The organism is Hymenobacter negativus (assembly GCF_017571495.1).
Lineage (GTDB): Bacteria > Bacteroidota > Bacteroidia > Cytophagales > Hymenobacteraceae > Hymenobacter > Hymenobacter negativus.
Genome location: NZ_JAGETZ010000001.1, coordinates 280,841 through 396,183, shown reverse-complemented (window position 1 = coordinate 396,183; position 115,343 = coordinate 280,841). Strand labels below are relative to the sequence as shown.

Sequence of the window (115,343 nt, the reverse complement as noted above, 5' to 3'; positions counted from 1 at the left end):
GTCGCTCCTCCGGAGCTGGGCCGCTGCATGGGCTGCTTAGAACGTGAAGCGCAGGCTGGCGGCTACATCGTTGTAGAAACCGGTGTAGCCGTGGAAAACCTCGAAGAAGGGCTTGTAGTCGACCCCAACGACAAAGGGCAGGTCGGGCAGTTTGTATTCGAGGCCCAGGATGAGGTCGGCGCCGATGGCGAGGTAGGTGTTCTCGTCGTAATAGTAGCCGCCTTTGTTGCCTTTGATAAAGTAAACGTCGCCGTTGCGGCCATTGTAATAATACCGCTCATCGGCGAAGTAGTAGCGGCCTTGGTAAGCACCAGCATGAAAGCCTGCGCCGTAATAAAACTGGAGGCCTTTGGCATCGGCGATGCTGTGGTGCTTCTCGCCCAGAATGGTGAGGCGGCCACCGTGGGCTTTGTACTCCGTCGTAAGCAGGCCCTCGATGGCTACACCTTTGCCGCTGCCCAAAAAGTGCTTAATGGTGAGGCCTGAAGACCAGCCGCCGCCCCGCAGGCCAATGCCGGTTTTGTAGCCGGAAGCGCTGCTACCGCCCCCACTGTTTGTCTTCTTTTTGGTCTGGGCCTGGGCCATCAGGCCAGGCATTGAAAGCAGGAGTAGAGCTAGCGTAATGCGTAGACGATACATAAGCGTATTAAATTAAGAAGTGTTAGACAATTTGGACAAAAGTAGTGCGCCGAAGCTTGAGGAGTACCACACAGGCGTTGCGTTCGTGCGTAACCCAGCGGAGCAATCAGCAGTAACCCTCTGAAAGTCCTTTCCTAAAATCAGTTATTCCCACTACATGGCCGCCCCCTCAACCTCCGATTCCAGCGACGTCTACGCTGCCTTTAAACAAGATGTAAACATGACGGCTGCTGAGCTGGAGAAGTGGCTCAAAACCGATGAGTCTAAATCGGTAGGCCAGGACAGTGGCGACGGCAGTAGCATCGGTCACCATTCCGGCGAGCACATTGTCCGTATCCTGCACAAGAAACAAGCCGACCTTACGCCCGATGACGAAGCCCACCTGCACAAGGTGCACAGCTACGTGAGCCGCCACCTGGCCCAAGGCCCCCACCATGCCGCCGACATCGAAGCTTCGCGTTGGCGCTACTCCCTCATGAACTGGGGTCACGACCCGCTGAAGAAATAGCAAGGCCACTGACTACAAAAAAAGGAGCTGCTGGAATCCCAGCAGCTCCTTTTATAGTTGAACTTATACCCGGTGAAACCGAACAAGCAGCTTAGGGAGTAACAGTTACTGTACCGCCAGTAACGTTAGCTGCGCTGCCGTTAACTACCAACTGCATTTTGTAGAGCCGCCATCGGTAATCAGTATTATAGGGGAGGGAATTATTGAGCAGTAGAACGAAATTAGCAATTAGTGTAGGAATGGTTCGTGTTTTTGCCTACAAACCCAAAAAAGCCCCGCCAGTAGGCGAGGCTTTTTTCCAAATCAAGCCCGATTAGGGACAGCGTGTGATGGTGTAAGTAGGTCTGGACGTAGCGTTCAGATTCAGCACCACATCGTAGCTAGTAATTGCTAGGAGGTGGCTAACCAACGGGCAGGCCCAACGTGAGACCGCCCGCCGGGATTTCCTTAGTAGCCGGTGTTTTGCTTGATGTTGGGATTCGCTACCAAATCGGTAGTGGGAATTGGGAACAGCACACGGAATGGCTCCACGTCGCGGCCGGTAGTGATGTCGCTCGCGCCCCGGTTGCCTTTGAAAGGCCAGTTGTAGCCCGATACGTACTTGCCGAAGCGAATAAGGTCGGTACGGCGGCTGCCTTCCCAATAAAGTTCACGGCCCCGCTCATCCAGGATGTTCTGGAGGCCATCGCCGGTGAAGGAAGCGAGTGCTGGAGCTCCGGCGCGTAAGCGCACGTCGTTCACGGCTTGCAACGCAGTGCCACTGGTACTGATGGGCTGAGCTCCGCGCTGCACAGCTTCGGCATACATCAGCTTAACATCGGCTAACCGGAACATTGGAAAATCAGTATCTGCAAACGTGCCAGTGACGTCCTTGCCAGGTACGCCAGTTGATGTGACGTTGCGCCATTTTGTTACCGCATAGCCATCGGTGAAAGCCGACGGGTCGGTAATCTCAAGAGTCTGCCCGGCCGTGTAAAATAAGGCACGCTGGTCGGTCGTAGCACCCGGGAAGCCGGGAAACAAATCGACTAGGTTGCGGCGTGCCCGCATGCCAAACCAGCCCCCGCTGATGATGCCATAGGCAGCCGCGTCCATTGAGCCGCCCACCGAGCCGTGCACTAGGAAGGTAGTGCCCCCGTAGTTCTGGGTGTTGATACCATCGAAAGCCACCGGGAAGATGATTTCGTTCCGGAGAGCTGCCCGGTCATTATCGGCCAGGAAGAGGTGGGTATAGTTCGGGGTCAGGGAGTAGCCCGACGAGGCGCGCAACAATTTATCAGCAGCTACCGCCGCCGCGTCGAAGTTGCCGGTAACAGAGGGGTTATACACCTTAGCGTTCAGGTAGAGCTTGGTCTGCAACGCCCAGCAAGCCCCTTTATCAGCCCGAGCATACACGGACCGAGGTGCTAGCAGGAGGGGCTCAATGGCGCGCAGTTCACTCTCGATGTAGGTATACACTTCGGCACGAGTACCTTGGCGCGGGTTTTCGCCCACAGTCGAGTTCTCCGTCACAAACGGCACATTGCCGAACATATCGATGGCGTGGAAATAGCTCAGGGCGCGCAGGAAACGAGCTTCGGCCTGATACTGACGTATGGTGCCGGCTTCAGGTCCGGTAATGCCACGGCTGGCCAGCTTATCGTCGGAGGTTTGACGAATGAACTCGTTGCAGGCCGAAATCTGGAAGAAAATCCGCTCATACATGGCGCGGATGAACTGGTTGTCAGCGTTCCAAGTCAGGCGGTTATAGTCGGGCAGGCCAGCATCGCCCCAAGCAATGATGGCTTCGTCAGTGGTCAGCTCTTGCGCTTTGAAGTATGCGCGAATGTAGTTGGAGTAGCCCTCGTCAATGAACGATAGGTCGGGCTGCGCCGAACCAGGGCCGTTGCCGCCCGTTTGGCCTGTTACGGCTAAGCCGCCATAGAGGCGAGCAAGCACTTGCAGGATTTGAGCCGGGTCGCGATAAATAACGTCGGCACTGGCCAGATAAGTAGGTGCCTGGTCCAAATCCTTGGTGCAGGAGCCTGCAGGAAGCAATACGGCAGCAACCGCCAGCATTCCCAGAGTACGGATGAACTTGTTACGCATATAAAACAGGGAATAAAGGGATTAGAAACCAAAGTTGAGGCCTACCGTGAACGTGCGCGGACGGGGATAAATCGTATTATCGATGCCCAACGAGCCATTGGTTGGGTCAACAACTTCCGGGTCGAGGCCTTTGTACTTGGTAATCAAGAACAGGTTCTGAGCTGCTACCGAGAGGTTTAGCGTAGTACCTTCCTTCAGAAGCGAGCCAAAGTCGTAGCCCAACGTTACGTTCTCCATGCGCAGGAAAGAGCCGTTCTCGATATAGTAATCAGAAATGAACTGGCGGTCAGTATTTTTAGTGAAGCCCGAGTAAAGTGCTTCGTCAGAAACGTTGCGCACAAAGCCATTGGAGTTTTGCACAAACAGAGCACGGGCGCGCAAGTTGTTGTACACATAGTTGCCAAGGTTGGAACGCATTGTGAAGGCCAGCGAAGCCTTCCCGTAGTTCATGTTGGCTCCAAAGCCGAGGACGGCTTGCGGGCGGCCTGATTTGTAGCGGTACAAGTCTAGGCTATTGATAGTTCCATCACCATTGCGGTCTACAAATACACCTTCAACCGGCTTACCATTGGTGTCATACACCTGCTCATACACGTAGAAAGACTGCGAAGCGTAGCCCACCGTATTCACTTGGATGGTCTGGCTGCCCAAACCGTCAAAGTTGGAGATGTTACCGGTCTGAATGCCTACCGCGTTGGGATTGTCCGAAGTGGTGAGCTTGGTCAGCTTGTTGCGGTTCAGGGTAGCATTGGCGTTTACGGTCAGGTTGAATTTTTCGCCCTTCACCACGTCTACGTTAGCAACCACCTCAATACCACGGTTTTCAAGCGAACCTACGTTGAAAAGGCCTGCATTGGATTGGTTGGAGCCAGCACCCACGAATACGTTGTTCAGCAGGTCGTTGGTAGTGCGCTTATACACATCAACTGTACCGTAAAAGCGGCCACCGAAGAAGCCATAATCCAAGCCGATGTTAAACGTATTAGTGGTTTCCCACTTAATGTTGGTGTTATACAGGTTGGCGCGCAGGGTGCGGTAGAACTGGCTGCCCAACTGGTACTGCGCCGTGCTGGTACTCAGCGTTGAGAGCGGCAGGTAATTATAGAGGTTAGTAATACCGATGTCCTGCTGGCCGGTCTGGCCATAGCCGAAGCGTACTTTCAGGTCCGATACAAATTTGGAATCGGCCAGGAAATTCTCGCCTTTTACACGCCAGGCCACTGCACCAGCGGGGAAGTAGCCCCACCGATTGCTCGGACCAAACCGCGAGGAACCGTCAGCCCGCAACGTGCCCGTAAACAGGTATCGGTCGCTGATATTCAGGTTAGCCCGGCCATAGAACGACAGCAGGTTATACTGGTCGGTGTACTGGAGCTGCCCATCGTAAGTCCGGTTTGCTGGAATATATACTGAGCCGTCAGCTTTGTTATCGTCGAAGTTGAATTGGGTGTTGCGGAACTGCTGCCATGAGTAGCCAGCCAAGACTTCAAGGTGCGTTTTGTCGCCCAGGTCGTGGGTGTACTTGGCATAAGTTTCCAACAGCAGGTTGTCGAGATTCTGCTTATACTGACGACTAATACCGCCACGGGTGAAGTCAGAAGCGGCCGACGCGGGTACGGCCAGCGTGCCTTCGCCGCGCTGCACGTCGTAGCCCAGGTTTACGTTAGCACTGAGGCCGGTTAGGAACGGCAGTTTGTAGTCGAGTTGCAGGTTGCCGATGCTACGTTTAACCGTGCTCAGGTCTTGGCGTTGGTTAATTAAGCCTACCGGGTTGCGCAGAGAAGAGTTATTGTTCAGCGTATAAGTATTGCCGGCAGCTGGCAGTAGAAACTCAAAATAGCCGCCATATGGCTGAAAGCGCGTCTCGGAGCCCGTAACTGGCTGGGTAGGGTCAAAGTAAACGGCCGAGTTCACGGCGCTTTGGGCCGAGAAATTGTTTTTGATAACTGAACCCTTCACGTTGATGTCAATCTTCAGATTGTCATTGAGCAGGCGTGGTGTAATGCCTACCGAACCTGAGTAGCGGTCAAGGCTGTTCTTAAGCAGCAAGCCATTCTGATTCAGATAGCCAGCCGATACCCGGAACGGAACCTTGCCCGCCGAGCCAGTTACGCTCACGTTGTTGTCAGTAGTGAAAGCCGCCCGGTAGATTTCCTTCTGCCAGTCAGTATTTGCTGTGCCGAGGCCTGCCTTTTGCGTGGCGTTGCCATACTGATTTACATAGGCTCGGAATTCATCGGCAGTCAGTACCGGCACGTACTTGGCCGGCGTGGCTACTGAGTTCAATGTTGAGACATTCACCCGGATTTTTTCACCTGAAATTCCACGCTTGGTCGTTACGATGATAACACCGTTTGAAGCCCGTGAACCATAGATGGCCGTTGATGAAGCATCTTTCAATACTGTGATGCTCTCAATATCGTTGGGATTGATGAGCGACAAAGGATTGGATGCGCCAGCAAGAGTGGCATTATCGACTGGTACCCCATCAATCACAATCAGTGGCTGGTTGGAGGCGTTCAGTGATGAGCCACCGCGGATAAGAATCTGGGTGCCGGCCCCAGGGGCCCCGCCACCGCTGGTGATTTGCACGCCAGCGACCTTACCTTGTACTAGTTGCTCGGGGTTGGTTACCTGGCCTTTCACAAACTGCTTCTCAGTAATCTGTTCTACGGCCCCGGTCACATCTTGGCGGCGTTGCGAGCTATAGCCTACCACCACCGCTTCCGAGAGCTGGGTAGTATTTTCCGTCAGCTCTGCCGCTACTTCGGTGTTCTGGCCAGCCGTTACCGTTACCGGACGGCGTACCGTATTGTAGCCTACGAACGAGATAACCAGGGTGTGTGCCCCGGCTGGTACGTTCTGAATGTTGTACGTGCCGTCCATATTGGACGAGCTGCCTAATGTTGAGCCCTCGATGAGAACCGTTGCGCCAGGAATTCCTTCGTTCTTGCTATCGGTTACCTTGCCACTGACCGAGCCCGTCTGAGCATACGCTCCCGGAACAAAGCCGAAGCACACAAACGATAGCAGAAACAGGAGTTTCGCTAAATAGGGGTGTTTCATGAAATGAGAAAAATTAATGGTGGGAAAAATTTTTGGTATTGGGGCCGTAAAGTTACCGAAAAATAGCATCGATACCTGTTGAAGGTAGTTTTGTATAGCCCCTTTAATTGGTGTTTACTTAGGATATAAATGAGGGTTTACGCATATTGTTTTTAAGATGTGCTTGAGCATAAATAGTGGCAGTTGTTGGGGTAATTTATTGTTTTGCAACATGTTGAAAATCTGCTTGCATGCCCGGTTTAACCATTTTAGCTGTGAATAATCATTTGACATGAGCGAAATGGCCAGAAATTGCAAACGATAGCACAGTGAGAAAAAAAAGATTGGATTGATAATCGTTTGTTTTTGGACAAACGATTGTATTTCGTAATTGGATTCACCCAAGTTAGCTTGTAGCGGTAGCTGGTATGGTGAGGAATCACTCCCCATCTCAAAACTCCAGAAACTCGGGTAACTTAATCCTTATTCGGGGCCGACTTGGCAGCTTGGCAGCCGCGGATAGCACTGCACCTTGGAGCGAAGGCCAATAATGACCTTGCGAAGCCACTATCTCATCGTTACTTTTGGCTTTTCCTTAGAAAATGAAAAAGCGTCTTCTACTTCTTGCTTTGTTCTTGGGCTCTACCCTGTCCGGTGTCACCTGGGCCCAGTCCCGCCCGGGTGTGCATAAACCGGTACCCAAGCCTGCGGGTAAGCCCGCTCCGGCTACCAAAAATGCCCCCAAGCCTCCACCGGTTTACACGCCCATTGTCACGCAAGGCGCTAACGAAGAAGAGGACGCGCCACCACCCATGGTGGTTAGTAAGATAAAGTTGAAAAAGCCGATACTGGTGTACTACCAGGAGCCTGCCCCCGGCAAAGCGGTGCAACAGCTCGTGATGTCGGAAGAAAATCTGGGCCTGCTCAAAACCCTGGACCTGGAACACCTCATGAGCCGCCGCGAAGTATTCGTGGACGGGCTCGGCAACCTAGCCCTGCCCGGCAGCGACGCGACGAAGTTCCGGCTGCTAGGCACCAGTTTGGTGGCGGAAGAAAACCGGCGGTCGGCTGGCGATGGCCGCAGCACTTTCTCGCGGCTTAAGGTGCCTTCCACTGGTATCCTGTACGTCGTGCGCGAGTCGGCAGAAGAGTACCGCCACTTCGTGAAAGGGCCCCAGAAAAAAGGCTCCCTGCTTGATTTTCAATCCAACGGATTGCCGGGCATCGACTCCGTACGGGCCGTGTATACGTTGCGTAAAACCGATGCTTCCGAGCGCGGGGCTGGCAGCGGCGAAACCATCCGGTGAGCAAAAAAGGCTTGAGGCGGTGGCCAAACCGTTTGAGCGGCCTGCTGCTGACGATGCTGGCCGGGCCAGTGGCTGGGCAAAGCATCTTGAAGCTTGGCCAAGTGCCGGCCAGCACGCCACCGACGGACACGCTGTTTGTTGCGGGTTCCTTCAACAATTGGAATCCGCACGCGGCCCGGTATGCGCTGCGCAAAAATCCGGACGGAACGTATCAGGTAAGCCTGCCTGCCGGACTAAGTGTAGTCGAGTATAAGTTCACCCGTGGTAGCTGGCAGACGGTTGAGGTAGATGATAAAAACCGGGCAATTGCTAACCGTAAGGCCGATTTGGCTAATGCCGGGGCCGTCCAGCATCGAGTGTTGGCTTGGGATGACCAAAGTGGGGGAGTGGCCGCGCCCCGGCCGCACACGGCTACCTCGCAGGTGCATGTGCTGGCCATGGAATTCGCCATGCCACAACTAGGGCGCCAGCGTCGGATACTGATATACCTGCCCGCCGATTATGCCAAACAGCCCGCCCGGCGCTACCCTGTGCTGTACCTGCACGACGGCCAGAACGTGTTCGACGAAGCCACCAGCTTCGGCGGGGAGTGGGGCGTGGACGAAACGCTGGACAAGCTGCGCCAAACCGGTCAGGATGCCACCGGCAGCATTGTAGTGGCCATCAACAACGGCAACGAATTTCGTTCCGACGAATACATCCCCTGGCCCAGCACTGCGCTCAAAGACCAGCCCCACCAAGGCGGTCAGGGCGGCGCATACGTCGACTTTCTGGCGCAAATCCTGAAGCCTTATGTAGACGCGCACTACCGCACCCAGCCCGATGCGGCGCACACGGGGGTGGCCGGCTCCAGCCTGGGCGGGCTGATTTCGGTGTACGCAGCCCTGAAGTACCCTAAGGTATTTGGCGAGGTTGGGGTGTTTTCGCCAGCTTTCTGGGTGTGCAACGACTCGCTTCGGGCATTCGCCAAAACGCACCCGGCCGCGCCCACAGCCCGGTTCTACTTCGTGTGCGGGCCGAAGGAATCAGAAACCATGCTGCCGCTGATGACACAGTGGCGCGACGAACTGCTGGCCGAAGGTGTGCCGGCCCGCAACCTGGCATTTCATGCACCGGCCGATGGAGAACACCGCGAATGGTTCTGGCAACGGGAATTTCCGGCGGCGTATCAGTTCCTATTTGGGCCCGCGGCAAAAGCCAATGATTCAGCTATTAAGCACTAGCGCAAACCACTCGCTGGTATAAGGTGAATTATTATTGTGTTGATAATGTCAACCAATAATTGCCAGTGTCGTATAAATATTTGCTTGGTTTTGCCGGTATTTTAAAAATAAGGCTATACCTTTGCGCAGCGCTTCCAAAGGAAACGTCTTCTTTACATGACCTTACATCGTACTTCCCAGGCTTGGTGGTGGCAGTTCCGAAACATCGGACCGGTCTTCCTGTGCGCTTGGTGAAGTCAGCTTTGATTTTGCTTGCAACCACAAAAAGCCCGGCCCTCCGCCGGGCTTTTTGCATTTCATTCTCCTAAGTACGACGCACAAGCTGAAGCTTATGCCCCAACTCACCACCCACACCCGCCGCCTGCTTGCCGATACCGTGACGCCGGTGGGCCTGTACCTGCGCCTGCGCGACCAGTACACCAACTGCCTGCTGCTGGAAAGCGCCGACTATCACGGCCAACAAAATGCTTTCAGCTACTTAGTGTGTGAGCCGCTGGCTACGTTTGAGTTGCGCCGGGGCGGCGAGCTGCGCCAGCAGCTGCCTGGCGGCTTGCAAACCAGCGAGCAGCTGGCTGACCCCCGGGAAGCGCTGGGCAGGCTGCGCGAGTTTGCCGCTGCTTTTACGCCGGATGCAACGGCAGCAAAATTCCCTTTTATCAGCACCGGCCTGTTTGGCTACATTGGCTACGAGGCGGTGCAGAGCTTTGAGGATGTGAAGCTGGCCGCTGACAAAGTGCCGGCGGGCGACATTCCCCTCATTCGCTACGCGGTGTACCGTTACGTCGTCGCTTTCAATCATTTCCGGCAGGAGCTGCACCTGTTTGAGCACAGCGTGGCCGGGCAGGTGAGTGAGGATGCCGACGGCTTAACCCGGCTCGAAAACCTGGTGCGCAACCCCAGTGTGCCCAGCTTTGGCTTTGCAACGGTGGGCGAGGAGCAGAGCAACCAAACCGATGCTGAGTTTCTGAAGCGCCTCGCGCAGGGCCAAGCCCACTGCCGGCGCGGCGATGTGTTTCAGATTGTGCTTTCGCGCCGATTTCAGCAGGGGTTTTCTGGCGATGAGTTCAACGTATACCGGGCGTTGCGCTCCATCAACCCCTCGCCCTATCTGTTTTACTTCGACTACGGCGACTATAAAATCTTCGGCTCCTCGCCCGAGGCGCAGGTGTTGGTGCAGAGCCGCGAAGCCAGCCTGTTTCCCATTGCCGGCACCTACCGCCGCACCGGCGATGACGCCGCCGATGCCGCCGCCGCCCAGCGCCTGGCCGCCGACCCCAAAGAAAACGCCGAGCACGTGATGCTGGTGGACTTAGCCCGCAACGACCTGGCCCGCCACGGCACCAAGGTGCAGGTGCGCACGCTGCGCGAAATCCAGTTCTACTCGCACGTCATTCACCTGGTAAGCAAGGTCACGGCCGATTTGGACCACGGCACCGATACCCTGCAGGTGGTGGCCGATACCTTCCCGGCTGGCACACTGTCGGGCGCGCCCAAGCACCGCGCTATCCAGCTGATTGACGGGCTGGAACCCACGGCGCGCGGCTACTACGGCGGCTGTCTGGGGCACTTGGGTTTTGATGGCAGCTTCAACCACGCCATTATGATTCGCTCGTTTTTGAGCACCGGCAACCAGCTGTATTTCCAGGCGGGAGCGGGCGTAGTGGCGGCTTCCAACGTCCAGTCGGAGTTGGAAGAAGTGCACCATAAGCTGGGGGCTTTGCGGGCCGCTTTGCGAGCCGCGGAGGGCGTTAAATAACTTATAGCCATGAAAATCCTCGTTCTCGATAACTACGATTCCTTCACTTACAATCTGGTGCACCTGCTGCGCGAGCTGGGCCACGGCTCAAACCTGACCGTTGTTCGCAACGACCAGCTGACGCTTGATGCCGTGGCAGCCTACGATGCCATCCTGCTCTCGCCCGGTCCCGGTATCCCGGCCGAGGCTGGGCTGATGCCGGCCATTATTCAGCAGTATGCCCCCACCAAGCGGATACTGGGCGTATGCCTGGGCCACCAGGGGCTGATGGAAAGCTTTGGCGCTGAACTCTACAACATTCCCGCCGTGCTGCATGGCGTGGCCAATGAGGCGGAAGTAGCGGTGCCTGACGAGCGGCTTTTCGCGGGCTTGCCCAGCCGGTTTCAGGTGGGCCGCTACCACTCGTGGGCCGTTCGGCCTGAGTCGGTGCCGGCCACGCTGGAAGTCACGGCCCGCGACGCCAGTGGCGAAGTACTGGCCTTCCGGCACCGCGACTTTGATGTGCGCGGCGTGCAGTTTCACCCCGAAAGCATCCTGACTGAACACGGTGCCCAAATGCTGGCAAACTGGCTAGCTTAATTGAGTAATTAGCTGATGGCTGCTGGCTATCAGGTATTTTGAACGACAGCTATCAGCCAATGGCTGGTAGCTAAAAGCTAACAATGAAACAGATTCTCACCAAGCTTTTTGACCACCAGCCTCTGACCCATGCCGAGGCCCACGCTGCTATGCGCCAACTGGGCGAGGGCGGGGCTAACCCGGCCGAAACAGCAGCCTTCCTGGCCGTGTACCGCATGCGCCCCATCACCGTGGCCGAGTTGGCCGGTTTTCGCCAAGCCCTTCTCGATTTGAGCCGCGACCCGATGCTGGACACCAATGAAGTGCTTGACATTGTGGGCACGGGCGGCGATGGCAAAAATACGCTCAACATCTCCACGTTGGCCTGCTTTGTAGTGGCCGGGGCGGGGGTGAGGGTCGCCAAGCACGGCAACTTTGGGGTTTCTTCGGTATCGGGGGCGTCCAATGTGCTGGCGCATTTCGGGTATGATTTTGAGGCCGACTCCGACCAGCTGCGGCGGCAACTCGACCAAGCGGGCATCTGCTTTTTGCACGCGCCGGCCTTCCATCCGGCCATGCGCCATGCCGGGCCGGTGCGGCGGGAACTGGGGCTGCGCACCTTCTTCAACATCCTCGGCCCGCTGGTGAATCCAGCCCGGCCGGCCGCGCAGCTGCTGGGCGTGTTCAGTCTGGAATTGCAGCGCCTCTACCACTACCTCATGCAGCCCACCGGCACGCGCTACGCCGTGGTGCACGCCCTGGATGGCTACGACGAGCTGGCCCTCACCGGCCCGGCCAAAGTGGTTTCCTCCTTCGAAGGCGAGCGGATGCTAACCGCCGAAGCCCTTGGCCTGACCACCTGCCTGGCCACCGACCTGGCCGGCGGCAGCACCGTAAAAGCCGCCGCTGAGCTGTTTTTCGACGTATTGTCAGGCAACAGCACAACTGCTCAGCGCAATGTCGTCACGGCCAATGCCGCCTTGGCGCTGCAATGCGCCCGCCCCGGCCTGGCTTGGCCCGAAGCCCTGGCTAAAAGCCGTGAATCGCTGGATTCGGGGGCGGCGAAAAATTCATTTAAAACCATGCTGTCAATAAGTTAAGAACTGGGAATTAAGATTTAAGGGTTAAAGACGAACGTTTCCTAAAGCCCGGTTCCTAACTCCGATACTCCCACCCCTTGGCTCCTAACACTCCACTCCCAATGCCCACCATTCTTGATACCATCATCGCGCACAAGCGTCAGGAAGTAGCCACTCGCCGCGAGCTGGTACCTGTCAAGCTGCTCGAAACCAGCTTGTATTTTCAATCGCAACCCTTGTCGCTACGCCAGTACCTCACGCGGCCCGATAGCAGCGGCCTCATCGCGGAGTTCAAGCGGAAATCACCTTCTAAGGGTTGGATTAACCGCTACGCCCCTGTGGAGCGCACCACGCTGGGCTATATGCAGGCCGGTGCGGCGGCCCTGTCCATCCTCGCCGATGCCGAGTTTTTCGGCGGCAAAAACGAAGACCTGACTACCGCCCGCCGCTTCAATTTCTGCCCCATCCTGCGCAAGGATTTCGTGGTGGATGAGTACCAGGTTCTCGAAGCCAAGAGCATTGGGGCCGATGCCATCCTGCTCATCGCCGCCGTGCTCACACCAGCGGAAATTGATTCGCTTGGCCGGCTGGCCCGCTCCCTGGGCTTGGAAGTACTGCTCGAAGTGCACGACGCTGCTGAGCTGGCGCGCTCGGCCAACGCCGACGCCGTAAACCTCATCGGGGTGAACAACCGCAACCTGCACGATTTCAGCCTGAGCCTGGATACTTCGCTGGCATTGGCGGAGCGGATTCCCGCTGATTTTGTGAAGGTTTCGGAAAGTGGCATCTCCACCGCTCAGGCCATTGGCCAGCTGCGCGAAGTTGGTTACCAGGGCTTTCTGCTGGGTGAGGCGTTTATGCGGCAGGCCCGTCCCGAGCGAGCCTGCGCGGCTTTGGTGCAGGAAATTCTGGCCCTGCCGAAACTAGTTAACGCATAAGTAGTCAGGCCCCATGAAAACGCCCCGTCCCAATCTTTCCGCGTTAGCCCTGACCGTGGGTGTGCCCGGTGCCACCGGACCGGCCGTGCCCGCAGCAGCGCCCGCCCGACAGCTGGTGAAGGTGTGCGGCATGCGCGATGCAGCCGCGCTGGCCGAGGTAGCCGCGCTGGAGCCGGATTTTCTGGGGTTCATCTTCGCGCCGAAGTCGCCCCGCTACGTGGGTGATTCGCTGGCTCCCGCGCTGGTGCAGGCCCTGCCGCCGGCCATCTGGAAAGTGGGCGTTTTCGTGAATGAAACCACCGAAAATATCCTGGCCACGGCCGAGCGTTTTGGCTTGGCCGCTGCGCAGCTGCACGGGCAGGAGTCGCCCGCGCAGTGCGAGGAGCTTGGCGAAGCCGGCTTGCTGGTGATGAAGGCTTTCTCGGTGGGCCGGACGCTCGATGTGGCCGCCCTGCTACCTTATGTGCCGTACTGCGACTTCTTCCTCTTTGATACTCCAGGCGCCGCGCCCGGCGGCAACGGCACCGTTTTCGACTGGAGCGTGCTGGCCGGCTACAGCCTGCCCGTGCCGTATTTTCTGGCCGGCGGGCTGGGCCTCGAACACGCCCCCGCGCTGAAGGCCCTGCGCCTGCCCGGCCTGGTGGGCTTCGATGTAAACAGCCGCTTCGAAACCGCGCCCGGTGTGAAAGATGCCAACCGGGTGGGGGAGATGCTGGCGGCCTTAAAAAGCGCCTGAGTAACCGAAAACTAAACAAGCTTATTCCATGACCACATCCTATCAGCAACCCACGGCCCGTGGCTACTACGGCGAGTTCGGCGGCGCTTTTGTGCCCGAAATGCTCTACCCTAATGTGGAGGAGTTGCGCACGCAATACCTGGAAATCATGGCCGAACCCAGCTTTCAGGCCGAGCTGCACCAGCTGCTGCGCGACTACGTGGGCCGGCCCACGCCGCTGTTCGAAGCCAAGCGGCTTTCGGCGAAATACGGCACCCGCATTTTTCTGAAGCGGGAAGACCTGTGCCACACCGGCGCCCATAAAATCAACAACACCGTGGGGCAGATTCTGTTGGCCCAGCGGCTGGGCAAGAAGCGCATCATTGCCGAAACCGGGGCTGGTCAGCACGGCGTGGCTACCGCTACCGTGTGCGCCCTCATGGGCCTGCCCTGTGTGGTATATATGGGCGCCATTGACATGGAGCGCCAGGCACCCAACGTGGCCCGCATGCGCCTACTCGGAGCCGAAGTACGCCGCGCCGAAAGCGGCAGCCAGACCCTGAAAGATGCCACCAACGAGGCCATTCGCGACTGGATTGCCAACCCCGTCGACACCCATTACATTATTGGCTCGGTAGTGGGCCCACACCCGTACCCCGATTTGGTGGCGCGCCTGCAAGCCGTTATCAGCGAGGAAATGCGGGTTCAGCTGCTAGAAAAAACCGGTTCCGAGCTGCCCGGTTTCGTGGTGGCCTGCGTGGGCGGCGGCTCCAACGCGGCTGGGGCCTTCTACCATTTTCTGGACGAGCCGGCCGTGCGCCTTATTGCGGTGGAAGCGGCTGGGCATGGCATCCATTCCGGGCATTCGGCGGCCACGTCGGTGCTGGGCACGCCGGGTATCATCCACGGCAGCCGCACGCTGCTGATGCAGGACGAGCACGGCCAGATTACGGAGCCCTACTCGCTGAGCGCGGGCCTGGACTACCCCGGCATCGGGCCGCTGCACGCGCACCTGGGCGCTTCGGGACGGGCCGAATTCATTTCCATTACCGACGACGAAGCCCTGGCAGCCGTGAGCGAGCTGAGCCGACTGGAAGGCATTATTCCGGCCTTGGAAACGGCACACGCGCTGGCAGCCCTCGCGCAGCTAGGGGCCGGGCCTGATGACGTGGTAGTGGTAAATCTCTCCGGCCGCGGCGACAAGGATTTGGAGACCTACCTCAAGAACATGGACAAACTGATTTGATTTTTTAGGCTGCAAAGGACGTGGACCATTCTGCGGCTTCTGCAAAATCCTCTGCCGCAACCTACTTATGAACAGAATCGCCCAAGCCTTCCAGAGCAAAAAGAACTTGCTCAATACCTACTTCACCGCTGGCTACCCCGGCCTGCACGACACCATTCCGCTGGCCGAAGCCCTGGTAAATGCCGGGGCCGACATCCTCGAAATTGGTATGCCCTTCTCCGACCCGCTGGCCGATGGCCCGGTTATCCAACACAGCAGCACGGTGGCGCTGGCCAATGGCATGAACCTGCCCGTGCTTTTTGAGCAGCTGCAGGACCTGAGAGCAGCCGTGCCCGATACGCCCGTGCTGCTTATGGGCTACCTCAACCCGGTAATGCAGTTTGGGGTGGAAGCTTTCCTCAAACGCGCAGCCGAAGTGGGCGTCGACGGCCTGATTCTGCCCGATTTGCCGCTTGATGAGTACGAGGAAATGTATCATCCCCTCTTCCAGCAATACGGCCTGAAAGCGGTTTTCCTCATCACTCCCCAAACCTCGGAAGCCCGAATCCGGCGGCTTGATGCCCTGTCGGATGCGTTTCTCTACCTCGTGTCGGGCCCCGGAACCACGGGCGGCACCACCTTGCCCGATGCCGAAGCACAACAGCAATACTTCAAGCGCATTGCGGGCATGAACCTCCGGAACCCCCGCCTCATCGGTTTCGGCATTGCCGAAAAAACCGGTTTCGACCGCGCCTGCCAGTATGCCGACGGAGCCATTATCGGCTCCGCCCTCATTCGGGCCTTGGAAGGTGCGAGCGATGCGCCAGCCGCCGCCGCCGCGTTTGTGCAGGGTATCAGGCAGGCGTAACCAATGCCTCACTATTGTTAAATAATTCAAGCTAAAACTCACCTGCGCAAAGCCGATGCCCCTAGCTTTTGGGAGCGGCGGCAGGGGGTGAGGCAACGGCTAAACAAAGCATGATAATTCAACTAGAAAACTCGGCTTCGGTCCCTGTCATTACCGAACACCTCAAGCAGCAGGGCTACAAGACCACCGAAGTCACCACCCAGCACGCGCATTACCTGGTGGCCATTGGCAAGCAGGACGTCGACATCCGCACCATTGGCCAGCTGCCGGGCGTGCGCGACGTGCACCATGTATCCGACGACTACAAGCTGGTTAGCCGCAAGTGGCGCGTGAAGCCCACCGTGCTCGACCTCGGCGACGGCGTGACGATAGGCGAGGGCTCGCTGGCTATTTGTGCGGGTCCGTGCAGCATCGAGAGCGAATCTCAGATGGAAAAGGTGATGACGCACCTGCTCGACAACGGCGTGCGGCTCATGCGCGGCGGCGTCTTCAAGCCCCGCTCGTCGCCCTACGCGTTTCGCGGGCTGGGCATGGATGGGCTCAAAGTATTCCACCGCATGGCCCGCGAGCGCGGCATCAAAATCGTGACTGAGGTGATGCAGGTGTCGCAGGTGGAAGAGATGCACGACTACGTGGACGTATTCCAGGTGGGCGCCCGCAACACCCAGAACTTCAATCTGCTCGACGCGTTGGGCGGCGTTGACAAACCCGTGCTGCTCAAGCGCGGCATCTCGGGCACCGTTGAGGAACTGCTCTCATCGGCCGAGTACGTGTTTTCGGGCGGCAACGAGAAGCTGATGCTCTGCGAGCGTGGCATTCGGACCTTCGAAACGGCCAGTCGCAATACCCTGGATTTGAACGCCGTTCCGATTCTCAAGGCCAAGAGCCACCTGCCCGTCATCGTGGACCCCTCGCACGGCATTGGCATTCGCGAGTTTGTGCCCCAGATGGCGCTGGCCGGGGTGCTGGCCGGGGCCGACGGCATTGTGTACGAAACCCACGAAACCCCTGAAACCGCTGCTTCCGATGGTGCCCAGACGCTGGACTTCGACGAGTCGACGCGTCTCATTCGCAACCTGCGGCGCGTGTATGCGTTGCGTGGAGAGTTGGAATAGCGAAAAATTAATGAAGACAAATACTTGCTTTTCAAAAAAGCCTGCCTAAATTCGCCTCACTCATGCGCCACCAATTCGTCAATTGCATTAAAACCCTAATGACCGCCTCTAAGCAGGACGGACAAGGGCTGCGATTGGCGCTACCGGAAGACAAGGCATGAAACCCGACTTTCTCTAGAAACCTTCAAAAGCCCGAATCCGAAAGGACATCGGGCTTTTTTTTCGCCCTGCCCACTTTCTTTCAACCCTAACCTACCTTTTGTTCCAAGCTATGTTCGCCAAACCCAATCCCGCCGCCAACCAAGACCAGCTCATCTGGAAAATGCTGTTCGACCGCCAGACTGCCCTGCTGCATCGGCGGGCCGCTCCGGCTTTCAATCAGGGTCTGGCCCGGCTCGGGTACCGGCGCGATGCATTGCCCGACATTGCGGAGCTGAGCGCCGTGGTGCGGGCGGAAACCGGCTGGCAGCTGGCCCCGGTAGGCCGGCCCTTTGAACCGGGTGCTTTCTTCGCCCTGCTCGCCGAGCGGAAGTTTCCGATTGTGACGCGCATCCGGCCTATGCACAACTTCGATTTCAGCCCGGAGCCGGACCTGTTTCACGACCTGTTTGGCCACGTCCCTATGCTGCTCGACGAAGGCTTGGCCAATTTTCTGCACGAACTGGGACAGGCCTATCAGGCACAGCCGGTGGGCTCCGAAACCCGGGAGCAATTGTGGGCACTGTACTTCTTCACGGCCGAATTCGGGCTGGTGCAGCACGAGGGGCAGCCGCTGCTTTACGGTGCCGGTTTGCTGTCCTCGGCTGGTGAAATTCACCACTGCGTGAACGAGCACACCCCGCGCCCAGCGTTCGACCTGGCCACTGTGCTGCGCACGCCCGTAACCGGTACGCGCTACCAAAACCAGTATTTCGTGCTGCCCGCCTGGGAGCAACTCACTGAGTGCATCGAGGAGCTGGCCGGAATCTTGGCTGCACGCTGCGCTTAATAAGGAATGAAGAACTGGGGTCGTCTGTCATCCTGGGCAGAGCGAAGGAGCTTCAGTGCGTTGTAGCGCGAACTTTCAGTTCGTGTCCCTGCACGATTCGAGTATCATTCAGGGACGCGAACTGAAAGTTCGCGCTACTCACTGATTATCAAATCGCTTTAAGCTAAGCGTCAAAATTCCCAGCCCAGGCGGTGGTATACGAAGTGCAGCAGCCATAGCGGCCCAATTAGCAGGAATTGCAGGTCCTTCAGGAAGCTGGGTTTCTTGCCCTCCACCTTGTGGCCCCAGAACTGACCCACCCAGGCCAGTGCGAAAATGATGAGGCAAATGGCCCACAACGGCAGCACTGCCATGCCCGCCACTAGACGCAGGGCGACGGCCATTGCCACCCATACCAGCACCATGCCCAAGGCCAGCCGGCCGCTTAGCCGCACGTAGTAGAGCAGGGCTAGCGCCATCACCAGCGTGCCCCAGTTCAGCCAGGGGCTGATGGCGACAATGGCTGGTGGGACTGGCACCGACCACAGCAGCCCGATAAGCGAGAACATAATCAGCGGCACGCACACCCAGTGGACCAGCTTGTTGGTGGGGTTTTGGTGGCTTTCGCCGTATTCGGAGAGCAAGGCTGTGAGATGGGACATATTGTGGGAATTTTGAGGGAGAACAGAGTAGGTATGTGCCAACAAATTAGCAATAAAAAAAGCCTTCCCAGTTGGGAAGGCTTTTCTGCTTTCGACGAAGTTAAAAGCTATACTTTCACCTTAAACCGGCCGCGCAGGTAGGCCAGTGCGTGCTCGTGGGCTTTGGAGGCATCGTCCTTCTTGTATTTGGGGTTAGAGGGGTTGGCGAAGGCGTGGTCGGCGTCGTAGCTTTCCACGGTGAGGCTTTTGCCGGCTGAAGACATGTCTTTTTTGAATTGGGCCACCACTTCGGGGTTAATCCACTTGTCCTGGCTGGCGAAGATGCCCAGCACGTCGGTGTTCAGGGTTTTGAGTTTGGCCACGTCTTTTTCGGGCATGCCATAGTACATCACGCAACCAACAGTCTGCTTGCCGCCTAGCAGGGCTTCCTGCAAGCTCCAGCCACCGCCGAAGCACCAGCCGATGCTGGCAAACTGCGCTTTGGGGCCGGCGTATAGTTGCACGCCTTTGAGGATGGCCACGGCGCGCTCGGTTTTCACCTCGCCCATGTACTTACCAGCGTCTTCGGGGGTGGTGGCCACTTTGCCATCATACAGGTCCACCGCAATGACGTTGACGCCGGGCAGCTCGCTGGCGAAAGTAGCGGCTTCTTTCTTGATGTAGTCGTTCAGGCCCCACCACTCATGAATCACGAACAGGTACTTGTTGCTGGGCTTGGCGCTTTTGATTTCGAAGCCGTGGCCGGGCGTGCCATCTGCCGTTTTGAATTCAATCATCTTGCCTTCGCCTTCGTAGCGGTAGGGCAGAGGCGAGTCGTGGCCGCCGGAAAAGTCTTTGTCGGCAGCCAGCATGGCGAAGGCTTCGGTGGCGGAGGCTGATAAGTTGCCGGCCGGTCGGGCGCAGCAGCTAGCCATTTTCTGGGCTGAAGCGGAGAAGGTGAGGCTCAAAATAGCTGCACCAAGGGTAAGTAGTTTTTTCATGAACGTTGTGAGAATGGAAACAAATGAGCCTACGCAACAGCTAACCCGGCAAAACTTCCCGCACTGCAGTGCGAAGCTTCGGCATTTCGCGCGCCGCCCGGCTCCGCATCGCGGCCGATTTGGAGGTAGCCAGCGCCTTTTCAGCCACGGCCAATAGCTCCGCCGACAGCTCGGGGTAGGGCAAGGCCAGGCGGGTGGCCGCACTCAGGGCATAGGCGCGAATAGCTACGGGCTCGGCCGGCGCGGCCAGCAGGCCCAGGCAGGTATCGAAGGCTAGGACTTGCCATTCTTCTGGCACAGCAATGAACTGCAGGGCTTTGGCTACGGCGCGTCGCACGGCGGGGTGATGGCCGGCCGTGGGTTGGGCAGCCGCCAGCAGGGATTCGAGGTGCGGCAGCAGCCACGCGGCCCGCTGGGTGCTGGCCATGGCCAATACGTCGGCGGCCAGCTGTTTTTCGCGGGGGGTGCCGTGGAAGAATAGGTCGAGCAATTCGGCGAAATGAGCGTGCCGCAGGCACACATAATCCGTCAGCATCTCCGTCTGACGGGCCGAGTGCTCCCGGAGTAATTCGGTGCGAAGGTCCATAAACGCCGGATTCAGGGTTGGGCCAGCTCGGTTACTGTGCCGGCAAAAATCAGGGAGCCGTCTTGCTGGTCCACGATGGCATAGAAGAACGGCGAGTCAAATTTAACTTCTACCCGGCGCTTGGGGGCTGGCGGTGCCCCACCCGCCACCATCAGAACAGCGGTAGCAGCGGCCGCCTCAGTCCCTTCCTCCGCAACATCCAGGTAGGTATTGTGTAGCACCGCCGAGATAAAGCCGCCGCCTTCTTCGGCACGGAAGCCCATGGCGCTGAAATCATTGCCGGGCGCGAAGGCCGCGCTCAGGCCCATTTGGCGCAGCACGGGTACCAAATCAGTGTTCCACGCTATGCGGAAGCGCGGCAGGGTCAGGTCGATGTCTATTTCATCGCGGCCGGAAAAGGAGTTGCGCCACTTGGCCCAGCTTGTCGCGTTGAGAGTGGCCAGGAAATTGGGTAAGCCATCGGGGGCATCGGGCAGGAACACCAGCATCGCAAACCTTGACGGATAGCCGAAATACGGCATTGAAACCGCTTGCCAGCCCTGACCAACCAAGTAGCCAATCTGCGAACTAACCTGGCGCATCAGCTGGGCTTCCTGCTGGCGGCCATTGGCTAGCCGGAATGGCCCTGGCTTCGTATCCTCCTCATAAAACCGACTCTTCCATTTCGCCTGGAAGTACACCGCGTTGAGCAACAGCACTGCCGGCGGCGCGCTCATGAGTGTTGCGGCCTCTACCATGGTCGGAATCCGGCCTTGCGTGTGCTGCCGCACCCAATTATTGATAGTTGAAGCTGCTGCGGCCGTGGTGAAATCGAGCGTGCCGGCTTCGGCCTCGTACAGGGCGTGGGCCTGTTCTATAAATGCGGGCGCAAGGGCAAAGCGCTGGTCGGCCCACAGGCTAGTGGCCAGCGTCAGCACGGCCCCTTCGCGTTCATTTGGTGCAAGCAATTGCCGAAGCCAATTGGCGAAGGCAGCAACGGCATCGGGGGCATCAGCTGAGCCAAATAGCACGTTCTCAAACTCCTTGCGGGTTGCGCCGTCGGCCCCGTTCAGCGCCAGCGTGAGAGCCGCCAGCACGCCCAGGGGCGACACCGTGAAATTGCCAGAACTGCTCTGCGCAACTGCCCGTACCAGGTTCAAGTCGAATCGATGCTGGACCGTAGGAGCCACCGGAGCGGTTGACGGCTTATTCTTGGAGCGGAAGAAGGAAAAGAGGGACATGGGCGGGCGGTTTTGGAAGGCCGCCCTAAGTTAGTCCGTCGGTTGCGTCCGCACCAATGCCCCCAGCTCGGTGAGCAGCGCAAACAGGCCCACATAGGTCCGGTTTAAATAGATAAAATGCTCCGAGCCACGCGGCTCGCGTTGCTTGCGCAGCTCGGGGTCGGCCATCAGGTCGTCGCCGAGGGCGTAGAGGGCGGCCATGTAGGCGGGGTCGCCGAAGTCGAACGAGGGCTGGCGGAAGGGGCGGCCCACCAGCTCCAGCGAGCTTTGCATGGTGCGCAGGTAGAGGGCCCGCATGGCCAGCGCGTCGGTGGGGCGCAGCACATTGGCCTGGGTAAGCAGGGCGGCGAGGCGGGTTTCGTCGGCGATGGTTTCGGGGGCCAGCAGGGCGGTGAAAAGCTGGTACACGTCCTGCGGCACTTCTTTCACGCAGCCGAAATCGAGTACGCCGAGGGTACCACCGTGTTCGGCGCGCATGAGAAAGTTGCCGGGGTGCGGGTCGGCGTGCAGGCGGTGCAGCGTGTTGAACTGGAACTGGTAGAAGTCCCACAGCGCCTGGCCAATCTGGTTGCGCACTTCCTGGCTGGGATTGGTGGCCAGAAACTCCTTGAGGTGTTGCCCACCGAGCCAATCCATCGTGAGGATGCGGGACGTGGAGTACTCCGGGTAGTAGCGGGGAAACTCCAGATGCTGCAGCGCCTGGCACTGCGCCGCTATTTCCTGGCCGCGCCGCAGCTCCAGCTTGTAGTCAGTTTCTTCAAGCAGACGGGTCTCTACTTCCTCCAGGTAGGGGCGCACCTGGGCTTCGTTCAGGCCCATCACGCGCAGGGCAATGGGCTTTACCAGCCGGATATCGGACTTGATGCTGTCGGCCACGCCGGGATATTGGACCTTCACGGCCAGCGCCTTGCCGTCCTTGCGAGCAAAATGCACTTGCCCAATGCTGGCCGCCTGCCGCGCCTCGGGTTCAAACTCGTCAAACAGCTGGTAGGGCGACTTCCCAAACGCATCCCGGAAGGCCTTCGTCACCAGCGGACCGGAGAGGGGCGGGGTGGAGTATTGGGCCTGGGCAAACTGTTCAGCGTAGGCCGAGGGCAGCATGTTTTTCTCCATGGCCAGCATTTGGGCTACCTTCAGCACGGAGCCTTTCATCTCGCTCAGCGTGCCGTAGAGCTCGGCGGCGTTGGCGGCGTGCAGGTCCTCGGTGGTCGACTCGGCGCCCACGGCCTTCTTAGCGTAGTGCTTGATGTAGTTGGTGCCCACGTTGAAGCCGGTTTTGGCAAAGCGGGCGGCGCGGGCCACCTTGGTGGTCGGCAGGGAGGTTTGGGGTTCGTCAGACATAAGCAGTAGGGGCGGGGCTTGCCCCCGCCCGAATCGTCGGGTTTTTGTCGTTGAGCGAGTTTGTTCAACGATTCGGGCGGGGGCAAGCCCTGCCCCTGCAACTTATTTACGCACCAGAAACCGCACGAAATCCACCGCCGAATCCAGCGTGTTGCGGCCAACCAGGTCGAAGCTGAGCGTGACGGCTTTTTCCACGGCGGCGTCGGTGCGCTCGAAATTGATGGTGTCGTCTTTGGCGAAGAAGCCTAGCACGAACAGCGCCTGCTGCCAGAAGAAGCGCGGGTAGCCGTCCTGCACCAGCGGGCGGTTGGCGATTTCGCCGCTCACGCGGCCGGCGCTGAGCAAGTCGCCCACGAAGTCTTCGAAGTCCTGCCGGAAGTCATCGAGCACGCGGGGCGTGAGGGCTGGCACGCGGTGCAGGGAGCGGCGTAGGCTCATGAGGGCGTAAGAGCGGTTGTGCTTGAGGATTTCGAGCAGCGTGTAATAGAAGGCCAGCAGCTTTTCGCGGCTGCCGTAGCTTTCCCACACCGGCTCAGCCGCCGCCGTTTCGCGGGCCTGACGTCCAAAGTCACCCCAGATTTCGCGGTCGATGGCGTCAAAATTCGGGTAGTGCTGATAAAATTCCTGCTCTGCAATGCCCAGCTGCTGAGTGAGCTTGAACACCGATTGCGGGGGGTGGCCTTCGTTGAGCACGAAGTCGAGGTAAGCTTGTTTGATGCGGTCCTTTTCCATGCCAGTATAACCAGTTGGGAGGCCGTACGGTTCGGCTGAAAAACCAACAGCATTCCGGCAATTAGAATGTGTACCCCGAATTTCTAATTCGGCCGCTGAAGGAATTCTCAACATCTTCTAACGGGCCGAATTGGAAATTCGGGGTACACGTTCTGCACATTAGCCTGCGGCCAATCGTGCCGCCCGGATGGCTTCCACGGCGCGCTCCCGGGCAAATTTGTGCTCCACAATGGGCTTTGGATATTTCGTCGTACCCACTTCCGGCACCCAGCGCTTTATGTACTTCATTTCGGGGTCGACTTGCGCCTGCTGGTTGTCGGGGCTGTAGACCCGGAACCAGGGGGCGGAAATGGCGCCGGTGCCGGCCATCCACTGCCAGTTGCCCACGTTGTTGGCCTGGTCGTAGTCGAGGAGCTTGTCGGCAAAATACCGCTCACCCCAGCGCCAGTCGATGAACAGGTGCTTCACCAGGAAGCCGGCCACGGTCATGCGCACGCGGTTGGGCAGGTAGCCGGTTTCGTTGAGCTCGCGCATGCCGGCGTCGACCAACGGGTAGCCCGTGCGGCCCTCGCACCAGGCCCGGAACTCGTCCTCGTCGTTGCGGTAGGGGACGCACCGCATCTTGGGGTCGTAGCTCTCGGTGGCGGTGTTGGGGAAGTGCCAGAGCAGCATCATGAAGAAGTCGCGCCAGATGATTTCGGCCAGTAGCTTGGGATTCAGTTCTCTGGCCTGGCGCATCACCTCGCGCACGCTCAGGGTACCAAAGCGCAGGTTCAGCGACTCGCGGGTACTGCCTTGTTCGTCGGCGGGGGTGTCGCGGGTTTTGTGGTAGTTGCGCACCAGGCCTTCGGCGGGTAGCTTCACCGGGGGGAAGTATTGCTCCCGTCGCGCAAAACCCATGCTTTCCAGCGTGGGGCGTGGGCCGGCTTTTTCCCGGGTAGCGTGGTGCAAGTGGGTTTTCGTGAAGTGCTTTTTGGAATCACAGGGCTCCAATAAGTCAGCCGTCAGCTTAGTTGTGTAGGCTTTCAGGTAGGCCCCGAACACCTTGGGCACGGTGCCCGACTTGGTCATGATTTCGTCTTTGGCGAAAATGACTTGGTCCTTGTACGCGTAAAATTCGACGCCATGCTGGCTCAGCATCTGGGCCACGGCCGCGTCGCGCCGGGTGGCGTAGGGCTCGTAGTCCTCGTTGGTATGCACAGCAGCCACGTCGAAGTCCTGCACCACTTGCGCCAGCACTTCCAGCGGCCGGCCGTAGCAGGCCAGGAAAGTGCCGCCCGCCACCTCGGTTTCTTGGGCCAGCTTCTCCACCTCATCATATATAAAGGTGAGCCGGGCATCGGCCTTGTCGGGCAAGTGGTCCAGGATTTCCTGGTCGTAGATGAACAGCGGCAGCACCGGCAGGCCACTGGCCAGCGCCGCCGCGAGGCCGACGTTGTCGTGAATGCGCAGGTCGCGTCGGTGCCAGAAGATGCAGATTTTCATTGGGTATATTTTGATTCGTCGAACCCTACCCCATAGCCCCTCTGGGGAAGGGGCTATGGGATGGGATAAATCCAAAAAACCTACTTCAGTTTTCCCATGCCGCCGTCCACGGCCAGCACCTGGCCCGTCACGAAGGCGCTGTGGTCGGAGAGGAGGAAGGAGGCGGTGTAGGCCAGGTCTTCGGGCTGGCCGATGCGCTGCAAGGGGTGGCGCTTGCCGCCGGCCTCCACCTTCTCGGGCGAGTTGAGCAGGGCGGCGGCCAGGGGCGTGTTGGTGAGCGAGGGCGCGATGCAGTTGACGCGCACGCCGCTGGCGGCGTACTCGGCGGCTAGGGCGCGGGTGAGCCCTTCCACGGCGGCCTTGGCGGTGGCAATGCTGGTGTGAAAGCTCATGCCCGTATCGGCCGCCACGGTGCTGAACAGGACGATGGAGGCGGTGCCTTCGGCCTTTTTCAGGCGCTTGATGGTGGCCTGGATGACGCGCACGGCACCCAGCACGTTCAAGTCGAAATCGGCCTGGAAATCTTCGGTGGGGATGCGCTCGAAGGGGCGCAGCTTGATGCTGCCGGGGAAATAGGCGACGCCGTGCAGCACATCGGGCAGGGCATCGAAAGCAGTGCCGACAGGTTGGGTGGCGTCGTAGGGGAGGTGGGTGGTGCCCAGCGCGGCCAGCTCCGGCGAGAGGTGCCGCGAGGCGGTGAACAGGTTCACGCTAAGCTTGCTGAGCAGCTGGGCCGTGGCCAGGCCAATGCCCGAGGAAGCGCCAATAAGGAGAATGTTTTTGTCGGTGAAATCCATGCGGGGGTTAAGCTAGACAGTACGTGCCTTGCTAACGCCCAAAGGAGGGGAAGGTTTGTCGGGCCGTCAGACAAACGCCTCTCTGCTGAAGGCTATCTGTTTTAGGGAGGCAAAGCAGCAGGAGCTTGCCCACGAGAATGCAAGATATTCTGGATTTTGTCTGTCGCATCAACATGCGACAAAACCAGTGAAAACACCGCCGGACCTTTGTGAAGCTGGGTGCATGCCACGCCGGCCTTACACTTTTGCTGCACTCTATGAAGCACGCGCTCTCCTTCGCTCCCCGCTGGCAGCTGCTAGCTTTGCTAGTAGCTGCCACCTTTGGCATGGCCCACGCCCAAACCGGCGCGGTGGGCATTGGCACCACCACCCCCGACGCCTCGGCGGCGCTCGAAATCAGGAGCACTAGCCAAGGGCTGCTGCTGCCGCGCCTGAGCCTGGCCCAGCGCGACGCGCTGACGGTCAGCGCCACGGCCCCGCCCGTGCCGGGCCTGGTGATTTACCAGACCGATAATACGCCCGGCCTGTATGCCTACGATGGCACGGCCTGGGTGCGGCTGGGGGCCGACAACCTGGGCAATCATACCGCCACCCAGAACCTTAACCTCAACGGCAACAAGCTGATGGGCGGCCCCACCGCCCGCGCCATCCGGGGCGGGCTAAGGCTCGACGGCAACGGCCTGCTTACGGTGGGGGCCACCCGCGTGCATCCCGACTCGACCACCACCTACGGCGTGCGCCTGCTGGACATGGACCAGGATTTTGTCATTACTTCCAAGAACCTCCGGGGCCGGATTAACCCCTTTAACGTGTCGGGGGCCGGCGACCGGGTGATGTGGCAGTCGTACAACAGCTCGTTCTTCGCCGGTGGGGTGTCGGGCAACCGCTGGGACTACAACCACGTGGGCCGCTACTCGGCCGCCTTCGGCTTCGACAACGAGGTGCGGGGCGACTACTCGGCTGCCTTCGGCGGCAACAACTGGGTGCGCTTTGGGCAGTATAACCTCATCACGGGTTACAACAACTACGGCCAGCTCTGCGATGGCGGCTTCATGACGGGTCGCAACAACATTATGCGCGGCTACAACGGCTTTGTGGGCGGCTTCGAGAGCAAGGTGCAGTCCAACTCCAGCACCGACTTCTTCGTGCCGAGTCTGGCCTTTGGCTACCGCTGCCAGGCCCGCACCAGCACCAGCAACGCTTACGCCCTGGGCTACTACGCCCGCACCGCCAGCTACGAGGGCTGCTTCGTGCTGGCCGACTTCTCGCCCTACCGCACCGACTACCCCGCCGACTCGCTGACCAGCTCGGCCCGCAATGAGTTCTCGGCCCGCTTCGCGGGGGGCTACCGGCTGTTTACGACCGTGGCTACCAACGGCCGCAACAACGGCGCGCCCGTCGGCAACGGCGGCGCGGGCATGACGCCCGTGGGGGCCTTCCTGGCGCCCGGCGCCAGCGCCTGGAGCACGCTCTCCGACTCGACCCGCAAGGAGCGGGTGGTGCTGGCCGACGGCAACCGCTTCCTCGAGCGCATTGGCCGGATGCGCCTGGGCTCGTGGAACTACAAGGGCCAGAGCCCCGACACCATGCGCCACTACGGCCCCATGGCCCAGGACTTCTACGCCGCCTTCGGCCACGATGGCGTGGGGAGCGTGGGCGAAAAGACGACCATCAACCAGGCCGACTTCGATGGCGTCAACCTCATTGCCATCCAGGCGCTATACCGGCAGGTGCAGGAACTCAAGGCGGCCAACTCCCGCCTCGCTCAGCAGTTGCAGCAGCTTCAGGCTGCCCCGGCTGCGCCACGCCGGGCGGCCCGCGCCGCTGAGCTGGCCGGGCTGCGCCGTCAGAATGCCGCACTGCAGGCCCAGGCGGCGGCCGCCACGGCCGAAGCTGCCCGCGCCCAGGCCCAGGCCACGGCCACCTTCGAAACCTTCGAGGCCCGGCTACGGCGCCTGGAGGCCACCGGCGGCCAGGCCCAGCGCTAGGAGTGCCTTTGCCTATAAAAACCAGTAAGATGAAACAGAAATACCTGCTTGCCCCGCTGGCTATCCTGCTGTTGCTGGCCAGCGCTCCTCGCTTCGCCCACGCCCAGACCAGTAATGTAGGCATCGGTACTACCGCCCCCGATGTGTCGGCGGCGCTCGACATCGTGAGCTCCAGCAAGGGTGTCCTGCTGCCCCGCGTGGCCAGCACTAGCAGCGTGGCCACGCCCGCTCCCGGCCTGCTGGTGTACCAGACCGGCAGCCCGGCCGGCTTCTACTACAACGCCGGCACGGCGGCCCAGCCCAACTGGCAGCGCCTGACCAGCGGCCTGGCCTACGACACCGCCACCGGCCTGGCGGTGGGCCCTCCGAATGCGCCCGTTACGGCGAATCCCACCGGCGCGTCGAATAAAAACTATTACCCCTTTGCGCAGGGTCGGCATTCCGACTTTAAGGTGCAGTACCTGGTGACGGCCGCGCAGCTGCGGGCGGCGGGCCTGCAGGCCGGCTACCTCAGCGAGGTGGCCCTGAGCATCATGGAAAAGAACACCTCGGCCCCGTACCTGAACTGGACGGTGCGCCTCGGCAGCACCACGGCCACGAGCCTGACGGGCTTCTCGACGGTGCCGCTGACCACCGTGTACTCGGCCCCGCCCGCCGGCTACTACAGCGTGCTGGGCATCAACGCCTGGACCTTCGCGCAGCCCTACTTATGGGACGGCACCAGCAGCCTGGTGGTGCAGTTCTGCTACAACAATGCGTCGGTGAACTACATCCCCAACGGCACCGACGGTGACTACATCTACATGAACTATACCAGTACCCAGTGCCGGGCCCATGCCAACGGCAGCTCGCCCGGCGACGACGGCTGCGCTTTTGCCACCGGGACGACGGACATCGCGCAGCCCGCCATCCGCTTCCGGGGGGCGGGCTACGTACTGCCCGCGACGGCCGGCAGCGTGGGGCAGGTACTCACCCAGCAGGCCGGCGGGGTGGTCGGGTTTGAAGACCCTGAGTGGACGCAGAGCGGCACCAGCCTCTACCCCCAGGCCCTGAGCAGCAACGTGGGCATCGGCACCAGCAGCCCCGGCCAGAAGCTGGAGGTGGCTGGGCAGGTGTACAGCAGCACCGGCGGCTTCCGCTTCCCCGACAATACCGTGCAAACCACGGCCGCCACCACGGCCACCGGGGCCAGCTTTATCCAGAACCAGAGCTCGCCGACACAAGCCGGAGCCAACTTCAACATCAGCGGGGGCGGTCTGGTGGGTGGCATGCTGGGCGTGGGCACCACTAACCCGCAAGCCGGCCTGCACGTCGACCAGCCCGAGAGCAGCAGTAGCGCCGCCCTGGGCGTGCTGCTGAGCGGGGGCAGCAGCGGCAACCCCAGCATCGAGCTACGCGGCAGCGGCAAAACCCCCTACCTCGACCTGGCGGAGAACCCCGGCCTCGACTACTCCAGCCGCCTCATGAGCCAGAGCGGCACGCTGAACCTGTACAGCGTCGGCAGCACCACCCTGAAAGTGAACGGCACCAGCTACCTGACCGGCAACGTGGGCATCGGCACGGCCGCCAGTGCTACCCTGAAGCTCGACGTGAATGGCAACGCCAACGTGAGCGGCAACAGCACCGTGGGGGGCAGCAGCAGCGTGGGAAGCAGCTATGTGGCTGGCAACAGCACTGTGACCGGCAACAGCACCGTGGCTGGTAACAGCTACGTGAACGGCAGCAGCATCGTGGACGCCAACCTGGGCGTGGGCACCAGCAGCCCCGCCGCCCGGCTCGACGTGGACGGCGGCATCCTGGCCCGCAGCGCCGGCCGCATCAGCAACCAGGGCGCCCACCTGCAGTGGAACCGCAGCAACGGCACCGGCGAAACGTGGCTCATCAACCAGAACGGTGGCGGGCCGGGCGGAATCTACTTTGGCCAGTCGAACAACGTGACCAGCGGCAGCAACACCATCACCGAGTGGGCCCGCTTCGACAGCAACGGCAACCTGGGTATCGGCGCGCCCAGCGCCGGCCCGCGGCTGTTCGTGAGCGGCGCCATCTGCGCCACGGGCGGGCTCAACTGCACTTCCGACGGGCGGTACAAGCGCGACGTGGTGCCGGTGCAGGGGCCTTGGCCAGCGTGCTGAAGCTGCGCGGGGTGACCTACTACTGGCGGCGGGCCGAGTTCCCGGCCAAGCAGTTTGAGGCGCGGCGGCAGCTGGGTTTCATCGCCCAGGAAATCGAGCCCTTCTACCCTGAAATGGTGAGCACCGACGCCGACGGCTACAAGAGCGTGGACTACTCCCGCCTGACGCCCGTGCTCGTCGAAGCCCTCAAGGAGCAGCAGCAGCAAATTGAAGCCCTGAAGGCCCGCGCCGCCTCGGCCGAGGCCAAAGCCACTTCCGCCGAAACCAAAGCTGCCCAGGCCACGGCTACCCTCGACACCTTTGAGGCCCGGCTGCGGCGCCTGGAGGCGGCCACCGGCGGGCAGGCCCAGCGCTAGGCTTTGGCCGGCAGCCCGTCCTGTTGCAAATAATGCCGATTGGCCATCAATTGCTTAGCCAAGGTGCCTACACTTTGTCTACGCTCAGTTTTAGGAAAGCGGGCGGGGGCGGGAAGAGGTTTTTGGTGCCGGGGCCGGTCGGCCACCGCTCTACTCCGAGCGGGCGGTGCGCCGGCCCCGGCAGCCCTCGGGGCCGGCGGCACCGCACGGCGGGGATGGGTTTCCTCGTCTTTTTATCTCTGGCTTTTATACTGAACAAATACCTGCTCGCCCCGCTGGCCGCCCCTGCCTCGCCCATCCCCAGACCGGCGCGGTCGGCATCGGCACCACCACCCCTAGCGCCTCAGCGGCGCTCGACATCAGCAGCACCACCAAGGGGGTGTTGTCGCGCCTGAGCAATGCCCAGCACACGGCCCTCATGGCTGGCCCCACCGCGCCGCCCGTGGCTGGACTGGTGATTTTCGACAATATAGGCCACCTTCGACGGCGTGAACCTCATTGACATTCAGGTACTGTGCCGCCGCGTGCACGCCTTGCAGACCGAAAACGCCAGCTAGCGGCTCCGCCGTCCCGCGCTACTCTAACCTTCTCCAGAAAAGGGGCGGGAGGATGAGGTTCGTTGACCATCCTATCCGCCCCAATGGCACCTTACCCGCCGGGCCTTTTGGTGTCCCTATTACCTCGTCAGAGACAAAGGCCGAAGCCCGAAAATCAGGCACTAGCCGTAGCTTGCGGCCGCAAACACTCCTGCCACCTAATTTTCTGTGATGAATCACCTTGTCTTTCGCCTTGGCCTGCTGCTGGCCCTGGCTCCCGCTTCCGCCGCCCTCGCCCAAAACGTCGGCATCGGCATTACGCTGCCGCAGAGCCGCCTGCACGTGGCCGATGGCAGCGTGCTGTTTTCCTCCACCGGCAACGTATCCGGCAACGCGCTGCCCATCAGCGGCGCCGGCCGCCGCCTGCTCTGGTACGCCGACAAGGCCGCTTTCCGGGTGGGCTACGTGGATGGTATCCAATGGAACGACAGTTTCATCGGGCTCTACTCCTTTGCCACCGGCTACAATACCCAGGCCAACGGGCAGTATTCCTTTGCCGCCGGCGACGGCTCCCAGAGCGTGGGTGCATCGTCCGTGGCGATGGGCTCCGGTGCCTACGCCAGCGCTGCGCACGCCGTGGCCCTGGGCCAGGGCAACCAGGCCACCGAAGAGAATGCCCTGGCGCTGGGCAGCAGTAACATAGCCGGCGGCCTGTACAGCATTGCCATCGGCTCCGGCAATATTGCCAATGGTAATTTTGGCATTACCATCGGGCTGCAGAACCGGGCCAGCGCCAGCTTTTGCACCGCCGTCGGCAAAAATGCCTACGCCGCCCACCAGGGCGCCATAACCCTCGGCGACGGCAGCGGCAGCTTCTCTTCCGACTACATCACCAGCTCGGCCACCAACCAGATGACCATGCGCTTTTCCGGCGGCTACCGGCTCATCACCTCGGTGCGGGGCAACTCGCCCACAACCAGCGCAGGGGGGACCATCACCGGCGTGGAGCTGACGCCCGGCGCGGGCTCGTGGACCAGCCTGAGCGACCGGCGGGTCAAGGAAAACTTCCGCCCCATTGATGCCGAGCAGGTGCTGCAGAAAGTGGCCACGCTGCCCATCACCGAGTGGAACTACAAGGCGCAGCCCGCCACCCAACGCCACGTCGGCCCCATGGCTCAAGACTTCTACCAGGCCTTTCGCCTCGATGGCATCGGCCGCGACACCACCATCAATACCGTCGACATCGACGGCATCAACATGGTCGCCATCCAGGCCCTCTACCGCCGCGTGCGGGCCCTCGAAGCCGAAAACGCCACCTTGCGGCAGCAGGCCCAGCAGAGCCGGCAGGGCGCCGAGGCCAGCACCGCCACCCTGGAAGAGCGTCTGCGCCGCCTCGAAGGTTTGCTCGGGGCTCAGGCCCAGCGCTAAGCCCCGGCGTGCAATTGGGAATGGGGCTGGGCATAACGCACGGGGGCACGGCCGGCGCCCCCAGGTGGGCCTGCTGGCCCAGGTGGTGGAAAAGATATTCCCCGAGCTGGCGAGCACCGGCGCCAATTCCTATAAGGCCGTCAACTACGCCCAGTATACCCCCGTGCTCGTCGAAGCCATTAAGGAGCTAAAGGCTGAAAACGACGCGCTGAAAAGCCGCGCCACGACCCTGGAAACCGCCGCCCAGGCCGCCGACCACGCCAGCCTGCTCACCCTGCAAGTCCAGATGGCCCATGTGCTGGGCGAGCAGCCCCGGGCGCAGAAGTAGCGCGGGCAGGGGCGCCGCCGGCTCTTCCCATACCTCCACAAAAAAGCCCTTGGCCTAACGACCAGGGGCTTTTTTGTGGGGTGCCGGGGTGAGAGGAGGGAGGCGCGCTAGGCGGGCAGGGCGTCGTGGCGGGTTTTCACCTGGGCCAGGCAGTCCTGATAGCCGGCGAGCTGGCGCTGGGCCGCATCCAGCTCCTGGCTGCGGCGGAAAGCACCCCGACCGCCCTGGCCGCCGAGCTGCTCGTCCTGCAATTTTTCGCGGTCGCGCTTGAGGCCGCGCAGGCGAATTTCTTCCTTGGTGCGGGCGTCGCCCAGGGTCATGGCGTCCGCTCTACAGCCCTTCCAGCCACGCGGCCTCGTGCAGGTAGCCCTGGCGGCGGGCCTCCAGCAAGGCCACGGCCAGCGGGCTGCCCGGCGCTTCGGGCCGCAGGGCATCGGTGGCAGCTTCGAGCAGACGGGCCAGCCAGCGGCGGCGCAAAGCCACGGCCGGGGCGTCGGGCACGTCCGGGCCGGGGGCGGGCAGGGCGGCCCGCAACAACGGGCCGGCGGCCAGGCGGCGGGCGGCGGTGCGGTGGGTGGCCTGCAGCCCGGCCTGCTGCTGACGCAGGCGCTGGGCCTGGTAGTGGCACTCGGCCCAGCGGGCGGCCACCGGGGGTGGGGCGCCGGGCGGCAGGGTAGGAGCAGGGGCCGCTTCGGAGGCCGGGGCGGCTTCGGGCGCGGCCTGTGCCAGGGCCGCCAGCCAGGGGCGCAGCCAGGGCCGGGCGTGGGCCGGCAGTTGCTCGCGCCCGGTTTCGATGCTGGCCAGCAGCGCTCGGCTCAGCCCTAGCCAGGGGGCCAGCGCCGGCTGGCTGAAACCAAAATGGGCGCGCACGGCGCGCAACTGGTCAGAAGTGCTCATAGAGGCCGGTCCGCCTGCGCGACCTCACGGATTGTGAAGCGCGGCAAAAAACCGTGAGGAACAACGCGACCTCACGGCTTTTGGTGTACGGTGAAAAACCGTGAGCTGCTGAAGTGTCCGCCGCAAGGCAAGGAGCGGCTTTCCGGTGGGCGGGCCGTTCGGCCCGGCTTTATGCGAAGCCGATTTTGCTGCCGCCCAGGCCCGCCAGTCGCAGCCCGCCCTAGGTGGCGCGTCCACCCTCATGGGTGCCACGCTGGGCACGGTGGTGACGGTGAGCGACGCGCTGGGCCGTCCCGTGACTTCGACCACGGCCGACGCGGCGGGCACGGCCGCGCTGGTGCTGCCGGCCGGGCTGCCGGCGGGCGTGTACCTGGTGCGCGTGGGCAGCAAGGCCTTGCGCCTGACGGTGGAGTAGGGGAGGGTTTATTCAGTAGTTGCGGCCAACGCCGCCGTCGTCTCGCTCGGGATGGCGGCAGCGTTGGCATTATCCCAAGGCTGAAAAACAACATGTTTATGTCATACCGCCGTGGTGGTGACAGGGGTACCTTTGCCGAATTGATTTATTAGAATCTATTCATTGGCCGTCGTTTCGAAAGGGAGGGGGCGGTTGCTTTCCCTCATCCTTTTACCAGACGTATGGTTCTTTTTACTTTATGCTCTAACCGTGTCACGCGTGCGGCCCACGTTACCCGCCTGGCCCGGCTGAGCGGTTTCCTCACGCTGTTGTTCCTGCTCTTTTCCGGCACATGGGCCGGCTCCGTCCGGGGCCAGCAGCGGCCTGCTTCAGCCAATGGAGCCACCGCCCGGACCGGCGCGCTGCCCGCCGTGGTCCCGGCCTCCACTTCCTCCCGCCATGCCACCGTCACGACCCGTTTGCTGACGAACGCCAACCGCACCTACGGCTACGAGGTGCTGGTGAATGGGCAGGTGCTGGTGTCGCAGCCCAGTATCCCGGGCCGCCCCGGCAATGAAGGTTTCCACACGGCCGCCGAGGCCCAGCGCGTGGCCGGGCTGGTAGCCCGCAAGGTGCGCGCCGGCCAGATGCCGCCCACCGTGACCGCCGCCGAACTGAAGCGCCTACATGCGGGCCAGTAGGGACCTTTTGTAATTCTCTTTCTCCTCTCTCTTTTTATATGACCCAACTTTACGTACGTATCCAGGCTTGGCTGCTTGGGATACTTTTTCTGTGCGGAAGCCTACCGGCTGTAGCTCAAAACACCTGGACTCAGAAGGCCAATTATGGTGGCGGCGGGCGCTATTATGCCACCAGCTTCAGTATCGGCAGCAAGGGCTATATCGGCATGGGCTATACGGCCACCGCCCGCACCACCGACTTCTGGGAGTATAACCCCGCCACGAACGTCTGGACTCAGAAGGCCGATTACGCTGGCTATGCACCAACCGGAGCAGTCGGCTTCAGCATTGGCAGCAAGGGCTACATGGGCGTAGGGTTCTCCAGCAATTCCCAGGAATTTTTTGAGTACGACCCGGCCGCCAACGTCTGGACCCGCAAAGCCGATTTTGCCGGCGGCGGAAGGCAGAACGCCGTCGCTTTCAGCATCGGAAGCAAAGGCTATGTGGGTACGGGTACTTATAGTAATAACCCACCGCTCAAAGACTTTTGGGAATACAACCCGGCCACGGATACGTGGACGCAGAAGACCGATTTTCCGGGCGCAGCGCGGTACCAGGCTGCTGGCTTCAGTATTGGCAGCAAAGGCTACATCGGCACTGGGTTTTATGCTTCCAATGGCACCACCAAAGACTTCTATGAGTATGACCCCGCTACCAACGCCTGGACACGTAAGGCCGACATCGGCGGAACCGAGCGCTACGGAGCTGCGGGCTTTAACATTGGCAGCCTAGGCTATATATGCGCGGGTACCAACACGCAGACTGCTCAGCAAACCAACGACGTTTGGCAGTATGACCCCGGCACCAACACCTGGACCCAGAAGACGGCCAGCGGGGGCGGGGGGCGGGTATTCCCGGTCGGCTTCAGCATTGGTAGCAAAGGCTACATTGGCACGGGCCTGTCAGGTAATACTTACGCCGCCGACTTCTGGGAATACACCCCCAGCGCGGCGGCTCCCAGCATTAGCTCCTTCTCGCCGGGCAACGGCCCGGTGGGCACCAGTGTAGTGCTGACGGGCACCAACCTGACCGGCGCCACCTCCGTCACTTTTAACGGCACGGCCGCCACGAGTTTCACGGTGAACTCCGCAACGCAGATTACGGTGAGCGTGCCCACGGGGGCTACGACCGGTATCATCGCCGTGGCGACACCCGGCGGCACCGCCACCTCGGCCAGCACCTTTGCCGTGGCGGTTCCCTCCGTGGCGTCGGTGACGCGCCTGACGCCTTCGCCCACGGCCATGGCCCAGGTGAGTTTCCGCGTGACTTTCTCAGTCAGCGTGACGGGCGTGACGGCCAGTAATTTCACGCTCACGCCCACGGGTACCGTAAGCAGTGCATCGGTAGCCGGCGTGAGCGGCTCGGGCACGACTTACACCGTGACGGTGAATACGGGTACCGGCGACGGCACCTTGCTCTTGAACGTGGCCAACAGCACGGGCCTCTCGGCCACGATGAGCAACACGCCTTACACGGCGGGCGAGCTGTACACCATCATCAAAAGCTTCGCAGCCGCGCCGCAGCTCATCCTGCGGGGCGCGGGCTCGGCCAGCGGAAGCTTTAACGACGTGACGGCCTTCGTGGACGCGGTGCAGGTGCTGCAAGGCGGGACGGCTTTCACCAACGGACTTACCAACGGCACGTTTGAAACCAGCAACGTGGCGGCCGGGAGTTTTCAATACGCTGGCTCCGTCGTGGCGGCCCCCTGGAGCTTTGCCGGCAATGTCGGCGTCTCGCGCAACAGCAGCGGCTTCGGGTCGACGGCGGCGCAGGGTGATGCCGTGGGCCTGCTGCAAACGTATAACGGTGCCGGGGGCAGCCTGGCCCAGAACCTGGCTGTGCCCACGGGCAGCTACCAGGTGAATTTTCAGGCCGTTCAGCGCAGCAACAACGGCCCCAGCGACCAGGTCGTGAACGTGTTCCTCAACAACGGAACTAGCGACGTGTTCATCGGCACCACTCAGCCCTCCTCGAATACCAGCTACTCGGCCTTCACCTCGGCTACGTTCAGCGTGACGGCCCCGGCCCTGGCGGCCACCATCAGCAGCACAGCCAGCAACCCGACGACGACCTCGCCCATTCCCGTGACGGTAACCTTTTCGGCCAGCGTGGGTACCACGTTTACCGCTTCGGACGTAACCGTCGGCAACGGGACGCTCTCGGGCTTCTCGGGCTCGGGCTCGACCTACACCTTCAACGTGACCCCGGCGGCCTTCGGCACCGTGACGGTGAACGTGGCCGCCGCCATGGCCCTGGACGCCAACAACACCGGCAACACGGCCGCTCCACAGTTCAGCATCCAATACAGCCAGCCGGTGACGGCAACGCCGGCGGTGGCGGCCCCGGGCAACGGGGCCCTGACCAACTTGGCGACGCCCACCTATAGTGGTACGGCTGTGGCCAACTCGACGGTCACGGTATACGTGGACGGCACCAGCATTGGCACAACCACGGCAACCGGCGGCAGCTGGTCCCTCGCGCAGCCCACGGCCCTGGCCCAGGGCGCGCACACGGTACGGGCCACGGCCCAGCTCAGCGGCCAGGCCGTGAGCGCCAGCTCAAATACGAACACCTTCACGGTGGATTCGGTGCGGCCCACAGTGGCCATCAGCAGCACGGCCAGCAACCCCACGAACACCACGCCCATTCCCGTGACGGTGACCTTTAGCGAAGGGGTGACGGGCTTTGTAGCCGGTAATGTGAGCGTGACCAACGGCACGATTATCGGCTTTACGGGGGTTAGTGGCAGCTCCACCTATACCTTCACCGTGACGCCGACCACGGCCGGCACCGCCACCACCGTGAACGTGGTGGCCAACGTGGCACAGGACGCGGCTGGTAACGGCAACACGGCCGCCACGCCGTTCAGCGTCACCTACCAGCTGCCCACAAGCCTGAGCTGCGTAACGGCGAACAACGCCCTGAACTTCGACGGTGCCGATGACTACGTGCGCGGTACCACCCCGCTGCCGGCCCTGACGGCCCTGACGCTGGAGGGCTGGGTGTACCAGGAAGCCAACAGCGGCTTGCGCACGCTGCTCAACGGCGACGATTTTCCCGGCGGTGCCGTGCATATTCACATGACCAATGGCGCGATGCAGTTCACGGTGAACGGCAGCAGCCCGTCCGACTACTACGCCTCGACCGGGGTAGCGCTCAACACCTGGGCCCACGTGGCCGTGGTGTACACCAGCACCGGCGGTGCCGGTGGCACGGTGAAGTTTTACCTGAACGGCGCGCCCCTGAACACCGTCAGCGCCGCGAGCACAGTGGCCATCGCAAGCCAGAATTACAGCGTGGGCGCCTGGTTCTCCGGGGGCCCCCAGCGCTTCTTCGACGGCTCGCTCAACGAGCTGCGCGTGTGGAGCGTGGCCCGGACCGATGCCCAGATTGCGGCCAACTACCAGGCGCAGCTCTCCGCCCAGACGGGCCTGATTGCCTGCTACTCCTTCAACCAGGGAACCGCCAACGGCACTAACACCACCCAAACTACGCTGGCCGACGACTCGGGCAGCGGCCGCACCGGCACACTCACAGGCTTTGCCCTGACCACTGGCTCGCAGTCGAACTACGTGACGGGCAACAACCTCAACCAAACCTTGGCCATCACCGGCTTCACGCCGACCAGCGGCGTAGTGGGCCAAACCATCACCCTCACGGGTACGGGCTTCACCGGGGCCACGGGCGTGAGCTTTAACGGCACGGCGGCCACCACTTTCGCGGTGGTAAACAGTACGACCATCACGGCAACGGTACCCGCCGGGGCCACGTCGGGCAACCTGCGCGTGACCACGGCTTGTGGCACGGTGGCCAGCCCCAGCGCCTTCACCCTATGCACCACCGCCCCCGTGGCCGTGGCCCAGAACGCCAGCGTGACGCTGAGCGTGAGCGGCAACGCCACGCTGGCGGCCACGGCCGTGAACAACGGCAGCACCGCCAACTGCAGCCCGGCCGCGGCCGCCAGCCTAAGCGTGTCGCCCAGTAGCTTCAGCTGCACCGATGCCGTGCCCGCCACCGTGGCCAGCGCCCTTACTTTCAATGGTACTAACCAGTACATCAGCTTGCCCACCACGGCCATCGTGCCGGTGGGCAACAGCGCCTACACCATCGAGGCCTGGATTAAGCCCACCCAGATGGGCGTCTACGGCATCATCGGCTGGGGTGAATACGGCACCAGCAACCAAGTAAATGCCCTGCGCCTGAGCGCCAACGGCCTCATCAACTACTGGTGGGGCCCCGACCTCATCGTGAGTACGCCCAGCCTAGTCGGGGCCTGGCACCACGTGGCGGCCACCTTCAACGGCACCACCCGCACCATCTACCTCGACGGCGTGGCCGTGGGCAGCGACACGCCCGGCAGCCACACCGTGCCCGACGCCCGAAACCTGCGCATCGGCGTGACCAACACCAACGGGCCCAGCCGGGCCGAGGAATACTTCCCCGGCAGCATCGACGAGGTGCGCGTGTGGAACGTGGGCCGCACTGCTGCCCAAATCAATGCCGCTAAAGGCGTGGGCCTGCCCGGCAGCACCCCCGGACTGGTGGCCTACTACCGCCTCAACGAGGCCAGCGGGCTGACCGCGGCCGACGCGACCGGCAACGCCGCCAACCTGGGTACGCTCACCAACGGCCCCACCTGGACCCCCGACGCGGCCCCCGTCGTGAATGGCCTGCCCGTGACCCTGACCGTGACTGATGGCGGCGGCAACACCGCCACCGCCCCGGCCGTGGTGACCGTGACGGTACCCGTTACGCCCACCACTACCTGGACCGGCAGCACTAGCACCGCCTGGACCGACTGCGCCAACTGGAGCTACGGCAAGGTGCCCGACGCGACCACCAGCGCCGTTGTCCCGGCTGGCCTGGCCCGCTACCCCGTCCTGGCCACGGGCACCTTCCCCGTGCAGGACCTGACCATCAACGCCAGCAGTAGCCTGACGCTGAACGGCGGCGCCACGCTGCAAGTGAACGGCAACCTGGCCAACAGCGGCACGGCCACCCTCTCGGGCACCGTGGCCTTTGTGGGCAGCACCGCCACCCAGACGCTGAGCAACGGCTCGGGCTTCACCACGCTGGTGGTGAACAAGCCCAGCGGCACCGTGCAGCTCGGCCAGACCCTGACCATCAACTCGGCCCTGACCCTGACCAGCGGCACGCTCACCACCGCTAGCTACCAGGTAAACCTGGGCGGCTCGGCCACGTTGAGCGAAACCGACGCCAGCTACGTCGTTGGCAAAGTGGTGGCCAACCGCTCCCTGGTGCCCGGCACGGCCGAGTCCTTCAGCGGACTGGGCCTGACCCTGACCCCGGCCGCCGGCTCGGTGGCTCCTGGCGCCACCCTCGTGACGCGTACTACGGGCACGGCCATTGCCGGAGCCGGCACCAGCCAGAGCATTCTGCGCAACTTCGACATCCGCCCCGCCACCAATGCGGGCCTGAGCGTGACGATGAACTTCTCCTATTTCCCCCACGAGCGCAACGGGATTCCGGTGGCCAACCTGGCCCTGTTTAAGTCGGTGAGCGGCGGCACGCCCTGGATTCCGCAGCGCGGCACCACGGCCGCCGGCAACGTCGTGACCAAAACCGGCATCGCCGACTTCTCGGTCTGGACCCTGGGCAACTCGGCCAACCCGCTGCCCGTGGAGCTGACCGATTTCACCGCCGCGCTGGCCGGCCCGGCCGCCGTGCGCCTGGCCTGGACTACGGCCTCGGAGAAGAACAGCGCCGCCTTTGAGGTGGAGCGCAGTGTGAGTGGAACGGCCTTCGAGCGCATCGGCACGGTAGCCGCCGCCAGTGCCAGCAGCGCCCCGCGCACCTACGAGCTGCTCGATGCCAAACTGCCCGGCGGCGCGGCCCTGCTTTACTACCGCCTCAAGCAGGTAGACGCGGACGGTACGTTTGCCTACTCGCCCGTGCGCACCGTGGCGCTGACGGGCACGGCGACCGGCCTGGCCGTGTACCCCAACCCGGCCCACGGCGGGGCGGCTACGCTCACGGGCGCGGAGCCCGGCACGCGGGTTATGGTGTTTGATGCGCTGGGCCGCCCAGTGCTGGCCGCAACGGCTGATGCCACTGGCACGGCGGCGCTGGTGCTGCCCGCCGGCCTGCCCGCGGGCGTGTACGTGGTGCGCGCCGGCAGCAAGGCCGTGCGGCTGAGCGTGGAGTAAGCCGTCGTTGCGTTCCCTCCCGAGGCTGAAACAGCCGCCGTCCCGCCCGGGGCGGCGGCTGTTTGCGTCGTGGGGCGGGGCCCCAAAGGGGGGAAGAGCCCGCCGAAGGGACAAATCCCTGCCAAAATGCGCCGATGACGAAAGATTGGCAGGGATTTGTCCTTATTCCAGTGAGTGGGCTGCCGACCTTTGCCGCTGGCAACCGGGACGGGCTACCCGCCCGCAGGCCAGAAACTGAGCGGCACGTTAGCTTGGTTCCTAGCCCGCCCGGCCCCCTGGCCTTATCCCCGGAGGTGGCGCTCCCCCCTCACGCTTATGCAACACCTGAACCCTTCGGCCGCCGCGGTGGCCCCATGCCTTTCGCCTGCCGGGCCCACGCTGGCCCGTGTAGGCCGGCGGCTCCGGCAGTTGGTGCTGCCCGGGCTGCTGGCCCTGGCCGGCCCCGCCGCCCAGGCCCAAACCACGACCACCTACCCCTACACCGGCGCGGCCCAGACCTACACCGTGCCGGCCGGCATCACGGCCCTGCAGGTGGTGGCCACCGGCGCCAGCGGGGGCGCGTTCAGCAACGTCGGCAACTACAGTTACGGGGCGCGGGTGCAGGCGACTATCACCGTGGTGCCCGGTGAGGTGCTCACGGTGCAGGTCGGCGGCCAGGGGACCAGAACCGGGGGCGGCACCGGGAGCGGCGCTGCCCCCGGCGGCTACAACGGCGGCGGCAGCGGGAACATCACTTCCGGGGGCGGGGCCAGCGACGTGCGCCGGGCGGCCAGCGTGGGCAGCACGGGCGACTACCTCACCACCCGCAACGCCCTGCTCGTGGCCGGCGGCGGCGGCGGCAGCGATTTCGCCGCCGCCGCCACGGGCGGCAGCGGCGGCACCCCTACGGGCGGCAACGGTACCCCTTCTAACAGCGCGTTTGCCGGTGGCCAGGGTAGCGGGGCCAGCCAGAGCGGGCCGGGCAGCGGCGGCAACTTCGCCGGCATCACGGGCAGCCCCGGCAGCAACGGCACCGGCGGGGCGAGCAGCTATGGCTACGGCGGCGGCGGGGGCGGCGGCTACTGGGGCGGCGGGGGCGCCGCCTACCAGGCCGGCGGCGGGGGCGGCTCGTCGTGGGTACGGCCCACCGGCAGCAGCGGCATCAGCTACGCCGTGGCTTCGACCACCGGCAACGGCAGCGTGGCCATCACGCCCGTGGCCACCACCTTTACCTTCACCGCGCCCGGCGGCCCGCAGACCTACACCGTGCCGGCCGGCGTGACGGCCGTGCAGGTGGTGGCTACCGGGGCCAGCGGGGGCGTATATGACGGGGCCAACGTTGGGGCGCGGGTGCAGGCCACGGTGCCCGTGACGCCCGGCGAGGTGCTGACGGTGCTGGTGGGCGGCCAGGGCAGCAGCAGCGGCATAGCCGCGCCCGGCGGCTACAACGGCGGCGGGGCGGCCAGCTTTTCCAAAGGGGGAGGCGGGGCCAGCGACGTGCGCCGGGCCCCGGCTGCGGGCAGCACCGGCGACTACCTGACCACGCGCAACGCCTTGCTGGTGGCCGGCGGCGGGGGCGGCAACGACTACGCCCCCGCCACGGGCGGCAACGGCGGCACCCCCACCGGCGGCAACGGTAACGGCGCGAATGCCAGCAGAGTGGGCGGCGGGGCCACCCAGAGCAGGCCAGGCCCCGGCAGCAACAACGGCAGCCCCGGCAGCACCAGCACCGGCGGGGGGGGCAACTTTGGCGGCGGCGGGGGCGGGGGCTACTACGGCGGGGGCGGCGGCTACTACGGCGGCGGCGGGGGCGGCGGCTCGTCGTGGGCCACGGCCCCGGCCACCGGGGTTAGCTATAGCCTGGCGGCAGCTCCCGGCGACGGCAGCGTCAGCATCCTGCCCCTCACCACCGCCTACGCCTACACCGGCACCCCGCAGACCTACACCGTGCCGGCCGGCGTCACGGCCGTGCGGGTGGCCGCCACCGGGGCCGGCGGGGGCATGGGCTATTATGGCATCGGCGGCAGCAACGGCGCCCGTGCGCAGGCCACGCTGCTCGTGACGCCCGGCGAAGTGCTGACCCTGTACGTGGGCGGGGCCGGGAGCAACAACGGCCCGGGGGGCTACAACGGCGGCGGCAACGGCAGCCTCGACCAGTACCAGGGGGCCGGGGGCGGCGGGGCCAGCGACGTGCGCCGCTCGGCCCTGGCCCCCAGCACCAGCCTGGCCGACCGGCTGCTGGTAGCGGCCGGCGGCGGCGGCGGTGGCGGCTACAACGACGGCGGGGCCGGGGGCACTCCCACCGGGACTGATGGTCAAGGGATTTACGGCCCCGGCCGGGGCGCTACGCAAACGGCGGCGGGCGGTGCCGGGGCCCTGGGGCAAGGCGGGGGCGCCAGTGGCTCGGGCGGCGGCGGCGGCGGCGGCTACTACGGCGGCGGGGGCGGCGGCTTCCGCGATGGTGGCGGGGGCGGCTCGTCGTGGGTGATGCCCACCGGCAGCGGCGGCATCAGCTACAGCGTGGCTTCGGCCGGGGGCAACGGGGCCATTACCATCACCCCTGTGCCCTTGGCCGACCTGGTGGTGAGCACCGCCGGTCAGACCGTGACCGAGGGCCTCTACAACTCCATCACGGTGCAGAGCGGCGGCAGCGCCACACTGGCCGCCGCCACCTACGTGGTGGCCGGTACCACCGTGCAAAGCGGCGGGGTGCTGAACGATGGCTGCCAGGTGCTCAGTGGCCCCGGCAGCTTCACGCTGGCGGCGGGCGGCACGCTGGGCATCTGCGCGGCGCAGGGCATCAGCAGCAGCGGCAGCACCGGGGCGGTGCAGGTCACGGGCCCCCGCTCGTTCAACGCCGATGCGCTCTACACCTACAACGGCACGGCGGCCCAGGTCACGGGGGCGGGCCTGCCCGCTACCGTGCGCACCCTCACGCTGGCCAACGCGGCGGGCCTCACGCTCACGAACAGCGTCGCGGCCACCAGCGCCGCCACCCTCACCACGGGCGTGCTCACCACGGGCCCCAACGCCCTCACGCTGGGCAGCACCGCCACCCTGGGCGAAACGGCCACCGGCTACGCCACGGGCACGGTGCAAACCACCCGCTTGCTGGCCACGGCCGGCGCCCCCGAAACCTTCGGGGGCCTGGGCCTGACCCTCACGCCCAGCGGGGCCACGCTGCCCGGCAGCACCCTGGTGGTGCGCACCACCGGCACGGCCCGCACGGGCGCGGGCACCAGCCAGAGCGTGAAGCGCGTGTTCGACATCCAGCCCACCGTCACCAGCGGCCTTAATGTGGCCCTGGCCCTGACCGTGCGCGACGACGAGCGCAACAACATCCCGGCCGCCAACCTGCTCCTGTTCAAGAGCGAGAACGCGGGCGCTACCTGGCAGCCGCAACGGGCGGCCACGCTGGCCACCACGGCGGCCAGCGGCAGCCAGCCCACCACCTACACGGCCAGCCTGGCCGGCATCAGCAGCTTCTCCATCTGGACCCTGGGCAACGCCGCCAACCCGCTGCCCGTGGAGCTGAGTGCCTTCACGGCCACGCCCGCCGGGCCAGCCGCCGTGCGCCTGGTATGGGCCACGGCCTCGGAAAAGAACAGCGCCGCCTTCGAGGTAGAGCGTAGCGCTGACGGCGAGCTGTTCGCCCGTATCGGCACGGTAGCCGCCGCCGGCAGCAGCAGCACCGCCCGCGCCTACGAGCTGCTGGATGGCCGGCTGCCCGCTGGCGCGGCGCGGCTCTACTACCGCCTGAAGCAGGTGGACGCGGACGGCACGGCCGCCTACTCGCCCGTGCAAACGGTGACGCTGGGCACGGGCGGCCTGGCCCTGTACCCGAACCCCGCCCCCAGTGGCGCGGCCACCCTCACCGGCGCGGCGCCCAGCCAGGCGGTGCAAGTGCTCGATGCGTTGGGCCGGGTGGCGGCCACGGCCACCGTGGGCCCCGATGGCACCGCTGCCCTCGGGGGGCTGGCCCCCGGCCTATATCTGGTGCGGGTGGGCGCTGGCAGCGTCCGCCTCACAGTGCAGTAGGTCACCCCGGCCTCCACGTAAACCGCCGTCGTCCTACCAGGGGCGACGGCGGTTTACGTGGAGGCCGGGACCAGCAGGCGGTCAACAACCGGGACAAAGGGGCAAATCCCTGCCAAAATGTACCGGCAGTCACCGATTGGCAGGCATTTGCCCCTCCCCGGTGAACGGGTGGCGGACCTTTGCATGTATCCAGTACGCTCGGGCAGCTGCCTGAGTAGCTCGTTTCCCTCTCCCACGAAAGCCAGGTCGCCCAAGCTGACCAGTCACACCTCGCCCACTCCCATTTTATGCAATCCCCCTTCGCCTCGATTGCCCGCGCCCGGCACCCTGCCCGACCGATGGCTGCCAACCGCCTGCTGCTGGCCCTGCTGGCCGCCCTGCTGCCCTTGGTAGCGTTCGCCCAAATCCTGCCCGGCACCCTGAGTGCCGGCGGCAGCCACAGCCTCCTGCTGCTGCCCGACGGCACCCTGCGCACCTGGGGCAACAACGGCTCCGGGCAACTCGGCAACGGCACCACTACCACCAGCGGCAGCCCCGTCCAGCCCGGCACCGCCACCACCTACGCCCAGCTGGCCGGCGGGGGCAACCACACCGTAGCCCTGCGCGCCGACGGCACCCTCTGGGCCTGGGGCCTCAACCCCAGCGGCCAGCTCGGCGATGGCACCACCACCCGGCGCCTTACGCCCGTGCAGATAGGCGCCACCACCAAGTGGAAACAGGTAGCCGCCGGCTATGACCACACCCTGGCCCTGGCCGCCGATGGCACGCTCTGGGCCTGGGGCTACAACTCTTATGGCGAGCTCGGCGACGGCACCACCACCAACCGCAGCAGCCCGACCCAGGTAGGCACCGCCACCACCTGGCTGAGCGTGGCGTGCGGCGACTACCACAGCCTGGCCGTGCGCGCCGATGGCACGCTCTGGGCCTGGGGCCTCAACAGCACCGGGCAGCTCGGCGACGGCACCACCACCAACCAGAGCACCCCGAAGCAGGTGGGCACCGCCACTACCTGGCTGAGCGTGGAAGGCGGCGGCGGCCACACCCTGGGCCTGCGCGCCGATGGCACGCTCTGGGCCTGGGGCTACAACTCTTATGGCCAGCTCGGCGATGGCACCACCACCAACCAGAGCGCCCCGAAGCAGGTGGGCACCGGTCGGCTGTGGCGCCAGGTGTGGGGCAGCATCTACGGTAGCGCCGCCATCGCGGCCGACGGCACCCTCTGGGCCTGGGGCTTCAATAACAAAGGCCAGCTCGGCGACGGCAGCACCACTGATAAGGCCACCCCCACCCAGGTAGGCACCGCCACCACCTGGGTGAGCGTGAGCCTGAGCGACTTGCACACCCTGGCGCTGCGCGCCGATGGCGGCGTGTGGGCCTGGGGCAACAACGGTAACGGCCAGCTCGGCGACGGCACCAATACCAGCCGCAGCGCCCCGGCGCAGGTGCTGGGCGTGGTGGGCCTGCCCACCCGCAGCCTCAACGCAGGCCTGCGCCACAGTGCGGGCGTGGATATGCAGGGGCGGCTCAAGAACTGGGGCAGCGGCGGCAACGGCCGCCTCGGCACCGGCAGCGTGGCGGCCGCCCTCACGCCCGTCACGCCCGTCGCGCCCGGCCCCGCCACCAGCTGGGTACAGGCCATGGCGGGCAGCGGCTCGTTCTCGCTGGGCGTGCGGGCCGACGGCACCCTCTGGGGCTGGGGCTACAACGGCAACGGCCAGCTCGGCGACGGCACCACTACCCAGCGCACCACGCCCGTGCAGTTGGGCGTGGGCCAACTGTGGCGGCAAGCCTGGGGCGGCGAAAACCACGGCCTGGCCCTGCGCGCCGACGGCACCCTCTGGGCCTGGGGCCTCAACGACGATGGCCAGGTGGGCGACGGCACCACCACCCAGCGCACCACGCCCGTGCAGGTAGGCGCCGGCATTGTGTGGCGTAGCGTGGGCGGGGGCAACAACCACTCGCTGGCCATCGCCGCCAACGGCACCCTCTACGCCTGGGGCCTCAACAACGCGGGCCAGCTCGGCCTGGGCACCACCATCAGTGGCAGCAGCCCTGCCCCGGTGGCGGGCGGTGGCCTGTGGCTGGCCGTGGAGGGAGGCTTCAAGTTCAGCATCGGGCTGCAACCCAACGGCGGGGTCTATACCTGGGGCGACAACGGCCAGGGCCAGCTCGGCAACGGCACCAACACCCCGCGCAGCACCCCCGGCGCCCTCACCAGCGCCGTGCCCTACACCCAGGTGGCGGCCGCCAGCTTCCATAGCGTAGGCATCCGCGCCGACGGCACCCTCTGGAGCTGGGGCTACAACAGCAACGGCCAGCTCGGCATTAACTCCACCGCCAACAGCAGCAGCCCCGTGCAGGAAGCCACCGCCGGCACCGCTTGGCTGATGGTGAGCGGGGGCGCCACCCACTCGCTGGCCCGCACCGCCTACGGCCCCAACTTCTTCTCGACCGGCGACAACACCTTCGGCCAGCTCGGCGACGGCACCACCACCCAGAGCCTGGTGTACACCCGCACGGGCGATACCGACGGCCAGCCCCTGCCGGTGCAGCTCGTGACCTTCACCGCCCGCCGCCAGTCGCCCACCCTCGTGGGCCTGACGTGGACGACGGCCAGCGAAGTCAACAACGCCGGCTTTGGGGTAGAGGCCAGCCCCGACGGGCAGCACTGGACGCGCCGCGCCTTCGTAGCCGGGGCCGGCAGCAGCAGCGCCCGCAGCTACCGCTACGAGGTGGCCGAAGCGGCCAGCGCCTACTACCGCCTGGCCCAGACCGATACCGATGGCCCGGTGGTCTACTCGCCGGTGCAGTACGTGGCCGGCGCGGGCACCATGTTCAGCGCCTATCCCAACCCCGCCCCCGGCGGCGCGGCTACGCTGGTGGGGGCGGCCCCGGGCGCGGCCGTGCAAGTGCTCGACGCCCTGGGCCGGGTAGCCGCCAGCACCACCGTAGGCCCCGAGGGCACGGCCGCGCTGGTGCTGCCGGCCGGGCTGCCGGCGGGCGTGTACGTGGTGCGTGTGGGCAGCCGCGCCGTCAGGCTGACGGTGGAGTAACCGGTAGAGCTGAGGCTTGAGCCGCCGTCCCAGCCAGGGCGGCGGCTTTCGTGTCTGGGCTGGGGCTTGGTAAGCACCGGCCATCCCCTGCGGCTTCGACAGTGCTCAGGGGCCCCGGTTCCGGTCATTCCGGGCCCGGCTCGCTGGCAGTTGCCCGCTACAGAGCGGCGGGCAGGTAGCGCGCCGGGCAATGAAATAGGCTGACTGAGGCGCCGGGCTGTAGCTTTGGCTCGCCGGCCGGTACTAGCTGGCCCTCCTTTCCATATGCAAACTTTCTACTTCACGCGAGGCTTCTTCCCAAGCCGGATGCGTGGGCTGGCCGCTGCCCTGGTTCTGCTGGGCGCGGCCCCGGCCGCGCTGGCCCAATCCACCACGCTGCCTGGCCCGGCTGGCTCCGGCGCCTTCGGCTCCGCGGTCACGGTGCTGCCCAACGGCAACTTTGTGGTGACCGACCCCTTGTTTGATGCCGGTGCGGCGGCCGATGTGGGGGCCGTATACCTCTACAACGGCACCACCAACGCCGTTATCAGCACCCTGACCGGCAGCACGGCGGGCGACCAAGTAGGCAGCGGCGGCGTGGTGACCCTCGCCAACGGCAATTTCGTGGTGCGCAGTCCTGACTGGGGCAATGGCGCCGCCGCCCCCCGCGCCGGGGCCGTGACCTGGGGCAGTGCCACGGCCGGCGCGAGCGGGGCGGTGAGCGCGGCCAACTCGTTGGTGGGCAGCACCGCCAACGACCAGGTGAGCGCCGACGGCCTGACGCCCCTGCGCAACGGCAGCTATGTAGTAGCCAGCAGCCAATGGGACAACGGCGCGGCCACCAATGCCGGGGCCGCCACCTGGCAGCCGGGTAACGGTCCGGCCGGGGGCGCGGTGAGCACGGCCAACTCGCTGGTGGGCACCCAGGCCGGCGACCAGGTGGCCTTTTACGCCGTCAACGCCTTGCCCAACGGCAACTACGTGGTGCAAAGCGCCTTCTGGGCCAACGGCGCCGCCACCGAAGCCGGGGCCGTGACCTGGGGCAGCGGCACCACCGGCATCAGCGGGCCGGTGAGCGCGGCCAACTCCCTCGTGGGCACCCAGCAAGACGACTTTGTGGGAAGCTACAACTTCACGGTGCTGCCCAGCGGCAACTACCTGGTGTACGCCGACCACTGGAAAAACGGCTCCGTGCCCAGCGCCGGAGCCGTGACCTGGGGCAGCGGCACGGGCGGCACCGTGGGGCCAGTGAGTGCGGCCAACTCGCTGGTGGGCACCACGGCCTACGACAATGTGGGATTCTGGGAGGCCACCGTGCTGCCCAACGGCAACTACCTGCTCCTCAACGATGGGTGGCATAACAGCAGCGGCAGTGTCTTCTCGGCCGGGGCCGTGACGTGGGGCAACGGCCTGACCGGCACCAGCGGGGCCGTGAGCGCCGCTAATTCCCTGGTCGGCGACGGGGTGTACAACCTGAGCATAGGGTCGGACGACTTCGTGCTGCTACCCAGCGGCGACTACCTGGTGGTAACGCCCCGGTGGAGCAGTGCCGCCCTCAACCAGGCCGGGGCCGTGACCTGGGGCAGCGGCACCGGCCCCACGGCGGGCGTGGTAGGCCCGGCCAATTCCCTCGTCGGCACCCACAACCTCGACCGGGTGGGCGAGGGCGGCGTGGTGGGGCTGGCCGGCGGCCAGTACGTGGTGAGCAGCCCCAGCTGGGATAACGGCGGCACCGCCGATGTGGGAGCGGTGACGTGGCTGGCCGGGGGGCAGGCCAGCGTGAGCGGCGTGGTGAGCGCGGCCAACTCGCTGGTGGGCACCACGGCCGGCGACCAGGTGGGCTACAGCGGCGTGGTGGCCCTGCCCAACGGCCACTACGTGGTGGGCAGCATGTACTGGGCCAACGGCGCGGCCGCCGAAGCCGGGGCCGTGACGTGGCGCAACGGCACGGTGCCGGCCGGCGGCGCGGTAGTGAGCGCGGCCAACTCACTGGTGGGCAGCACGGCCGGCGACCAGCTCAGCAACCACGGCCTAAAGGTGCTGCCCAGCGGCCATTACGTGGTGAACAGCCCAAGCTGGAGCAACGGGGGCGTGCCGCACGCCGGGGCCGTGACGTGGCTGCCCGGCGGCAGCCCCACGAGCGGCGTGGTAAGCGCCGCCAACTCGCTGGTGGGCAGCACGGCCGACGACTACGTGGGCTTCGAAACCACCCTCCTGCGCAACGGCGACTACTTGGTGAACAGCGGGCTGTGGAACGCCCCGGGCGCGCCGCAGGCGGGGGCCTTCACCTGGGGCAGCGGCGCCAGCGGCATCCGCGGGCCGGTGAGCTTGGCCAACTCGCTGGTGGGCTCCCACCCCAACGACGTGGGCAACAGCATCGTGACGTCGCTGCCCGACGGTAAGTACATCCTCTGGAGCAGCGACTGGGACAACGGCCCCACGGCCAACGCCGGGGCCATCACCCTGGGCCGGGGCGCGGCCGGGCCATTCGGGTTCATTTCGGCCTGCACCAGCGCCGTGGGCACCGTGGCCGGCGGGGGCATCGACCTCGCCGCCGCCTACCACGCGCCTGCGGACCAGCTCATTGTCGGCCTGCCAAAGGACAACAAGGTGGTGCGGGGCGACGGCCCGCCCGCCGCGCCCACCGGCGCCGCCAGCCAGGTATTCGGCCCCGGCGCCACCGTGGCCAACTTAGCCGCCACCGGTACGGCCGTGCGGTGGTATGCTGCCGCCAGCGGCGGGGCCGCCCTGCCCGCTGGCACTCCCCTCGTCGGCACCGCTACCTACTACGCCAGCCAGACCCTGAACGGCTGCGAGAGCGTAGCCCGCCTGGCCGTGCAAGCCTCCGTGCCGCTGCCCGTGGAACTTACCGAGTTCACGGCCACGGCCGAGGGCAATATGGCCGTGCGCCTGACCTGGGCCACGGCCTCGGAGAAGAACAGCCAGGCGTTTGAGGTGGAGCGCAGCGTAGATGGGGAGACGTTCGCAAGCATCGGAACGGTGGCCGCCGCCGGCACGAGCACCAGCCCCCGCACCTACGGCCTGCTGGATGCCAAACTGCCCGCCGGCGCTACCGTGCTCTATTACCGCCTCAAGCAACTAGACGCGGACGGCAGCTTCAGCTACTCGCCCGTGCGCCCCGTGACCCTCACCGGCGCAACGGCCGGGCTGGCCCTGTACCCCAACCCGGCCCCCAGCGGCACGGCCACGCTCACGGGTGTGCTGCCCGGCACGGTGGTGACGGTGCTGGACCCGCTGGGCCGCCCCGTGACTTCGGCGACGGCCGATGCGGCGGGCACGGCGGCGCTGGTGCCGCCAGCCGGGCTGCCGGCGGGCGTGTACGTAGTGCGTGTCGATGGCAAGGCCCTGCGCCTCACGGTGGAGTAGGAGATAACCCCAGCGCTCACTACTCAGTAATAAAAACGCCCCGGCCAACAACCGGGGCGTTTTTATTGCCGGGCAGGGCAAAATTTTCAGCCGGCGGCAAAAAGTATTAGGTAGGGCGTGTACGTGTGGAGCTCCGGCAGTCCGACCCTGCGCCCCTCGGTGGAGTAGGGTGGCGGGCCGCGCCCAAAAAACAACATGTTTATGTCATACCGTCGCGTTTAGGTGGGCCGCACCTTTGTGGGAAATATCCTCGTCCTACTTAATATTAATTGGGGCCGTGCGGCCCGCGCGGCTCTGCGCCTTCCGGGAGCTGGCGCGCCCCTTCGCTTCATGACCAACTTCTTCGCTTTGGCCGCCCGTGCGGTCCATACCCTGCACCGGCCCCTGCTGCGCTACGGCCTGGTGTTCTTGCTCTTGCTGTTGCTACTGGCCGGCCGCGCCGCCCGCGCCCAGACCTGGACGGCTGCCACAGCCCCCAATCCCACCCAGACCTACGGCACCAGCCAGGTGCGCGGCGTGGCCGCCGATGCCAGCGGCAACGTGTTCGTGACTGGCTCCTACACCGGGCAGGTGAGCTTCGGCAGCACCACGCTCACCAGCGCCGGGAGTAACGACATCTTCGTGGCCAAGTACGTGCCCGGTACCGGCACCTGGGCCTGGGTGCAAACGGCCGGCGGCACCTACACCGACCAGGCCTACGGCATTGCCGTGAGCGGCAGCAGTATCTACGTGACGGGCATTATCAGCAACAGCCCGAGCGATGCCTGCCAGGTGCGGTTTGGGGGCAACGGCACCACGGCCGGCACGGCCCGGCAAAACGGCATTGCTATCAACTACTTCAACTCTGACCTGGTGCTGGCTAAGTACACCGACAACGGCACCACCGCCACCTTCAACTGGAGCCAGGTGGCCGGCGGCACGGGCTCCGACCAGGGCCTGGGCGTGGCCGTGAACGGCACCAGCGTGTACGTCACGGGCTATTTCTACAACAACACCGCCAATGCCAGCGGCGTGCTGCTGGGCAGCAGCGGCACCACCACCGGCACCGCCCAGCAGAACGGAGCCACCACCACGACCAGCAACGACCTGCTGCTGGCCAAGTACACCGACAACGGCAACAGTGCCACCTTTGGCTGGAGCCAGGTGGCCGGCGGCACGGGCTCCGACCAGGGCCAGGGCGTGGCCGTGAGCGGGAGCACGGTGTACGTGACGGGCTACCTTTACAACACCACCGCCAACGCCAACGGCGTGCTGCTGGGCGGCAGCGGCACCGCGCCCGGCACCGTGCAGCAGTACGGCACCAGTGCCACGGCCAGCAACGACCTGCTGCTGGCGGCCTACTCCGACCAGGGCAGCAGCGCTACCCTGGCCTGGACCCAGGCGGCCGGTGGTACCGGCGACGACCAGGGCACCGCCGTGGCCGTGGGCACCGGTGGCGTGTACGTGGCCGGCAACTACACCAACGACGTGGCCAACAGCAAGGCCGTGGTGCTGGGCGCCAGCGGCACCACCGCCGGCACCCGCCCGCTGAAGGGCCTCGGCAGCTACGCCTACGGCGACATCTGGTTGCTCAAATACACCGACAACGCCAGCAGCGCCACCCTGGGCTGGGCGCAGATAGGCGGCGGCACCCAGTACGACTACGCCTACGGCGTGGCCGTGAGCGGCAGCCGCATCTACCTGGCCGGCTACATGGTGCTCGACAGCTTCGACAGCTACCTGGGCCGGCTGGGCGGCGACGGTACCACGGCCGGCACCGTGGTGGTGCGCGGGGCCACCGCCACCTCGGCCACGGCCGATGTGCTGGCCGCTTGCTACACCGACAACGGCCCTACCGCCACCGCCAACTGGGGGCAGGCCGGCGGCGGTACCCAATACGACTATGGCTACGGCATCGCCCTGAGCGGCAGCACCGTGGTGGTGGGCGGCTACCTGGCGGGGGGTGGCCTCTTCAGCTTCGGGCCGGCCAGTACCGCTGCCGTGCTGGGCACGCCCGCCGACAACCGCGCCGTGCTGGGCAAGCTTGACGCCACCGACGGCACCTGGCAAAGCGTGAGCGCTACCACCAACGGCGGTCAGAGCCAGGTGCGGGGCGTGGCCCTCGACGCTGCCGGCAACCTGTTCGTGACCGGCTACTTCTCGGGCATCGTCAGCTTCGGGGCTACTCAGCTCGTGAGTGCCGGCGGCAACGACCTGTTTGTGGCCAAGTACGTGCCCGGCACCGCCACCTGGGCCTGGGCGCAACGGGCCGGTGGGGCATCCGAAGACAACGGCTACGGCGTGGCCGTGAGCGGCACCAGCATCTACGTGACGGGCAGCTACGCCACCACCAGCACCAACAACTACGCCGTGAGCGCGGGCGGCCCCACTCCGGCCAGCAGCGCCAGCGCCATCAGTGGGGTAACGACCGGCCAGACCGGCGACTTCTGGCTCCTGAAGTACACCGACGCTGGCAGCACCGGCAGCTACCGCTGGGCCCAGGTGGGCGGCGGCTCCAACCAGGACCAGGGCACCGCCGTGGCCGCGAGTGGTACGAGTGTGTACGTGGCGGCCAACTTCATCAACACCACCACCAACAGCTACGGTGGGCTGCTGGGCGGCGACGGCACCACTGCCGGCACTGTGCGCGTGAACGGGGCCACGGCCACGGCCAGCCAGGACCTGCTACTGGTGAAGTACACCGACAACGGCAGCACCGGCAGCCTGGTCTGGAACCAGGTGGGCGGCGGCACCGGCTACGACTATGCTTACGGCCTGGCCCTAAGCGGTACCGGCAGCGTGTACGTGGCCGGCAGCATCTATAACACCCTGGCCAACGCCAACGCCGTGGTGTTTGGCGGCGGTGGCACCACCACTGGCACGGCCGCCCAGGCCGGGGCCAGCAGCACGGTCAGCTACGACCTGCTGCTGGCCAAGTACACCGACAATGGGACCACCGCCACCTTCGGCTGGAGCCAGGTGGGCGGCGGCACCGGCCAGGACCAAGCCAACGGCGTGGCCGTAAGTGGCACGAGCGTGTACGTGACGGGCTACCTCACCAACAGCCTGGCCAATACCAGCGCCGTGCTGCTGGGCGGCAGCGGCACCACGCCCGGTACCGTGCAACAGAACGGCGCCAGCACCAGCAACAGCCAGGACCTGCTGCTGGCCAAGTACGCCGACAACGGCGCCACCGCCACCTTCGGCTGGAGCCAGGTGGGCGGCGGCACCCAGCCCGACGCGGGCACGGCCGTGGCCGTGAACGGTCTTAAAGTGTACGTGACAGGCTATTTCGGCAACAGCCAGGCCGATGCCACGCTGGTGCGCTTTGGGGGCAGTGGCACCAGGGCCGGCGCCACCGTGCTGAAGGGCGTGGCCAGCAATTACTTCGTCCCCGACCTGCTACTGGCACGCTACACCGACTTCGGCGCTACGGCCCGCGTGGTGCTGGCCCAGGCCGCCGGCGGCAACCAGAGCGACTACGGCTACGGCCTAGCCGTGAGCGGCACCACCGCCTACGTGGCCGGCCTAGTACAGCCCACCGCCACCTTCGGCAGCACCACCTTCGCCAGTCCCGCCCTGGCCAATACCGCCGCCCTGGCTACCCTGGCAGATGCCGCGCCGCTGCCGGTGGAGCTGAGCGCCTTTACGGCCACGGCCGAGGGCACCAGCGCCGTGCACCTGGCCTGGACCACGGCCTCGGAGAAGAACAGCGCCTACTTTGAAGTCGAGCGCAGCACCGACGGCGAGCAGTTTGCTCCCATCGGCACGGTGGCCGCCGCTGGCAGCAGCAGTACCGCCCACGCATACAAGCTACTGGATGCCAAGCTGCCGGCCGGCGTGGCCCTGCTCTACTACCGCTTGCGCCAAACGGACTCGGACGGCACGTTCGCCTACTCGCCCGTGCGCACCGTGGCCTTGACCGGCGTGGGGGCGGGCCTGGCGCTGTACCCCAATCCCGCCCCCGGCGGGGCGGCTACCCTGGCTGGCGCCTTGCCCGGCGCCGTGGTCACGGTGCACGACGCGCTGGGCCGCTCGGTGACTTCGGCCCTGACCGACGCTTCGGGCACGGCGGCGCTGGTGCTGCCGGCCGGCACCCCGGCGGGCGTGTACGTGGTGCGGGCCGGGACCCGGGCCCTGCGCCTCACGGTGGCCGAGTAGGACGCTCGCGCCGGCCCCGAAGCCGCCGCCTCGCCCCGAGTGGTGCCCCGGCCGGCGGGTGGTCTGCGGCGTGTACCCTGATTAGGGTACACGCTGCGGGCACCGGGCGCTGGCCGGCCGTGCTATTTTTGCGGCACGCCACCGCCGGCGGGCTGGCCCACAGAGGGCTGGCAGGCGGCTACTCGCTATGAAAACCATTGGTTACGGAAGACGGGGACTTCTGGCTCTGCTGACTTTATTGCTGCCGCTGGCCCTCCCGGCCCAGATACTGCCCGGCACCCTGGCCGCCGGCGAAGCCCACAGCCTGCTGCTCACAGCCGACGGCCACCTGCAGGCCTGCGGCGGCAACAGCTCCGGCGTCCTCGGCGACGGCACCACCACCGCTCACCGCCTGCCCGCCCCGGTGGGCAGCGCCGCCACCTACGCCCAGGTGGCCAGCGGGGGCTACCACGCCCTGGCCGTGCGCGCCGATGGCACCCTCTGGGCCTGGGGCAGCAACGGCAGCGGCCAGCTGGGCACCGGCAACATGGCTCCGCGCAACGTGCCCACCCAGGTAGGCACGGACACGGGCTGGCTCAGCGTGGCCGCCTGCGGCGACCATTCGCTAGCCCTGCAGGTCGACGGCACGCTCTGGGCCTGGGGCGGCAACACCTACGGCCAGCTGGGCGACGGCGGCACCACCCGGCACACGGCCCCTGTGCAGGTGGGCAGCGGCCAACTGTGGCGCAGCGTGGCCAGCGCCTACCGCCACAGCGCCGCCATCGCGGCCGACGGCACCCTGTGGGCCTGGGGCAGCAACACCGATGGCCAGCTCGGCGACGGCACCACCACCGCCCACCTCAGCCCCGTCCAGGTAGGCACCGCCGACGCCTGGGTGGGCCTGGCCCTCAATGGCTACCACTGCCTGGCCCTGGCCGCCGACGGCAGCCTCTGGGCCTGGGGCGGCAACGCCTACGGCGAGCTGGGCGATAACTCCACCACCAACCGCAACAGCCCCACGGCCGTGAGCGGCGGGGGCCGCTACACCCAGCCCGCCGCCGGCTTCTTCCACAGCCTGGCCCGGCGCGCCGACGGCAGCCTCTGGGCCTGGGGCCGCAACGACAACGGCCAGCTCGGCGACAACTCCACCACCCAGCGCACCGTCCCCACCCAGGAAGCCAGCGGCGGCACTGCCTGGCTGTCCGTGGCCGCCGGCGGCAACCACTCGCTGGCCCGCACCGCCAACGGCTCCAACTTCTTCTCCACCGGCCAGAACACCTACGGCCAGCTCGGCGACGGCACCACCGCCGGGAGCTTGGTGTATACCCGCGCCGCCAGCTCCACTGGCCTGCCGCTGCCCGTGGAGCTGGCGGCCTTCACGGCCCGCCGCACCGGCCCCGCCGCCGTGGCCCTGGCCTGGACCACGGCCAGCGAAGCCGCCAACGCCGGGTTCGGCGTGGAAGTAAGTGCCGACGGTGAGCGCTGGACCCGTCGAGGCTTTGTGGCCGGCGCGGGCAGCAGCGCCAGCACCCACACCTACGCCTACGCCATGCCCGAAACCAGCGCCGCCTATTACCGCCTAGCCCAAACCGGCCAGGACGGCACCGTCCGCTACTCGCCCGTGCGCTTCGTGGTCGGTGCCGAGCGGGCGCCGGGCCTCTATCCCAACCCCGCCCACGGCGGCGCGGCCACCCTCACGGGCTCCGTGCCCGGCACGGCCGTCACGGTAACTGACGCCTTGGGCCGCCCAGTAGCCACCGCCACGGCGGACGCTTTGGGCACGGCCGGGCGGCCCTGCCGGCCGGGCTGCCGGCGGGCGTGTACCTGGTGCGCGCCGGTAGTAATGCCCTGCGCCTCACGGTGGAGTAAGCGGCGATTGTTGCCATAATTGAGGCCACCATCTCGCCTGGGGCGGCGGCTTTTTTGGGAGGGCGTGTGGCGATTCCGCGCCCGTTCGCTCGTTGCCAACCAGCGCGGGCGCGCTAACTTGAATTGATAGAGGATGCACGGAGAAATAGTTGCTTCCAGGTTTTGCCCCGGCGAGCGGCACCCTTTACCTTCACCTTACTCAATATTTACTTGCTGCCTACGGCTTGCGGTCCTAGTTAGGGGGCCGTGTTCGCCTCCCATTGTTGTCAGACTGTATGAAACCTCCATTCTCCTTCGTAGGCGTAGCTTTATTGGCCTGCCCCGCGCGCACTTGGTTGGCTAGCCTGTGGGCCCTGCTGCTGGCCCTAGTCCCTCTGCACAGCCACGCGGTTGTTGCCCCTGCCGCTGCCCTGGCCACGGCCCTGGCCCCTGATGGGACGCTGCGCTCCGGGGCCGCCGGCTCGTTCAGTGCAAAGGGCTTCGAACTGTTCAGCGCTCCCGACGGACGGCCGGTCTTTCGCCCGGCTGCAGCCAGGCGCACCAAGGGTGCAGGCGACGAAAAGTGGCAGAATGGCTTCGGCCTGCCCGGCACTAACGGTACGGTGTACGCCACGGTGGTGGCGGCCAACGGCGATGTGTACATCGGAGGGGATTTCACGGCCGTGGGCACGGTACCAGCCAGCCGGGTGGCCCGGTGGAATGGCACGTGGAGTGCGCTCGGAGCCGGGGTTAACGACCAAGTGAATGCGCTGGCCGTGGTGGGCAGCGACCTGTACGTGGGCGGGCAGTTCTCCCAGGCAGGCGGGGCCCCGGCCAGCAACCTGGCCCGCTGGGATGGCACAGCTTGGCATACGCTTGGGACCGGACTTAGCAGCCAGGTCAACGACCAAGTGAATGCGCTGGCCGTGGTGGGCAACGACCTGTACGTAGGCGGGCAGTTCTCCCAGGCAGGCGGGGCCCCCGCCAATCGGGTAGCCAAGTGGAACGGCACGGCTTGGAGCGCGCTCGGAGCCGGGGTTAACGACCAAGTGAATGCGCTGGCTGTGGTGGGCAGCGACCTGTACGTGGGCGGGCAGTTCTCTCAGGCAGGCGGGGCCCCCACCAATCGGGTAGCCAAGTGGAACGGCACGGCTTGGAGCGCGCTTGGGGCCGGGCTCGATGGCCCAGTGAATGCGCTGGCTGTGGTGGGCAGCGACCTGTACGTAGGCGGGCGATTCAGCCAGGCAGGTGGGGCCCCGGCCAACAGTGTAGCCCGTTGGAACGGCACGGCCTGGAGCGCGCTCGCGTTCTGGGGCAATGGTCAGGTCTATACCATGGCTGTAATCGGCAACGACCTGTATGTGGGCGGGCTTATGGGAGCGCCCATGATGGGGATGCCATTGGTCGGCACGGTGGCCAAGTGGAACGGCACGGCCTGGAGCACGCTCGGGACCTGGGACAGCAGCAATTACACCGAAGTGCATGCGCTGGCCGTGTCGGGCAACGATCTATACGTGGGAGGGTATTTCGGCCAGGCGGGCGGGGCGCTGGCCAAAAACGTGGCCAAGTGGAACGGCACGACCTGGAGCGCGCTCGGCGACGGGCAAAATAGCTACGTCTCTGCCCTGGCCGTAGTGGGCAACGATGTGTACGTAGGTGGAACGTTCACCCAGGTGGGGGGGGTGCGGGCCAACTACGTGGCCCGCTGGAACGGAATTGGGTGGAGCGCGCTCGGGGCTGGGCTCGACGGCCCGGTGGCCGCGCTGGCCGTGGTGGGCAACGACCTGTACGTGGGCGGGCAGTTCTCCCGGGCGGGCGGGTTGCTGGCCAATAACGTGGCCCAGTGGGATGGCACGGCCTGGAGCGCGCTCGGGAACGGGGTCGAGGGCGCTGGCAGCATCCCCAATGCCGCCGTCTTGGCCCTGGCCGTGGTGGGCAGCGACGTGTACGTGGGTGGGCGATTTGCCCGGGCGGGTGGGGTGTCGGCCAGCCAGGTAGCCATGTGGAATGGCACCACGTGGAGCGCGCTCGGGAGCGGCGTCGATGGCTCGGTAAATGCGCTGGCCGTGGCAGGCCGGGACCTGTACGTGGGTGGCGATTTCTATCAGGCGGGCGGAGTGCCAAGCAGCAGCTACGTAGCTCGGTGGAACGGCACGGCCTGGAGTTCGGTCGGACCCAGGGTCAATGGCTACGTGTACGCGCTGGCCGTGGCAGGCAGCGATGTGTACGTGGGCGGGCGATTTAGCCAGGTGGGCGCGGTGCCGGCCAACAGCGTAGCCCGCTGGGACGGCACCGCCTGGAGCGCGCTCGGAAACGGAGTCAATGACAACAGTGGTTACGTTGGCAACGCGTACGTGTACGCGCTGGCCGTAGCGGGCAGCGATGTGTACGTGGGTGGGCGATTTGCCCAGGCGGGCGGGGGCGCGGCTGCCAACGTAGCCCGGTGGGACGGCACCGCCTGGAACACCCTAGGCACCGGCCTTAATGACAATGCACATGCGCTGGCGGCCGGGCCGGGCACCAACCTGAACGTGGGCGGGGTTTTCACGACGGTGGGCGATGGCTCGAAAGTGATGGCGTACTTTGGCATCTATAACTTTTCCTTGCCCGCGGCAACCCGAAACCCGGAACCCGACGGGCGGGCCGGCTTTACGCTGGCGCCCAACCCTGCCTGGCACGCGGTGCAGGTGGCCGGCGTGCCAAGCAGGGCCACCGTGGAAGTCTTCGATGCGATGGGTCGCCTCGTGACTTCGGCCACGGCCGACGCTTCGGGCACGGCCGGGCTGGCCCTGCCAGCCGGGCTGCCGGTAGGCGTGTACGTGGTGCGCGCCGGCAGCCGCGCCGTGCGCTTAGTAGTGGAATAAGCTTTTGCATGAGACAGATGAAAAGGGCAGGCCGCGGAGGCTTGCCCTTTTTTCGTGGTGCGTTAGCAGCCTTTCGCCTACTTTCGCCGTAAGCGCGCTCATCCCACCATAAAGCTTTCTATGAACATAACTAAACTCCTGGTCGCCAACCGTGGCGAAATTGCTATTCGTGTGATGCGAGCGGCGAATGAACTCAACATTCCCACGGTGGCCGTGTACACCTTCGAGGACCGGTACTCGCAGCACCGCTACAAGGCCGACGAAGCCTACCAGATTGGTCGCGACGACGAGCCGCTGAAGCCCTACCTGGACATTGAGGGGGTTATCCGCATCGCCAAGGAAAACGGCGCCAATGCCATTCACCCCGGCTACGGCTTCCTCTCGGAAAACGCCACGCTCTCGCGCCGTTGCGCCGAGGAAGGCATCATTTTCGTCGGTCCCCGGCCCGAAGTCATGGAAGCCCTCGGCGACAAGGTGCGCGCCAAGGAAGTGGCCCAGCAGTGCCAGGTGCCCCAAATTGAAAGCAGTGAGGCCGATTTGGTCGACTTCGAAACTGCCAAAACCGAGGCCCAGCGCATCGGCTACCCCGTGATGCTAAAGGCGGCGGCTGGGGGCGGTGGGCGCGGCATGCGCATCATCCGCGACGACGAGCAGCTGGAAAAGGGCTTCTTCGAGGCCCGTAACGAGGCCCTGAATGCCTTCGGCGACGACACGGTGTTCCTGGAGAAGTTCGTGGAGCGGCCCAAGCACATCGAGGTGCAGCTGGTGGGCGACCACCACGGCAACCTCGTGCATCTGTATGAGCGCGACTGTTCGGTGCAGCGCCGCTTCCAGAAAGTGGTAGAAGTGGCCCCGGCCATGAACCTGCCCGACCACCAGCGCCACCTGCTGTACGAGTACGCTCTGCGCATTGGCCGGGCCGTGGGCTACGACAACGTGGGCACCGTAGAATTCCTGGTAAACCCCGAGCAGGACCGGATTTACTTCATCGAAGTGAACCCCCGCATTCAGGTCGAACACACCGTGACCGAGATGATTACGGGCATCGACCTGATTAAAACCCAGCTCTACATCGCGTCCGACCACAAGCTCAGCGACCCCGAAATCGGCCTCGGGCCCGACGTGGTGCCGCTGCGGGCGGGCTTCGCGGTGCAGTGCCGCGTGACGACGGAGAACCCCGAAAACGACTTCAAACCCGACTACGGCACCATTGTGGCCTACCGCACGGCCGGCGGCTTCGGCATTCGGCTTGACGAGGGCTCGGTGTACCAGGGCGCGATTATCTCGCCGTTTTTCGATTCGATGCTGGTCAAAATTTCGGCCCATGCGCCCACGCTGCACGGCGCGGCTCAAAAAATGCTGCGGGCCCTCGATGAGTTCCGGGTACGCGGGGTGCGCACCAACATCCCGTTTTTGAAGAACATCGTCGGCAACGAGGAATTCCAGGCTGGCCGCGCCAACGTCGATTTCATTAAGGACCACCCCGAACTGTTCAAGTTCGAAACGCGGCAGGACCGCGCCACGCGCTTGCTCGGCTTCATCGGCGAGACGGTGGTGAACGGCAATCCCGACGTGCGCCACCTGCTCGACCCCCGCGCCAACCCGCGCCGCCCGCACATCCCGCACTTCGACCACACCGAGCCCGCGCCCGGTACCAAGCAAAAGCTCGATGAGCTGGGCCCCGAAAAATTCGCCGAGTGGCTGCGCAACGACCCGCTCATCCACTACACCGATACCACCCTGCGCGACGCCCACCAGAGCCTGCTGGCCACCCGCATGCGCACCTGGGACATGCTGAAAGTGGCCCGCGCCTACGCCCAGCAGCACCCTCAGACCTTCAGTCTGGAAGTCTGGGGCGGTGCCACCTTCGACGTGGCCCTGCGCTTCCTGCACGAAGACCCCTGGGAGCGCCTCGCCAAGCTGCGCGAAGCCATTCCGAACATCCTCCTGCAAATGCTCATCCGCGGGGCCAATGGCGTGGGCTACAAGGCCTACCCCGATAACCTGACCGAGCGGTTCGTGCAGCAGGCGGCCGAAACCGGCGTGGATGTATTCCGCATCTTCGACTCGCTGAACTGGATGAAAGGCCTGGAATCCTGCATCGGGTTCGTGCGCAACAAAACCACCCGCCTGGCCGAGGCCAGCATCTGCTACACCGGGGACATCATGGACCCGAACCGTACCAAGTACACCCTCGACTACTACCTCAAGCTGGCCAAGCAGCTCGAAGATGCCGGCGCCCACATCCTCTGCATCAAGGATATGGCCGGCCTGCTCAAGCCCTATGCCGCCACCGAGCTGATTCAGGGCCTGCGCGACACGGTGAAAATTCCCATTCACCTGCACACCCACGACACCTCCTCGCTGCAAGCCGCCACCTACGCCAAAGCCGTGGAAGCCGGCGTCAACGTCATCGACGTGGCGCTGGGCTCGCTCTCCGGCCTCACCTCGCAGCCCAACTTCAACTCGGTGGTGGAAATGCTGCGCCACACCCCGCGTCACCGCGAGTTCAACCAGCCCTCACTCAACGAGTTCAGCAACTACTGGGAGGCCGTGCGCGAGATGTATTATCCCTTCGAGTCGGGCCTGAAAGCCGGCACTTCCGAAGTATTCCAGCACGAGATTCCGGGCGGGCAGTATTCCAACCTGCGCCCGCAGGCCGCTTCGCTGGGCTTGCTCGACAAGTTTGAGGAAGTGAAGCAGCGCTTTGCCGACGTGAACCAGATGTTTGGCGACATCGTGAAGGTGACACCCAGCAGCAAAGTAGTGGGCGACATGGCCTTGTTCATGGTATCGAACAGCCTCACGCCGCAGGACGTGATGGAACGCGGGGATGGCCTGAACTTCCCCGAGTCGGTGCGCGAGCTGTTCCGCGGCGACATTGGCCAGCCCGAAGGCGGCTGGCCCGCCGAACTGCAAAAGCTCATTCTCAAGAACGAAGAGCCCTTCACCGACCGGCCCAACGAGCACTTAGCTCCCATTGACTTCGACCAGGAATGGCCAAAATTCCAGGAGAAATTCCCCGGTGCCAAGTTCACTGATATGCTCTCGTCGTTGCTCTATCCGAAGGTTTTTGAGGAATATTGGGCCTTTCGCCAGAAGTTCGGCAACGTGAGCAAGGTGCCCACTTCCACGTTCTTCTACGGCCTGAAATCGGGCGAGGAAACCATCATCGAAATTGCCCGGGGCAAGTCCGTTATTGTGCGCCTGGAGTCGGTGGGCGACATCAACGAGGAAGGCTGCCGCACCATCTTCTTCACCCTCAACGGCCAAACCCGCAACCTGCAGGTGCGCGACCAGTCGGTGGAAGTCACCAAAATCAGCAATGCCAAGGTCGACAAGAACAACCCGCGCCAGGTGGGTGCCCCATTGCAAGGCATGCTGAGCAAAGTGCTGGTGAAACCCGGCCAGTCCGCATCCAAAAACACCCCGCTCTTCGTCATCGAAGCCATGAAAATGGAAACTACCATCACCGCCCCGCAAGACCTGACCGTGGCCGATGTCAACCTGCCCGAAGGTACCCGCGTGGCCGCCGATGACTTGGTGCTGACGCTGAGCTAGTAGCGCGAGCTTTTAGTTCGCGTCCCTGCGTCCCTCGGGTTGTGTGGGGACGCGAACTAAAAGTTCGCGCTACTTTTCGGCCCTCAATCTCTCTTCTGAATTCTCATGAAACAGTTGTTTCTCCTCGGCGCCCTGTTGGCCACGCTGCCCGCCACAGCCCAGAAAAAAGCCGCCAAGCCCACGCCTAAAGCCACTACCGTATCGGCCGCTACCGTCACCCGCGTGGTGAAGGCCCTGGCTGCTGATGACATGCAGGGACGCGGCACCGGCCAGCCCGGCGGCCTGAAGGCTGCCCAGTTTCTGGCCGCCGAATTCAAGCGCATCGGCCTGAAACCCCTGCCCGGTCAAACCGGATTCGAGCAAACCTTTACCGTGTACCAGGGGCTCACCAGCCCGGTAGCTGCCGTTATCAACGGCCAGACCATGGCGCCGGCGCAGGCGGTGGCTATTGCCGGGCAGCCCACGTTGCGCTGGACCAGCGAAGACGCCCAGCCCCCGACCGTGGTCGCCATCGGCCCCGAGCCGGCCGAGCGTGGCAAGCTGTTTTCGTACTTACGCCCGACGGCCAACACCCTGGTTTTCGTGGATACCGCCCAAACCAAATCCTTCCGTCAGCTGGCAGGCTACGTGGCAAAGGGCACCACCAGCCCCGAGCAGCCCAAGCCTTTTTCGACGGTGTTTGTGCTGGGCGCCAAGCCGGCCACGCTCACCTACCGCATCAGCGCCAGCAGCGTGCTGCAACCCGTGGAACTGCGCAACGTGGTGGGACTGCTGCCCGCCAAAGACCCCAAGCGGACCAAGGAGAACGTGGTGTTCTCGGGCCATTATGACCACCTGGGCTACCTGAAGCCCGTGGCCGGCGATTCCATTGCCAACGGTGCCGACGATGACGCCAGCGGTACCACCGCCGTGGTAGCCCTGGCCGAGTATTTCAAGAACAAAAACGACAATGCCCGCCCGCTCATCTTCGTAGCTTTTGCAGCCGAAGAAGTGGGCGGTTTCGGCTCCCAATACTTCTCCAAACAGCTCGACCCGCTGCAGGTGGCCGCCATGTTTAACATCGAGATGATTGGCAAGGAAGCCAAATTCGGCCCCAGCACCGCCTTCATCACCGGCTACGAGCGGTCGGACTTTGGCAAGCTGCTGCAAGCCAACCTGACCGGCAGCAAATTCAAGTTTGAGCCTGACCCCTACCCAGAACAAAACCTGTTTTACCGCTCCGACAACGCCACGCTGGCCCGCCTCGGCGTTCCAGCCCACACCATCAGCACCGACCAGATTCCGATGGATGGCCTCTACCATTCCGTCGACGATGAGGTGGAAACCCTGGACCTGACCAATATGACGGCCGTCATCCAGGCCATTGCGCAGAGTGCCAGCGGCATTGTCTCCGGCAAGCAAACCCCCACGCGCATCCCACCGCTCACCGACGACAACCGGCGTTAACCTGATGCATGGAAGAATGGGTGGATGAGTGAGTCAAAAAGCGAATAGCCTATTTCACTCACTCGTCCACCCATTCTCCAACTTGCTTAATGCAGATAAACTGCTTCCAGCCGCGCCACCGGAGCATTGGTGGCATCAAATAACCGGAGCGTGTCGCCGCTGATGCGGTAGGTGCGCGACTGGCCTAGGGCGCGGGTAAAGTCGTTTTCGGTCTGCATGGCCGGGCAGGCCATGCGCGTACTCATCAGCGGGCTGAAGGTGAGCTCGTCCGGCTTTTCGCTGAAAAAGCTGCCCCGGAAGCGGTTGCAGCTGCCATCGCCTTCAGCTGTGCCGTCGGCGCGAAGGGTAAGAAAAGGCTCGCGGGTATCGGCGGGCACGCGCACCTGCTGGCCCGCCAGCTCGCGGGGCACCCAGTGGGTTTCGCGCAGGGCCGCGGCCGGTGCCTGCCGCGCGGGTGGAGGAGTAGTCGCTGTTTCCTGAGCAGGACGAGTTTGGCAGCCAGCGGCAAGGACCGCTAATAACAAGAAGGAAGGACGCATGAAGAGCGGGGTAAAGGGCTCATTTTACGCAAAAAAGCCTGCGTTACTACGCAGGCTTTTTGCATATCGTTGTTGGGAATGGTGCGGCTACTTGCCCATTTTGAGCGTGAGACCCGCGCCCACCGTCGTAGTGCCAGCTGCTAAACCGCTCACGCCCTGGCCCGCCGTTACGTCAACCCGCACTTCGGGGATGGGGCGGAAATAAAGGCCCGCCGTAGTGCCAGTACTCAGGGCGGCGCGGCCGTAGCCATACGCTTCCACAAAAAAGCCGGTCTTGTCGCTGATGGGGCCGTTCAGGGCCAGGGTGCCCAGGAACTGGCCTTTCGACATATCCTTGGCCGTGATGCCGCGCTGGCTGAAGCCAAAGTTGGCTTCCAGGCCATAGCGCTCGCCAAGCTGCTCGCTCACCAGCAGGCGGCCGCCGGGGCCCCACTTGGTGTCGCGCAGGCCCTGGCTGCCCGTGCCGGGCACCGCCGACTCGACCAGAATGGCGACTTGCGTGCGGGTATCGTAGTTGGGCGAGAGCATGAACTTAGCCCCCACCACCACCGGCGCCCACCCGCTGGAATCCACGCGGCCGGTTTCCGTCACGCGCGAAGGGCCGTTGTGGAAGTAGGGTTGGCTCACGCGTAGCTCCATGCTGTTGAAAAAGCCGATGCGGAGCGTGGCGGCGCTCAGGTTTTGGGCCGGACCGATGCCACCGGCATGGTGCTGAAATCCGGTTTCGAGCTGGAAACGGCCGGGGCGGAGGACTTGAGCGGTGATGGTTTGGCCGGGACGGTCGGCGCGAATGTTTCGCACGAACGGGGCATCCACGTTGGGGTTGTTTTCGTCCGGCGTGTTTTGGGCCAGGGTGAGGCCGCGGCTGCCCAATAAGGCAGCGGCGGCCAGCAGAGTGGTCTTGCGCATGGTTTAAAGACCCGGGCCACTACGGCATGGTTCCTCTAAGGTTGCATTTTGCAGAATTTTCACCTCATAATACTATCTTCTTTTTTCCCAATGCCACAGTATGGCTGTGTGCCGTACTTTTGCGTACAATCCCGCTACGTATGAAAATAACCGCTACTACTATTCTCGTGAGCTTGTTTTTGTTGTCGGCCGGCCCCTTGCTGGCGCAGCAGACATTTCCACTTTACACCGGCACCATTCCTGATTCCAAACCCAGCGCGGTTAAAGAAACCAGCGTCACCTTGGATAACGGGGGCGTGCGCATTTCCAACGTGGTACAGCCCAACCTCACGGCTTTTTTGCCCGCGCCGGGCACAGCCAATGGCACGGCTGTCATTATCTGCCCCGGCGGGGGCTACACCCGGCTGTCCATCGACAGCGAGGGCTACGACGTGGCCAAGCGTTTGAACGAGATGGGCGTAACGGCCTTCGTGCTGAAATACCGCCTGCCCAACGACCAGTCGCAGCCCGATAAATCCATTGCACCGCTGCTCGATGCCCAGCAGGCCCTGCGCCTCGTGCGCCAGCAAGCGGCCAAGTACAGCCTTAATCCCGAGCGCATCGGCATCATGGGCTTCTCGGCGGGTGGGCACCTGGCAGCCACGGCCGGCACGCACTTCGCCAAGCCGGTAGGGGAGAACGTAGGCTCCACATCGGTGCGGCCGGCGTTTCTGGTGCTTATGTATCCGGTTATCAGCTTTAGCGACACGCTCAAGCACACAGGCTCGCGCGATAACCTGATTGGCAAAACCCCAACGGCCGAACAGGTGCGGTTGTACTCCAACGAACTGCAAGTGTCAGCTCAGACGCCGCCCACTTTCCTCGTGCATGCCCAGGACGACAAAACGGTGCCCGTCAACAACAGCATCGTTTTTTACCAAGCCTGCCTGCGCCACGGGGTGCCGGCCGAGATGCATCTCTACCCCAAAGGCGGTCACGGCTTTGGCCTCAACAATAAAACCACCAAAGACCTCTGGACCGACCGCCTGCGCAACTGGTTCGACGCCAACGGCTGGCTCACGAAATAATGCGCATTCTAGTTGCCGTTGGACTGCTGGCGCTGCTGGCAGGCTGCGAGCAGAAAATTCACTCGACCAAGTCGGATTCGCTGGTGTTGCCCAGCGTGTCGGTGGCCCCTGTGCCAGCGGCTGCTCCCGCGCCCCTGCCGGCCGTGGTGCACGCCCGGCCCAAGCCCCCGCCTGAAATCCCAGGTTGGGCCCCGCCCGTGGCCACGGATACGCTGGTCATGCTCAATGGCCAGCCCCATCACCTGCTGCTGGAGGCCGAAACCGACTCGACCCGTCGCCTCACCGCCACTTATGAAGAGGCACCCGGCCACCTGGAAAAGGTACACGGCTTCGAAGGCTATTATACCCTGACGCTGCGCGATAAAACGGGGCAGCAACTGTTTCGCCGCCAGCTGCGGAAAGCTGCTTTTTTTAAGAAGGCCGGTTCCGATATTGTAACCGAAAGCGAGGCCTACCAGCCCCAGTTTCTGGGTTATAGCAAGCCGTTGGGAGCCTTGGTGTTCACCCTCGATTTCATGGTGCCGGATAGCGACGTGGGAGCCCAGGTAGTGCTGCTACTCGACCTGGCCGGCAACGTGCTGCGCCTGAGCGACGGCCGCGGCCCCGGCGGCGGCCCCGAGTGTGAGCCGGCGCTCTCGCCCGATGGCTCGGCCCTGCTCACGGCTTCGGAGCTGCTGCGGCCCGGCCGGCCGCCGCTCCGCTTCGAACGTGCCGATGCCGAGCTGGTGGGCGCTTCTTTCCTCACCGACAGCACCTTGCTGCTGGTGTACGCACCTGGCAAGGCCCACCCCATCCGCTTTGCAGATGGGATGGAGGGCTACGGCCGCACGCCGACCGCGCAGCAGCAGCAGGCGCCCAATGCCTTCGTGCGGCACATTCGGAGCGGGCGGGTGCTGCGCCGCTTCCGCTACCACGGCTTCTATGAGGAGATGGGCTACACCGTGCCTGGCTTCCAGCTGCGGGCCACGGCCACGCACTACCTGCTTGATGAGAAGCGCGGCCTCTACCTGCTGCCGCTGGCCGGCGTGGGGGTACCCACCGAAATTCGCTTTGCCGCCATGCCACGCTTCACGCCGCCCAAACGCCTGGCCGAGGTGCGGGTAGAAGTGCACAGCGCCGAAAACAGCTTCGCGTTTTACGTGGATACCAGCAGCGTGCAGCCCCGCATCCGCTACCAGCGGCTGGTGGATTAGTGCAAACACCAACGAACGTTATACCGAGCGCAGCCGAGGCATGACGTTCGTTGGGGGCTCTTACAGCCCAGCCAACACCTTTTCTACCTCCGCAAACAGCGGCCGGGCCGATACTTCCTCCTGCACGCAGCGCCGCTGCAAGTCCCACAGAGCATCTACCGCTGCTGATGCTTTGTCGGCCTCGTCGCAGTGCGTCAGGAGTTCTTCCAGCAGGCAGCCGAACGCCCGGACTTCCAGCCGCTGCAAGGTTGTCGCTAGAGCGGTGTCTTCCGCATTGAAGAAGCAGGCGGCGCCGAAATCGCCCAGCAGGGCGTTGCCTTCGCGGGTGTTGAGGATGTTGTGGGCGTATAAGTCGCCGTGCATGATGCCCTGGGCGTGCAGGTGCCCGGCAGCGGCGGCGATGCCTTGGGCAATGTTCAGGGCCGTTTCCAGGCTGAACGTGGTGCCGGGCTTGTACACGTCGCGGGTGCAGGTGGCGAGGCTGGGCGGGCCGGCCAGGTTGCCGAAGGCCTCGTCAATCAGCTCCAGGACCAGGCCCTCGGCGCCGGTAGGGTGGCCGGCCACGCGGCCCAGCACGGCAATGAGGTTGGGGTGGGCACCGGCTTTGATGGTAGCCAGCATCTCGCAGTGGGGCAGGCCGTCGCTGGTGACGGCGCCTTTAAAGAGCTTCACGGCTACGTCTTCGTCGGCCACGTTGGCTTGTTCCCAGCGGGCGCGGGATATCACGCCGGAAGCGCCTTCGCCCAGCTGCTTTTCGATGGTTAGCTTGTTCCAGGCGATGTTGCCGATGAGATGCTCGGCTTCGGCAGCGGCCTCGGCGGGAGCGGCAAATGGGTTGCCGGCGTAGGCCAGCCACGAGAGGCGCGGTAGGGCCAGCAGCCACGCTGGTAGCTCGGTGAGCTGGTTGGCGGCGATGCGCAGCAGCTCCAGCTTCGTGCAATGCGCCAGCGTTTCAGGTAGTTTGGTGAGGCGATTGCCGGCCAGCATCAGCTTCTGCATCTCCCGGCAGTTTCCAATTTCAGCGGGTAATTCTTCCAGCTGGTTATCGGTGAGGATGAGCCAGCGCAGGGCAGGAGTGAGGGCAGCCGCAGGCAGCGTCCGGATGTGGTTGGCTTTGAAACCCACCATGCTCAGCTGGGGGCATTGGCCCAGCACGGTGGGCACTTCGGTAAACTGGTTATCGGAGCAAAAGATGACGCGCAGCTTGTGCAGGCGGCCCAGGTCGTCGGGCAGCGCGGAGAGCTGGTTGCCGGAAAGGTTGAGGATTTCCAGCGAGTCGGCGAGGGCGAAGATTTCCTGGGGAAACTCGGTGAGGCCGGCACTCAGGTCGAGGCGTTTGAGGCCGTGGAGCTGGCCGCTGCGTAGTTGGGCGAGGGTGTGCATGGGGGCAAAGGTCGCAGTAGCGGGGCCAGAATAGGCGTTCCCAGCAACAAAAAGACCGTCATGTCGAGCGTAACCGAGGCATCTCGCGGGCAGCAGCAATCCCTTTCAACGATTGGGTTACTATTCCACGTGAGATGCCTCGGCTACGCCCGGGCGCGGACTCGCAGCGTCCACGCTACATCCCTAATAGCTCTCCTTCCGGAAGCCCCAGGCCCGCAGTTCGGCCTCGAACGTATCCGGGAAATTGGCTTTCAGCGCGTACACCACGGCTTGCAGCACCTTGCGCAGCTCCAGCTTCGCGGTGTCTTTCTGGCTCACCGACTTGCTGACTTTGCCAGCCAGGCCATCGGCTTTGCCCAGTAGGGTTTCGTATTCCGTGAAGCGCTTCTGCCAGAAGCTGGTGCCGAACTCGCGCCCGGCAAAGGGCGCGGCGGCCACGGACGGCAGCAGCATGTCGCGCAGGGCCACGAGGCGTTGGTCGCGGTCGCGGGTGAGGGCAAAGCCACCGTTTTTACTGGCCAACAGCCCGAAGCCGGGCAGGCGGGCATCGGTGCGTTCCTTGCTGTAGCCGCTGTCTTCGTTGATGTATTTTTTCAGAATGCGCAGGCCCTCGTCAAACTGGTCATCCAGCTCCTGCAGGCGCTGGCTTTGCGGGGTGCGGGCGGCGGCAGCCCCGCGCTTATCGCCGATGGCGGCACCGAACTCGGCCGACAGTGTGGCGAAGTCGGCCTGCGTTTTCCAGCGCAGTATAAACCATGCTTCCTTGCCCCAGACCTCGGCCACGAGCCGGGCTACTTCGGCCAGCTGGCCGTCTTTTTTGGGGATGAGGAGCTTGGGGTTCACTACCGCGTCGGTGGCAGGAATAGAGGGAGTAGAGCCGGCCGGAATGGGCGTGGGCGATTGGTCTGCCATGAGGTAAATAAGTAAGAATGAGGGTTGGAAAGCACCGTAGGACTACAGCCCGGCTAAGGTGCACAGAATTTTGGTAAGGCCACCATTGCCCCGCTATTTCGGGCCGTCGGTGCCGCCTGCCGGGGGGCTCTCCCCAGGCTTCGGCCCGAAGCGCCGGCAGGTCCGGGGGTTCCCCGCTGCCCCTGTCACCGCCTGCCAGGTGCCCCGGGGGCTCCCCGCTGCCGATGTCACCCCGCGCCAGGTGCTCCGGGAACTCCCCGCTGCTCCCGGCACGGGGTGACATGAGCAGCGGGGGATTTTTTCGTTGGTAGGGCAGCAGGGCCGCCCATCTTCGCTCCACGCGTAGGTAGTCCCCGGCCAGCGTTTGCCCCTACGGTTCAGTAATTGTAATTGCTCCCGCCCTCGACAATAGAAAATCAACAAGCTGCATGAAAATACTTGCTGCTTGAATTGGTGAAGCTAAATTATCAAGGAAGTAAATACCATCAGATTCCAGCCCGACAACTACGGGTGCCCAGTTACTGGACGGTTCGGCCGCTGCATCTCGTAGCGAAAGCGCCAACGTTTCATTTTCAGTAGCCGCTACAATGAAATGTTGTTTGAGAAACTGCTGAGTTGCTTGAGCATCGAGCTTCGGGCATTTGATGAAGTATTCTTTGCCCATAATCAGAAATGCTTTTTGGAGCAGTTGCGGAGAAAAGTTGCTGGGGCGACAGGGTCGTCATATTCTTTTAAGGGACAACCTGAAACGAAATGCTCAGAGAGATGCCAAAAGCCAGCCTCCATAATCGGTGCAAAAGAAAACGAAAAGGCTTATTGAAATACTCACTATAAAAGCTAGAAAATGAATCCAATTTAAGCGCAGCTTTCGGATTGCTGATGAAATAATTGATAAAACCCAAATTGCTACGAAGCACGGCATGAACTCAAATTCTCCAAGTGCCATGAGATATAATCCTTCATAAATCTCGTATCCTACATCCTTTGCTCGAAAAGGCCTATGCGTATCCGGGTCTGTTCCAAGATGCTTGTATGCGAGAAAATAAAAAGCTATATGGGCTAAGACGCACAACATCGGTAACCAACTGCTGATTATAAATGCCAAAGATTGGCGTTTTAGCTGCAATGAATTGATGGTGATTCCTTCCATTATATCTTTTTTGCAAAGCCTGTCTGAATGCTTTAGAAAACGTGTGATTCTAATAAATTATTGTAAGATATATAATTGGAGTATCAGTTCACACCTCCACCACTTCGCCCGTCCCGAAATAATAAATAATCCCGCGCACCTCCGCATATCCTAATTGCTCAAATAGTGTCGCGTAATTCCGCAATATGTGCTGGTGTTTCTCCTGCACCGGGGGCAGGCGAAAATCGAGCAGCGTAACGCGACCGCCGAGGCGGTGGTGCTCTTCGAGGGAGGGTTCGAGCACCACGCGGTCAGGCTTGTAGTCGCGCAGCTTCACGCCGCCCACCAAGATTTCGCGCTCCGTTTCCACGCTCAGGTGCGGGGCGAAGTAGGGGGCCAGGCGCGGGTCGCTCACCAGCGTTTCGAGGCTCTCGACCAAGGCCGGCCGCTCGCGGGCGCTCAGGATGCCCTCGGCCACGAGCTGGCTGGCCACGCGGCCCACATCGGCGGCCGTGAGCAGGCGGCGCAGGGCAAAGTGCAGCTTGCGGTTCCACTCATTCAGGGCCTTTTGCTCGTCAAAATCGAAGAGCGTGGTGGCGTGGCGGCGCAGCTTCAGCCGGTCTTCCCAGGGCGCGGCGGCCAGGTTGGTCAGCTCGTAGTTGGTGCTTGAGGCCTGGGGCTTGGGGCTTGGTTTTTCGGCGGCGGGGGTGCCCTGGGAGAGGACGAAGGACACCCGGTCGTCCTGCCACTGGCCGCGGCTTAGCAGGTAGCCGTGCAGCAGGTCGGCCACGGTGCGAGCAGCGGCTGTGGGTGCGGCGGCTTCCAGCTCGTCGGTTTTGGTGGTTTTCTTGTCGTCGGGCCGCTTGCTGATGACGTAGAGACGGTGGCGCGGCCGGGTGAAGGCCACGTAGAGCGTGTTCAGCCCTTCGAGGAAGGTTTTCTCGCGCTCCTCGTCGTACTGCGCCCCCAGGGCCGTCTGCTGAATGCCCTTGCTGAGGCTCACCACCGCCACGTCGGGCATCTGCTCGATGGGCTTCTGGCCAGCCTCCAGGTGGCCCCAGAGCAGGGTGCCGCGGTGCGGCTCCAGGCTCCAGTCGGCGAAGGGCACAATCACCACCCCGTAGGCCAGGCCCTTGGCCTTATGCACCGTGGTGATGGTGATGGCCTCGCGCCCGCCCGGCGCGTTGATGCTGATGCGCCCCTTGCGCTCTTCCCAGTAGGTGAGGAAGTTGCCCAGGTTGTTGCCAAAGCGCAGGCTGTATTCCAGCGTCAAATCAAGGAAGCGAAACAGGTAGTCGCTCTCCCCGTTGCGCCCCAGCAGCCCAAACAGGTTCAGCAGCCGCTCGGCCAACTCGTAGAGGCCCAGGTTGCCGGTTTCCTCCTCGTGCACGTCGTAGCCCAGCGCCCGCAGCTCGTCGAAAAACGAGGTGCCGCCCGCCGCGTTGGCCACCTCAGCAATGTGCCGGGCGCGGGCCGGCGTGGGGGCCAGCCCGCGCACCACCTTGTCTACGAGCAGCAGGGCCTCGGCCCGGGCCAGCGTATCGGCCGGCTGGTGCAGCACCCGCAAAATGCTTACCAGCAGGTTTACCACCTCCGCAAATTCCAGCGCCAGCGAGTCGGCCGAGATAATGGCGTAGCCCCGCTCTTTCAGAAACTTGGCAATGATTTTACTGGCGTAGCGCGTGCGGCACAGCACCGAAATATCGGCCAGCGCGTAGCCCTCGCGCAGGGCCTGCTCCACCAGCTGCAGGGTGAGGTAGCAGGTGCTCTCGTCGTAGCCCAGCAGCGCCTCGGCTGCGTGGCCGGGCAGGGGCTCGGCGGTGTAAGCGCCAGCCGCGGGGTCGTAGAGCAAAGCGGGGGCGTCCTTTTGGGTAAATAACAATTCCACGTGCCCCTGCTGGTCGGCCCGTTGCGACTCAGGCACCTGCTGCCCAAAATGCGCGTCGAAAATGCCCGTCACCAGCCCCAGCGCCTCATGCCGCTCGCTCACCGCCTTAAAAAAGGCGTTGTTGAAATCAATGATTTCCCGCGCCGAACGGTAGTTCACCTGCAAGGCCTTGGGCTCCAATTTGCCGCGAAACGCCTCGTAGCGGCCCCGCAGCAGCTCGCGCATCTCTGGCTCGCGGGCCCGCGCCGCCAGGGCCTCCGTGTTGCCCTGGTGCAGGCGCAGAATCTGTTCCATCTCGCCCCCGCGCCAGCGGTAGATGGCCTGCTTGGCATCGCCCACCGCCAGGCTGCTGTGCCCGTTGGCCAGCGTGTTTTCCACCAGCGGCAGCAGGTTATTCCATTGCAAAACGGACGTGTCCTGAAATTCATCAATCAGAATGTGCTCGTATTTCTCACCCAGCCGCTCATACAAAAACGGCACCGGCTCGGTAAGCACAATGCTGGCAATTCTTCGGTTAAATTCCGAGATTAAAACAACGTTGCGCTCGCGGCTAATTTGCTCAACAATCTTATTTAATTCACTCAATAACGAGGCGTGAAATAAATACGGCTGCATGGCCGCCAGCAATACGTAATTCGGCAAAAAGTCCGCCCGCAATTTGTCCAGCGTGGCTACTAATTGACTCAGCGGCTCCTTCACCGCGTCCACCCGCTCGCGGTCGGCGGCGGTTTTTATTTTGCCGCTGTACCATTTGTCATCGGCCAGTGTGGCACGCACGTAGCTGTTCGGCCCCGCGTCGGGGGCCAGTAACTCCACGCCCTTCTGCACGTAGCCAAAAATGCCGCGCTTGCCCTGGAAAAAGTCGGCCTCCGTGGCGCCCGCCGCGTCCAGCACCGCCAGCGCCACTTCCCGCGTCTGCGCAAAAGCCGCTTCAATCTCCGTCCGCCGCGCCCGAATTTCCTTGTCCAGCCGCCGGAAATCGGCCAGACTCAGCCGGTCAAGCTGCGCCACCGCCTCCTGCACTGTCTCATTAAACAGCACCCGCCCGAAGCCCGCCAGCTCCTCCGGCAGCCGGCTCCAGCTTTTGCCCTCGTCGGCCTGCCCCAGCGCATATTCCGCCAGCGTCTGCGACAGCAACTTGCTGTTCGGGTCGCGGTTCACCTTGTCCAGCAGCGCCGCCACCGCGCTTTGCAGCACCGCATCGGTATCCAGTTCTACCTCAAACGTGGCCGGCAAGCCCAATTCCCGGGTAAAGGCCGTCACAATCCGCTGCACAAACGAGTCAATCGTGCTCACCCCAAAATCGGCGTAGTGGTACAGCACCAGCCGGAACGTCTCCGCCGCCCGCCGCCGTACCTCCGTTTCCGGCAGCTTCAGCTCATCTGCAATGTCCGCCAGCAAGGTGTCCGTTTTCCCACTTTCCGGATAGGCAAACCGCCGGAGCGCCCCCACAATGCGCTCCTTCATTTCCCCCGCCGCGTCGTTGGTAAACGTAATAGCCAGCACCCGCTTGAAGTACGCCGGGTCGTCGGCCCCTAGCGCCAGCAGTAGGTATTCTTTCGTTAATTGGTACGTCTTCCCCGAGCCAGCCGAAGAGGAGTAGATGCGGAAGGAGGGAGGCATGCGTGTTTAATGTTTTCGAACCTATAATTCACTACAACAATGTCACTTTCGTTGCAATGCTTTTATGAAGCGGTTCGAATGTTTCTATTAAAATCTGAATTAGAAACTGAACAGAGTTTACTTGGCTATTCAGATGAGGAAATTGCATTGGCTGAACAATACTGGAGTTTGACGTTTCCAGAGTCATACAGATTGTTTCTCAAACATTTTGGGAAAGCAAATGAAAGTTTCAATTACCAAGATTGGGGTCTTGAAACACTTCCTTTTGCAAAGGAACTTAGTCGTGAAATCGCAGAGCGGAATAAACTCAATTTAGATGAATGGTTTCCGTTTACTGAGCGACAATGGTATAGCTTTCACAGTTTTAAGCGTGGTCCGGCCGCGACCGAAAATCCTGAAGTAATGCTTGTAGTCGAAGGCGACCAAGGGGTAGAAGTTTATAATTACCCTAGTTTCACAGATTGGCTGATGGTAAAGTTGGAGAATCATCTAAATCTGTTGATTTCTCTTCATAAGCCTGATGCTAACATACAACTGGAGTTATTCGAAGCACTTAAGCTGATGCTTTAACGAGGCCGCAACCACCCCACCATCTCCGCCGTCACGCGCACCGGCCGGCCGCTCTTGGGGTCGAGCAGTACCCAAGTCGTTTCCGCCTCGCACAGCAGCACGCCATCGGCGGCGCGGGTGAGGCGGGTGTAGCGCAGCGACGTGGCGCCGCTGGTGTCGCCCACCCAGGTGGTGGCCCGCAGCATCTCGCCCGCAAAGGCCGATTGCAGGTAGCGAATCCGGTGCTCCCGCACCACCCAGATAATCTGCTCGCGCAACTCGGCCGGGCAGATGCTCAACCAGTGCGCGCCGGCCACGTCCTGTACCCAGCGCACATATTCCACGTTGTTGGCGTGGCCCAGCGCATCAATAGCACTATCGGGTACCTGAAATTCGTGGGAGAAGGCGTGGGCGGGTGCGTCGGGCATTGGTAAGGGCGAAAGGGCAGTAGTTAGCAAAGCACAAAAGAACGTCAGGCCGCGTACCGCGAACCAGCTAGGCATCCGAGCGGCTACTCCACAACAAGCAGCGAGGAAGTATTGTCACGTTCAACACGGCATTCCTTATGTCGTGGACCTTGCCTTACCCAGTTCATCGAAAAAATATGTATTGACTTGGTCATTTGGAAATTCTGCCTATCTTTGACGCAACCTAAGACATCAAGCCACGGTGGCCCAAACGCTTAGGGAAACTCCACAACCAACCACAATGGCAACCGGAACGGTAAAATTCTTTAATGACACCAAAGGCTTTGGTTTCATCAAAAACGACGAAACTGGCGAAGATATCTTCGTTCACATCAGCGACCTACAGGTTAGCTCGATTCGCGAAAACGACAAAGTTCAATACGAAGTAGCTCAAGGCAAAAAAGGCCCGAACGCAGTAAAAGTATCGTTGGTTTAGTCCAACCCAAGCTTTGCAATCTAAGAAAGCCCGCCTTTGGTGGGCTTTTTTTTGTGCCTGACAGATTGCGTCGCTGAATTGGTTGCGTCTGTTATCCTAAGCGCAGCGAAGGACCTTATCAACGAAGAACAACTGGCAGTAATTTGACTGGTGCAAGCTTGATAAGGTCCTTCGCTGCACTCAGGATGATACACGAAGCGGGAGCCTGCTACGCGCCGCGTCCTGTGCTGGTTGCCCACTTTTAGAAAATTATTAGCTTTTCCAAAATAAAAATCCTACCTTTGCACCCGCATTTGAGGACGGCCTAAGTCCGCGCAAGCCCGAGAGTGGCGCTAACGCATTGGTCGCGTAGTTTTTTGGTTGTTTTTTCCCGCCTGATTGTGAAAGGTAGAAGGAGGGGAAACGTCGCTGAGTACGGCTGTTTTCAGAGCTAAGTCTCTTTTCCCCCTTATCAACTCCAATCATGGAAGCTGAAAAAATTGTGGTTCGCTTTGACGAACTGAACCTCTCCGAGGAAGTACAACGCGCTATCACCGAGATGGGCTACGAGGAAGCTTCGGCCATTCAGGCCGCCGCCATTCCCGTGCTGCTCGCCGGCAAAGACGTTATCGGCCAGGCCCAGACGGGTACCGGCAAAACCGCTGCCTTCTCCATTCCCGCCATCGACAATATCGATACCGAGAGCAAAGACGTGCAGGTATTGGTGCTCTGCCCCACCCGCGAACTTGCGGTGCAGGTATCGGGCGAAATCCAGAAGCTGGGCAAATACAAGCGTGGCCTGATGGTAGTGCCTATTTACGGTGGCAGCCCCTACGACCGTCAACTCCGTGCTCTGGAGCGTGGCGTGCAGATTGTGATTGGTACCCCCGGCCGGGTGATGGACCACATCGAGCGCGGCACCCTGCGCCTCGACAAAACCACCAAGATTATCTTGGATGAAGCCGACGAAATGCTCGACATGGGCTTCCGCGACGACATCGAGTTCATCCTGACCAAGATGCCTGAGGACCGCCAGACGGTGTTCTTCTCGGCCACGATGAGCAAGCCCATCATGGAGCTCACTAAGAAATATCAGCGCGAGCCGCAGATTGTGAAGGTGAACCACCAGACCATGACGGTGACCAACATCGAGCAGAGCTACTACGAGGTGCGCGGCCCCCAGAAAAAGGACGTGCTGACCCGTTTGCTCGACATGTACAACCTGAAGTCGACCATCGTTTTCGCCAACACCAAGCGCATGGTAGATGAAATTGTGGCCGACCTGCAAGCCAAAGGCTACTTCGCCGAAGGCCTGCACGGCGACATGGGCCAGCAGCAGCGCCAGAACACGCTGGATAAATTCCGCAAGTCAACGCTGGAGGTGCTGGTTGCTACCGACGTAGCCGCCCGCGGCATCGACGTGGACAACGTGGAAGCCGTAGTAAACTACGACCTGCCGGCCGACGAAGAATACTACGTGCACCGCATCGGCCGCACGGGCCGCGCTGGTAAGTCGGGCAAAGCCTTCACGTTTGTGAGCGGCCGCGACATTTACAAGCTGCGCGACATCATGCGCTTCACTAAGGCCCAGATTAAACTGGAACAGGTGCCGTCGTTTGCCGATGTATCGGAAGTGAAAACCACCCTTTTCCTGAACCAGATTAAGGAAATCATCGAGAAGGGTAACCTCGAGAAATACGTAGGCCGCGTGCAGCGCCTGCTCGACCAGGGCGACGAAATTACGTCGCTCGACATCGCCGCAGCCCTGCTGAAAATGACGATGAAGGAGGACAAGAGCGCCCAGCAGAGCCTCGACGCCAGCAAGGCGGCCGGCCAGGCCCGCCCCGGCTACACCCGTCTATTCGTGACCATGGGCAAGAAAGACCGGATTCACCCCCGCGACATCGTGGACCTGATTTCGGAATCGAGCAACCTGACCGGTGCCAAAGTGGGTGACATCGCCCTCTACGACAAGTTCAGTTTTGTGGAAGTACCGTCGGAATTTGCCGATGAGATTGTGAGCAAGCTGGGCCGCACCAGCATCCAAGGCTCGCCGGTGAGCTTCAGCATTGCTACTCCGGTTCAGGAAGGTGAGGCGAAGCAGGAAGGCTTTAGCCGCAGCGGCGGTGGCCCCGGCGGTTTTGGCGGCGACCGTGAGCGTCGTCCGTTCAACGGCGGCGAGCGCCGTGAGGGCGGCTACGGCGGTGGCTACAAGGGTGGCAACCGTGGTGGTGGCAGCTTCGGCGGCGGCGAGCGTCGCGAAGGTGGCTACGGCGGTGGCTACAAAGGCAACCGCGACGGTGGCAGCGGCTACGGCAACAAGCCCAGCTACGGCAACCGCGAAGGCGGTACTGGCAAGTCGGGCTACGGCAATCGCCCCAGCTACGGCGACAAACCCAGCTATGGCAACAAGCCCAGCTACGGCACTCCCCGCGAGTATGATACGCGCCCAGCGCCCCGTACTCCCCGCAACGAGAGCTTCGACGAATAGCGAACCTGATATGCGCTCAGGCTGGATTAACCGGCTTGCGTGACTATTCGAGTGAAGTTATACGTAAGGTGAATAAATAAAAAAGCCGCTCATTGAGCGGCTTTTTTATTGTCTTGTAACGCGACGAAGATTCATTATTTCGACGAGTCGCGCAGGGCTTTGATTTTGTCGTGGCCTTCTACTACGCCTTGGTACTGCTTTTCGATTACCGATTTCAGGGCGGAGGGTAGGCCTTCGGCTTTCAGGGCTGTCTGATAAGCTTTTTTGGCGTAGTCTTCGCCGCGCTCGCACTCGGCCAGGATGCTGTGACGGTCTTTGCCGGTTACGGCCGACTTCAGGTCAATCCAGGTACGGTGGATGGCACCGGTGATGGAGCCTTGAGCACCCTCGTTGGTGTCGGGCTTGAGGTCCAACTTGAACATCTGGTCTTCGATTTCAGTCAGGTAGCTCGAACGCTGGGCTGCGAAATGCTTGAAAGTATCTTTCAGGTCCGCGTCTTCAACGTCGGTCATGGCCTCTGCATAGCCTTTCTGGCCGTCTTTGAGGGTTTCTACCAATTCGTTGAGCAGGGCTTGGGTGGCTTTGGCTTCCATGGGAAAGGGATGGTATTTTGGGTTGGAAAATTTCTTTCCTCTTTACTGCCTTGCCGCATATAAGGTTACAACTCTACTGTGGGCGTTGCAGCCAGCGCCTGGCCTGCAAGAAAGCCCGTCGTCCAAGCCGCCTGAAAGTTGAAGCCGCCCGTGATACCGTCAATATCTAATACTTCGCCGGCAAAATATAGCCCCGGCACGCGGCGGCTTTGCATAGTTTTCAGGTCAACCTCGCCAAGGGAGATACCGCCGCACGTGACGAATTCTTCCTTATAAGTGGTTTTGCCGCGCACAGCCAGCGGCGTGCGGAGCAACAGCTCCAGCAGGCGGTTCTGGGCTTTGGCAGGCAGGTCGCTCCAGCGCGTTTCGGCCGTGATGCCGGCTTGCTCCGTGAGGTTACGCCACAGGCGTTGGGGCAGGCCAAACTGCGGGTTACTGGCCACGGTTTTTCTGCCGTTTTCCTGCCGAAACTGTTGCAGCCAGGGCCGCAGAGTTTCTTCGGTGTGAGTTGGAATCCAGTTAATAAGCGCCGTGCCAACGTAGCCCAAATCGCTGAGTCGGCGGGCGCCCCAGGCCGAAAGCTTGAGCACCGCCGGGCCGCTCACCCCCCAGTGCGTAATGAGCAAGGGGCCTTCGTATTGCAGCTTTTCGCCGGCCAGCACCACGCGGGCATGGGGTACACTTACGCCCATTAGCTCATTGAGCGGGGAGTTTGGTACGTTGAAGGTAAAGAGCGACGGCACTGGCTCGGCGATGGTATGGCCAATGTCACGGAGCCAGTTGTAGTTGGCACTTTTGGGGTTGCCGCCGGTGGCAATGAGCAGGCGCGTGGCATGGAGCGTAGCGCCAAGTTGCCCGGCTCCGCTACCGCTTAGCTTCAGCTGGAAGCCGCCGGTCGGCAGCGGCTGGACTTCGTCGGCGCTGGTATTGGTGATGACGCGAACGCCGGCCTGGCGGGCAGCATCTTCGAGGGCACGGGCAATGGTTTCGCTGGAATCGGTGGTGGGAAACATGCGGCCGTCGGCCTCCGTTTTCAACTGCACCCCGCGCTTGGAAAACCAGGTAATGGTTTCCGCTACTCCAAACTGCTGAAACGCAGCTTTCAACTGCTTGCTGCCGCGCGGGTAGTGCGCCACAAGTTGGGCCGGGGTGTCGCACGCGTGGGTCACGTTGCAGCGCCCACCGCCCGAAACGCGGACTTTAGCCAGCAGCTTGCTTGTTTTCTCCAGCAAGATGACAGAAGTGTTCGGGTTAGCCTCGGCGCAGGCGATGGCGCCAAAAAAGCCAGCAGCGCCGCCGCCGAGCACGACCACGAGAGGTTGGGCAGCATCTTTTTTCACAGGACAAAGATACGGCCGCCGGGTAGCACATGCTTTAGCCTGGTCATTCGTTGGGTGCAGCCGTCACTCAAATCAAAGCAGGGGCTCTGTCTAGCAATATGCTAAAGCCTCCAATACGTTGTCATGCTTGAATTGATACGGTAAAATACTGCGCACCAAGCTGCTGTCGATGGTTTTTCCGCTCACTTCATCCTGCTCGTCCTTGAATGTTGGAGCAGTAAGCTGGAGCTGTTTTGCGGCAGCGGGGTAAAAATCGCGCCGCCGGGGATGCTGGGCCGCGCACACGTTGAAGGTGTGGCCCCAGGCTCCGTGCTCAATGATGCAGCCCAGCACGCCCACCACATCGGTAAGGTGCACGAGGTTGACCGGAGCGTTGCCCTGTTCGAGGTCGCGGCGGCCGGCCAGGAAGCGCCCGGGGGCTCGTTCGGGACCGATGAGTCCCCCCAAGCGCACTACTGTGCTCTTCCATTGCCCGTAGCGTGGCACAAAATGGCCTTCAGCCCGGAGCACATCGGAAGCTGCGTCGCGGGTGCTAATGGCATCGGACTCGCGCATTAGGCGGGGCTCGTTGGGGTACACGCTGGTCGAACTCACGAACAGCACGTGCTTGGTGCCCGCCGCTGCCACGGCCCGGTGCACAGGGCGCAGGAGGTTGGGATAAGCGCCGGCAGTGGCCGCCCGGGGTGGCACATTCAACACCAGCACGTCGGCGTTGCTGAGCAGGCGGTGCAGTAGCGCTTCGCTGGGAGCGCCAAAATCTGTGCCTAAGCGGAGCAAGTGCGGCTCGATGCCGGCCGCTTGCATTGCGGGGATGTGTTCGGGGGTGGTGGTGGTGCCTAGGACACGGTGGCTGCCAGCCGCCAATGAACTCGCTAAGGCCATGCCCAGCCACCCGCAGCCAAGCACTAAAACGGTGGGGGATTCCGCTCCTGAAGCTGCATCTTTGGAGCCCCCAGTAGTGGAACTAGTCATACTTAAATCAACTCAAAATATTGCTTTCTAGCACGAAGGTGCGAATAAATAGCGAAACACTATATTTGGCAACAAAAATAAATAAGCCAGCTTTCGCTTATAGTTGGGCTAACATACGAGCCAGCAGCCTAGTACCTTCGGGCGGCGGACTACTCCGCTTATCCCACCCTCACAGTCTTTTTCGAATGAATGCTCCCTACACCCAGCCCATGCTGCGCGATAACGCCCTGGCCGGAAAAACCATCATTGTAACCGGCGGTGGCACCGGCCTGGGCCGGGCCATGACCACCTATTTCCTCCAGCTCGGCGCCAATGTCACCATTAGCAGCCGCAAGCTCGATGTGCTGGAAAAAACCGCCGAGGAACTGCGCCAGCAAACCGGCGGCAAGGTGCTGGCCATTGCCTGCGATGTGCGCAAATACGACGAAGTAGAGGCCATGCTGGCCCGCACCATTCAGGAGTTTGGCGGTGTCGATGTACTGCTCAATAATGCTGCTGGCAACTTCATCAGTCCCACCGAGCGCCTGAGCCACAAGGCATTCGATGTGATTGTGGATATTGTGCTACGCGGCTCTTACAACTGCACCCTGGCGGTCGGCAAGCGTTGGATTGCCGAAAAAAAGCCCGGTACCATCCTCAACATCGTGACCACCTACGCATCTGTAGGGTCGGCCTATGTAGTGCCTTCTGCCACCGCAAAGGCCGGCGTGCTGGCCATGACTCGCTCACTAGCAGTTGAATGGGCTAAATATGGCATTCGTTCCAATGCCATTGCTCCCGGCCCATTCCCTACGGAAGGTGCCTGGAGTCGCCTTTTCCCCGAGCCACTGGCCAGCAAGCTCGACCCCGCCGCCAGCGTGCCGCTCAAGCGCGTGGGCCAGTACCAGGAGCTTGCCAACCTGGCCGCTTATCTGGTGTCTGACTTTTCCGCGTATGTCAATGGCGAAGTGGTGACCATCGACGGCGGGGAGTGGCTGAATGGGGCCGGCGAATTTAATAAGCTGGAAATGCTGACACCCGATATGTGGGATACCATCGAAAAAACGATGAGAAGGTAGCCGGTTTTTTCGGTCCTCCTGAACGCAGTGAAGGACCTTATCACGTATGACCGAGTTATTTCGGGGTAGCGTGATAAGGTCCTTCACTGCGTTCAGGAGGACAAGCAGGGCTTACAACTTATAGCCCTTGTAGTCCTTGCTAAACTCTTCCAGTGGAATGGGCTGGTTGGGAATGACATCGTTGAACTCAAATTTCTCGAACAGCCCTTTGTCGTCGTTTACTTGCACCAGAGTGGGCAAATAGGTTTTAGGGTCGACGCAAAGGATGGTTTTGCGGCCGTAGCCATTAGGCACCTGCAGGACTTTGCCTTCTGGAATCTTCTCGCCGATGGTCAGGTCGTTGCGTTCGATGATGCGGTACGCGCCGCAGCCAAACCGCTCGGCTACGGTGGCGATGGTTTCATTTTTGCCCGCTTTGTAGCTCACGTAGCGGAATTGCGGGAAATCGGAGCGTAGCACGTGGTTGGTGCGGCCTTGCAGGGTGGTGTCGCCGGTGTAGCGAAACGAGCGGCTGTAGGAATTGTCTTGGCGCAAGCCAGTGGTGCGGAGCAGGTCCGAAATGGTGCCGAAACCGGCCTGCAAGGCCGTGTGGTGCTGGTTGCTGCGCATCAGCTTGCCGTTGGGGTCGAGGCTGAGGGTAACGTAGGGAAAAGCTGCCGGATACACCCAGGCATCGCCCCCGTTCTCGCCCGCCAGCCACAGCACTTCTACCCCTTTTTGGTTTTTTATGTAGATACGCAATGGCTTATACGTCAGCTTCATGATGCTGCGGGCCTGGTGAATGGTGCCTTCAATTCGTTCCTGCGCCTTCACGGTGCAGCGAAGAAACTTCAGGCCTTCAATGGCTGTACTCATGCGCGCCGTAAGCTGCTCGGTGGTGAGGGATGGGGGCGGCGCGGGAGTAGTGGCGGCTAGCAGCGTAAAGATGCCCAGGGGCGTAAGTACTCGAAATGTAGTAAAACGAAAAGCGGATGACACGCGCATAAACAAGCAATAGATGGAGTTTGCAGCGGGGAAAATCAATTCAGGCTGATGTGTGGGAAGCGTGAGGCCGTGCTATCGAAAATAAATAGCTCATCAATTTCCACGCTGTGGAGAAACCGATAAAGCGGAAATTGTTCGATTAAAGCCTGGACGGCGGCGGCATCGTCGCCGTTGATGGTAACCCAGCCACGACTCCGGTCGCTGCTGATGGCATACACCTCCACGATTTTTTCGTTCAGCAGGCGGTTGATAAAGTCGCGATGACGCGGGATGAGAGCAATAAACTCCTCATCATAAGCATCGGGCAGGCGGAGGGAAACCACAAAAGTCGGCATATTGGCAAAACGGCACGGCTGAGGAGGAAAGTGCCCCGCCAAATGTAGACGGAGACACCGTAATATAACTTTATCCGTGCCAGCTTTGGCGAAATTGGCTAGCGGAAAAGCTGCTTACGAAAAAAGCTCTGGCGCAGCCAGAGCTTTTTGGAAAGATGATGGCTGACTATCTGAATTCTAAGAGTGTCCTAGCTCGGCAACAACCGGCTGATTTTCATCGCTATGCGCTGGTTCAGCCGCGGTGTCAATACTACTGCTAGAGGCATTGTGGTTGCGTTGTTCCCATTGACGAAACCGGCTGATTTCGCCTTGAAATTTCCCCACGAACCAGCCAATCAGGCTAAGGTCATCAAGAAAGCCGATTACCGGAATAAAATCAGGTACCAGGTCGATAGGGGACAGAACGTAGAGCAGCACGGCCAGCCCGGATATGATGGTGCCTGTTTCGATGCTGCGGTATTCGCCGCTGATGAACGCCCGTATCAGGCGCACCAGGGTCAGCGCAACATCAAAAAGCTGCCTAAACTTGTTGTCCTTGCTCTCTTTGCTGGCCAACTTATCAGCCGTCTCATTCAAAATGGCGACGACCTTGAACGGCTTGCCTAGTAGTTTGGTAGCGCGACCGATAAAGACGTTAAACAGCGCGTTTTTGGATATTTTGAGGCCCTTTTCGGCGAAAGTTGACATGAGGTTCCGTTGCGGATAGTGAGGAGTTTCGCAGGCTTACGCGTATTGCTGGTGCGTTGTTCTTCGTTCAAACCGCGGGGCCTCGCTTATCGCTCAAACAGTGGTGCGGTTCCGCCTACCCAATCCTTATTTTTGTTGAAGTCCACACCAATCATTTCGCCCCGGCTCAAGCGGCTGAGGCCACAGAGCAACGTAGGCCGTGGCTGGCCGGGATGCCACACGTAAAGCAGGCGGATTTCGCACTTCACCAACCCATCAGGCGACTGCACCACTGGTTCGTATTGCACCTTGCGCTGCAACAGGTAATGCTGCTTGTCTTCGATAGCATCAAGGTCAGCAGCGGTGATGTGTAGCCGCACGCCTGCGCCGGCAAAGGAAAACAAGGGCTTGAGCACGTAGTTTTCCAGGTCAGCAGGATAAGAGGATAGTTCGTGCAAGAAATAGCTAGGTGGCACAAACGGCCCGCTTAGGAACGGAAGTGTGTACTTACTTACCCGGAAAAACCAATTGGGATGGCCAACCCAGGTTACGTCCACATCGTCGGTCAATTTGAACTCGCCGGGCAGGTCGTGGTAGCGTTCCAATTCATCGAAAATAACGCGGTTATAAATTCGCTTAATTGGAATTTGCCGACCGTCTTTTTCGTAAAATAATTGACGCCCGTTTTTGCGAACTTTCGTGAGGCAAACGGGCTCAATTCCCCAAAATTCTTTCGTTAAAACAAAGTCAATTCGCGTCTTTTGTTTCTCGGGGAATATTTCGAGTAGAATAACATTCTCGGGTGCTTCATCGGCTAATAAAAACCGGCGCATTTCTTCATGGTAGCTAGCAGCATCAGCCGAATGCAGGAAGGGTGAAACCGTATCGGCGATGGGGAAATGCCGCTTGAAAACCCCTGGCAGCCAGGACTGGAAGGCATAGAGCGAGGGAAAGCCCTGCATCTCAATCAGCTGGGGTTCCAGGGTGCCCGCCTCATTCCGGCACACGGCAAAATCGAACGTCAGAAAATCCGGGCGGCCTTCGTTGCCGGGCACGCGCTGGTGCGCCGGGATGGCAGCTTCGGTTAATTCTTTGAAATTATCCTGCTGAATTACATCGATAATATTCTCGCCCGCCGCAATTAATTTGTCGCGTAAATCCGCTGGGATAAATACCGGCGTTTCAGCCACCCGAAACTCTAATTGCCCGGGAAATTGCTGGTCGATGTCGGCCAGAAACTCCTGGTATTTCTCTGGCGTAAAAGCGGCATTATAGCGGTGGCGGTGCTCAGGAATCATAAGAAGAAACGGGCAGGAATGGCAGCGATTAAGCAGTGGCGAGTTGGCTGATTTGAGCTACGGCGCGGCGCAAAAAAGTGGGCACAATAACAGATTCGGTGTACTCGATGGTGTCGGGGTTAGCGAGCAGACTTACCATTTCGTGGTATTTGGCTTCGCCATATGCCGTTACTACCTGCTGTTTGCGCTCATCGGTAAGCATGTAGCGGAGCATGCCTTCGCCATCGGCCTCGGGGTGGAACTGAGTACCAAATACTTCTGGTGTAAAGCGAATCGCCATCACGGCGCGCGCCAACGGTACATGAGGACGTTCTTTTTCCAGGCACAAAATCTCTGCCCCCAACTCTTCAATGCGCTCCAAGTTCACATCGGCTAGCTGATAATCGCGCGAGTCGACTACGTAAAATGGCTCCGGCAGGCCTTGCAGAACGGGTTCGGCTACACCGGCAGGGGTGAGGTGGACCGGGAGCACGCCAAACGACGTGGACTTGCGCCGGCTGATGGTGCCCACGCCCAAATGCCGGCTCACGAGTTGGAACGAGTGGCAAATGAGCAGCAAATGTTTTTTTTGCTCACTGGTTTGGTTATGCGCCAGCAAGGAGTCGATAAATTGAAAATAACGGACTTCCCACAGTTCATCGGAAGCCAGGGGGCTGCCAGGGCCCCCGGATGATACATAGATGTCGTAGTCCAAGCCGGGTAGGGCGTCTTCGGCCCGTACGTTGAATGTGTCGACGTGAAACAGAACGCCGTTTTCCTCGGCCCCGCGGGCCACTAGTTGCCGAATGCAGCGCATGCCCTCGTTCGGCGCATTGTTGTACATATCCAGAATGGCGATGCGAATAGACTCCATAATTTCCGTAAATAAATAGGCGGTTCCGCCCAAAAAATAGAAAAAAGCCAAGCGAGCGCCTGGGCTAAAAAAGAAACAACGCCAACCGGACGGCTGGCGTTGCAACTGCAAAGATAAGTAGCTTATAGCCCGTGCGTAGTTTCGGACAAGATGTAGTCAACCACCTTGCTTAAATCGCCGGTTTCGCGGAAAACGTGAAGCTGGCGGTCGGCGCCGGTGCCCATTTCCAGCATTTTCAGCACGTATTCTACTTCGTGGCGGCTGCCGAGGTCGTCCACCACGTCGTCGATGAAATCGAGCAGCTCCAGAATGAGCTTGCGGGTAGGTACCTCCTCCTGAATACCGAAGTCAATCATGTTGCCATCGAGGCCGTAGCGGGCGGCGCGCCATTTGTTCTCCTTAATCAGGGCGCTACGGTAGATGCGGAAATTGAGGTTTTGGGACTTGAGCTTGTAAATTTTAGCCACTAGCGCCTGCATGATGGCGGCCACCGCAATGGTTTCGTCGGCCCGCATCATCATGTCGCAGATGCGGTATTCGATGGTGTCGAAGAAGGGGTGGAGGCGCACGTCCCACCAGATTTTCTTGCCGTTGTCGATGCAGCCGGTTTTTATCAGCAGCGCGATAAACTCGTCGTAGTCGCTGGCGCTATGGAAAAAGCCGGGAATGCCCGTGCGCGGAAACCGCTCGAATACCTTGGTACGGAAGGACTTATAGCCTGTTTCACGCCCTTCCCAGAACGGCGAGTTGGTGCTGAGCGCAAACAAGTGCGGCAGGAAATACCGCAGTGTGTTCATCATATACACGCCCATTTCCCGGTCCTCGATGCCGATGTGCACATGCATGCCAAAAACCAGGTTGGAGCGGGCGGCCTCCTGCAATTCCTCCACAATTTTATCGTAGCGGGCATCGGGCGTAATGGGCTGGTCCTGCCAGCGCGAAAATGGGTGCGTGCCGGCAGCTCCGATTTTGAGCCCCTGCTTGTCGGCCAGCTCAATCACCTGGCGGCGTAGGTGCAGCACCTCGGTGCGGGCTTCGGTGATGTTCTGGCAAATATTGGTGCCCACTTCCACTACCGACTCGTGCATTTCGGCCTTCACCTGCTCGTGCAGGGTGATTTTGCCGTTCTCTACGATTTGCGAGAGGTGCGAGCGAAGCTCCCGGGTTTCGGGGTCAATGGTCTGAAATTCTTCCTCGATGCCGAGGGTAAACACGGGCGTGGCCATGGGCGGGACGAATAAATAAGTGGAAAGGCCTAAGCACAGCCGTGCCCAACGTGCCGAAACAGCACGCCAGACACGACCAACTTAGGGAAGACTATTCAGCCTTTTTCGGAGCGGCCTTTTTAGCAGCGGGTGCTTTGGGCGCAGCCGCCTTTTTAGCCGGCGCTGATGCCGCAGCCGCTTTGGGTGCGGCGGCTTTCTTGGCAGCCGGGGCTTTGGCTACGGGCACTTCGCCGGTGGGCGGCTCGGGCTGGGGAGCATCGGCGGCCTTCTTGGGTGCGGCTTTCTTGGCGGCGGGTTTGGGAGCGCCGGTGGCACCCAGGTCGTTGGTTTCTGTCACGGGGCTGCCTACCTGCACATCCGCCGCGCTGGCTTTGGCGGCGGCAGGGGCGCCGCTCACGGCGTCCTGCACGAAAGAGCCCCAAGTGAGGTTGGTTTTGCCGCCTTGGTTGGCTTGGGCTCGTTCGATGGCCAGTTGCGCGGCGTGCTCTACTACCCATTCAAAGTTCTCAGCGCCAACGGAATTCACGTCGGCATCAGGAGCTGGGTTGCCGAAGTCGATGGCAATTGGCACGCCGTCGCGCACTGCAAATTCTACCGTGTTGAAGTCGTAACCCAGGCCCTGGCACAGGCGCAGGGTGTAGTCTTTGATGGTATCGAGCAGCTGCTGGCCGGCTTCGCCCTGGGTTTTCATCGTGGTCTGGTAACGCTCGTGGGGGGCATTGCGGGGCTCGTAGGGCATGATGAGCACGTGCTTGCCACCCAGGCAGTAGCAGCGAAAGTAGTCTTCAAACTCGATGGCCTCCTGGTATAGCATCACCAGCTGGCCGGTTTCGTCATAAGCGCGCCAGGCTTGCTCGGCGTTATCTACCTTGTACACGCTTTTCCAGCCGCCGCCGGAGTGGGGCTTCATGAAAGCCGGAAAGCCGATGCGCTCAAACGCCTTCTCCCAGTCGAACATGGCTAGGTTGCGGAATGAGTTTTCGGAGGTGTCGTCGGGGCGGTGCTTGCTGGGGAGCAGCAGGGTTTTGGGCACCGGCACGCCCAACTGCACGGCCAGCGCGTTGTTGAAAAACTTCTCATCGGCGCTCCACCAGAAGGGGTTGTTGATGATGGACGTACCGGTAAGGGCGGCATTTTTGAGGTAGGCGCGGTAGAAGGGCACGTCCTGCGAAATGCGGTCGATGATGACGTCGTAGCCGCAAGGCACGGCCTGTTCTACTTGCTCAATCTTCACGAACTCGGCCGTGATGCCGTCAACGGCTTTCTGATTTACGCGGTCGACAAATGCTTGAGGAAACGTGTTTTCCTGTCCGAAGAGAATACCGATTTTTTTCATGGCTAGGGTTGTTTTGGTAGCTGCTTAGCTAGGTGATAAGGGAGAATTTGGGGGTAAGGAATGGGCGCGTAGAAGGCGAGTAGGCCCTTTGGGGTGAGTAAAGTCTGCTCTATGTCTTGCTACGGGTGTCTTAAATTAATTACTGCTTAACGGATGGTATCCAGATATTGCGGGAACATTTCGCGCCACACGGGCCAGTCGTGGTTGCCATAAGGCTTCACATCCAGCTTATACGGAATGCCTTTTTCGCTCAGAATGCGGGCCATATCGAAGTTGGCGCCTTTACAGAAATCATGCTCGGCCGTACCCAGGATGATGTTCATCCACTGAAAATGCTCGCTGTGAGCGCCAGGTATAAATTCGGGTGGGTTGTTGTAGTACACGTTGTCGTCGTGGTAGCCGCTCAAAAACTGGCGGATGTCGAAGGCCGCGCCCATTGTAAATAAATGCGCCACCTGATTAGGGTGGCGGAAGGCGAAATTGAGGGCATGATAGCCGCCGAAGCTACAGCCGGCGACCCCAATTTTATCAACGTTGCACTCTTTCTGCAAAGCGGGCACTAACTCTTCGCTCAGAAACTTGTCGTAGAAAATGTGGTTTCTCACCCGCACATCGGGCGATAAGTGCTTGGCGTACCAGGAGTGGGCATCAATGCTGTCGATGCAGAATAGCTTAACGCGGCCGGCTTCCACCAGCGGGCGGGCCGCTTCGATGAGCTTGAAGTCGCGGGCTTCGTTGTCGTGGCCGCCGGAAGTGGGGAAGATGACCACCGGGTAGCCCCAGGTGCCAAATACCAGCATGTCAATGTCCTGGCCAAGGTGATGCGAGTAAAAACGGCGGTGTTGTTCGTGCACGGGCTGGGTGAAAAGAGGAGTGGAGCAGGAGTGCGCTGGATTAGCTGCGCGGCAAACTAGTCAAGAAATAACGGACCTGCCACATTCAACCTGTTTTATTTCCATATTTAGGGGCATCCCGGGTCGGGTTCGTTACTTTGTTTGATGCTTTCAGAAATTACCGATTCAGTCCCAACCCATGCGGGTACCCGCCTTTGCCGGGAAGTTGTGGTTTCCAGCTTTTTGGAACGCGATGTGGAAGTGAGCATACTGCTGCCACCTGCCTCAGCTGCCACGGTGCCCTACCCCGTGCTCTACCTCAACGACGGCCAGGACCTGGAACGGCTGGGCCTGCAAGCCACACTTGATGCCTTATATAATAGGAACGCCATCCGGCCCTTCGTGCTGGTGGCGCCCCATGCCAACGAGCAGCGCGTACAGGAATACGGCACCGCGGCTTCGGCCGATTTCAACGGCCGAGGTAGTCTGGCCGGGGCATACTCAGCCTTCGTGTTGAATGAGTTATTGCCCTTTGCCCAGGCCAATTACCAAGCGTCTGCCAAGCCTGAGGAAGCCGTGATGGCGGGCTTCTCACTCGGGGGCTTGTCGGCTTTCGATTTGGTGTGGCACCACCCCGACTATTTCATGCGGGCCGGCGTGTTTTCGGGCTCGTTCTGGTGGCGGCAGCGGGCCGTGGGAGCCGGCTACACGCCTGCCGACCGTATCATGCATGGTCTGGTGCGAGCCGGGCAGCTGCACCCCGACCACCGCTTCTGGCTGCAAACCGGCACCTTGGACGAGCGCGGCGACCGCAACGAAAATGGCGTTATTGACTCGATTGAGGACTGCCTTGACTTAATTGAAGAACTCCGTAATTCTGGTTTAAATACGCAGCAATCATTGCGTTACGTACAGGTTGAAGGCGGTCATCACCATCCGGATACCTGGGGACGCGTGATGCCCGACTTCCTGATTTGGGCCTTTGGGCCAGAGGCCGCAGCGCAACAGCTGCCCGCGCCGCTGCCCATCGTGCGCTTGAGCTTCGACCCGACTCTGGCGCCCTCTATTATGCCATCTTCCTCGCCGGGACCTGCGGTGCTGTTGCCGCTGGATTTGCCCGCGCCCGATACTTCCATTGGGCAACCTGTGACCGCTGCACCTGTCTTTACTCCTCAATCAGCTCCCGCGCCCATGTCCATTACCCGCCCTGCCGAAGGCGATTTCCTACCCTATGCCGGCGGCTACATCAACCAGATTCCCATTGAAGCAAACCCATTGGATGCCCTGCGCAGCCAGCCAGCGGAAATCCACGCTGTATTTGCCAACTTGAAGGAGGAGCAGGCCGAAAAAGCCTATGCTGAAGGCAAATGGACCCTCAAGGAAATGCTTTTGCATCAGATTGATAGCGAGCGGGTATTTGCCTACCGCGCCCTGCGCTTTGCCCGCGCCGATGCCCAGGACCTGCCCGGCTTTGAGCAGGACGATTACGTGGCCAATAGCGGCGCCAATGCCCGCGCCATCGCCAGCCTGTTGGCTGAATACGATGCTACCCGTGCTGCCACGCTGGCTTTATTCGGTAGCTTCACCGAGGAGCAACTGAACCGGCGCGGCACTGCTAATGGTGGCCCGGTTACGGTGCGGGCGCTGCTCTTCATTATTCCTGGACACGAACAACATCACCTTACCATTATTCGCGAGCGATACCTGCCCATTCTATAAAGTATTGGCAGTTTTTCGGTAAAGTTTCTACCTTCGCTCCATACAACGCTTCGGCTCGGCCGTGCGTTGAAAGTCCCGAAATTACCCCTCACCAAAACTTCTTTTCAATCATGGCCAAAGCACAAGACGCCCGCAAAGAAAAAAAGAAAGAACCCGCTAAAACCATGAAGGAGAAAAAAGCGGAGAAAGACGAGAAGAAAGTGGCTCGCGCCCGCAAGCAGGAATAGGTCTCAGCCTTTTAACTAAAGAAACGGATGCCATTCAGCACACTGCTGTAAAGGCGTCCGTTTTTTGTTTGCCCGGTTTCAATGGACGCAAAACTTGCTGATTACGAAGTAGAGAGGCTATTAGGTGACTTGTGTGTGAGGCTGGGATTTTGCTTGCCACTACCTTTAATAAAACGGATTGTCAACAACCCGCCGAGAAGCATCGATAGATTCGCTGATGTCGTTTACAAAGGCGAAGGGCTCGACCCAACACTCAAGAGCCCGCTTTATTATCAGGTTCACGATATGGTAGCAGTAGCATTTGAACGGCATCGTGAGCAACAAGAAGGTAATCAAAGGGTGTAATACACTTCCTTTTCCTTGTCGTGGTGCCGGATGTAGCCGTGCAGCACCAGCTTTATTAGAGTCTGATACGCCCGGCGCTTGCCGAAATTCACCAGCTTCATGTACTGCGCCAGTGTGATGCGTGGGTGAGTTTTCAGGAAGTCGATAACGGCTAGCTCCTGTTTATTAAGCGGGATTTTCTCAAAGCGGGCCTCGGGCTGCTGGCGCTCCAATAGCTTCTCAGTGAGGCCGCTGGTTTGCACGCTGGCATCGCGCACGCGCACGTAGCCGCGCCAGTCGTCGGGAGCTACCTGGGCGCGGTGGGGCTTATTAAGGCTTTCGGGCACGGTCACGATGAGGACGATGCGGCCGTCTTCTTCCACCTCTTGGTAGCGTAGCTCGGTGAGCGGCGGCTCAACGTAGTGCTGAGCAGCTTCGCGGAGCACGAATAATTCTTCTTCCGGGTCGCGCACGCCTAGGATGCGGCCGGCATCATCTACACCCACCAGCACCTGCCCGCCCCGTGTGTTGGCCAGCGACACCAGCGTGCGCGAAATGCGGCTAGGGTGCGTCGTCTTTTGCTTGAATTCTAACTCTTCGCCCTCGCCCCGCGCAATCAGCTCGTATAAGTCCATGCGTTATTATACGAAATTTGGATACAAAAAATGCCGCTCCTGATTAACAGGAGCGGCATTTTACGTTTTTAGCTAATAGCTAACTAGAACGGCAGGTCGTTGTCGTCGTCGCTGGCGATGGGCGCGGCCGAAGGCTGAGCGCGCAACGTGGGGTTCTGGTTTTGTGCAGCGGGGCGGGGAGCAGCTTGCTGCGTGCTGCCACCACCGTAGCTAGCGCCACCAGCAGCCTCAATTTTCCATGCTTCGAGGTTGGTGAAGTACAGCATCTGGCCGTTTTTGTTGAAGCCGCGGCCGCGGAGATTGAAGGTAACCTTCACTTCATCACCCGTTTTGTAGGGGTCGATGAGGCTGGTTTTGTCCTGAACCATCTGAAACTTAATATGCTCGGGATACTGGCCGTCCTGGACTTCCAGCACGAACTCGCGCTTGCGAAACTTTTCGCTTACCTGCTGTTCGTCAAAGATTTCGTGCAGCCGGCCGGTTACGTCGTATGCCATAAAACTGGGGGTGTTTTGGTAGTAAAAAACTTGAACATCAAACCTACGAAAAAAAACGCTAGCGGGCCCGTAGCCGTTCCCTCAACCTACCTTTGCGCCCTGTTTTCGCCATTTATTTCTCAACTTACATGTTTGCACTCGCCATCCACGGCGGGGCCGGTACCATTACCCGCGCCTCCCTCACGCCCGACTCGGAACGCGAATACCGCGCCGCCCTCGCCGCCGCTCTCGCCACCGGCTACGACATGCTGCGGGATGGCGCCGCCGCCCTCGATGCCGTGGAAGCCGCCGTGCGCAGCCTCGAAGACTGCCCACTGTTCAATGCCGGGCGCGGGGCCGTGTTTACCCACGATGGTCACCATGAGATGGACGCCGCCCTCATGAGCGGCCACAACCGCCTGGCCGGGGCTGTGACCGGCGTGCGGGAGGTGCAAAACCCCATCCGTGCCGCCCGCCTGGTGATGGAGAAAACCGAACACGTATTATTAGGCTACCCCGGTGCCGACGACCTAGCCCGCGAATACGGCCTGCCGCTGCAGCCAGTGGAATATTTTTTCACCCAGCACCGCTACATCCAGCTGCAGGAAGCCCTGCGTGAAGGCCGCATGCGCCTCGACCACAGCCAGGCCCGCCCCACAACCGAACTGCCAACTACCGCACCCCTCGAAGAACCCGTAAAATTTACGGACGTGCCTGAGCCTGACCCGAACTGGAAAAAAGGCACCGTGGGCGCCGTGGCTCGTGACCAGCACGGTCATCTGGCTGCCGCTACCAGCACCGGCGGCATGACCAACAAGCGCTACTCCCGCATCGGCGATACGCCACTCATCGGGGCCGGCACTTGGGCCGATGAGCGTTGCGCCATCAGTTGCACCGGCAATGGAGAGTATTTTATCCGGGCCGTGGCGGCTTATGACATTGCGTGCCTAATGGAGTACAAGGGTTTGTCGCTGGAAGAAGCGGCGCGCATCGTGGTGCAGGACAAGCTTGCGCCCGTAGGCGGGGAGGGTGGACTGATTGCGGTGGACGCGGCAGGGAATGTCACGCTGCCATTTAACTCGGATGGGATGTACCGCGCCAGTCAGGTTGAAGGAGGGGCGGCGTTGGTAGCTATATATAAGGAGTAGTTGTAGCGCGGACTACAACGTCCGCGCTACATCGCTCTACCAACTGTAATGCACCAACGGCCGAATCCGGCGGTCATAAATTTCCCGCACGGCCTGCATTTGCTCGGTCGATAATGCGGGTAGCTCGGCGGCTTGCAGGTTCGAGAGAATCTGCTCGGGGCGGGAGGCGCCGGGGATAACGCAGCTTACTTCGTCAAACATCAGAATCCAGCGCAGGGCCTGGGCGGCTAGCGGGGCTTGGTCGCCTAGGGCTTTTTTCAACTCTTCCACGGCGGCGAGGCCGGTTTCGTAGTCGACGCCGGAGAAGGTTTCGCCTTTGTCGAATGCTTCGCCGTGGCGGTTGAAGGCGCGGTGGTCGTCGGGGGCGAAGTGGGTTTCGGGCGAAAACTTGCCGGTGAGCAGGCCGCTGGCCAGGGGCACGCGCACGATGAGGCCGATGTCGCGGAGGGCGGCTTCCTTGAAAAACAGCTCCGGCGGACGCTGGCGGAACATGTTAAAAATGACCTGCACCGTGGTCACGTTCGGGAATTCGATGGCTTTCAGGCCTTCCTCTACTTTCTCGATGCTCACGCCGAGGTGCTGGATTTTGCCTTCCTCCCGCAGCCGGTCAAACAATTCAAAGATTTCCGGGCGGTAGTACACATCGGTGGGCGGGCAGTGTAGCTGGATTAAGTCGATGGTTTCCAGCTGCATGCTGCGTAGGCTGTCTTCCACAAACTTGCGTAGGGCGTCGGGCTGGTAGGCATCGGCGGTGTGGGGCTGGAAGCGCCGGCCGCATTTGGTAGCTACGTAGAGGCGCTCGGAGCGCGCGCGCACAAGGCGGCCCACGGCTTTCTCGCTTTCGCCATCGCCGTACACGTCGGCTGTGTCGATGAAGTTGATGCCGGCATCGACGGCGGCATTCAGAATTTTGTCGGCGTTTTCGTGGCTAAATGGGTCGCCCCATTTGCCGCCCACCTGCCAGGTACCGAGGCTGATTTCAGAGATGGAAAAACCTGTTTTGCCAAGCTTACGGTAGTTCATTTTGTGGAGTGTTATAATAAGGAGTGATTTTGCGGCTAATAACGGCAGCCTTTACGTGCATTTAGTGGAATGCAAACTGAAGGAAATACGCAGCCGGCAAACTTCCAGATAGAAAAAAGCCTGCTCAACACCATGATGAGCAGGCTTTTTACGTGTTAAAAACAGGGATTTATTCTGCTGTTGAAGTAGTCGCCTCAGCTACCGTAGCGACTTTTTCAGCCTCGGGCGTGGCGGTGTGCAGGGGTAGGGCTTCCTTGCTGGCGTAGAATTTTCGCTCGCGCATATCGTACACGTTACCCTTGGCCAGCACGTGCATGGTCACGTTTTCGATGGAAAGCACGGTGCCCTTCTTGGCAGCAGCGGCGTTGTTGTGCTGGATATCATGGCCATCAAGGATGATAACAAGGTTAGAACCAATGGTTTCTACCCAATTGCCCTCGGTGATGAGCACGCCAGTGTCCTCACCCAGCCCGATGCCGATGAGCTTAGGGTGCAAGGCCACTGACTCGATGAGCCGGCCAAACCGGCCGCGCTTCACAAAGTGCGAATCGACGATGGCCGCCGGGAGCAGGCCCAACCCAGTGCCCATTTTCACGGCGCCTTTCAGCAGAGCGTCTGGTACCGAGCCGCCGCGAATCATGTGTCGCGACATGGCCATGGCTCCGGCGCTGGTGCCAGCAATCACGAAATTCGGCTCGGCGTAGTAGCGCTGAACCATGCGGTCGAGAAAGTCGGTCTCGCCAAACATCTCGCGGAGACGCGACTGGTTGCCGCCTGAAAACATGATGACATCGGCCGCCAGCATGCGCTCCAGGTACTCCGGCTGGCGGGCATCCTCCGGCGTGCGAATGTCCATGATGCCCACATTTAGGCAGTTGAGCATGGCAAAGGAGCCGGTGTAGATGGGGCCGACTTCGGCCGGAATCATGGAGGCCGTGGTAATGACTTCGATGCGCGGGTCGAGCTTGCCGGTTTCGAGCACGATGCGCTTGAGAATACCTAGCTCAAAAAAGTTGAGGTAGTACTTGCGGCGGGTGCGAGGGTTGGGGTACGTGCCCTTGTCTTCGTTGCCGCCTACGGCGATGAGCTTACCAAGAGGGATGATGCTTTTCAACGGATAATGAGGATAACTGAGAGATGCGTGAGGGATGGGACCACCGAAACGGCCGGGTGGGCGCGAAGCCCATGGCAAAGTTCGGGCCGGGCGACCATATAATAAGGCTAAGCCCGTTCGGCCAGCAAGGCATCAATCGTGCCGGTGGCCACGGAGTGATAGTTGGGCCGGGCCTGGGCATAGATGGTGCGAGCCCGATTCCGGCCATCGGGTGTGGCCAGCAGCGCCCGGTAGAGCGGCACCAAAAATTTGCGCCGGCCGACGTGCAGTAAAAATTTCTCCAGCGCGGGCTCGGCCGCCGTGTAGCCCGCCCTTAACGTGTGCGGAAACCAAGCCGCCAGAATTTCGGCGTTGCCAGAGGCGGTGAAATGAAATGCCGCATCAAGCGCCGCCAGCTGCTCGACCGAAAGTGAAGGCGCGAGGCCGTGCAGGAAATGGACCCACTCGTGGCTGCTCCAGTTAGTGGTGCCGGAGAGGAGGGCCGTTGGCGCGATGCCGTTTTGCAACTGAGCCAGCGCTTGGTCCACGGCATCGAAGCGGCGCGAGCTTACGGCGGGGGCGTTGGATGGGAGGCCGGGACCATCGACCCAAGCGGCCAGGTTGAGTCTGGCTTCAAGGCCGGGCTCTTGGTCGAGTAATTCGGCGCGGAGGTAGTGCAAGAAGGAGGCGGTGTCCATCGCCTGAAAACTGAAGCGGGCGAAGTACTCCTTAATAAAGGTGTCGAGTCGGGGCCGGCCGACGAGCGACTCCAGCGTGAGTAGGAGAGCACAACCTTTCTCGTAGGCAATTTCAGTCAGCCCTTCGTCGGGGTCGCGGCCCGCCAGCGCGAGGTGCAAGTGTGTGTCGGGACTAGCTACGCCGATTTCTTCAATGGTATGATGTAGCGCCGCCCGGCCCAGTACCTGGAGCATGTCGGCGTATTCATCACCATACAAATGTTCCATGATGCGGCGCTCGAAGTAAACAGTAAAGCCTTCGTTCAGCCAGAAATCATCCCAAGTTGCATTTGTAACGAGGTTGCCCGACCACGAATGAGCTAGCTCGTGTGCTACTAAACTGGTCAGGCTGCGGTCGCCAGCCAGGATGGTTGGTGTTACAAATGTTAATCGAGGGTTTTCCATGCCGCCAAAGGGGAAGGAGGGAGGCAGCACCAGTAAATCGTACCGTTCCCAGCGGTAAGGACCGTAGAGCTCTTCAGCAGCGGCTACCATTTTTTCAAGGTCGACAAACTCGTGGGTGGCTGCCGACAGCGTGGCCGGCTCAGCGTAGATGCCAGTCCGGTAGCTGAGCGGCGCGAAGGCGAGGTCACCCACCGCTAGCGCCATGAGATAGGCCGGAATGGGCTGGGCCATGCGGAAGTGGTACTCGCCGCTGGCGCTAAGCTGCTCGGGATTCTCGGCGCTCATCAGGGCCAGTAAGTGGACCGGCACGCGCACCGTCGCTTCGTAGGTGAAGCGGATGCCCGGCGAGTCCTGACACGGTAGCCAGGTGCGCGCCAAAATGGCCTGCGACTGCGTGAACAAAAAGGGCTCTGTGCCAGCCGTCTGCTCTGGGGCTAGCCACTGCAGCGCGGCCGCCGTGGGAGCCGTGCGGTAGCGGATACGGACGGCGCTAGCAGTCGGTGTAAGCGCTACGCTCAAGCCTTGGCCCAGCACCACGTCGGGCGTGCTATCGAGGGTGTAGATGGAGGGAGCAGCCGTACCATCAGCGTCCAACACTTCGACCGATTCGATGGTCAGGTTGCGGGTATCGAAGACAACTTCGGTGGCTGGGCCAAGCTCGGCCAACTGCCAAGTAGCGCTGCCGCTGAGCGTGCGCGTATCAAAGTCAACGGTAAGGTCGAGCGCTAAGTGTTGCACGCGCGCCGAGCTCCGGCTGGCGAAGCTGTGCGGGTCGGTGGGCAGGGCACTAGGGGGAGGTGTGAGGAAGTTCATAGGCGATGGAAAACGGGCGTAACAAGAGAGGTATTAGTCAGGCAATGGAAATGCATAGGAACAGTGACTGGGGCCGCCCGTTGGCAGACTCGGCTACTATCAAAGGCGCATTTTAGGAGCAGAGTTACGAAGGCTGGCACGATTCCGGCCCTTACAACTGCTTGGTCACTGCCCGGTAATAGCGTACTTTGTAGCCGGACTGCCAACGGGCGGCCCGGACAACCCCACCATACAGTTGGCAGTACACTGCCCAAACTGTCGGGCTCGCCTGGTCTTTTCCCGTTCACTTTTCCTTTTTCAATGTCCTTCCTGTTTCGTTTTACTTCCTTGGTTTGGGTTCTGTTGGTCGCGGCCCTCAGCAGCATCGCGCTGCAATCCTGCGGTTCCGACAACAAGACCCAATCTGCCGACGGCACCACTCAAAGCACCGATGCGTCGGCGGCCGGAGTGGTCGGTCCGCAGCCCCTCATCGATAGCACGTACGTCATCAAAACATTCCAAGCCGAGCCCGCCTTCAAGGCGCAGCTGCTGCCTGCCCGCCGCTTTTACCGAGAGCGAAGTTTCCGGCTGGGTTGGTTTAAAGACCACCAGCCGGTAAAACAGGCTGAAAATTTGCAGGCCATAATCGCTAAAGCTGCAGATGAGGGTCTTAACCCTAAAGATTACCAGATTAAGGACTTTAAAGCGTTATTTGCCGAGCTGGAGAAGGCCCAGGCCGATTCCTCGCGCCGTAATGCGCTGGAGCAGCAGATAGACGTGGCTCTCACCGGTACCTACATGAAATGGGCCAACGACTACTATCGGGGCATCGCCAATCCGCGCGATACTAAGAGCACGTCGTGGCAGGTAAAGCCCAATAAAATCAAGCTCAACAAGGCGCTGGCCACCTTCCTCGGCGACCGCAAAAGCCGCTACAATTACTACGAGTTTGCCCCGCTGCACCCCGAGTATGACCAGCTCAAGAAGGCCCTTGCCACCTACAGAGCCCAGGAGCGGGCTGGGGGGTGGCCCACTCTGCCGGCCACCCTCAACCTGAAACCAGGTCAGTCGTCGCCGGCCGTAGCGGCCCTGCGCAAACGCCTTCTGGATAGCGCCGGTGGAGAAGCCGCCGCGTCGCTGCCCGCCGACTCGGCTAAGCACAGCGCGGTGCCTGTTGCCTATGCTTACGACCCCGAATTGGTGGCCGCCGTGAAATTATTTCAAAAAGATGCTGGCCTGAAACCGACGGGCATCGTGAGCGGCGAAACCCTGCGCCACCTCAACGTGCCCATCAGCGCCCGCATCGACCAGCTTATTTTGAACATGGAGCGGTGGCGTTGGCTGCCCAAAAAGTTCGAGCCGAATTACCTTCTGGTGAACATCCCGGAGTACACACTGCACGTCATTGAGGGCGACAAAGAAGCCTTCTCAATGGCTGTTATTGTGGGCAAGGTACTGCACGAAACGCCGGTGTTTAGCGACAAGGTAGAGTACGTGGTGCTGGCCCCTTACTGGAACGTTCCGTTCAGTATCATCGACAACGAGCTGCGCAGTAAACTAGCGGCAAACCCCAGCTACCTCGACCGGCTCGACATGGAAGTGGTGAAGGGCTACGGCCGCAAAGCCACCGTTATTGACCCCAATACCGTGGACTGGGCCAACGTGACACAGGCGTCCTTCAAGTACACGCTGCGCCGCCGTCCGGGCCCTAAAAATGACCTCGGTGATGTGAAGTTTATCTTCCCCAACTCGAACGATATTTACCTCCACGACACGCCCCATGACGAGCTGTTTTCGCAGAGCAACCGTAGCTTTAGCCATGGCTGCGTGCGCGTGGCAGAGCCCATCAAACTAGCCACCTACCTCCTGCGCGACCGCCCGGAATGGGACAAGCAAACCATCTTGGACAGCATCGCCACGCGCCACGAGAAGTACATTACGCTAAAAGAAAAACTGCCCGTATACCTCGTGTATTTCACCGCATGGGCTGATGCCGCTGGCCATCCGCACTTCCGGGACGACATCTACGGGCTCGATAAAAAGCTAGCCAAGGAGTACTTCGACTAACGGGCCTCCGCTCAATTCAAGAGCTCGCAAAGCAAGAAATTAAGGAGCGCCAGTTCCATCTAGGCAAGGCTCGGTAACCATCTGGTTGCCGGGCCTTGCCTTTTTCTAGCAGGCTGGAAGCACACTTATGCTGAGTGATACATTTGTTATTAGGTGTGAATAATGCAGAATTGTTTTAAGGATTGTTTACAATTGAGATAAGTACACTGACTTTTTTTATGTCATTTGTAAACAGAGAGACATAGAGTCAATCGGAGGTGGATTTGAAGATTCAATGCTACATTTGTAATCAAAGTGATAACAATGGTTGAACGCATTCGGACGCTACTGGAAACCCGGCAGCTAACACCCACTCAATTTGCTGATGCCATTGGCATTGCCCGCCCGATTGTGAGCCACATTCTTTCGGGCCGCAATAAGCCCAGCTTGGAAGTAGTACAGCGGATTCTAGCTGCGATGCCTGAACTTTCGATGCCCTGGTTGTTGAATGGCACTGGTCCGATGCAGGTATCTCTGGCTTCAGAGGCCACGGCTGCCTCAGTAGTCACTCCGAAAGAAGCGCCACTTGTTGTTCCTGGCCGCCCCTCAGCGCCCCCAGCCGCTGCCGCTGAGCCAGAGGCTCCGGTTAAGCAGCAGCGTAGTGCTATGCCGTACAGGCCTCCCGCAGCACAAGTCGCCCCCAAGACCAGGACAATGCCTAAACGCTTTACGCCACTGGCATCTAAGGAGGTGCGCTCAGCTGAGACGCCCGCAGTAGCTCCCGCAGTAGCGCTAACGGCTGATTTGCCCGCTTCAATTCCGCCTGCTGTTCCTGCGCCCACTCCCGAAGAAACTCCAAAGGTTCGGGAAGTGGAGGACGTAAGCGCGATGACGCCAGTAACAGATAATAGCCCTGCTATAAAGGCGGCTGATTCTACGGCTACCTCCCTGTTTGCTGGGACTGAAAAGCCTATTCGGAGAATCGTGATTTTTTACCGTGATGGCTCTTTCGCAGATTACCAGCCGGAATAAGTTTCCGAGTAGTGATGCTAGCCGGTAGCTGCGTCTAAGGGAACTGTATTTGAAGTTAGCCAAGCAGTTCTATACAGCAAGGATACCCGTATTCTTTCCTGTCTGGATATGGAAGAGCAATTGCTTTACGACCCAACTGACTCTGCATTGCTCAAGGGCTTTACAGCGTATTTGGTAAGGCCAATGCTGAGCGACAATAAGGCCCTCAATCTGACTCTGTGATTGCTCAGCTCCTGGCGTTGCCAAGTGGTAACTGGGTATGGCAGAATGTCGGTCTGATTAGCCCGTAGTATAGTGATGACATGAATTAATACAATTTGTCATGCTGTCCAGACGCTGGGTACACAAACTAGCGTCATTGGTTTGTCAGTAGCACCAAGCAGGAACGGGATGCTCTATATCCATCTCATCCGTGCTAACTTATGTAGAGACGTTTTCATAAAAGCAATAAACCTAATTTTTTTAATATAAATTGCTGATAATCAAGTTGAATTTTGCTGCTAATAAAAGTAAGAGATTAGTTCTGAATGCGAGCCATTGGAGCGGTTGTAATGCCTGCTGATGCAAACTGGTATCCCAAAGGAATGAGCTTGTAAATGCCGAAGAAGCTGGGCTATAACAGTGTAAAATGCTAATGTATTTAACCAAATTCCGCCAAGTGGCGAGTCCTAATTTATGCTGGCTTCTTTTGCCATGGATGCTAAAAAAAACAGTGGTATGAACCCTGACATCTTGGACAAGAAGACGAGCTTGCATTGCTTCAGCTGATGAATAGAAGTTGCCAACAGTAGCCATTATCGCAGCATATGTTTTGCGATTCTGATGAACGGAGGTAACCACTTTCTAAAACTGTGTTGTCAAATGTAAACGCTGCAAAACGATGACGGACGCCGAATACTCTGCTTAAAAGTATGCGTGCATCTGAGCCTGACACAAGCCTATGGAATGGAAAACCGGAGAGGCACAAGTCACTGGTTGTGGTTGTTCGTTTGGCGGCCGGGGGCTACCTTCGTGGCATGAAACTGACCCGCACGAATCTTTGGTTGGCCGCCGCTGCGGCAATGCTCCTGACGGCCTCTTGCGCCCAGGCCCCCGACGCCGCTGAGGCTGAACAGAACCCCTCCGCTGACGCAGCCTACAAGCGCGCCCACCGCGCCGAAGGCTACCGCGAAGCCCAGCGCTCCAACGTTACCCGCAACTAGTCATTACCCGTTCGGTTGCCCTTCGGTAGCTACGGTTTGTATAGAAGCAAAAAGCCCCCGCCAGATTTTTGACGGGGGCTTTTTATGTTATGATTGTTCTTGAGGAACTGACGAGTCAAACCCAGGAGGCGGGCTACTCAACCGCCACAAGCGTGGGCACTGGTGCGTTCTCGAAGCTGGGTAGGCTGATGCCGGCCAGCAGGTCGCGCTCCAGTAGGTCGGCCCAGGTGTAGAGGTAGAGCACTACGTCGTCGCGCTGGTTATGGCGTAGAGCATCGCGTCGCTCGAAAGGAATGGCAGCCCGGATGGCGGGGTCGGAGATGCGTTCGAGGTGGGTGAGGTCGCGGCGGCTAAAGCCGAGGGCCAGCATCTCGTCGATGGTCTGGTCGATGGGCAGGCCGCTGGTGGGGCAGTAGTCGATAATCTGGCGTTCCCAGTCGCCGTAGCGCTGCATGGCGCGGGCGTGGATTTCGGCTTTGGTGAGGCTGGTGATGGTTTGAGCGAGGTGGCCGCAGTTGCAACTGCCCATGTGGCCCCACTGATAGGGTGCTTGGGTGGCGAGGCGCTGGGCCGTGTCGCGCAGGGCCTGGATAACGGGAAGCGTGGGCTGTGCCATGAGTAAGAAGCAGAATAAGTCGCGGAGAAAGCAGGCTATCAGGCGTAAAAAGCAAAACGACCCGGAAAAAGTTTTCCGGGTCGTTTTGCTTTGGTGAAAGTACTCCTTTCTTATTTAGAATAGACCGCCATGTTGAGCCAAGCCGGAGTATAACGGTCGTTGAAGCCCGTAGCCTAGCTGTCTAGAACGAACCACGGCGCGAGCCGCCGGCATCGCCGCGGCGACGGCCACCCAGGTCGCCACCTTCGCGGTTGCCGCCTACGTTCACGCGGGCCCCGCCGCTGCCGAAACGGCGCGCGGTATCCGACTGGCCATTGCTGGCTGGTGCGGCCGGGCGGCTGCGCTCGCCGCTGGGGCGGCCACCGCCGTTGCCGCTGGGACGCTCGCTGCTACGGCCGCCTGAACGACCGCCGCCCTGGCCACCGCCCGAGCGTGCACCGCCACCACCGTTGCCACCCTCGCGGGGACCAGAGCGTGCCGGACGACCCGCCGGGCCCTTGGGGCGGATGATGCGCTCGTTGCCGTGCAGCATCACGGGCTTGATGCGGCCCGACTCGAAGGGGTGCGTGTCCACGTCAATCTGGCGGCTGATGAGCTTCTGAATGTCCTGAAGGTAGGCGCGCTCCTCGTCTTCCACGAAAGAAAAGGCGGTACCGAACGCGCCGGCCCGGCCGGTGCGACCGATGCGGTGCACGTAGGTCTCGGGCTCGTTCGGGATTTCGTAGTTGATAACGTGGGTCAGCTCATCCACGTCGATGCCGCGGGCGGCAATGTCAGTGGCGACCAGCACGCGGGTGCTGCCGGCTTTGAAGTTAGACAAAGCACGCTGGCGGTGGTTCTGGCTTTTGTTGCCGTGGATGGCTTCAGCAGGAATGGCGTTGGCGGCCAACGCTTTCACTACTTTGTCGGCGCCGTGCTTGGTGCGGGTGAACACGAGTACGCGCTTGATGCCTTTGTCTTGCAGAATGTGGCGGAGCAGGGCGGGCTTATCGTTGTTCTCTACAAGGTAAACCGATTGCGTCACCGTATCGGCAGTGCTGCTGACGGGCGTTACGGCCACGCGCACGGGGTTGGGGCGCAGGATGGTGGCGGCAAGCTCCTGAATCTGGCCGGGCATGGTGGCCGAGAAAAACAGGGTCTGGCGCTTGGTGGGCAGTTTGGGCAAGATGCGCTTGATATCGTGGATGAAGCCCATGTCGAGCATGCGGTCAGCTTCATCAAGCACGAATACCTCCACCTGGCGCAGGTCTACGAAGCCCTGGTTCATGAGGTCAAGCAGGCGGCCGGGGGTGGCAATGAGCACCTCCACGCCGCGCTTGAGGGCCTGCACCTGCGGGTGTTGGCCCACACCACCGAAAATAACGGTGTGGCGAATCTGGCTCAGGTGGCGGCCGTAAGCGCCGAAGCTTTCGTTGATTTGAATGGCCAGCTCGCGGGTAGGCGTGAGCACGAGGCAGCGAATGGCACGGGGCGCGTGGTTGGCCACCTGGGCCGTGCGGTGCAGCACTTGCAGAATGGGCACGGTGAAAGCAGCTGTTTTGCCGGTGCCGGTTTGGGCCACACCGAGGAGGTCTTTGCCTTCCAGCACGTGCGGAATGGCTTGCTCCTGGATAGGAGTGGGGTTGGTATAGCCTTCCTCTTTCAGGGCTTTGAGGATGGGGTCAATCAGGTTTAAATCGTCAAATGTCATGCTGACTAATAAGTAGCTGGAGCCGGGCAGTACATGCCTGGCGTCACAGTAAAGTGGTAGTGGACAGCCGTCCACATAATGGGTGGTTCAGCCTGCGCCGTAGCATAGGCGGGCATGGCCACGCTGGACAAGGTCGGGCGTGGGTGGGGTTTGATGGCTCGTCGGAGGCCAGCAGATTCCCTGAATAAAGAGGAATTGGAGTGAGGTGCGCTTACTTCGCGGAGACAGCCGAGGCGCGGGGCTTTGCCCGAAGCAGCCGGGCAGCGGGCTGCTCCGACGGCGGCCCTGGGTTTTGCAAAGGTACAACATATGCGGGTGCCTCCCGCGTTGGCGCTTTAGAGATGAGGCTTGGTGCGTAAGGGGCAGCGGTATTTTAGTGTAAGTCGGCCGGATTAATGAACAAACAGCGGTCCGAAGTATGGCGCGGTTATTTTGTTAATTTTACGGACATATCACCAGCATTCCCGTTTTCCTCCGTGGCATCCAGCCCATGCAGGACCTTAGTAGCCGTTTATCTGGCAACAAGCGCTGTTCGGGCCGATAAGTTCTTTTCACCGGTATTCTGCGAGTAGTTGAATAAGTTATTAGTTAGTTGGTCGAAGCGGCTAGCGGCGTGGGTACTCGTTTGTCTGCTGATAGCGGGGTGTGCCCAGCCGGCTAGCCATCCGCACTACCGCATTGGGTTTGCCCAGTGCAGCACCAACGGGCCCTGGCGCAAAGCCATGCTGGCCGGCATGGAGCGCGAGCTTAGCTTCCATCCGGATGTGCAGCTGAAGATGTTGAATTCGCACGATAACAGTGAATTGCAGAAGCGGCAAATCCACGAACTGATTGCGAGCAGCATTGATTTGCTGATTGTTTCGCCCTACGAGGCAGAGCCCGTGACGCCGGCTGTGGAGGAGGCCTACCGGCGCGGCATCCCGGTGCTGCTACTGGACCGGCGCACCGCCTCGCAGGCCTATACCGCCTTTGTAGGGGCCGATAACGTGGAGGTAGGCCAAACGGCGGCCCGCTACGCAGCGCGCCTGCTGCACGGCCACGGCCATCTGGTGGAGCTGCTGGGTACGCCCGGCTCGTCGGCTACCTCGGGGCGCCACGAGGGCTTTGCCCAGGCCCTGCGCGACTACCCAGGGCTGCAAGTCGTAAGCCAAGTAACCGGCAACTGGACCGAAAACGTCCCCAAGTCAGAGCTGACAGCAGCGCTGAAGGCTCACCCGGAAGTGACGCTGATTTTTGCTCACAACGACGGCATGGCGCGTGGAGCCTATCTTATATGTAAGGAACTGGGCCGCGACCGGCAGATAAAAATTATTGGGGTGGACGGCTTGGCCAGCGAAGGCGAAGGGATTGAGTTGGTGCAACAGCATAGGCTGCAGGCCTCGATTCTGTATTCGCCTGGCGGCGAAGATGCCATTCGCACCGCCTTGAAAATTTTGGGTAAACAGCCATTTAAACGAGAAAATATCCTGGGCACAATGGTCATTGATTCGACCAACGTGCTGACTATGCGGCAGCAAACCGATAAGATGGTGAGCCAGCAGCAGGACATTGAGCAGCAGCAGGGCTTGCTGCAGCACCTGCGGGCCACCTACGCTAGCCAGCAGGTGGCGCTGTACGTGTCATTGGCGTCGTTGCTGGTAGCCCTGGCATTGGGCGCGCTAGCCTGGCACTCGGCCCGTAAAAACCGGTTGATTAACCTGCAGTTGGCTTTGCAAAATGCAGAAAACGATAAAATCAACCGCCAGCTCAGCCAGCAAAACGAGGAAAACGACAAAATCAACCGCCAGCTGACGGCCCAGAATGAGGAAATTCGCTCGCAACGCAACCAACTGGAGTTGATGGCCGAGCGCGCCCGTACCGATACCGAGGCCAAGCTGCGTTTCTTCACCAATTTCTCGCATGAGCTACGCACACCGCTCACGCTCATTTTGGGGCCGGTGGAAGAACTGCTGAGCAACAGTGCTACCTTCAGCAGTGCCCAGCGGCAGGACCTGGGCTTAGTGCGGCGCAACACCCAGCGTCTACTACAACTGGTGAATCAGCTGCTGGATTTTCGGAAGATTGAGGTGGGCAAAATGGCCGTGCACGCTACCGAGGGCAACCTCGTGACGTTTGTGCGCGAAATTGTAGATGCCTTCGAGAAGCCTGCGCAGCTGCGCGATGTGCGCCTGCGCTTTCTAGCCGCCGAGCCAGTACTGATAGCTTGGTTTGACGGCAATATTCTGGACAAAGTGTTCTTCAACTTGCTGTCCAACGCTTTGAAATTCACCCCGGACCACGGCCAGATTACCGTCAGCCTACAAGCCGCCGACCAGGGCCGGGCGCTGCAAGTGAGCGTGACCGATACCGGCTTGGGCATCAGCGAGCAGGACCGGGGGCACATTTTCGAATGGTTTTACCAAGGCGACCAAGGTGCGGTGGCCAAGGGGTCGGGTATGGGCCTGGCGCTGGCACAGGGCCTCGTGCGCTTGCATCAAGGCCAGTTATCGTTCAGCAGCCAGCCTGGCAAAGGCAGCACGTTCAGCGTGTTGCTGCCCCGCGAGCTGCCCGAAGCTCTGCGCGCCGACGAGCTTACCCGGCCCGTGGTTTTCTCACTGGATGAGCCCGAGCCGCTGGCCGTGGAGCCGGTAGTAGCCGAGGTGACCCTGGCCGAAGCCGCCAGCGAAACGCTGGTACTCGTGATTGAGGACAACCAAGAAGTGAATGACTTTCTGGTGCGCAAGCTGGGGGCGGCTTATCGCGTGCAGGGCGCCACCGACGGACACTCAGGCTTTACGCTAGCCACCGAACTGGTGCCCGACTTAATAGTGTGCGACGTGATGATGCCGGGCCTGAGTGGCTTGGAGGTGGTGGCCCAATTGCGGGCCGACTGGCGCACCTCTCACATCCCGGTGGTGCTGCTCACGGCCCGCGGCGCTCCCGAGCAGCAGCTTGAAGGGGTGCAGGCCGGCGCCGACCTGTACCTGACCAAGCCCTTCAATCCGACTTTCCTGCTTGAAAGTGTGCGCACGCTACTCAGCAACCGCGCCCGGCAACGCGAGCATTTCCGCCGCGAGCTGAGCGTGGATACCACAGGTGTCACCACCCAGACCGACCAGAAGTTCCTGCTCGACCTCACGGCCATCGTGGAAGCCAACATCACCAAAACCGACCTGAGCGTGGAGGACGTGGCCCGTAGCCTGGGGGTGTCGCGCATGCAGCTCTACCGCAAAGTGAAGGCCGTGCTGAACACCGGCGTCACGGACTTCATTCAGGGCATCCGGCTGACCAAGGCCCGCGAGTTGCTGCTCGACGATACCCTCACGATTGCCGAAATTGCCTACGAATTGGGCTTCTCTTCGCCGTCCTACTTCACGGCCAGCTTCCGCACCCGCTACCAGCTCACCCCATCAAAGTTTCGGGCTCTGCACGCGTCGTCGGCACACTGAAATATTTTCTTGAATCGTGTTCTAAAAGTGACATCTGCGTTAAGTGGATGTCACTTTTATGCTTTTAGCAACATTATGATTATTAGATGATTAAACAAAATATTCCGCGCTGAACAAGGCTTGTAATAAATGATATAGTGTGCCCGCTACTAGCCCGGGACCTTTGTAAAAATCTGCGACATAACTGCGCTTTTTAACCCCCAATCGTTTGCATCAACTAAGCGGGCTTGAAGAACCTACCAACCGACTAGCAATTGGGAAATAGGTCTTTTGATGGCTCTAATCAAAGCAAACGATTGGGACTGCTAAGCTCCGGATTACGGCTTGCACCGTGTCCGGAAAACGCCCCATCCGTTGGCAGGGCTCGCCGATTTTATAGTTCATTTCCCACCCAACTCACTAATTTATGTCAACTCCCTTACCATTCTCACCAGGGCCGGGGCCTCTCAAGAAGGTGTTGCTCACCTCTGCGTTGAGCGGCACGCTCCTTACCGGCTTCGGAGCTGCACCGGCTGTGCACACGGCAGCGGGCTTGCGGCTAACCACCAATACCAGCGCCCGGCGTGATATTCCCGTTCAAGGTCGCGTGACGAATGCGGCCGGCGAGGGTCTGCCCGGGGTGACGGTGCTCGTGAAAGGCACCACCATTGGCACGGCCACCGATGCGAGCGGTAGTTTTACGCTCACAGTACCTGAAGGCAGTATTCTATCCTTCAGTTCAATAGGGTTCGTGCGACAGGAAGTGCCGGTGGGTACTACCACGACGTTCGATATCCAGATGAAAGATGATGCCGAGGCCCTGAAAGAAGTCGTAGTGGTAGGTTATGGTACCCAAAGCCGGCAGGAACTGACAACGGCTGTATCATCCGTAAACGGAACTGCGCTGGCTCGCCAGCCTGTAGCGGGCTTCGACCAAGCCTTACAGGGCCAGACGCCCGGCGTGCAGGTGACGGCCCCCAGCGGCGCGCCCGGCGCAGGCATCAACGTGCGGATTCGGGGCAATGCTACGCTCAGCTTGAATGCTTCGCCTCTGTACGTGATTGACGGCATTCCAGTGCTGCCCTCATATGACCAGGAACTCACTAGCAACAGCCAGCGTCTGAACCCGCTTAATTCCATTAACCCCAATGATATTGAGAGCATTGATGTGCTGAAAGACGGGGCTGCCGCTGCGATTTATGGCGTGCGGGCGGCTAACGGCGTGGTGGTTATTACAACCAAGAAAGGCAAGGTCGGCCAAGCCCAGGTGGGCCTGAACGTGTACTACGGCCGCCAGTACCTGCGCAAGAAACTGGATGTGCTGAATGCCCGCCAATTTGTTCAGGAATACAACGAACTGCTAGCCAACGCCGGTCGGGCGCCCGGTTTTCCCGACCTCAACAACCTGCCGCCATACGATACCGACTGGCAGGATGCCGTTTTTCGGCCCGCTGACCTTCAGAGCTACCAATTGAGCGTGAGCGGTGGTACCGACAAGACGCGTTACTACATCGCAGGAGGCTATTTCAATCAAGCTGGCATTAACATCCAGTCCGGGTTCGACCGCTACAACTTCAAGATTAACCTTGACCAACGCGTGACGGACCGTTTCCGGCTGGGTACTACGCTCAACCTGAGCCGCAGCCATACCAATGGCACCGTGCGCTCGGAAGCGGCCTTGGGCAACTCAGGTACCGTACTGGGCGCCCTGACCCAGATTCCGACGGTACCGGTGCGCAATGCCGACAATACGTATGGCACTAACTCATTTACGCAGAGCGACAACCCAGTGGGGAACTTGCTCGAAACCAGCAACCAGGCTATTGTGTACCAGGCGCTGGGCAACGTGTATGGCGAGTTCGACATCCTCAAAAACCTGACTCTGAAGACCTCGTTGGGCTTGGACTTCCGCACGCAGTCGGAAAACACCTTCTACAGCCGCAACTACCCAGGTACCTCTTCGTCGCCGGCAGAAGTCCGCGGCTCGGCCAATACGGCAGCTAACCAGCAGGTTATTTGGCTGCTGGAAAACACACTGACGTATAATAAAACCTTCAACGACAAGCATAACCTGACACTGCTCGGCGGGCAGTCAATGCAGGCTTCGGACCGGTTCACCTCGGGCGCCGGCACGCGGGGCTTTTCGTCCAATGCCGTGCCTTACCTCAATGGTGGTTCCACGGCCTCGGGCATTCCTGGCAGCTATGCCGACCAATGGTCGCTGTTGAGCTTCTTCGGCCGCGCCATTTATAACTACGACGAGCGGTACTTGGCCACGGTGAGCTTCCGGGCCGATGCTAGCAGCCGCTTCAGCGGGGCCAACCGCTTTGGTTACTTCCCGGCCGTGTCGCTGGGTTGGCGCGTGTCGAAGGAAAGCTTCTTCCCACAAGGCGGTGTGGTTTCGGACCTGAAGCTGCGTGGCAGCTACGGGGCCAACGGCAACCAGGAGATTTATACCTACCAGCGCTTTTCACGCTATGGAGTGGGCAGCAACTACCAAGGCAGTGGGTCCATTTTGGGCGGCATCACTCAGACTGATATCGGCAACGACGTGCGCTGGGAGACCACCGCGCAGTACAACGCCGGCATTGACCTGAGCATGTTCAGTAACCGTCTGACCTTTACCGTGGATGCGTACAATAAGCGCACCACCGACCTGCTCCTCAGCGTGACACTGCCCCAGAGCACGGGCGCAGGCAACTTGGGCGTGATTCAGAACGTGGGTACTATTCAGAACCGTGGCATTGAGTTGGGCCTGGTAACCAACAATGTGGATGGCCAGAACGGCGGCTTCGGCTGGAGCACGAACTTCAACGTCACCGCCAACCGCAACAAAGTCATCGACCTGGGCAGTGCGCCCAATGACAAGGGTGAGCAGGTGGCCCGAAGCTTCATCGGCGGCTACAGCATTCAGCAAGTAGGACAGCCGCTGGGCGTGTTCTACGGCCACCAAGTGCAAGGCATTGTGCAGTCGGATGCCGAGGGAGCCGCGCTGCCCAAGCAGAACAGCACTGCTCCTAAGGCAGGCGACATCCGCTTCGTGGACGTGAACGGGGATAAAGTTATCAATGATGCCGACCGGACTATTATTGGCAATCCTAACCCGAAATTCATTGCTGGCGTCACCAACAACTTCAGCTTCAAAGGCATCGAGTTGAGCGTGTTCTTCCAAGGTAGCTTCGGCAACGATATCTACAACGCCAACCGCACCATTACCGAAGGCCAAACCACGGCTCTCAACCAGAGCACGGCCGTGCTCAATCACTGGACACCCACCAACACCAACACCGACATTCCTCGTCCTGTGTTTGGCGACCCCGCGGGCAACAACCGCGTGTCGACCCGCTTTATTGAGGACGGTTCCTATGTGCGCCTCAAGAACCTGACGCTGGCCTACAACCTGCCCACAAGCCTAGTGAAGCACGCCGCTCTCAAGAACCTGCGCATCTACGGCACGGCCCAGAACCTGGTAACCTGGACCAAGTACTCGGGCTACGACCCGGAAGTGAGCGCCGACCCCTTCTCCACCACTGGCTTCGGCCGCGACTTTGGCGTGTACCCACAAGCGCGCACCTACACGGTGGGCCTGAACGCCACTTTCTAAGTCGATTTTATTGCTAGAATTCCCATGAAAAAGCACTTTATCCTCCCGATTTGCGCCCTGACGCTGCTGGCTGGCTGTGATTTCCTAAAGAAAGAACCGCTTACCAGCATCACGCCCAATAACTTCTTTACTTCAGCCGACGACGCCGAATCGAGCATCACGGCCGTCTACGATGCCTTGCAAGGCACCGGTGGCTACGGCCAGGACCTGTACGTGGCCGGTGAGATGTCCACCGATAACGTGACCAGTATCAACGGCGACGTAAACGCAATTCAGAACATTGCCTGGACGCCCAACACGAGCCAGGTCAACAACATATTTCGTCAGATGTACATCGGCGTGAACCGCGCCAATATTGTGCTCAAGTACGTGCCCAATGTGACGATGGACACCACCCGCCGCAGCCAGATTCTGGGCGAGGCCCGCTTCATCCGGGGGCTGTGCTATTTCAACTTGGTGCGGGCCTATGGCGGTGTACCCCTCCGCCTGCTGCCGACTGAAAGCAGCCAGCCCAACGAGACTAATATGCCCCGAGCTTCGGCCGATGATGTGTATAATCAGGTAGTGAGCGACTTGCAGCGCGCCGCTGTGCAGATGCCCGCTTCCAACCCCAACCGGGCTGGCCGCAACGCTGCCAGCGCCTTGCTAGCACGCGTGCAGCTTACCCGCCGCAACTGGGCCGCCGCTCAAGCCGCTGCCCAAACCGTGATTGCCCGCAATGTGCCATTGGCTACGCCCTTCAAGTCCTTGTTCCCAGCTGAGAACAAGAGCGCAGAGTCGCTCTTCGAGATTCAGTATGCCGGCACGGCCGATGGTGGCAGCATTCTGCCTGACCTAATGCTGCCACTGCCCTTCGCTACGTACTCGTTTTCGAAGTTTAACATTCCCAGCGCCGAGCTAATTGCTTTTGCCGATACGGTGAATGACCGTCGCTGGGCCTACAATGGCAACATAACCAGCAACGGCGCTTTTGTAGGCCGCGACCACGTGAGCTACCTCGACGCCACCAAGAACCGGGTGTCGGGCGCTAATGCCAATGACCGCGGCCCGTTCGTGTTCAAATGGACCAGCATTGGGGGCAACTTCAACTCTACCGACAACAGTTACGTGCTGCGCATGGCCGAAGTGTATCTGGCCTACGCCGAGGCTGTGAACGAGCAAAGCGGCCCGACCCAGGATGCTTTGGACAAGCTGAACCGGGTGCGTACCCGCGCCGGGCTGTCGGCCCTCACTTTGGGCTCGCCCCAGGCCGCTACCAAGCAATCGTTGCGCGACGAAATCGACCGGCAGCGCCGCCTCGAACTGGCCTTTGAAGGCGAACGGTGGTGGGACCTAGTGCGCTACGCTCGCCACACCTCGGCCGATGCATCGGCCACGCACACCATCACGGCCCTCGACATCATTTCGCGTCGCCGTGCCGGTGGTGCCCGTGACGTGAACTTCCTCACGTTCCCCATTCCGCAGGCCGAAATCAATACCAACCCCCAGATTCAGCAGAACCCGGGGTACTAGCCTAGCTGTCGTTTCGGGGCGGAGGCGGATAGTGGTGGGAACAATCTGTCCCGCTTCCTGCTCCGGAGCGACATGCTATTAGGCATTCATTTATCTAGCTGAATCCCATGCAACTGCTAGCCCGGCATAACCGTGCTGGCAGTTGCATTATTCCAGAATTTCGCATGACTACCGTTTCGATATCTCGCTGGGGCGCCGCTGCCCTGCTCTCACTCACGCTGCTGCCGGGCCACGCCCAGCCGCGCAAGGGCAAATCCCAAGCCGCTACCAATGTAACCGCCTGGGTGACCACGCCCGACCAGACCCAGTTGCTGCAACAGCAGACGGCCCCGGTGGCTTTCGGCGCCACGGCAGCAACCGGGCCGGTCATTGAAGTAGACGACAGCCAGCGTTTCCAGACCATGGATGGATTCGGGTACTGCCTTACCGGTGGAAGTGCCGAGTTGTTGCACGCCATGAGCCCAGCCAAGCGCACGGCCCTGCTACAGGAGCTTTTTGGCACCGAAGGACAAGGCATCGGAG

Annotated in this window: 82 protein-coding genes (1 of these 82 cut by a window edge); 44 read left to right on the top strand and 38 right to left on the bottom strand. The window is 61.6% G+C overall.

Going from position 1 to position 115,343, the window contains the following annotated elements; genetic code table 11:
- Positions 1-36 precede the first annotated feature (36 nt).
- Complete coding sequence (locus tag J4E00_RS01720) at positions 37-639, bottom strand: hypothetical protein (protein WP_208173281.1); 603 nt, start codon at positions 637-639, stop codon at positions 37-39.
- Between the two features lie 157 nt (positions 640-796).
- On the opposite strand from J4E00_RS01720, the gene J4E00_RS01715 reads away from it, so the two are divergent.
- Entirely contained in the window at positions 797-1,147 is a 351-nt protein-coding gene (locus tag J4E00_RS01715) for a DUF3140 domain-containing protein (RefSeq protein ID WP_208173280.1), read from the top strand.
- A gap of 447 nt (positions 1,148-1,594) precedes the next feature.
- On the opposite strand, the gene J4E00_RS01710 is transcribed toward J4E00_RS01715, so the two are convergent.
- Together J4E00_RS01710 and J4E00_RS01705 are read right to left on the bottom strand one after the other, a co-directional pair.
- On the bottom strand, positions 1,595-3,235 hold the full coding sequence (locus J4E00_RS01710; protein WP_208173279.1) for a RagB/SusD family nutrient uptake outer membrane protein: 1,641 nt from the start codon (positions 3,233-3,235) through the stop codon (positions 1,595-1,597).
- Between the two features lie 21 nt (positions 3,236-3,256).
- Complete coding sequence (locus J4E00_RS01705) at positions 3,257-6,301, bottom strand: SusC/RagA family TonB-linked outer membrane protein (RefSeq protein ID WP_208173278.1); 3,045 nt, start codon at positions 6,299-6,301, stop codon at positions 3,257-3,259.
- Between the two features lie 581 nt (positions 6,302-6,882).
- On the opposite strand from J4E00_RS01705, the gene J4E00_RS01700 reads away from it, so the two are divergent.
- The 11 genes from J4E00_RS01700 (at position 6,883) to J4E00_RS01650 (ending at position 18,052) form a co-directional block, all read left to right on the top strand.
- Positions 6,883-7,587, top strand: a complete 705-nt coding sequence (locus J4E00_RS01700; protein ID WP_208173277.1) for a hypothetical protein — start codon at positions 6,883-6,885, stop codon at positions 7,585-7,587.
- A 32-nt stretch (positions 7,588-7,619) separates the two neighbouring features.
- Positions 7,620-8,810 carry an alpha/beta hydrolase-fold protein gene (locus J4E00_RS01695; protein ID WP_208173276.1) on the top strand — a complete coding sequence of 397 codons (1,191 nt, stop codon included), beginning with the start codon at positions 7,620-7,622 and terminating at the stop codon, positions 8,808-8,810.
- Positions 8,811-9,141: 331 nt separating this feature from the next.
- Positions 9,142-10,566, top strand: a complete 1,425-nt coding sequence (locus J4E00_RS01690) for an anthranilate synthase component I family protein (RefSeq protein WP_208173275.1) — start codon at positions 9,142-9,144, stop codon at positions 10,564-10,566.
- Between the two features lie 9 nt (positions 10,567-10,575).
- Positions 10,576-11,145, top strand: coding sequence for an anthranilate synthase component II (locus J4E00_RS01685; protein ID WP_208173274.1), 570 nt, complete (start codon positions 10,576-10,578; stop codon positions 11,143-11,145).
- 83 nt (positions 11,146-11,228) lie between these two features.
- Positions 11,229-12,224, top strand: a complete 996-nt coding sequence (gene trpD / locus J4E00_RS01680) for an anthranilate phosphoribosyltransferase (RefSeq protein WP_208173273.1) — start codon at positions 11,229-11,231, stop codon at positions 12,222-12,224.
- Positions 12,225-12,325: 101 nt separating this feature from the next.
- Positions 12,326-13,141, top strand: a complete 816-nt coding sequence (gene trpC / locus J4E00_RS01675) for an indole-3-glycerol phosphate synthase TrpC (RefSeq protein WP_208173272.1) — start codon at positions 12,326-12,328, stop codon at positions 13,139-13,141.
- Between the two features lie 13 nt (positions 13,142-13,154).
- Positions 13,155-13,877 carry a phosphoribosylanthranilate isomerase gene (locus J4E00_RS01670; RefSeq protein ID WP_208173271.1) on the top strand — a complete coding sequence of 241 codons (723 nt, stop codon included), beginning with the start codon at positions 13,155-13,157 and terminating at the stop codon, positions 13,875-13,877.
- Positions 13,878-13,905: 28 nt separating this feature from the next.
- Positions 13,906-15,102 carry a tryptophan synthase subunit beta gene (trpB, locus tag J4E00_RS01665; protein ID WP_208173270.1) on the top strand — a complete coding sequence of 399 codons (1,197 nt, stop codon included), beginning with the start codon at positions 13,906-13,908 and terminating at the stop codon, positions 15,100-15,102.
- A gap of 67 nt (positions 15,103-15,169) precedes the next feature.
- Positions 15,170-15,949, top strand: a complete 780-nt coding sequence (trpA, locus tag J4E00_RS01660; RefSeq protein ID WP_208173269.1) for a tryptophan synthase subunit alpha — start codon at positions 15,170-15,172, stop codon at positions 15,947-15,949.
- A 110-nt stretch (positions 15,950-16,059) separates the two neighbouring features.
- Positions 16,060-17,064 (top strand): 3-deoxy-7-phosphoheptulonate synthase, encoded by a 1,005-nt coding sequence (gene aroF / locus J4E00_RS01655; RefSeq protein ID WP_208173268.1) that lies wholly within the window; start codon positions 16,060-16,062, stop codon positions 17,062-17,064.
- A 271-nt stretch (positions 17,065-17,335) separates the two neighbouring features.
- Entirely contained in the window at positions 17,336-18,052 is a 717-nt protein-coding gene (locus J4E00_RS01650) for a phenylalanine-4-hydroxylase (RefSeq protein ID WP_208173267.1), read from the top strand.
- A 170-nt stretch (positions 18,053-18,222) separates the two neighbouring features.
- Here the strand turns inward: J4E00_RS01650 and J4E00_RS01645 are convergent, their stop codons facing one another.
- The 8 genes from J4E00_RS01645 to J4E00_RS01610 all read right to left on the bottom strand — a co-directional run bounded on the left by J4E00_RS01645 (position 18,223) and on the right by J4E00_RS01610 (position 25,834).
- Positions 18,223-18,693, bottom strand: a complete 471-nt coding sequence (locus tag J4E00_RS01645) for a DUF962 domain-containing protein (protein WP_208173266.1) — start codon at positions 18,691-18,693, stop codon at positions 18,223-18,225.
- 107 nt (positions 18,694-18,800) lie between these two features.
- Positions 18,801-19,673 carry a dienelactone hydrolase family protein gene (locus J4E00_RS01640; RefSeq protein WP_208173265.1) on the bottom strand — a complete coding sequence of 291 codons (873 nt, stop codon included), beginning with the start codon at positions 19,671-19,673 and terminating at the stop codon, positions 18,801-18,803.
- Positions 19,674-19,713: 40 nt separating this feature from the next.
- Positions 19,714-20,259, bottom strand: a complete 546-nt coding sequence (locus J4E00_RS01635; protein ID WP_208173264.1) for a hypothetical protein — start codon at positions 20,257-20,259, stop codon at positions 19,714-19,716.
- A gap of 11 nt (positions 20,260-20,270) precedes the next feature.
- Positions 20,271-21,479 carry a serpin family protein gene (locus J4E00_RS01630; RefSeq protein WP_208173263.1) on the bottom strand — a complete coding sequence of 403 codons (1,209 nt, stop codon included), beginning with the start codon at positions 21,477-21,479 and terminating at the stop codon, positions 20,271-20,273.
- Positions 21,480-21,509: 30 nt separating this feature from the next.
- Positions 21,510-22,820 (bottom strand): ABC1 kinase family protein, encoded by a 1,311-nt coding sequence (locus J4E00_RS01625; RefSeq protein WP_208173262.1) that lies wholly within the window; start codon positions 22,818-22,820, stop codon positions 21,510-21,512.
- A gap of 102 nt (positions 22,821-22,922) precedes the next feature.
- The gene (locus J4E00_RS01620; protein WP_208173261.1) at positions 22,923-23,552 is read right to left on the bottom strand and encodes a TetR/AcrR family transcriptional regulator; all 630 of its coding nucleotides are present in this window, start codon (positions 23,550-23,552) and stop codon (positions 22,923-22,925) included.
- Positions 23,553-23,711: 159 nt separating this feature from the next.
- Complete coding sequence (locus J4E00_RS01615; RefSeq protein WP_208173260.1) at positions 23,712-25,037, bottom strand: cryptochrome/photolyase family protein; 1,326 nt, start codon at positions 25,035-25,037, stop codon at positions 23,712-23,714.
- Between the two features lie 80 nt (positions 25,038-25,117).
- Complete coding sequence (locus J4E00_RS01610; protein ID WP_208173259.1) at positions 25,118-25,834, bottom strand: SDR family NAD(P)-dependent oxidoreductase; 717 nt, start codon at positions 25,832-25,834, stop codon at positions 25,118-25,120.
- A gap of 257 nt (positions 25,835-26,091) precedes the next feature.
- Between J4E00_RS01610 and J4E00_RS01605 the strand changes: the two genes are divergently transcribed.
- From J4E00_RS01605 to J4E00_RS01580, 6 genes are all read left to right on the top strand, one after another.
- Positions 26,092-27,822, top strand: a complete 1,731-nt coding sequence (locus J4E00_RS01605) for a tail fiber domain-containing protein (RefSeq protein WP_208173258.1) — start codon at positions 26,092-26,094, stop codon at positions 27,820-27,822.
- Positions 27,823-27,851: 29 nt separating this feature from the next.
- Positions 27,852-29,954, top strand: coding sequence for a hypothetical protein (locus tag J4E00_RS01600; RefSeq protein WP_208173257.1), 2,103 nt, complete (start codon positions 27,852-27,854; stop codon positions 29,952-29,954).
- A complete protein-coding gene (locus J4E00_RS01595) occupies positions 29,948-30,310 on the top strand; it encodes a tail fiber domain-containing protein (protein WP_208173256.1) in 363 nt (120 codons plus the stop codon). The genes J4E00_RS01600 and J4E00_RS01595 overlap by 7 nt, the downstream gene beginning before the upstream one ends.
- A gap of 166 nt (positions 30,311-30,476) precedes the next feature.
- The gene (locus J4E00_RS01590; RefSeq protein WP_208173255.1) at positions 30,477-30,812 is read left to right on the top strand and encodes a hypothetical protein; all 336 of its coding nucleotides are present in this window, start codon (positions 30,477-30,479) and stop codon (positions 30,810-30,812) included.
- 265 nt (positions 30,813-31,077) lie between these two features.
- Entirely contained in the window at positions 31,078-32,274 is a 1,197-nt protein-coding gene (locus tag J4E00_RS01585; protein ID WP_208173254.1) for a tail fiber domain-containing protein, read from the top strand.
- A gap of 85 nt (positions 32,275-32,359) precedes the next feature.
- Positions 32,360-32,602, top strand: a complete 243-nt coding sequence (locus tag J4E00_RS01580) for a hypothetical protein (protein WP_208173253.1) — start codon at positions 32,360-32,362, stop codon at positions 32,600-32,602.
- Between the two features lie 107 nt (positions 32,603-32,709).
- On the opposite strand, the gene J4E00_RS01575 is transcribed toward J4E00_RS01580, so the two are convergent.
- Positions 32,710-32,922, bottom strand: coding sequence for a hypothetical protein (locus J4E00_RS01575; RefSeq protein ID WP_208173252.1), 213 nt, complete (start codon positions 32,920-32,922; stop codon positions 32,710-32,712).
- A gap of 10 nt (positions 32,923-32,932) precedes the next feature.
- On the bottom strand, positions 32,933-33,499 hold the full coding sequence (locus J4E00_RS01570; protein WP_208173251.1) for a helix-turn-helix domain-containing protein: 567 nt from the start codon (positions 33,497-33,499) through the stop codon (positions 32,933-32,935).
- 145 nt (positions 33,500-33,644) lie between these two features.
- Here J4E00_RS01570 and J4E00_RS01565 point away from each other — a divergent pair, with 145 nt between their 5' ends.
- The 11 genes from J4E00_RS01565 to J4E00_RS01515 all read left to right on the top strand — a co-directional run bounded on the left by J4E00_RS01565 (position 33,645) and on the right by J4E00_RS01515 (position 65,074).
- A complete protein-coding gene (locus J4E00_RS01565; protein ID WP_208173250.1) occupies positions 33,645-33,914 on the top strand; it encodes a hypothetical protein in 270 nt (89 codons plus the stop codon).
- A 221-nt stretch (positions 33,915-34,135) separates the two neighbouring features.
- Positions 34,136-34,594 (top strand): DUF4907 domain-containing protein, encoded by a 459-nt coding sequence (locus J4E00_RS01560; protein WP_208173249.1) that lies wholly within the window; start codon positions 34,136-34,138, stop codon positions 34,592-34,594.
- 38 nt (positions 34,595-34,632) lie between these two features.
- Positions 34,633-40,800, top strand: a complete 6,168-nt coding sequence (locus tag J4E00_RS01555) for a LamG-like jellyroll fold domain-containing protein (protein WP_208173248.1) — start codon at positions 34,633-34,635, stop codon at positions 40,798-40,800.
- Positions 40,801-41,115: 315 nt separating this feature from the next.
- Positions 41,116-44,817 carry a beta strand repeat-containing protein gene (locus J4E00_RS01550; protein ID WP_208173247.1) on the top strand — a complete coding sequence of 1,234 codons (3,702 nt, stop codon included), beginning with the start codon at positions 41,116-41,118 and terminating at the stop codon, positions 44,815-44,817.
- Between the two features lie 287 nt (positions 44,818-45,104).
- Entirely contained in the window at positions 45,105-47,870 is a 2,766-nt protein-coding gene (locus tag J4E00_RS01545; protein WP_208173246.1) for a T9SS type A sorting domain-containing protein, read from the top strand.
- A gap of 264 nt (positions 47,871-48,134) precedes the next feature.
- Complete coding sequence (locus J4E00_RS01540) at positions 48,135-51,236, top strand: T9SS type A sorting domain-containing protein (RefSeq protein WP_208173245.1); 3,102 nt, start codon at positions 48,135-48,137, stop codon at positions 51,234-51,236.
- A gap of 330 nt (positions 51,237-51,566) precedes the next feature.
- Complete coding sequence (locus J4E00_RS01535) at positions 51,567-55,376, top strand: beta strand repeat-containing protein (protein ID WP_208173244.1); 3,810 nt, start codon at positions 51,567-51,569, stop codon at positions 55,374-55,376.
- 187 nt (positions 55,377-55,563) lie between these two features.
- Positions 55,564-57,243, top strand: a complete 1,680-nt coding sequence (locus J4E00_RS29780) for an RCC1 domain-containing protein (protein WP_208173243.1) — start codon at positions 55,564-55,566, stop codon at positions 57,241-57,243.
- Between the two features lie 256 nt (positions 57,244-57,499).
- Positions 57,500-60,067 (top strand): T9SS type A sorting domain-containing protein, encoded by a 2,568-nt coding sequence (locus J4E00_RS01525; protein WP_208173242.1) that lies wholly within the window; start codon positions 57,500-57,502, stop codon positions 60,065-60,067.
- Between the two features lie 120 nt (positions 60,068-60,187).
- Positions 60,188-63,628 (top strand): pyruvate carboxylase, encoded by a 3,441-nt coding sequence (locus J4E00_RS01520; RefSeq protein WP_208173241.1) that lies wholly within the window; start codon positions 60,188-60,190, stop codon positions 63,626-63,628.
- Between the two features lie 105 nt (positions 63,629-63,733).
- A complete protein-coding gene (locus J4E00_RS01515; RefSeq protein ID WP_208173240.1) occupies positions 63,734-65,074 on the top strand; it encodes a M20/M25/M40 family metallo-hydrolase in 1,341 nt (446 codons plus the stop codon).
- Between the two features lie 86 nt (positions 65,075-65,160).
- On the opposite strand, the gene J4E00_RS01510 is transcribed toward J4E00_RS01515, so the two are convergent.
- A complete protein-coding gene (locus J4E00_RS01510) occupies positions 65,161-65,613 on the bottom strand; it encodes an META domain-containing protein (RefSeq protein ID WP_208173239.1) in 453 nt (150 codons plus the stop codon).
- 87 nt (positions 65,614-65,700) lie between these two features.
- A complete protein-coding gene (locus J4E00_RS01505) occupies positions 65,701-66,522 on the bottom strand; it encodes a transporter (protein WP_208173238.1) in 822 nt (273 codons plus the stop codon).
- A 140-nt stretch (positions 66,523-66,662) separates the two neighbouring features.
- Here J4E00_RS01505 and J4E00_RS01500 point away from each other — a divergent pair, with 140 nt between their 5' ends.
- Both J4E00_RS01500 and J4E00_RS01495 read left to right on the top strand, forming a co-directional pair.
- Positions 66,663-67,589: an alpha/beta hydrolase gene (locus J4E00_RS01500; RefSeq protein WP_208173237.1), complete on the top strand. Its 927-nt coding sequence runs from the start codon at positions 66,663-66,665 to the stop codon at positions 67,587-67,589.
- Positions 67,589-68,782, top strand: coding sequence for a hypothetical protein (locus J4E00_RS01495; protein ID WP_208173236.1), 1,194 nt, complete (start codon positions 67,589-67,591; stop codon positions 68,780-68,782). The genes J4E00_RS01500 and J4E00_RS01495 overlap by 1 nt, the downstream gene beginning before the upstream one ends.
- A gap of 60 nt (positions 68,783-68,842) precedes the next feature.
- Here J4E00_RS01495 and J4E00_RS01490 read toward each other — a convergent pair whose 3' ends face one another.
- The 4 genes from J4E00_RS01490 to J4E00_RS01475 all read right to left on the bottom strand — a co-directional run bounded on the left by J4E00_RS01490 (position 68,843) and on the right by J4E00_RS01475 (position 75,717).
- A complete protein-coding gene (locus tag J4E00_RS01490; protein ID WP_208173235.1) occupies positions 68,843-70,165 on the bottom strand; it encodes a leucine-rich repeat-containing protein kinase family protein in 1,323 nt (440 codons plus the stop codon).
- 183 nt (positions 70,166-70,348) lie between these two features.
- The gene (locus J4E00_RS01485; RefSeq protein WP_208173234.1) at positions 70,349-71,077 is read right to left on the bottom strand and encodes a hypothetical protein; all 729 of its coding nucleotides are present in this window, start codon (positions 71,075-71,077) and stop codon (positions 70,349-70,351) included.
- Between the two features lie 370 nt (positions 71,078-71,447).
- On the bottom strand, positions 71,448-71,741 hold the full coding sequence (locus J4E00_RS01480; protein WP_208173233.1) for a hypothetical protein: 294 nt from the start codon (positions 71,739-71,741) through the stop codon (positions 71,448-71,450).
- 574 nt (positions 71,742-72,315) lie between these two features.
- Positions 72,316-75,717, bottom strand: coding sequence for a UvrD-helicase domain-containing protein (locus J4E00_RS01475; protein ID WP_208173232.1), 3,402 nt, complete (start codon positions 75,715-75,717; stop codon positions 72,316-72,318).
- 39 nt (positions 75,718-75,756) lie between these two features.
- Between J4E00_RS01475 and J4E00_RS01470 the strand changes: the two genes are divergently transcribed.
- Complete coding sequence (locus J4E00_RS01470; protein WP_208173231.1) at positions 75,757-76,287, top strand: SMI1/KNR4 family protein; 531 nt, start codon at positions 75,757-75,759, stop codon at positions 76,285-76,287.
- Here J4E00_RS01470 and J4E00_RS01465 read toward each other — a convergent pair.
- Complete coding sequence (locus tag J4E00_RS01465; protein WP_208173230.1) at positions 76,284-76,694, bottom strand: acyl-CoA thioesterase; 411 nt, start codon at positions 76,692-76,694, stop codon at positions 76,284-76,286. The two genes, J4E00_RS01470 and J4E00_RS01465, sit on opposite strands and share 4 nt — an antisense overlap.
- 280 nt (positions 76,695-76,974) lie before the next feature.
- Between J4E00_RS01465 and J4E00_RS01460 the strand changes: the two genes are divergently transcribed.
- Positions 76,975-77,169 carry a cold-shock protein gene (locus tag J4E00_RS01460; protein ID WP_208173229.1) on the top strand — a complete coding sequence of 65 codons (195 nt, stop codon included), beginning with the start codon at positions 76,975-76,977 and terminating at the stop codon, positions 77,167-77,169.
- Between the two features lie 463 nt (positions 77,170-77,632).
- Positions 77,633-79,639 (top strand): DEAD/DEAH box helicase, encoded by a 2,007-nt coding sequence (locus tag J4E00_RS01455; RefSeq protein WP_208173228.1) that lies wholly within the window; start codon positions 77,633-77,635, stop codon positions 79,637-79,639.
- 134 nt (positions 79,640-79,773) lie between these two features.
- Here J4E00_RS01455 and J4E00_RS01450 read toward each other — a convergent pair whose 3' ends face one another.
- The 3 genes from J4E00_RS01450 to J4E00_RS01440 form a co-directional block, all read right to left on the bottom strand.
- Positions 79,774-80,232 (bottom strand): PA2169 family four-helix-bundle protein, encoded by a 459-nt coding sequence (locus J4E00_RS01450; protein ID WP_208173227.1) that lies wholly within the window; start codon positions 80,230-80,232, stop codon positions 79,774-79,776.
- A 65-nt stretch (positions 80,233-80,297) separates the two neighbouring features.
- A complete protein-coding gene (locus J4E00_RS01445; RefSeq protein WP_317196579.1) occupies positions 80,298-81,572 on the bottom strand; it encodes an NAD(P)/FAD-dependent oxidoreductase in 1,275 nt (424 codons plus the stop codon).
- A 90-nt stretch (positions 81,573-81,662) separates the two neighbouring features.
- Positions 81,663-82,454: an SDR family NAD(P)-dependent oxidoreductase gene (locus J4E00_RS01440; protein WP_208173226.1), complete on the bottom strand. Its 792-nt coding sequence runs from the start codon at positions 82,452-82,454 to the stop codon at positions 81,663-81,665.
- A gap of 275 nt (positions 82,455-82,729) precedes the next feature.
- Between J4E00_RS01440 and J4E00_RS01435 the strand changes: the two genes are divergently transcribed.
- Entirely contained in the window at positions 82,730-83,602 is an 873-nt protein-coding gene (locus J4E00_RS01435) for an SDR family oxidoreductase (protein WP_236049373.1), read from the top strand.
- A gap of 111 nt (positions 83,603-83,713) precedes the next feature.
- Here the strand turns inward: J4E00_RS01435 and J4E00_RS01430 are convergent, their stop codons facing one another.
- The 8 genes from J4E00_RS01430 to J4E00_RS01395 all read right to left on the bottom strand — a co-directional run bounded on the left by J4E00_RS01430 (position 83,714) and on the right by J4E00_RS01395 (position 91,154).
- Positions 83,714-84,586 carry a DUF1571 domain-containing protein gene (locus J4E00_RS01430; protein ID WP_208173225.1) on the bottom strand — a complete coding sequence of 291 codons (873 nt, stop codon included), beginning with the start codon at positions 84,584-84,586 and terminating at the stop codon, positions 83,714-83,716.
- A 35-nt stretch (positions 84,587-84,621) separates the two neighbouring features.
- Positions 84,622-84,921, bottom strand: coding sequence for a hypothetical protein (locus J4E00_RS01425; protein ID WP_208173224.1), 300 nt, complete (start codon positions 84,919-84,921; stop codon positions 84,622-84,624).
- 177 nt (positions 84,922-85,098) lie between these two features.
- Positions 85,099-85,608 carry a YkvA family protein gene (locus J4E00_RS30180; protein ID WP_208173223.1) on the bottom strand — a complete coding sequence of 170 codons (510 nt, stop codon included), beginning with the start codon at positions 85,606-85,608 and terminating at the stop codon, positions 85,099-85,101.
- 86 nt (positions 85,609-85,694) lie between these two features.
- Positions 85,695-86,885, bottom strand: a complete 1,191-nt coding sequence (locus J4E00_RS01415) for a hypothetical protein (protein WP_208173222.1) — start codon at positions 86,883-86,885, stop codon at positions 85,695-85,697.
- 28 nt (positions 86,886-86,913) lie between these two features.
- Positions 86,914-87,738 (bottom strand): type 1 glutamine amidotransferase, encoded by an 825-nt coding sequence (locus J4E00_RS01410; protein WP_208173221.1) that lies wholly within the window; start codon positions 87,736-87,738, stop codon positions 86,914-86,916.
- A 122-nt stretch (positions 87,739-87,860) separates the two neighbouring features.
- On the bottom strand, positions 87,861-88,964 hold the full coding sequence (locus tag J4E00_RS01405; RefSeq protein WP_208173220.1) for a carboxylate-amine ligase: 1,104 nt from the start codon (positions 88,962-88,964) through the stop codon (positions 87,861-87,863).
- A 91-nt stretch (positions 88,965-89,055) separates the two neighbouring features.
- Positions 89,056-90,300, bottom strand: a complete 1,245-nt coding sequence (locus J4E00_RS01400) for a RimK family alpha-L-glutamate ligase (protein WP_208173219.1) — start codon at positions 90,298-90,300, stop codon at positions 89,056-89,058.
- A gap of 146 nt (positions 90,301-90,446) precedes the next feature.
- A complete protein-coding gene (locus J4E00_RS01395) occupies positions 90,447-91,154 on the bottom strand; it encodes an alpha/beta fold hydrolase (protein ID WP_208173218.1) in 708 nt (235 codons plus the stop codon).
- 207 nt (positions 91,155-91,361) lie between these two features.
- Between J4E00_RS01395 and J4E00_RS29340 the strand changes: the two genes are divergently transcribed.
- Entirely contained in the window at positions 91,362-92,852 is a 1,491-nt protein-coding gene (locus J4E00_RS29340; RefSeq protein WP_317196578.1) for an alpha/beta hydrolase-fold protein, read from the top strand.
- A gap of 559 nt (positions 92,853-93,411) precedes the next feature.
- On the opposite strand, the gene J4E00_RS01380 is transcribed toward J4E00_RS29340, so the two are convergent.
- Positions 93,412-94,038, bottom strand: coding sequence for a helix-turn-helix domain-containing protein (locus tag J4E00_RS01380; protein ID WP_208173217.1), 627 nt, complete (start codon positions 94,036-94,038; stop codon positions 93,412-93,414).
- 83 nt (positions 94,039-94,121) lie between these two features.
- Positions 94,122-94,535, bottom strand: coding sequence for a DUF3127 domain-containing protein (locus tag J4E00_RS01375; protein ID WP_208173216.1), 414 nt, complete (start codon positions 94,533-94,535; stop codon positions 94,122-94,124).
- 128 nt (positions 94,536-94,663) lie between these two features.
- Between J4E00_RS01375 and J4E00_RS01370 the strand changes: the two genes are divergently transcribed.
- Positions 94,664-95,662 carry an isoaspartyl peptidase/L-asparaginase family protein gene (locus J4E00_RS01370; protein ID WP_208173215.1) on the top strand — a complete coding sequence of 333 codons (999 nt, stop codon included), beginning with the start codon at positions 94,664-94,666 and terminating at the stop codon, positions 95,660-95,662.
- Positions 95,663-95,698: 36 nt separating this feature from the next.
- Here J4E00_RS01370 and J4E00_RS01365 read toward each other — a convergent pair whose 3' ends face one another.
- The 3 genes from J4E00_RS01365 to J4E00_RS01355 form a co-directional block, all read right to left on the bottom strand.
- Positions 95,699-96,685 carry an aldo/keto reductase gene (locus tag J4E00_RS01365; RefSeq protein WP_208173214.1) on the bottom strand — a complete coding sequence of 329 codons (987 nt, stop codon included), beginning with the start codon at positions 96,683-96,685 and terminating at the stop codon, positions 95,699-95,701.
- A gap of 169 nt (positions 96,686-96,854) precedes the next feature.
- Positions 96,855-97,799, bottom strand: a complete 945-nt coding sequence (locus J4E00_RS01360) for a cyanophycinase (protein WP_208173213.1) — start codon at positions 97,797-97,799, stop codon at positions 96,855-96,857.
- A gap of 107 nt (positions 97,800-97,906) precedes the next feature.
- Positions 97,907-99,733, bottom strand: coding sequence for a M1 family metallopeptidase (locus tag J4E00_RS01355; protein ID WP_208173212.1), 1,827 nt, complete (start codon positions 99,731-99,733; stop codon positions 97,907-97,909).
- Positions 99,734-100,033: 300 nt separating this feature from the next.
- On the opposite strand from J4E00_RS01355, the gene J4E00_RS01350 reads away from it, so the two are divergent.
- From J4E00_RS01350 to J4E00_RS01340, 3 genes are all read left to right on the top strand, one after another.
- Positions 100,034-101,779, top strand: coding sequence for a murein L,D-transpeptidase (locus J4E00_RS01350; RefSeq protein ID WP_208173211.1), 1,746 nt, complete (start codon positions 100,034-100,036; stop codon positions 101,777-101,779).
- Positions 101,780-102,082: 303 nt separating this feature from the next.
- Positions 102,083-102,790, top strand: coding sequence for a helix-turn-helix domain-containing protein (locus tag J4E00_RS30175; RefSeq protein WP_208173210.1), 708 nt, complete (start codon positions 102,083-102,085; stop codon positions 102,788-102,790).
- 1,016 nt (positions 102,791-103,806) lie between these two features.
- Positions 103,807-103,992: a hypothetical protein gene (locus tag J4E00_RS01340; protein WP_208173209.1), complete on the top strand. Its 186-nt coding sequence runs from the start codon at positions 103,807-103,809 to the stop codon at positions 103,990-103,992.
- 133 nt (positions 103,993-104,125) lie between these two features.
- On the opposite strand, the gene J4E00_RS01335 is transcribed toward J4E00_RS01340, so the two are convergent.
- Both J4E00_RS01335 and J4E00_RS01330 read right to left on the bottom strand, forming a co-directional pair.
- Positions 104,126-104,608, bottom strand: coding sequence for a hypothetical protein (locus J4E00_RS01335; protein ID WP_208173208.1), 483 nt, complete (start codon positions 104,606-104,608; stop codon positions 104,126-104,128).
- A 181-nt stretch (positions 104,609-104,789) separates the two neighbouring features.
- Entirely contained in the window at positions 104,790-106,298 is a 1,509-nt protein-coding gene (locus tag J4E00_RS01330) for a DEAD/DEAH box helicase (protein ID WP_208173207.1), read from the bottom strand.
- Between the two features lie 572 nt (positions 106,299-106,870).
- Here J4E00_RS01330 and J4E00_RS01325 point away from each other — a divergent pair.
- From J4E00_RS01325 to J4E00_RS01310, 4 genes are all read left to right on the top strand, one after another.
- Positions 106,871-109,726 carry a substrate-binding domain-containing protein gene (locus tag J4E00_RS01325; RefSeq protein ID WP_208173206.1) on the top strand — a complete coding sequence of 952 codons (2,856 nt, stop codon included), beginning with the start codon at positions 106,871-106,873 and terminating at the stop codon, positions 109,724-109,726.
- A gap of 406 nt (positions 109,727-110,132) precedes the next feature.
- Positions 110,133-113,309, top strand: coding sequence for a SusC/RagA family TonB-linked outer membrane protein (locus tag J4E00_RS01320; RefSeq protein ID WP_208173205.1), 3,177 nt, complete (start codon positions 110,133-110,135; stop codon positions 113,307-113,309).
- Positions 113,310-113,333: 24 nt separating this feature from the next.
- Complete coding sequence (locus J4E00_RS01315; RefSeq protein ID WP_208173204.1) at positions 113,334-114,821, top strand: RagB/SusD family nutrient uptake outer membrane protein; 1,488 nt, start codon at positions 113,334-113,336, stop codon at positions 114,819-114,821.
- Between the two features lie 164 nt (positions 114,822-114,985).
- Positions 114,986-115,343, top strand: the 5' portion of a protein-coding gene (locus tag J4E00_RS01310) for a glycoside hydrolase family 30 protein (protein WP_208173203.1). It continues 1,070 nt past the right edge of the window; only the first 358 of its 1,428 coding nucleotides appear in the window; the start codon lies at positions 114,986-114,988; its stop codon lies beyond the right edge, outside the window.

Coding starts and splice junctions, on each gene's coding strand:
- J4E00_RS01510 (WP_208173239.1), bottom strand. CDS start 65,613: ATGCGTCCTTCCTTCTTGTTATTAGCGGTCCTTGCCGCTGGCTGCCAA.
- J4E00_RS30180 (WP_208173223.1), bottom strand. CDS start 85,608: ATGTCAACTTTCGCCGAAAAGGGCCTCAAAATATCCAAAAACGCGCTG.
- J4E00_RS01685 (WP_208173274.1), top strand. CDS start 10,576: ATGAAAATCCTCGTTCTCGATAACTACGATTCCTTCACTTACAATCTG.
- J4E00_RS01640 (WP_208173265.1), bottom strand. CDS start 19,673: ATGAAAAAACTACTTACCCTTGGTGCAGCTATTTTGAGCCTCACCTTC.
- J4E00_RS01620 (WP_208173261.1), bottom strand. CDS start 23,552: ATGGAAAAGGACCGCATCAAACAAGCTTACCTCGACTTCGTGCTCAAC.
- J4E00_RS01520 (WP_208173241.1), top strand. CDS start 60,188: ATGAACATAACTAAACTCCTGGTCGCCAACCGTGGCGAAATTGCTATT.
- J4E00_RS01405 (WP_208173220.1), bottom strand. CDS start 88,964: ATGGCCACGCCCGTGTTTACCCTCGGCATCGAGGAAGAATTTCAGACC.
- J4E00_RS01635 (WP_208173264.1), bottom strand. CDS start 20,259: ATGGACCTTCGCACCGAATTACTCCGGGAGCACTCGGCCCGTCAGACG.
- J4E00_RS01440 (WP_208173226.1), bottom strand. CDS start 82,454: ATGGCCTTAGCGAGTTCATTGGCGGCTGGCAGCCACCGTGTCCTAGGC.
- J4E00_RS01690 (WP_208173275.1), top strand. CDS start 9,142: ATGCCCCAACTCACCACCCACACCCGCCGCCTGCTTGCCGATACCGTG.
- J4E00_RS01555 (WP_208173248.1), top strand. CDS start 34,633: ATGACCCAACTTTACGTACGTATCCAGGCTTGGCTGCTTGGGATACTT.
- J4E00_RS01380 (WP_208173217.1), bottom strand. CDS start 94,038: ATGGACTTATACGAGCTGATTGCGCGGGGCGAGGGCGAAGAGTTAGAA.
- trpA (WP_208173269.1), top strand. CDS start 15,170: ATGAACAGAATCGCCCAAGCCTTCCAGAGCAAAAAGAACTTGCTCAAT.
- J4E00_RS01705 (WP_208173278.1), bottom strand. CDS start 6,301: ATGAAACACCCCTATTTAGCGAAACTCCTGTTTCTGCTATCGTTTGTG.
- J4E00_RS01375 (WP_208173216.1), bottom strand. CDS start 94,535: ATGGCATACGACGTAACCGGCCGGCTGCACGAAATCTTTGACGAACAG.
- J4E00_RS01535 (WP_208173244.1), top strand. CDS start 51,567: ATGACCAACTTCTTCGCTTTGGCCGCCCGTGCGGTCCATACCCTGCAC.
- J4E00_RS01515 (WP_208173240.1), top strand. CDS start 63,734: ATGAAACAGTTGTTTCTCCTCGGCGCCCTGTTGGCCACGCTGCCCGCC.
- J4E00_RS01485 (WP_208173234.1), bottom strand. CDS start 71,077: ATGGCAGACCAATCGCCCACGCCCATTCCGGCCGGCTCTACTCCCTCT.
- J4E00_RS01335 (WP_208173208.1), bottom strand. CDS start 104,608: ATGGCACAGCCCACGCTTCCCGTTATCCAGGCCCTGCGCGACACGGCC.
- J4E00_RS01630 (WP_208173263.1), bottom strand. CDS start 21,479: ATGTCCCTCTTTTCCTTCTTCCGCTCCAAGAATAAGCCGTCAACCGCT.
- J4E00_RS01505 (WP_208173238.1), bottom strand. CDS start 66,522: ATGCGCAAGACCACTCTGCTGGCCGCCGCTGCCTTATTGGGCAGCCGC.
- J4E00_RS01720 (WP_208173281.1), bottom strand. CDS start 639: ATGTATCGTCTACGCATTACGCTAGCTCTACTCCTGCTTTCAATGCCT.
- J4E00_RS01340 (WP_208173209.1), top strand. CDS start 103,807: ATGAAACTGACCCGCACGAATCTTTGGTTGGCCGCCGCTGCGGCAATG.
- J4E00_RS01650 (WP_208173267.1), top strand. CDS start 17,336: ATGTTCGCCAAACCCAATCCCGCCGCCAACCAAGACCAGCTCATCTGG.
- J4E00_RS01460 (WP_208173229.1), top strand. CDS start 76,975: ATGGCAACCGGAACGGTAAAATTCTTTAATGACACCAAAGGCTTTGGT.
- J4E00_RS01500 (WP_208173237.1), top strand. CDS start 66,663: ATGAAAATAACCGCTACTACTATTCTCGTGAGCTTGTTTTTGTTGTCG.
- J4E00_RS01605 (WP_208173258.1), top strand. CDS start 26,092: ATGAAGCACGCGCTCTCCTTCGCTCCCCGCTGGCAGCTGCTAGCTTTG.
- J4E00_RS01450 (WP_208173227.1), bottom strand. CDS start 80,232: ATGGAAGCCAAAGCCACCCAAGCCCTGCTCAACGAATTGGTAGAAACC.
- trpD (WP_208173273.1), top strand. CDS start 11,229: ATGAAACAGATTCTCACCAAGCTTTTTGACCACCAGCCTCTGACCCAT.
- trpC (WP_208173272.1), top strand. CDS start 12,326: ATGCCCACCATTCTTGATACCATCATCGCGCACAAGCGTCAGGAAGTA.
- J4E00_RS01625 (WP_208173262.1), bottom strand. CDS start 22,820: ATGTCTGACGAACCCCAAACCTCCCTGCCGACCACCAAGGTGGCCCGC.
- J4E00_RS01600 (WP_208173257.1), top strand. CDS start 27,852: ATGAAACAGAAATACCTGCTTGCCCCGCTGGCTATCCTGCTGTTGCTG.
- J4E00_RS01645 (WP_208173266.1), bottom strand. CDS start 18,693: ATGTCCCATCTCACAGCCTTGCTCTCCGAATACGGCGAAAGCCACCAA.
- aroF (WP_208173268.1), top strand. CDS start 16,060: ATGATAATTCAACTAGAAAACTCGGCTTCGGTCCCTGTCATTACCGAA.
- J4E00_RS01570 (WP_208173251.1), bottom strand. CDS start 33,499: ATGAGCACTTCTGACCAGTTGCGCGCCGTGCGCGCCCATTTTGGTTTC.
- J4E00_RS30175 (WP_208173210.1), top strand. CDS start 102,083: ATGGTTGAACGCATTCGGACGCTACTGGAAACCCGGCAGCTAACACCC.
- J4E00_RS01715 (WP_208173280.1), top strand. CDS start 797: ATGGCCGCCCCCTCAACCTCCGATTCCAGCGACGTCTACGCTGCCTTT.
- J4E00_RS01400 (WP_208173219.1), bottom strand. CDS start 90,300: ATGAAAAAAATCGGTATTCTCTTCGGACAGGAAAACACGTTTCCTCAA.
- J4E00_RS01700 (WP_208173277.1), top strand. CDS start 6,883: ATGAAAAAGCGTCTTCTACTTCTTGCTTTGTTCTTGGGCTCTACCCTG.
- J4E00_RS01490 (WP_208173235.1), bottom strand. CDS start 70,165: ATGCACACCCTCGCCCAACTACGCAGCGGCCAGCTCCACGGCCTCAAA.
- J4E00_RS01575 (WP_208173252.1), bottom strand. CDS start 32,922: ATGACCCTGGGCGACGCCCGCACCAAGGAAGAAATTCGCCTGCGCGGC.
- J4E00_RS01365 (WP_208173214.1), bottom strand. CDS start 96,685: ATGAACTACCGTAAGCTTGGCAAAACAGGTTTTTCCATCTCTGAAATC.
- J4E00_RS01415 (WP_208173222.1), bottom strand. CDS start 86,885: ATGATTCCTGAGCACCGCCACCGCTATAATGCCGCTTTTACGCCAGAG.
- J4E00_RS01455 (WP_208173228.1), top strand. CDS start 77,633: ATGGAAGCTGAAAAAATTGTGGTTCGCTTTGACGAACTGAACCTCTCC.
- J4E00_RS01560 (WP_208173249.1), top strand. CDS start 34,136: ATGGTTCTTTTTACTTTATGCTCTAACCGTGTCACGCGTGCGGCCCAC.
- J4E00_RS01425 (WP_208173224.1), bottom strand. CDS start 84,921: ATGCCGACTTTTGTGGTTTCCCTCCGCCTGCCCGATGCTTATGATGAG.
- J4E00_RS01470 (WP_208173231.1), top strand. CDS start 75,757: ATGTCACTTTCGTTGCAATGCTTTTATGAAGCGGTTCGAATGTTTCTA.
- J4E00_RS01615 (WP_208173260.1), bottom strand. CDS start 25,037: ATGAAAATCTGCATCTTCTGGCACCGACGCGACCTGCGCATTCACGAC.
- J4E00_RS01320 (WP_208173205.1), top strand. CDS start 110,133: ATGTCAACTCCCTTACCATTCTCACCAGGGCCGGGGCCTCTCAAGAAG.
- J4E00_RS01435 (WP_236049373.1), top strand. CDS start 82,730: ATGAATGCTCCCTACACCCAGCCCATGCTGCGCGATAACGCCCTGGCC.
- J4E00_RS01475 (WP_208173232.1), bottom strand. CDS start 75,717: ATGCCTCCCTCCTTCCGCATCTACTCCTCTTCGGCTGGCTCGGGGAAG.
- J4E00_RS01465 (WP_208173230.1), bottom strand. CDS start 76,694: ATGCCCGACGCACCCGCCCACGCCTTCTCCCACGAATTTCAGGTACCC.
- J4E00_RS01350 (WP_208173211.1), top strand. CDS start 100,034: ATGTCCTTCCTGTTTCGTTTTACTTCCTTGGTTTGGGTTCTGTTGGTC.
- J4E00_RS01670 (WP_208173271.1), top strand. CDS start 13,155: ATGAAAACGCCCCGTCCCAATCTTTCCGCGTTAGCCCTGACCGTGGGT.
- J4E00_RS01330 (WP_208173207.1), bottom strand. CDS start 106,298: ATGACATTTGACGATTTAAACCTGATTGACCCCATCCTCAAAGCCCTG.
- trpB (WP_208173270.1), top strand. CDS start 13,906: ATGACCACATCCTATCAGCAACCCACGGCCCGTGGCTACTACGGCGAG.
- J4E00_RS01480 (WP_208173233.1), bottom strand. CDS start 71,741: ATGGGCAAAGAATACTTCATCAAATGCCCGAAGCTCGATGCTCAAGCA.
- J4E00_RS01550 (WP_208173247.1), top strand. CDS start 41,116: ATGCAACACCTGAACCCTTCGGCCGCCGCGGTGGCCCCATGCCTTTCG.
- J4E00_RS01355 (WP_208173212.1), bottom strand. CDS start 99,733: ATGAACTTCCTCACACCTCCCCCTAGTGCCCTGCCCACCGACCCGCAC.
- J4E00_RS01710 (WP_208173279.1), bottom strand. CDS start 3,235: ATGCGTAACAAGTTCATCCGTACTCTGGGAATGCTGGCGGTTGCTGCC.
- J4E00_RS29780 (WP_208173243.1), top strand. CDS start 55,564: ATGAAAACCATTGGTTACGGAAGACGGGGACTTCTGGCTCTGCTGACT.
- J4E00_RS01585 (WP_208173254.1), top strand. CDS start 31,078: ATGAATCACCTTGTCTTTCGCCTTGGCCTGCTGCTGGCCCTGGCTCCC.
- J4E00_RS01540 (WP_208173245.1), top strand. CDS start 48,135: ATGCAAACTTTCTACTTCACGCGAGGCTTCTTCCCAAGCCGGATGCGT.
- J4E00_RS01610 (WP_208173259.1), bottom strand. CDS start 25,834: ATGGATTTCACCGACAAAAACATTCTCCTTATTGGCGCTTCCTCGGGC.
- J4E00_RS01315 (WP_208173204.1), top strand. CDS start 113,334: ATGAAAAAGCACTTTATCCTCCCGATTTGCGCCCTGACGCTGCTGGCT.
- J4E00_RS01495 (WP_208173236.1), top strand. CDS start 67,589: ATGCGCATTCTAGTTGCCGTTGGACTGCTGGCGCTGCTGGCAGGCTGC.
- J4E00_RS01370 (WP_208173215.1), top strand. CDS start 94,664: ATGTTTGCACTCGCCATCCACGGCGGGGCCGGTACCATTACCCGCGCC.
- J4E00_RS01430 (WP_208173225.1), bottom strand. CDS start 84,586: ATGCGCGTGTCATCCGCTTTTCGTTTTACTACATTTCGAGTACTTACG.
- J4E00_RS01525 (WP_208173242.1), top strand. CDS start 57,500: ATGAAACCTCCATTCTCCTTCGTAGGCGTAGCTTTATTGGCCTGCCCC.
- J4E00_RS01410 (WP_208173221.1), bottom strand. CDS start 87,738: ATGGAGTCTATTCGCATCGCCATTCTGGATATGTACAACAATGCGCCG.
- J4E00_RS01545 (WP_208173246.1), top strand. CDS start 45,105: ATGCAATCCCCCTTCGCCTCGATTGCCCGCGCCCGGCACCCTGCCCGA.